At 46.2% G+C, this 115,343-nt stretch carries 101 protein-coding genes, 6 tRNA genes, 1 other RNA gene, 1 pseudogene and 1 other annotated feature (1 of these 110 running past the window's edge); of the genes and pseudogenes, 15 read left to right on the top strand and 94 right to left on the bottom strand.

Annotated elements, in window-relative coordinates; all coding sequences use genetic code 11:
* From CES79_RS04885 to CES79_RS04875, 3 genes are all read right to left on the bottom strand, one after another.
* On the bottom strand, window positions 1–457 hold the beginning of the coding sequence (locus CES79_RS04885) for a phosphoglycerate kinase (RefSeq protein ID WP_089136490.1). Its footprint begins 746 nt before the window's first position; only the first 457 of its 1,203 coding nucleotides appear in the window; the start codon lies at window positions 455–457; the stop codon falls past the left edge of the window.
* Between the two features lie 117 nt (window positions 458–574).
* The gene (gap, locus tag CES79_RS04880) at window positions 575–1,585 is read right to left on the bottom strand and encodes a type I glyceraldehyde-3-phosphate dehydrogenase (protein WP_054654137.1); all 1,011 of its coding nucleotides are present in this window, start codon (window positions 1,583–1,585) and stop codon (window positions 575–577) included.
* A 68-nt stretch (window positions 1,586–1,653) separates the two neighbouring features.
* Window positions 1,654–2,682, bottom strand: coding sequence for a sugar-binding transcriptional regulator (locus tag CES79_RS04875; protein ID WP_054654138.1), 1,029 nt, complete (start codon window positions 2,680–2,682; stop codon window positions 1,654–1,656).
* A gap of 252 nt (window positions 2,683–2,934) precedes the next feature.
* On the opposite strand from CES79_RS04875, the gene CES79_RS04870 reads away from it, so the two are divergent.
* Window positions 2,935–3,006, top strand: a tRNA-Arg gene (locus CES79_RS04870).
* Window positions 3,007–3,071: 65 nt separating this feature from the next.
* Here the strand turns inward: CES79_RS04870 and CES79_RS04865 are convergent.
* Window positions 3,072–3,788, bottom strand: coding sequence for a sulfite exporter TauE/SafE family protein (locus tag CES79_RS04865; protein ID WP_089136489.1), 717 nt, complete (start codon window positions 3,786–3,788; stop codon window positions 3,072–3,074).
* A 276-nt stretch (window positions 3,789–4,064) separates the two neighbouring features.
* Here CES79_RS04865 and CES79_RS04860 point away from each other — a divergent pair, with 276 nt between their 5' ends.
* Window positions 4,065–4,658: an ATP-dependent Clp protease proteolytic subunit gene (locus tag CES79_RS04860; protein ID WP_054654139.1), complete on the top strand. Its 594-nt coding sequence runs from the start codon at window positions 4,065–4,067 to the stop codon at window positions 4,656–4,658.
* 50 nt (window positions 4,659–4,708) lie between these two features.
* Here CES79_RS04860 and whiA read toward each other — a convergent pair whose 3' ends face one another.
* The 5 genes from whiA to CES79_RS04835 all read right to left on the bottom strand — a co-directional run bounded on the left by whiA (window position 4,709) and on the right by CES79_RS04835 (window position 9,135).
* Window positions 4,709–5,647 (bottom strand): DNA-binding protein WhiA, encoded by a 939-nt coding sequence (whiA, locus tag CES79_RS04855; protein ID WP_089136488.1) that lies wholly within the window; start codon window positions 5,645–5,647, stop codon window positions 4,709–4,711.
* Window positions 5,648–5,652: 5 nt separating this feature from the next.
* On the bottom strand, window positions 5,653–6,663 hold the full coding sequence (gene mgfK / locus CES79_RS04850) for a gluconeogenesis morphogenetic factor MgfK (RefSeq protein ID WP_054654140.1): 1,011 nt from the start codon (window positions 6,661–6,663) through the stop codon (window positions 5,653–5,655).
* A gap of 2 nt (window positions 6,664–6,665) precedes the next feature.
* Window positions 6,666–7,544: an RNase adapter RapZ gene (gene rapZ / locus CES79_RS04845; RefSeq protein ID WP_089136487.1), complete on the bottom strand. Its 879-nt coding sequence runs from the start codon at window positions 7,542–7,544 to the stop codon at window positions 6,666–6,668.
* Between the two features lie 150 nt (window positions 7,545–7,694).
* A complete protein-coding gene (locus CES79_RS04840; protein WP_054654141.1) occupies window positions 7,695–8,231 on the bottom strand; it encodes an HdeD family acid-resistance protein in 537 nt (178 codons plus the stop codon).
* Window positions 8,232–8,316: 85 nt separating this feature from the next.
* The gene (locus tag CES79_RS04835; RefSeq protein ID WP_159459459.1) at window positions 8,317–9,135 is read right to left on the bottom strand and encodes a LysR family transcriptional regulator; all 819 of its coding nucleotides are present in this window, start codon (window positions 9,133–9,135) and stop codon (window positions 8,317–8,319) included.
* Window positions 9,136–9,281: 146 nt separating this feature from the next.
* Here CES79_RS04835 and CES79_RS04830 point away from each other — a divergent pair, with 146 nt between their 5' ends.
* Complete coding sequence (locus CES79_RS04830) at window positions 9,282–10,253, top strand: YeiH family protein (RefSeq protein ID WP_089136563.1); 972 nt, start codon at window positions 9,282–9,284, stop codon at window positions 10,251–10,253.
* A gap of 61 nt (window positions 10,254–10,314) precedes the next feature.
* Here the strand turns inward: CES79_RS04830 and CES79_RS04825 are convergent, their stop codons facing one another.
* From CES79_RS04825 to CES79_RS04700, 26 genes and pseudogenes are all read right to left on the bottom strand, one after another.
* Window positions 10,315–22,680 carry a KxYKxGKxW signal peptide domain-containing protein gene (locus CES79_RS04825; protein WP_089136485.1) on the bottom strand — a complete coding sequence of 4,122 codons (12,366 nt, stop codon included), beginning with the start codon at window positions 22,678–22,680 and terminating at the stop codon, window positions 10,315–10,317.
* Between the two features lie 28 nt (window positions 22,681–22,708).
* Window positions 22,709–23,416 carry a glycosyl transferase gene (locus CES79_RS04820; RefSeq protein WP_089136484.1) on the bottom strand — a complete coding sequence of 236 codons (708 nt, stop codon included), beginning with the start codon at window positions 23,414–23,416 and terminating at the stop codon, window positions 22,709–22,711.
* Window positions 23,413–25,368, bottom strand: a complete 1,956-nt coding sequence (locus tag CES79_RS04815; protein WP_089136483.1) for a glycosyltransferase — start codon at window positions 25,366–25,368, stop codon at window positions 23,413–23,415. The genes CES79_RS04820 and CES79_RS04815 overlap by 4 nt, the downstream gene beginning before the upstream one ends.
* 474 nt (window positions 25,369–25,842) lie before the next feature.
* Window positions 25,843–28,710: an excinuclease ABC subunit UvrA gene (gene uvrA, locus CES79_RS04810; protein WP_089136482.1), complete on the bottom strand. Its 2,868-nt coding sequence runs from the start codon at window positions 28,708–28,710 to the stop codon at window positions 25,843–25,845.
* A 25-nt stretch (window positions 28,711–28,735) separates the two neighbouring features.
* Window positions 28,736–30,742, bottom strand: a complete 2,007-nt coding sequence (gene uvrB / locus CES79_RS04805; protein ID WP_089136481.1) for an excinuclease ABC subunit UvrB — start codon at window positions 30,740–30,742, stop codon at window positions 28,736–28,738.
* A 171-nt stretch (window positions 30,743–30,913) separates the two neighbouring features.
* Window positions 30,914–31,438 (bottom strand): hypothetical protein, encoded by a 525-nt coding sequence (locus tag CES79_RS04800; RefSeq protein WP_054654153.1) that lies wholly within the window; start codon window positions 31,436–31,438, stop codon window positions 30,914–30,916.
* A 311-nt stretch (window positions 31,439–31,749) separates the two neighbouring features.
* Window positions 31,750–32,694, bottom strand: coding sequence for a thioredoxin-disulfide reductase (trxB, locus tag CES79_RS04795; protein WP_089136480.1), 945 nt, complete (start codon window positions 32,692–32,694; stop codon window positions 31,750–31,752).
* 132 nt (window positions 32,695–32,826) lie between these two features.
* Window positions 32,827–33,840, bottom strand: a complete 1,014-nt coding sequence (locus CES79_RS04790; RefSeq protein ID WP_089136479.1) for an NAD(P)H-dependent glycerol-3-phosphate dehydrogenase — start codon at window positions 33,838–33,840, stop codon at window positions 32,827–32,829.
* Window positions 33,841–33,852: 12 nt separating this feature from the next.
* The gene (gene lgt / locus CES79_RS04785; RefSeq protein ID WP_089136478.1) at window positions 33,853–34,707 is read right to left on the bottom strand and encodes a prolipoprotein diacylglyceryl transferase; all 855 of its coding nucleotides are present in this window, start codon (window positions 34,705–34,707) and stop codon (window positions 33,853–33,855) included.
* Window positions 34,708–34,743: 36 nt separating this feature from the next.
* On the bottom strand, window positions 34,744–35,682 hold the full coding sequence (hprK, locus tag CES79_RS04780; RefSeq protein WP_054654154.1) for an HPr(Ser) kinase/phosphatase: 939 nt from the start codon (window positions 35,680–35,682) through the stop codon (window positions 34,744–34,746).
* Between the two features lie 205 nt (window positions 35,683–35,887).
* Window positions 35,888–36,241, bottom strand: a complete 354-nt coding sequence (locus CES79_RS04775) for a phage holin family protein (RefSeq protein WP_054654155.1) — start codon at window positions 36,239–36,241, stop codon at window positions 35,888–35,890.
* 10 nt (window positions 36,242–36,251) lie between these two features.
* Complete coding sequence (locus tag CES79_RS04770) at window positions 36,252–36,545, bottom strand: PspC domain-containing protein (RefSeq protein WP_089136477.1); 294 nt, start codon at window positions 36,543–36,545, stop codon at window positions 36,252–36,254.
* 435 nt (window positions 36,546–36,980) lie between these two features.
* Window positions 36,981–37,643: a phosphate signaling complex protein PhoU gene (gene phoU, locus CES79_RS04765; RefSeq protein WP_054654157.1), complete on the bottom strand. Its 663-nt coding sequence runs from the start codon at window positions 37,641–37,643 to the stop codon at window positions 36,981–36,983.
* A gap of 17 nt (window positions 37,644–37,660) precedes the next feature.
* A complete protein-coding gene (gene pstB, locus CES79_RS04760; protein ID WP_054654158.1) occupies window positions 37,661–38,416 on the bottom strand; it encodes a phosphate ABC transporter ATP-binding protein PstB in 756 nt (251 codons plus the stop codon).
* A 9-nt stretch (window positions 38,417–38,425) separates the two neighbouring features.
* On the bottom strand, window positions 38,426–39,256 hold the full coding sequence (gene pstB / locus CES79_RS04755) for a phosphate ABC transporter ATP-binding protein PstB (protein ID WP_089136476.1): 831 nt from the start codon (window positions 39,254–39,256) through the stop codon (window positions 38,426–38,428).
* 32 nt (window positions 39,257–39,288) lie between these two features.
* Window positions 39,289–40,173, bottom strand: a complete 885-nt coding sequence (gene pstA / locus CES79_RS04750) for a phosphate ABC transporter permease PstA (protein WP_054654159.1) — start codon at window positions 40,171–40,173, stop codon at window positions 39,289–39,291.
* A complete protein-coding gene (gene pstC, locus CES79_RS04745) occupies window positions 40,170–41,096 on the bottom strand; it encodes a phosphate ABC transporter permease subunit PstC (RefSeq protein ID WP_170173512.1) in 927 nt (308 codons plus the stop codon). Before pstC ends, pstA begins: the two co-directional genes overlap by 4 nt.
* A complete protein-coding gene (locus tag CES79_RS04740) occupies window positions 41,089–41,976 on the bottom strand; it encodes a phosphate ABC transporter substrate-binding protein PstS family protein (protein ID WP_089136475.1) in 888 nt (295 codons plus the stop codon). The genes pstC and CES79_RS04740 overlap by 8 nt, the downstream gene beginning before the upstream one ends.
* Before the next feature lie 184 nt (window positions 41,977–42,160).
* Window positions 42,161–43,540, bottom strand: a complete 1,380-nt coding sequence (gene pnpS, locus CES79_RS04735) for a two-component system histidine kinase PnpS (RefSeq protein ID WP_089136474.1) — start codon at window positions 43,538–43,540, stop codon at window positions 42,161–42,163.
* Window positions 43,533–44,243, bottom strand: coding sequence for a response regulator transcription factor (locus CES79_RS04730; protein WP_089136473.1), 711 nt, complete (start codon window positions 44,241–44,243; stop codon window positions 43,533–43,535). Before CES79_RS04730 ends, pnpS begins: the two co-directional genes overlap by 8 nt.
* A gap of 9 nt (window positions 44,244–44,252) precedes the next feature.
* The gene (locus CES79_RS04725) at window positions 44,253–45,407 is read right to left on the bottom strand and encodes a PDZ domain-containing protein (protein ID WP_089136472.1); all 1,155 of its coding nucleotides are present in this window, start codon (window positions 45,405–45,407) and stop codon (window positions 44,253–44,255) included.
* 190 nt (window positions 45,408–45,597) lie between these two features.
* A protein-coding gene (prfB, locus tag CES79_RS04720; protein ID WP_133286372.1) for a peptide chain release factor 2 occupies window positions 45,598–46,714 on the bottom strand; the annotation gives its coding sequence in 2 pieces (ribosomal slippage) (window positions 45,598–46,653 and window positions 46,655–46,714; 1,116 coding nt in all).
* A 113-nt stretch (window positions 46,715–46,827) separates the two neighbouring features.
* Complete coding sequence (gene secA, locus CES79_RS04715) at window positions 46,828–49,191, bottom strand: preprotein translocase subunit SecA (protein WP_089136471.1); 2,364 nt, start codon at window positions 49,189–49,191, stop codon at window positions 46,828–46,830.
* Between the two features lie 212 nt (window positions 49,192–49,403).
* A complete protein-coding gene (gene hpf / locus CES79_RS04710) occupies window positions 49,404–49,958 on the bottom strand; it encodes a ribosome hibernation-promoting factor, HPF/YfiA family (protein ID WP_054654163.1) in 555 nt (184 codons plus the stop codon).
* A gap of 158 nt (window positions 49,959–50,116) precedes the next feature.
* A complete protein-coding gene (locus CES79_RS04705; RefSeq protein ID WP_089136470.1) occupies window positions 50,117–50,797 on the bottom strand; it encodes a ComF family protein in 681 nt (226 codons plus the stop codon).
* Window positions 50,790–52,128 (bottom strand): annotated as a pseudogene (locus CES79_RS04700) (ATP-dependent helicase ComFA). Before CES79_RS04700 ends, CES79_RS04705 begins: the two are co-directional and overlap by 8 nt.
* Before the next feature lie 51 nt (window positions 52,129–52,179).
* On the opposite strand from CES79_RS04700, the gene CES79_RS04695 reads away from it, so the two are divergent.
* On the top strand, window positions 52,180–52,845 hold the full coding sequence (locus CES79_RS04695; RefSeq protein ID WP_089136469.1) for a YigZ family protein: 666 nt from the start codon (window positions 52,180–52,182) through the stop codon (window positions 52,843–52,845).
* Between the two features lie 253 nt (window positions 52,846–53,098).
* Here the strand turns inward: CES79_RS04695 and CES79_RS04690 are convergent, their stop codons facing one another.
* Entirely contained in the window at window positions 53,099–54,193 is a 1,095-nt protein-coding gene (locus CES79_RS04690) for a glycosyltransferase family 4 protein (RefSeq protein ID WP_089136468.1), read from the bottom strand.
* A gap of 286 nt (window positions 54,194–54,479) precedes the next feature.
* Here CES79_RS04690 and CES79_RS04685 point away from each other — a divergent pair, with 286 nt between their 5' ends.
* Window positions 54,480–54,926: a CidA/LrgA family protein gene (locus CES79_RS04685; RefSeq protein WP_054654165.1), complete on the top strand. Its 447-nt coding sequence runs from the start codon at window positions 54,480–54,482 to the stop codon at window positions 54,924–54,926.
* Between the two features lie 38 nt (window positions 54,927–54,964).
* Complete coding sequence (gene lrgB, locus CES79_RS04680) at window positions 54,965–55,729, top strand: antiholin-like protein LrgB (RefSeq protein ID WP_089136467.1); 765 nt, start codon at window positions 54,965–54,967, stop codon at window positions 55,727–55,729.
* Window positions 55,730–56,278: 549 nt separating this feature from the next.
* On the opposite strand, the gene kimA is transcribed toward lrgB, so the two are convergent.
* The 4 genes from kimA to CES79_RS04660 all read right to left on the bottom strand — a co-directional run bounded on the left by kimA (window position 56,279) and on the right by CES79_RS04660 (window position 61,329).
* On the bottom strand, window positions 56,279–58,114 hold the full coding sequence (gene kimA, locus CES79_RS04675) for a potassium transporter KimA (protein ID WP_054654166.1): 1,836 nt from the start codon (window positions 58,112–58,114) through the stop codon (window positions 56,279–56,281).
* A 331-nt stretch (window positions 58,115–58,445) separates the two neighbouring features.
* Entirely contained in the window at window positions 58,446–60,071 is a 1,626-nt protein-coding gene (gene groL, locus CES79_RS04670; RefSeq protein ID WP_054654167.1) for a chaperonin GroEL, read from the bottom strand.
* A gap of 60 nt (window positions 60,072–60,131) precedes the next feature.
* Complete coding sequence (gene groES, locus CES79_RS04665; RefSeq protein WP_054654168.1) at window positions 60,132–60,416, bottom strand: co-chaperone GroES; 285 nt, start codon at window positions 60,414–60,416, stop codon at window positions 60,132–60,134.
* 274 nt (window positions 60,417–60,690) lie between these two features.
* On the bottom strand, window positions 60,691–61,329 hold the full coding sequence (locus CES79_RS04660; protein ID WP_054654169.1) for a redox-sensing transcriptional repressor Rex: 639 nt from the start codon (window positions 61,327–61,329) through the stop codon (window positions 60,691–60,693).
* A gap of 249 nt (window positions 61,330–61,578) precedes the next feature.
* On the opposite strand from CES79_RS04660, the gene CES79_RS04655 reads away from it, so the two are divergent.
* Window positions 61,579–63,537: an ABC-F family ATP-binding cassette domain-containing protein gene (locus CES79_RS04655; RefSeq protein WP_089136466.1), complete on the top strand. Its 1,959-nt coding sequence runs from the start codon at window positions 61,579–61,581 to the stop codon at window positions 63,535–63,537.
* 122 nt (window positions 63,538–63,659) lie between these two features.
* Here the strand turns inward: CES79_RS04655 and CES79_RS04650 are convergent, their stop codons facing one another.
* The gene (locus tag CES79_RS04650) at window positions 63,660–64,802 is read right to left on the bottom strand and encodes an RNA-guided endonuclease TnpB family protein (protein ID WP_089136465.1); all 1,143 of its coding nucleotides are present in this window, start codon (window positions 64,800–64,802) and stop codon (window positions 63,660–63,662) included.
* 93 nt (window positions 64,803–64,895) lie between these two features.
* On the opposite strand from CES79_RS04650, the gene tnpA reads away from it, so the two are divergent.
* On the top strand, window positions 64,896–65,318 hold the full coding sequence (tnpA, locus tag CES79_RS04645) for an IS200/IS605 family transposase (protein WP_054654170.1): 423 nt from the start codon (window positions 64,896–64,898) through the stop codon (window positions 65,316–65,318).
* Between the two features lie 115 nt (window positions 65,319–65,433).
* Here tnpA and tsaD read toward each other — a convergent pair whose 3' ends face one another.
* The 15 genes from tsaD to tadA form a co-directional block, all read right to left on the bottom strand.
* Window positions 65,434–66,462 (bottom strand): tRNA (adenosine(37)-N6)-threonylcarbamoyltransferase complex transferase subunit TsaD, encoded by a 1,029-nt coding sequence (gene tsaD, locus CES79_RS04640; RefSeq protein WP_089136464.1) that lies wholly within the window; start codon window positions 66,460–66,462, stop codon window positions 65,434–65,436.
* Between the two features lie 46 nt (window positions 66,463–66,508).
* Window positions 66,509–67,093, bottom strand: coding sequence for a ribosomal protein S18-alanine N-acetyltransferase (rimI, locus tag CES79_RS04635; protein WP_089136463.1), 585 nt, complete (start codon window positions 67,091–67,093; stop codon window positions 66,509–66,511).
* Window positions 67,077–67,799 (bottom strand): tRNA (adenosine(37)-N6)-threonylcarbamoyltransferase complex dimerization subunit type 1 TsaB, encoded by a 723-nt coding sequence (gene tsaB / locus CES79_RS04630; protein WP_089136462.1) that lies wholly within the window; start codon window positions 67,797–67,799, stop codon window positions 67,077–67,079. Before tsaB ends, rimI begins: the two co-directional genes overlap by 17 nt.
* A gap of 68 nt (window positions 67,800–67,867) precedes the next feature.
* Window positions 67,868–68,644 carry an acyl-[acyl-carrier-protein] thioesterase gene (locus tag CES79_RS04625; protein ID WP_089136461.1) on the bottom strand — a complete coding sequence of 259 codons (777 nt, stop codon included), beginning with the start codon at window positions 68,642–68,644 and terminating at the stop codon, window positions 67,868–67,870.
* Between the two features lie 19 nt (window positions 68,645–68,663).
* Entirely contained in the window at window positions 68,664–69,554 is an 891-nt protein-coding gene (gene rsmI / locus CES79_RS04620; protein ID WP_089136460.1) for a 16S rRNA (cytidine(1402)-2'-O)-methyltransferase, read from the bottom strand.
* Between the two features lie 15 nt (window positions 69,555–69,569).
* On the bottom strand, window positions 69,570–69,908 hold the full coding sequence (locus CES79_RS04615) for a DNA replication initiation control protein YabA (protein ID WP_054654172.1): 339 nt from the start codon (window positions 69,906–69,908) through the stop codon (window positions 69,570–69,572).
* A 64-nt stretch (window positions 69,909–69,972) separates the two neighbouring features.
* The gene (holB, locus tag CES79_RS04610) at window positions 69,973–70,992 is read right to left on the bottom strand and encodes a DNA polymerase III subunit delta' (RefSeq protein ID WP_089136459.1); all 1,020 of its coding nucleotides are present in this window, start codon (window positions 70,990–70,992) and stop codon (window positions 69,973–69,975) included.
* Window positions 70,993–71,003: 11 nt separating this feature from the next.
* Entirely contained in the window at window positions 71,004–71,333 is a 330-nt protein-coding gene (darA, locus tag CES79_RS04605; protein ID WP_054654173.1) for a cyclic di-AMP receptor DarA, read from the bottom strand.
* Window positions 71,334–71,357: 24 nt separating this feature from the next.
* Window positions 71,358–71,990: a dTMP kinase gene (tmk, locus tag CES79_RS04600; RefSeq protein ID WP_054654174.1), complete on the bottom strand. Its 633-nt coding sequence runs from the start codon at window positions 71,988–71,990 to the stop codon at window positions 71,358–71,360.
* Between the two features lie 206 nt (window positions 71,991–72,196).
* Window positions 72,197–72,439 (bottom strand): YaaL family protein, encoded by a 243-nt coding sequence (locus CES79_RS04595; RefSeq protein ID WP_054654175.1) that lies wholly within the window; start codon window positions 72,437–72,439, stop codon window positions 72,197–72,199.
* 16 nt (window positions 72,440–72,455) lie between these two features.
* On the bottom strand, window positions 72,456–73,055 hold the full coding sequence (gene recR, locus CES79_RS04590) for a recombination mediator RecR (RefSeq protein ID WP_089136458.1): 600 nt from the start codon (window positions 73,053–73,055) through the stop codon (window positions 72,456–72,458).
* A gap of 25 nt (window positions 73,056–73,080) precedes the next feature.
* Entirely contained in the window at window positions 73,081–73,395 is a 315-nt protein-coding gene (locus tag CES79_RS04585; protein WP_054654176.1) for a YbaB/EbfC family nucleoid-associated protein, read from the bottom strand.
* 30 nt (window positions 73,396–73,425) lie between these two features.
* Window positions 73,426–75,168: a DNA polymerase III subunit gamma/tau gene (dnaX, locus tag CES79_RS04580; RefSeq protein WP_054654177.1), complete on the bottom strand. Its 1,743-nt coding sequence runs from the start codon at window positions 75,166–75,168 to the stop codon at window positions 73,426–73,428.
* A 160-nt stretch (window positions 75,169–75,328) separates the two neighbouring features.
* An RNA gene (ffs, locus tag CES79_RS04575) (signal recognition particle sRNA small type) lies at window positions 75,329–75,415 on the bottom strand.
* A 56-nt stretch (window positions 75,416–75,471) separates the two neighbouring features.
* Complete coding sequence (gene tadA / locus CES79_RS04570; RefSeq protein ID WP_225362321.1) at window positions 75,472–75,972, bottom strand: tRNA adenosine(34) deaminase TadA; 501 nt, start codon at window positions 75,970–75,972, stop codon at window positions 75,472–75,474.
* A 206-nt stretch (window positions 75,973–76,178) separates the two neighbouring features.
* Between tadA and nrdH the strand changes: the two genes are divergently transcribed.
* The 4 genes from nrdH to CES79_RS04550 all read left to right on the top strand — a co-directional run bounded on the left by nrdH (window position 76,179) and on the right by CES79_RS04550 (window position 80,780).
* A complete protein-coding gene (nrdH, locus tag CES79_RS04565; RefSeq protein WP_089136456.1) occupies window positions 76,179–76,406 on the top strand; it encodes a glutaredoxin-like protein NrdH in 228 nt (75 codons plus the stop codon).
* Window positions 76,407–76,504: 98 nt separating this feature from the next.
* A complete protein-coding gene (gene nrdE, locus CES79_RS04560; protein ID WP_089136455.1) occupies window positions 76,505–78,676 on the top strand; it encodes a class 1b ribonucleoside-diphosphate reductase subunit alpha in 2,172 nt (723 codons plus the stop codon).
* Window positions 78,677–78,734: 58 nt separating this feature from the next.
* Window positions 78,735–79,691: a class 1b ribonucleoside-diphosphate reductase subunit beta gene (gene nrdF / locus CES79_RS04555; RefSeq protein WP_054654179.1), complete on the top strand. Its 957-nt coding sequence runs from the start codon at window positions 78,735–78,737 to the stop codon at window positions 79,689–79,691.
* A 153-nt stretch (window positions 79,692–79,844) separates the two neighbouring features.
* The gene (locus tag CES79_RS04550) at window positions 79,845–80,780 is read left to right on the top strand and encodes a BsuBI/PstI family type II restriction endonuclease (protein WP_159459458.1); all 936 of its coding nucleotides are present in this window, start codon (window positions 79,845–79,847) and stop codon (window positions 80,778–80,780) included.
* Between the two features lie 71 nt (window positions 80,781–80,851).
* Here the strand turns inward: CES79_RS04550 and rplL are convergent, their stop codons facing one another.
* The 16 genes from rplL to CES79_RS04470 all read right to left on the bottom strand — a co-directional run bounded on the left by rplL (window position 80,852) and on the right by CES79_RS04470 (window position 93,438).
* A complete protein-coding gene (rplL, locus tag CES79_RS04545; RefSeq protein WP_054654182.1) occupies window positions 80,852–81,217 on the bottom strand; it encodes a 50S ribosomal protein L7/L12 in 366 nt (121 codons plus the stop codon).
* A 47-nt stretch (window positions 81,218–81,264) separates the two neighbouring features.
* Window positions 81,265–81,771, bottom strand: a complete 507-nt coding sequence (rplJ, locus tag CES79_RS04540; RefSeq protein ID WP_054654183.1) for a 50S ribosomal protein L10 — start codon at window positions 81,769–81,771, stop codon at window positions 81,265–81,267.
* 21 nt (window positions 81,772–81,792) lie between these two features.
* Window positions 81,793–81,917, bottom strand: a sequence feature (ribosomal protein L10 leader region).
* 52 nt (window positions 81,918–81,969) lie between these two features.
* A complete protein-coding gene (gene rplA, locus CES79_RS04535) occupies window positions 81,970–82,662 on the bottom strand; it encodes a 50S ribosomal protein L1 (RefSeq protein WP_054654184.1) in 693 nt (230 codons plus the stop codon).
* Window positions 82,663–82,758: 96 nt separating this feature from the next.
* On the bottom strand, window positions 82,759–83,184 hold the full coding sequence (gene rplK / locus CES79_RS04530; RefSeq protein ID WP_089136453.1) for a 50S ribosomal protein L11: 426 nt from the start codon (window positions 83,182–83,184) through the stop codon (window positions 82,759–82,761).
* Window positions 83,185–83,314: 130 nt separating this feature from the next.
* A complete protein-coding gene (gene nusG, locus CES79_RS04525; protein ID WP_089136452.1) occupies window positions 83,315–83,863 on the bottom strand; it encodes a transcription termination/antitermination protein NusG in 549 nt (182 codons plus the stop codon).
* Window positions 83,864–83,978: 115 nt separating this feature from the next.
* Window positions 83,979–84,155, bottom strand: a complete 177-nt coding sequence (gene secE / locus CES79_RS04520) for a preprotein translocase subunit SecE (protein ID WP_054654185.1) — start codon at window positions 84,153–84,155, stop codon at window positions 83,979–83,981.
* A 30-nt stretch (window positions 84,156–84,185) separates the two neighbouring features.
* Entirely contained in the window at window positions 84,186–84,335 is a 150-nt protein-coding gene (rpmG, locus tag CES79_RS04515) for a 50S ribosomal protein L33 (protein WP_089088234.1), read from the bottom strand.
* 71 nt (window positions 84,336–84,406) lie between these two features.
* Complete coding sequence (locus CES79_RS04510) at window positions 84,407–84,985, bottom strand: sigma factor (protein WP_054654186.1); 579 nt, start codon at window positions 84,983–84,985, stop codon at window positions 84,407–84,409.
* Between the two features lie 197 nt (window positions 84,986–85,182).
* Window positions 85,183–85,725, bottom strand: coding sequence for an NYN domain-containing protein (locus CES79_RS04505; RefSeq protein WP_089136451.1), 543 nt, complete (start codon window positions 85,723–85,725; stop codon window positions 85,183–85,185).
* Between the two features lie 18 nt (window positions 85,726–85,743).
* Window positions 85,744–86,514 carry a 23S rRNA (guanosine(2251)-2'-O)-methyltransferase RlmB gene (rlmB, locus tag CES79_RS04500; protein WP_054654187.1) on the bottom strand — a complete coding sequence of 257 codons (771 nt, stop codon included), beginning with the start codon at window positions 86,512–86,514 and terminating at the stop codon, window positions 85,744–85,746.
* Complete coding sequence (locus CES79_RS04495; protein WP_054654188.1) at window positions 86,504–86,926, bottom strand: Mini-ribonuclease 3; 423 nt, start codon at window positions 86,924–86,926, stop codon at window positions 86,504–86,506. Before CES79_RS04495 ends, rlmB begins: the two co-directional genes overlap by 11 nt.
* The gene (cysS, locus tag CES79_RS04490; RefSeq protein WP_089136450.1) at window positions 86,923–88,347 is read right to left on the bottom strand and encodes a cysteine--tRNA ligase; all 1,425 of its coding nucleotides are present in this window, start codon (window positions 88,345–88,347) and stop codon (window positions 86,923–86,925) included. The genes CES79_RS04495 and cysS overlap by 4 nt, the downstream gene beginning before the upstream one ends.
* A 200-nt stretch (window positions 88,348–88,547) precedes the next feature.
* Window positions 88,548–90,041 carry a glutamate--tRNA ligase gene (gene gltX, locus CES79_RS04485; protein WP_089136449.1) on the bottom strand — a complete coding sequence of 498 codons (1,494 nt, stop codon included), beginning with the start codon at window positions 90,039–90,041 and terminating at the stop codon, window positions 88,548–88,550.
* A gap of 173 nt (window positions 90,042–90,214) precedes the next feature.
* The gene (locus CES79_RS04480; RefSeq protein ID WP_089136448.1) at window positions 90,215–91,396 is read right to left on the bottom strand and encodes a PIN/TRAM domain-containing protein; all 1,182 of its coding nucleotides are present in this window, start codon (window positions 91,394–91,396) and stop codon (window positions 90,215–90,217) included.
* 20 nt (window positions 91,397–91,416) lie between these two features.
* Entirely contained in the window at window positions 91,417–92,793 is a 1,377-nt protein-coding gene (radA, locus tag CES79_RS04475; RefSeq protein ID WP_089136447.1) for a DNA repair protein RadA, read from the bottom strand.
* Window positions 92,794–92,901: 108 nt separating this feature from the next.
* Window positions 92,902–93,438 carry a dCTP deaminase/dUTPase family protein gene (locus CES79_RS04470; RefSeq protein ID WP_089136446.1) on the bottom strand — a complete coding sequence of 179 codons (537 nt, stop codon included), beginning with the start codon at window positions 93,436–93,438 and terminating at the stop codon, window positions 92,902–92,904.
* Window positions 93,439–93,579: 141 nt separating this feature from the next.
* Between CES79_RS04470 and CES79_RS04465 the strand changes: the two genes are divergently transcribed.
* Entirely contained in the window at window positions 93,580–94,923 is a 1,344-nt protein-coding gene (locus tag CES79_RS04465; RefSeq protein WP_290123375.1) for a C1 family peptidase, read from the top strand.
* 71 nt (window positions 94,924–94,994) lie between these two features.
* Here CES79_RS04465 and CES79_RS04460 read toward each other — a convergent pair whose 3' ends face one another.
* Complete coding sequence (locus tag CES79_RS04460; protein WP_089136445.1) at window positions 94,995–95,666, bottom strand: 2,3-bisphosphoglycerate-dependent phosphoglycerate mutase; 672 nt, start codon at window positions 95,664–95,666, stop codon at window positions 94,995–94,997.
* Between the two features lie 114 nt (window positions 95,667–95,780).
* On the bottom strand, window positions 95,781–96,734 hold the full coding sequence (locus CES79_RS04455; RefSeq protein WP_089136444.1) for an AEC family transporter: 954 nt from the start codon (window positions 96,732–96,734) through the stop codon (window positions 95,781–95,783).
* A gap of 294 nt (window positions 96,735–97,028) precedes the next feature.
* Between CES79_RS04455 and CES79_RS04450 the strand changes: the two genes are divergently transcribed.
* A complete protein-coding gene (locus tag CES79_RS04450) occupies window positions 97,029–98,108 on the top strand; it encodes an LCP family glycopolymer transferase (protein ID WP_089136443.1) in 1,080 nt (359 codons plus the stop codon).
* Window positions 98,109–98,196: 88 nt separating this feature from the next.
* Here CES79_RS04450 and CES79_RS04445 read toward each other — a convergent pair whose 3' ends face one another.
* The 11 genes from CES79_RS04445 to CES79_RS04395 all read right to left on the bottom strand — a co-directional run bounded on the left by CES79_RS04445 (window position 98,197) and on the right by CES79_RS04395 (window position 109,384).
* Window positions 98,197–98,700 (bottom strand): PTS sugar transporter subunit IIB, encoded by a 504-nt coding sequence (locus tag CES79_RS04445; protein ID WP_089136442.1) that lies wholly within the window; start codon window positions 98,698–98,700, stop codon window positions 98,197–98,199.
* A gap of 5 nt (window positions 98,701–98,705) precedes the next feature.
* Window positions 98,706–99,116 (bottom strand): PTS sugar transporter subunit IIA, encoded by a 411-nt coding sequence (locus CES79_RS04440; protein ID WP_089136441.1) that lies wholly within the window; start codon window positions 99,114–99,116, stop codon window positions 98,706–98,708.
* 111 nt (window positions 99,117–99,227) lie between these two features.
* Window positions 99,228–99,854, bottom strand: a complete 627-nt coding sequence (locus CES79_RS04435; protein ID WP_054654189.1) for an HAD family hydrolase — start codon at window positions 99,852–99,854, stop codon at window positions 99,228–99,230.
* A gap of 83 nt (window positions 99,855–99,937) precedes the next feature.
* Window positions 99,938–100,022 (bottom strand) — tRNA-Leu (locus CES79_RS04430).
* Window positions 100,023–100,088: 66 nt separating this feature from the next.
* The gene (gene thrB / locus CES79_RS04425; RefSeq protein ID WP_054654190.1) at window positions 100,089–100,970 is read right to left on the bottom strand and encodes a homoserine kinase; all 882 of its coding nucleotides are present in this window, start codon (window positions 100,968–100,970) and stop codon (window positions 100,089–100,091) included.
* A 109-nt stretch (window positions 100,971–101,079) separates the two neighbouring features.
* Entirely contained in the window at window positions 101,080–101,550 is a 471-nt protein-coding gene (locus CES79_RS04420; RefSeq protein ID WP_054654191.1) for a SprT family protein, read from the bottom strand.
* On the bottom strand, window positions 101,543–103,708 hold the full coding sequence (locus CES79_RS04415; protein WP_089136440.1) for a Tex family protein: 2,166 nt from the start codon (window positions 103,706–103,708) through the stop codon (window positions 101,543–101,545). Before CES79_RS04415 ends, CES79_RS04420 begins: the two co-directional genes overlap by 8 nt.
* 121 nt (window positions 103,709–103,829) lie before the next feature.
* A complete protein-coding gene (locus CES79_RS04410; RefSeq protein WP_089136439.1) occupies window positions 103,830–104,264 on the bottom strand; it encodes a hypothetical protein in 435 nt (144 codons plus the stop codon).
* Window positions 104,265–104,275: 11 nt separating this feature from the next.
* Complete coding sequence (locus tag CES79_RS04405; RefSeq protein ID WP_089136438.1) at window positions 104,276–106,927, bottom strand: cation-translocating P-type ATPase; 2,652 nt, start codon at window positions 106,925–106,927, stop codon at window positions 104,276–104,278.
* A 147-nt stretch (window positions 106,928–107,074) separates the two neighbouring features.
* Window positions 107,075–107,899 (bottom strand): NAD(+) synthase, encoded by an 825-nt coding sequence (gene nadE / locus CES79_RS04400; protein WP_089136437.1) that lies wholly within the window; start codon window positions 107,897–107,899, stop codon window positions 107,075–107,077.
* 12 nt (window positions 107,900–107,911) lie between these two features.
* A complete protein-coding gene (locus tag CES79_RS04395; RefSeq protein ID WP_089136436.1) occupies window positions 107,912–109,384 on the bottom strand; it encodes a nicotinate phosphoribosyltransferase in 1,473 nt (490 codons plus the stop codon).
* Window positions 109,385–109,503: 119 nt separating this feature from the next.
* On the opposite strand from CES79_RS04395, the gene CES79_RS04390 reads away from it, so the two are divergent.
* Window positions 109,504–110,238 (top strand): WecB/TagA/CpsF family glycosyltransferase, encoded by a 735-nt coding sequence (locus CES79_RS04390; protein WP_089136435.1) that lies wholly within the window; start codon window positions 109,504–109,506, stop codon window positions 110,236–110,238.
* A 57-nt stretch (window positions 110,239–110,295) separates the two neighbouring features.
* Here the strand turns inward: CES79_RS04390 and CES79_RS04385 are convergent, their stop codons facing one another.
* From CES79_RS04385 to CES79_RS04345, 9 genes are all read right to left on the bottom strand, one after another.
* A complete protein-coding gene (locus tag CES79_RS04385) occupies window positions 110,296–110,997 on the bottom strand; it encodes a GntR family transcriptional regulator (RefSeq protein WP_089136434.1) in 702 nt (233 codons plus the stop codon).
* A gap of 26 nt (window positions 110,998–111,023) precedes the next feature.
* Window positions 111,024–112,169: an N-acetylglucosamine-6-phosphate deacetylase gene (gene nagA / locus CES79_RS04380; protein WP_054654192.1), complete on the bottom strand. Its 1,146-nt coding sequence runs from the start codon at window positions 112,167–112,169 to the stop codon at window positions 111,024–111,026.
* A 140-nt stretch (window positions 112,170–112,309) separates the two neighbouring features.
* On the bottom strand, window positions 112,310–113,107 hold the full coding sequence (gene proC / locus CES79_RS04375; protein WP_054654193.1) for a pyrroline-5-carboxylate reductase: 798 nt from the start codon (window positions 113,105–113,107) through the stop codon (window positions 112,310–112,312).
* Between the two features lie 281 nt (window positions 113,108–113,388).
* Window positions 113,389–113,460: transfer RNA gene (locus CES79_RS04370), tRNA-Gln, on the bottom strand.
* Between the two features lie 4 nt (window positions 113,461–113,464).
* A tRNA-Tyr gene (locus tag CES79_RS04365) sits at window positions 113,465–113,550 on the bottom strand.
* A gap of 70 nt (window positions 113,551–113,620) precedes the next feature.
* Window positions 113,621–113,692, bottom strand: a tRNA-Gln gene (locus tag CES79_RS04360).
* 7 nt (window positions 113,693–113,699) lie between these two features.
* A tRNA-Tyr gene (locus CES79_RS04355) sits at window positions 113,700–113,782 on the bottom strand.
* Between the two features lie 94 nt (window positions 113,783–113,876).
* Window positions 113,877–114,710, bottom strand: a complete 834-nt coding sequence (locus tag CES79_RS04350; RefSeq protein ID WP_225362317.1) for a metallophosphoesterase — start codon at window positions 114,708–114,710, stop codon at window positions 113,877–113,879.
* Between the two features lie 67 nt (window positions 114,711–114,777).
* The coding region (locus tag CES79_RS04345) for an oligopeptide:H+ symporter (RefSeq protein WP_143456344.1) at window positions 114,778–115,343 on the bottom strand (566 nt) is incomplete at its 5' end.

Genomic DNA, 115,343 nt, shown 5'->3' with positions numbered 1-115,343 from the left:
CGTTAATAAAGACGTCGCCAAGGGATGCCCAGTACTTGCCTAAGGCTGGATCGTTCTTTGATTCGCGCTTAACTTGTTCACCGTTCTTAACATCTTCGTAACGGGTGTTTTCCATTACTAAAACATCACCGTCATTCATGTTGTTGATGGCATCTTCAAGCTGCTTGCCTTCAGTTACGGGAACGAAGGTAACGGGCTTGTTCAGTAAGTTAGAAAGCCGTTCTGCAACTGGGCGCATTGATAAACCTGGCTTGTCGTCTTCTGACTTAACCCGGCCAAGGTGAGAAAGTAAGATAGCCTTACCATCGTGTTCGATAACGTACTTGATGGTTGGTAATGCAGCGACGATCCGGTTATCGTTGCCAATCACACCGTTTTTAATCGGCACGTTAAAGTCCACGCGCATTAGAACTTTTTTATCCTTTAAATCTAAATCTGAAACTGTTAATTTAGCCAATTTTAAGTCCTCCTGATTTATATCAAGTTGATCATTGTGACCTATGGTACAAGTCAATTGTTGTAAAAAGCGGAGAAAGTCTCCCTCCTCCGCCTTTTAGTTTTTTCTAATTAAATATTAAAGTGAAGCAAACTTCAACAAGGTACGAACCATGTTGCAAGTGAAGCCCCATTCGTTATCGTACCAAGCAACAGTCTTAACTAATTGAGCGTCGCCAGCAGAGGTAACTTCAGTTTGAGTTGGGTCAAATACTGAACCATGAGGGTCGTCAATGATGTCGGTTGAAACGATTTCGTCATCGTTGTAACCAAAGGCATCGTTGTCAACAGTGTGCTTCTTGATTGCTGCGTTAACTTCGTCAGCTGTAACCTTCTTGTTCAAGATAGCAACTAATTCAGTCAATGAACCATCAACAACGGCAACACGTTGTGCGTGACCTTGTAATTTACCATTCAATTCTGGGATAACTAAGCCAATAGCCTTAGCTGCACCAGTTGAATGAGGAATCGTGTTGATGCTTGCAGTACGGTTGTTACGCATCTTCTTACCGCGAGGGCCATCAAGAATTTGTTGAGTTGAAGTAAAGGCATGGATAGTAGTCATAGTACCTACTTTGATGCCGAATTCTTCGTTCATGAAGTAAGCTAATGGTGCCAAGCAGTTGGTTGTGCATGAACCAGCTGAAACAATCTTGTCATCAGCCTTTAAGGTATCCAAGTTAACACCTGGAACAACAGTACGAATGTCACCTGCAGGAGCTGAAACTAAGACACGCTTTGCACCGGCGTCCAAGTGAGCTTGTGACTTTTCTGCTGAAGTGTAAAAACCAGTACATTCGAGAACAAAGTCAACCCCGTCGTTCTTAACCCAAGGAATGTTTTGTGCCTTTGGTTCTGCATATACAGGGATTTCCTTGCCGTCAACAACGATACCTTTATCAGTTGCTGAAACTTCGCCAGGGAAACGACCATGTGTTGAATCATACTTTAGAAGGTATGCCAGCATTGAAGGAGTAGTCAAATCATTGATTGCTGTTACTTCGATGTCGTTAGAATGAAGTTCGTGGATCCGCTTGAATGCTAAACGTCCAATACGGCCAAAACCGTTAATACCAATTTTTACAGTCATAACTGTGTTTTCCTCCTTTAGGAAGTTAAAAAAATAATTATTTTAAACAGCGACACTAGTATATAGTATCACTTCTTTAAAATCATGTCAGCTAATCCTTCGTCCGTGATTAAAAATGTTTTAGCCGGAGGAATTTTGAAATATGCCTCAACTGCGGCAGCCTTACTGTGGCCACCAGCAACTGCAACGACCAGATCCATTCGATCCAGATCTGAGATCGACAAGCCTAGCTTGGGAACCCGGTAAACGATTTGACCATTTTGATCAAAGAAATCACCAAAAGCTTCCCCAACTGCGTGCCGGTTAACTAACGTTGCCGTTACCTCAGCGGACATTTGACGTCGTTTGGCCATCGCCATGGCATCACCCACACAATGAATCGCCACGTTGGCGTGGTCGATCAAATCAAGGGTCTGCGCAATGGCTGGTTCCTGACGTAATGATGTTGATGCTAACTTGGAACTTAACTCGGGTAGATACAGTGCTTGAAAATGACCATTGGTTGCTTCAGCCATTCGCGCGCAAACTGTATTGGCCTGAATCTTAGGGGATTCACCCATACCGCCCCGAGCCGGCACAAAAGTTAATTGCCGGTTATCAGCTAACGTGGCTGATAACGTTTCGGCGACAGCGGCCATTGTGGTCCCGCCCATGACGGCAACAACGCTTTCACCAGCTGGCAGCTGCTGTCGCAGTAAATCGTTAGCAGCCTCGCCCATCGTTTGTTTAACGTCTGAGCGGTCATCTGAATCGCCAGAAACAATCAGACAATCCTTTAAGCCAAGCCGGGTTTTGAGCTGTGTCTCCTTCTTACGAAGACCCGTTAGATCCGCTACCAGTGGCTGTAAATTCAGAATTGCTGTCTGGCCATCATCAGTCAGCCACACACCGTTAGTCTGCATTGAGACTAATCCAGTGTCAAGCAAACTGTCGAGATCGGTTCTCACCGTTCGTTCGGTAAGCGCCAATCGTTCAGCCAAAGAGCGGCGGCCAACTGGCTGCGTCTGTCGAATCATCAACAGCAGCGAATAGCGTCTGAGCAGTTTCTGGGTCATTTTCGGAACAACCGCATTCACCCATTTCCACTCAAGATCCATAGTTTTAACCAACTCTCCACCATCAGATGGGACAGCATATGTCCCATGGTGACGTAATGTGACCCATGCAGGTCAAAATTTAATGGGTACTTATCATTACCCACAAACAAGATTATAGCAGGGGGCCTAGTTAAATGCAAACAACTTACCAAGTTTCTAATATCACATCAATGCTATCGCAATTATTGGATTTCCCCTTGAATTTATATACAAATTCAGGTATAGTATTCTAGTGTTGTAAAGCAGATATATGCGCCCGTAGTGTAATGGATCGCACGTAAGATTCCGGTTCTTGAAATGAGGGTTCGATTCCCCCCGGGCGCATCAGTAAAATCACGGCTTTCAAAAAAGCAGGTTACCAATTTGGTAGCCTGCTTTTTTTGCATCATCTAAAAGAACAAATAATAAAGTCCTGCTAACCCAATAAACCGGTAGATCCAAGGCTTGATCGTCGCTAAATCCCACCGGCTGGATAAACGGGAAGCTACCATTGTACCAATTACCCCCGCCAGCATGCCGGCTAAGATATAGGGCACCAGCCGGGCAACTAAAATGCCACTGACCACTCGAATACTCGTGATATAGAGCCCATCGAACAAGAAGAAACCTTGGACGTTAGCAAGGTATTCCGGCATTGATTTGGACAGCGACAGAAAATAAAGCGCCATTAACGGCCCGCCGATGCCAAACAACCCGCTGAAGAACCCTGAAATGATCATGAAAAGAATGGCAACATACCAAGGATAATGGCGGCTATCCGCGTTTTTAGAAACCAAGAAGTAGATACAAAGCGCGATGAGCAGCACCCCTAACATCAACCGCAAAACGTGCGTATCTAATACCTTACCTAGCTGAACAGACCAGGTTGCCACTGCCGCATACACGACCAGCGCCGGCAGCACCCGTTTAATTTTAAAATCATGCCGGTAATGCAGTGCTAACGCAATTTCACTGGGCAACATGATGATCCCGCCGATGCCGGCAGCTTGCGTCATCGGTAAAATCGACGGAAAAAAGATCATCATAATAATCACGGCACCAAAACCCGTCATTCCTTGAATTAAGCCAGCCATTAAAGCTGGCAAAATAATCAGTAACCACGTCATAAACTCGTCCCCTGTCAAACAGCTAATTTAATTTCTAGTATGCTAATCTATTCAGGCAGTGTCAAATCAAGTCGCATAATAGGAAAACAATTGATAAGAGCGTTCAAACGGTCGATTTACTCAAAATATGTTATTCTAAACGTGGGCATTGCGCCAAACAAGCTGACTTTCATAAACGAAGTGATTTTGTTTGACCTTTTTTGACCTTTAGGTTAAACTACCAAATAGTTAGTCAAATGACTAATACAATATAGATCATAAGGAGGCTGCAAGACTATGAACTTAGTCCCTACGGTTATTGAACAATCTTCCCGCGGCGAACGTGCTTATGATATTTACTCTCGCCTGTTAAAGGACAGAATTATCATGCTTTCCGGTCCAATTGAAGACGACATGGCCAACGCCATCATCGCCCAGCTCTTGTTCTTGGATGCGCAAGATTCTACGAAAGATATTTACTTATACATCAACTCTCCAGGTGGTGTCATTACTTCTGGTATGGCGATTTATGATACCATGAACTTCATCCAGTCTGATGTTCAAACCATCGTTACTGGTATGGCGGCATCAATGGCTAGTGTGCTGGCATCTTCTGGTACCAAGGGCAAGCGTTTTGCATTGCCACACTCACAAGTCTTGATTCACCAACCATCTGGTGGTGCTCAAGGTCAACAAACTGAAATCGAAATTGCGGCCGAAGAAATCTTGAAGGCTCGTAAGATGATCAGCAAGATCTTAGCCGATAACTCTGGTCAACCAATTGACCGGGTCAACGCTGATACTGAACGTGACCATTACTTAACGGCTCAAGAAGCGGTTGATTATGGTTTGATCGATTCAATTATGACCAGCACAAAAGATCGTAAATAATTTTTAAAAGTATATCAAAAAAGGCGAATTCCCAGGAATTCGCCTTTTTTCTATACTACTTTAGCGGTTTTCAAACTATCCGCGTAGTCGCTGATCTTGCGAAGCCGATGATTGATGCCAGATTTTGAAATGGCACCACTGGGCAGCATGGCCCCCAGTTCTTTCAAGCTGACCTCACTATTCGCCATCCGAATCTCAGCCACTTCCCGCAGTTTAGGCGGCAGTTGGTCTAAGCCTACCGTTGATTGAATAAACTTAATGTTTTCGATCTGTTTGGTCGATGCGTTAGCCACTTTATCCATGTTGGCATTTTCGCAGTTAACTAGCCGGTTCACTGAATTACGCATATCACGCATGATACGCACATCTTCAAATTTAAGCATGGCACTCGAAGCCCCAATTAAGGAGAGAAAATCAGCGATCCGCTCGCCCTCTTTAATGTAGGTAATGAAGCCGCCACGCCGAGCCGTCGTCCGGGCATTCAGATCATAATGATTGATCATGTCCGCAATCATCTGATTATGGTCTTCATAAACGGAATAGATCTCCAGATGATAACGCGATGTTTCCGGATTATTAACTGATCCACCAGCCAAAAAGGCGCCTCTTAAATACGACCGAACCTGACCATCGCTTTTTAACAGTTCAGGCGACACTTTTTCAGTTAGCTGACCGTCCTTAAAAATTCCTAGGTCAGCTAGAACTTTATCAGTGCCTTCGTTTACCCGGACAATGTACAGGTTGTTTTTCTTGAGCTTCATTTTACGCCGGACCATTAACTCACTTTCCACATCATAAAACTGCTTCAAGAGTTGGTAAATCCGTCGTGAAATGGCCGGATTCTCGGTTTGAATGTTAAGCACAAAGTGATGATTAGAGATTGCAATCGACCCGTTCATCCGGATCAAAGCAATCAATTCAGCCTTGGCATTGTCACGGTGAACAACGAGTGTCGTCAGTTCTTTTTTGACTTCACTGGCATATGACATTGGCACTACCTCCCTTCAGCAGACCTCGATGTGACCTGCCCCAACAGGTTCATCAGTTCGTTAACCACCAGCTCGCCGTTATGAAAGGCCCCGTTATCCCGCAGTTCCAGGAAATCGGCAGAAATCACCCGACAACCCTGTTCACGCAGCCCATGGAAATCATGGACGACTTGGCGGGACATCTCGTTCCAGCGTTGGTAATCAATGTATTCATCCGGTACCTTTTGGGTGTTGACCAGTACCGTATTGATGACCTGCTGTTTTAAATGCTGGTTCAAAACGCGTACGTGGTCGGCATCCGTGAACTTTTCGGTTTCACCCTTTTGAGTCATGATATTGCAAATATAAACCACTTCAGCCTGCGTCTTACGGAGTGCGTCACCAACGTTACCGATCATTAGATTAGGCAGAATACTGGTAAATAAGCTCCCCGGTCCCAGCACGATCTGATCCGCATCCATAATGGCGTCGATCACTTCATCCACGGCCTTGGGGGCAACGTCTTTGTGGGCACTGGAAGTCACCCACACGTGCTTGATCAGCTTGTGCGCAGCCGTGATTTCTGATTCGCCAGTCAATGTGGAACCATCAGAAAATTCGGCATTGAGCTCCAACGGTTCGTTGGCAGCCGGGTAAATGTGGCCATCGACCTGCATAATATCTGAAAGTTCCTGAACCGCGTCAAAGATGCCATGCTTCATTTCAGACAAGGCGGCGATCACTAGGTTACCTAGCGCATGGCCGGCAAAGAATTGGTCCTTACTGTCAAACCGGTATTGAAACAGCTGCAGTATCAAAGGTGATAATTGCGACAGTGACACCACGACGTTACGAATATCTCCAGGTGGCACGACGTTTACATAATTGCGAATAATTCCAGATGAGCCACCATCGTCTGCCACGGTTACCACGGCAGTGATGTCTACATCTTGTTCCTTAAGATTGCGCAAGATGACTGGTAAGCCTGTTCCCCCACCAATCACCACGATCTTAGGTCGATGCCGTTCTTCCATCATAGTTAATTTGATTCCTTTCGCTTTGAAATATCACGGTGGGTAATGTGCACGGGGTAATCTTCTCCCAGCGCATTGCCGATCCGCTCAGCCAAGGCTACTGACCGGTGCTGTCCACCGGTGCAGCCAATGGCAATGGTTAAATTATTCTTACCTTCCCGTTTATACCCGGGCAAGGTTGATTTTAATAAGCCTAAAAATTGCTGATAAAACGATTCCGTTTCCGGCTGTTTCATTACGTAATCATAAACCGGCTGATCGACGCCAGTTAAATTTTTAAGTTCTGGCAGATAGTAAGGATTGGGTAAGAACCGCACATCCATCACGATGTCTGCGTCAATTGGCAAGCCGTATTTAAACCCAAACGACATCAATTCAATGTGAAATTTCTCAATGTCGCCGGCTTCGAAGTTATGGAAAATTTCTTCCCGCAACTTACGCGGTGATAATTGCGTCGTATTAATGACTAACTGGGCCGCTTGCTTCAGGGGTGCCAATAGTTTCCGTTCCGCTTTAATACCATCCACTACGCGGCCATTTCGGGCCAGTGGATGGGAGCGCCGAGTCTCCTTGTAGCGTGAAACCAGTGTCTCATCATCTGCGTCTAAGAAGACGATTTGAGCTGAATCAGACCGATTTAGATTTGAAATATCATCCGTCATTTGAAACGTTTCGTCGTAGAAAGCTTTCGTCCGCAAATCGATCACAACGGCAACTTTTTTGATTTTGCCGGTTTCTTGAACCAGCTCCCAGAACTTGCTCATTAATGACGACGGCATATTATCGATACAAAAATAGCCGAGGTCTTCAAAGGCCTGCATGGCAACTGTTTTACCAGCACCGCTCATTCCAGAAATAATGACTAATTGTACATCATCGTTCATCGCTCTATCTCCAATCAATACAATCATTTAAACATTCTAACACACCAGGCGTTTCATTACTAATTTTAACCGGGTGTTTTGCAAAAAAATAACTGCCAATCATTAAAGTTTCACTGGCAGTTCTTTATTATTACTATATTTAACCGTTGATTATCGGCGTGCAAAAGCGAGCATGATCGCATTGATGCCAAAAACGATCAGGTAAAACCCAATTAACCACGTCATCGACATGATGGCAATCACGGGGTTGATCAGCAGCATGATGCCAATCAGCAATGACAAAATGTCTAAAATCAGCGAGGCAATAAAGTAGCCCGAACCAAAGTCACGCAGGTGTCCCACCACCATTAACCGTTCAACCGCGTCAATCAAGAACCAGAAGGCCACTAGGTACCCCAGCACCACAATGCCGCTGCTAGGCTTAACGATGAAGAAAACCCCGATCAATAAATCGATCACGGCAAACACCAAAGCTGCATTAGCCCAGTTACCGACAAACTCACGCAACTTGCTAACACCAGATAACGTCGTCAGTCCACTGAGAATCGCTAAAAGACCAAAAATCACTGCCATCGCTGTTAGACTAACTCGCGGTATCCCAACGACGACGTAAGCCGCAATCAGGCTTAAAACACCCGTAATCAATTCGTGCCAATCAAATCCCCATTTCGGTCGCATACTAAACATCGATCTCACTCCTTACCCTGTATATTCAATGATATAAGTTAATCATAGCGATTGTGGCGACTAAGGGCAACCCATTAGACGCCAGTTATTGCTTCATGACCCGGCTCAGTACCACCCTTAAACTAGCTAACTGAGCGTTGGGCTGTTGATCCAGACCAATTAGATAAAAATGCCGATGATACTGTTCCCCAATTGACTGGCGGATAACCTTTTTGGGCAAGATGCCTTCAGACATCAGCGTTTTTCCAATTCCGTGAGTCAGCAGACCAATAATACTCTGGTTGCTGTCAACGACTAGCGTTTGCTGCGGTACGATACCTTGTTCATGCAAGTAGGCTTCTGTATAGTGGCGCACACCGGAACCCGGCTCACGTAACAGCCACAGTTTTTCATTTGGATGGCCAGCTAGAACCAGCTGGTCTCCTGGAAGCTCCGTTTGCAAGATGTAATCGGCCACGATCGGTTTTTCAATGATGCCATACGCAACGCGCCGATCAACGACGGCCTGCAGAATGCTTTCAGAGTTCATCGTTTGAATTTTAAATTGGAAGCGAGCATCCGCTAACAGTGATTGCATCACCCGCGGCAATAATTCAACCGAAGTGGTTTGTGAGAAACCCAACGTCACTTTGATTTTCGGCTGCTTGACTGATTGTTTGAGCTGCTCAACGCCCTGTTCCCAGGTTCGCCGCAGTTGTTCAGCAGTGCTATACAGCCGAACTGCCGCCGGTGTGGGCTGTACTTGCCGGTGGCCGCTGCGATCAAACAGACTGATACCCAGCTGTTTTTCCAACTGATTGATCTGCACCGAAACACTGGGTTGAGAAATAAAGAGCTGTTTAGCCGCTAACGAAAAATTACGGGTCTCATAGACGGCCATAAAGGTGATCAAGAGTTTATTCACGGTGGTTCTCCTCTTCATTAAGATTCTTAATAGAACCTATTAATTTTTAATATTTTATTAATGATACCAATTTCTGTATACTTCAACAAGTACATAGAAAGGACGCGATATGAGTGAAACCTGAACGGGCAGTTTTGCCAGGACTTATGCTTAGCTTCATCATTGCCATTATTAGTCAATTGATCAATTCCTACTTAATCAAGGGAATCGGTGCTCCCACCGTCGCCTTATTAATCGGTATTCTGCTTGGTAATACCGTTATCCGCCAGCCCATGTGGCAGAGTGGGACCGCTTGGTCAGAAAAACGGCTGTTGGAATACTCCGTACTTTTGCTGGGGGCCACCATCACCTTCCAGACGATTCGTGAATTGCATTTAACAGGGATCATCTTCATCTTATTGCAGATGACCATTACCATTTGCGGTGCTCTGCTATTAGGAAAACGGCTGCATTTTTCAGAGGGCATGACGTTACTGATGGCTGGTGGCAATGCCGTCTGCGGGTCTTCAGCAATTGCGGCAATTACCCCCGCCATTGAAGCCAAGGACGAAGATAAACGACTCGCGGTCACCCTGGTGAACCTTTCGGGGACGATTCTCATGCTGACGCTGCCAGTGATTAGTTTATTGGCCTTTCACCATAATAATTTTCTACGAGGTGCGCTCATTGGCGGTACCGTCCAGTCAGTGGGCCAAGTCATTGCCAGTGCCACCATGGTCAACGACCCCACCACGACTTACGCCACGCTGTTTAAAATTTTACGAATCATCATGCTGGTTGCGGTGGTCGTCATTTTTAGCCGGATCCACCAGCACAACCAGTCAGCTAAGGGGGTCGAAACCAGCGTGCAAAATAGCTGGCGACGGGCACTGCCCTGGTACGTGATTGGCTTTGTGGTGTTATGTGCGCTCAATTCTTGGTTCCACTTTGACCCCGCAATTTCTGGATTCGCTCACGGGCTATCTAGCTGGTGTGAAGTGACCGCCTTAGCCGCTATTGGACTGCGGCTAAACTTTGCGGCCTTCATTAAAGCAGGTAAGAAGCTGGCTTTATACGGCGGTGGCCTGATGATTATCCAAGTTGCCAGTGCGTTGATTTTAATTACCGTTTTACTTTAATTTTTACACTACAAAGCGCGCAGAATTTACGAATTCTGCGCGCTTTTATTAACGACAACGATTACTTATCGTCTTGTTTCCGTTTCTTACGACCTACCAATCCAAGTATCGTCAACAGGCTTGCAAGACTTAGGCCAATTGCGGCACCCGTCTTGTCATTATCGTCACTGGTTTGTGGCAACTTGTTACCTGCGATATTTGCTGGACCAGAAAGCGTGACACCATTTTGATTCTGATCTACTGAACCCTCGTGGCCAGTAATGGCTGCTTCTTTGTTAGCTGGGCTATTACCCTCGAAGTTAGCTGGGCCATTGCCCTCGAAATGATTGCCACCGTTTGGCGTACCAACATTTGAAAGCCGAGTTGGGTTTGGCGTTGCTGTACTATGTGGACCAGCAGCTGAGCTCTTATTACCTGCTGAGCTGTTCTTATTTGACGCACCGTCCGAAAGTCGAGTTGGGTTTTGAGCTGCTATGCTATGCGGTCCAACAGGTCCAACAGCTGAACGCTTACTACCCGCTGAACTGCTCCCATTTGAAGCACCACCAGATGTTGAGGTGCTGCCTGCAGAACTCTCACTGAGGTTGGTACTGCTGGTATCGACTGCACCAATTCCACTTTCACTTGCACTAGAAGACGCCTTGACTGAAGCTTCATAAGCACTGTTGATGGCGCCTAACGAACTGGCGATGCTGCCATTTTTAATTGCCACACTAGCAGCACTGGAAGCAATGCTGGAAGCATAACTGGCAGCATTGGAATTACCGGCACTGGCTGCGGATGAGGCATCTGATGCAGCAGAACTGGCCACACTAGCAGCACTTGATGCAGTTGAGGCAGCGGAACTGGCTAAACTAGCAACTGATGAAGCATTAGAAGTATCTAACGTACCGCTCCCAGCAATCGAAGCTCCTGTTGAGCCCACCGATGCAGCAGAACTGGCAACACTTGCTGAACTTTCAGCCGCACTGGCATCGTCAATCATGTGCTGCGTGTCAGCGGCACTGACCACGCTATTTAAGCTAGTCATAGCCGTTGAAGCAGCTGATGAAGCTATTGAAGCAGCCAACGAAGCACTGGCGACAACCGATGCAGCAGAACTAAATCCAGCTGAATCCGATCCTGCCAGGCTACTCAATTTAGTAGCTTCACTCGAAGCCGAAGTGGCTAAGCTGCTGGCCAAAATAGCATTGTCAGAAGCTACCGTTGCGAAACTACCAGCGGCACTGGCCAGGCTGCTTAAGACTGCATCACTGCCGTAGTCGTTAGCTAAGCTCGAAACTCCACTGGCCAAAGAACTGGCACCCGTGACTTGACTAGAAGCATTGATGGCATCATCACTTGCATGTTGAACCATAGCTGCGTTCTTTAAGCTATCAGCCTGGCTCTTCAGGCTCGCGATTGCACTGGATGCGGAAGCTAAGCTCGTATTGGCATTACTGAATGCAGATGAAGCAGTTGATGCCGCACTACTATTGCTGTTAGCAACGGCACTACTGTAAGCCGTTGAAGCGGCTGAAGCTGCCGATGCCGCGCTGGAAGCAGCGGTGGATTCGGTTGTAGCCGATCCGTTAACGTTGGCCAAACTAGCATTTTGACCAGTTAATGTGCCATCACTTGGATAGCTCTTGGCCAAACTATTCGTAATAATTGAGTCACTAGTGATCACACTCAAGTCATTCTTGATGTGAGCACTCGTAGCGATGTTGCCTAAACTGTTCAAAGCACTCGAAGCTTTCGAGGCTGCAGAAGCAGCGCTGGAAGCTTGAGATGCAGCCGAACTGGCCGTGCTGGCGGCAATGCTAGCAGCATTGGAGTTATCAGCATTGACAGCAACACTGGCAGTGGAAGCAGCACTTGAAGCAAGACTGGCAGCACTTGAAGCATCTTTCGTTGCAGAGCTAACATCGCTAGTCAAACTATTTGCCGTGCTGGCAGCGATACTCAAATCAACATCGCTTGGGTAATCACTAGCCTCACTCTTGATCAAGCTAGCAACACTGCCCGCATTGGTTGAATCAACCGCTGCCGAACTAGCAGCAGAACTGGCAGCCGTTGAATTGTTTGCGGCAGCACTGCTGTTGTCGTTCATGTTGGTGTTGGCGGCTGAGGTGCTCAAATCGTTCAACGATTTAATGGCATCCCCTGCAGCCGTTGAGGCAGAACTAGCTGCCGATGAAGCGTCCTTAGCAACCACGCTAGCGACACTAGCGGCACTACTGTCACCGGTTCTGGCAGCAGAACTAGCAACTGAAGCTGCACTGGAAGCCTTGGTTGCAGCATCACTGGCAGCTTTTGCAGCACTAGATGCAGTCGAGGCTAAATCTATAGCAGAAGTACCCAAAGCTGAATCACCTGAATACTGGTTAGCCATACTTACAATACTGTTGGCGATTGAACCAGCATTAGAAACAGCTTGGCTGGCTGATGCAGCACTACCGGCAGCTGTCGAAGCAGCACTGGAAGCGTTACTTGCATCATCGATCATATGCTGTGTATTAGCGGCATTGACTACGCTATTTAAGCTATTCATGGCTGTTGAAGCAGCAGCTGACGCTAATGCGACAGCTACTGAAGCACTAGAAACAGCCGTGGAAGCAGCACTGAGTCCAGCTGGATCCGTTCCTGTCAGACCGCTCATCATATCCGAAGCTATCTTAGCTTGGTCACTAGCTGCACTGGCTTGATTAGTAGCTATCGATGCAAAATTGCTAGCAGCACTAGAAAGACTAGCTAATGAAGAATCACCGCTGTAATCCTTAGCTAAGGACGAAACAGTTGCCGATTGAGCACTGGCGTTGCCCACATTAGTTTTAGCGGAAGTTGCACTGGAAGCAGCATCAGCAACATCGTCACCCGCGTGTTGAATCATCGCTGAATTCTTTAAACTATTAGCTTGGTTCTTCAAATCAGTAATTGCACTGGCGGCAGAAGCTAAACTCTTATTGGCATTACTGAATGCTGTTGAAGCAGTTGATACCGCAGCACTATCACCGTTAGCAACGGCACTACTGTAAGCCGTTGAAGCAGTTGAAGCGACCGATACCGCGGTTGAGGCAGCGGTTGATTGGCCCGTAGCCGAACCGTTAATAGTTGCTAAACTAGTGTTTTGACCACTTAATGTGGCATCACTTGGATAATCCTTGGCCAAACTATTCGTAACTGCTGAGTCACTCGCAATCACACTCATGTCATTCTTAATGTGAGCACTCGCAGCAACGTTGCCTAAACTGTTCAAAGCATTCGAAGCAGTCGAGGCTGCGGACGCTGCACTGGAAGCTATGGTTGCAGCAGAACTAGCAGTTGAAGCGGCAGTGCTGGCGGCACTGGAGTTACCGGCACTGGCTGCAGAACTGGCAATTGCAGCAGCACTGGAAGCAACACTGGAAGCGGAATTGGCAACGCTCGCTGCAGAACTGGCATCACTAGCCAAACTGCCGGCCGTATTGGCTGCGCTACTCAAAGTGGTATCACTTGGATAATCACTAGCCGCACTCTTAATCGAGTTAGCAACACTTTCAGCATTGATTGAGTCAGCCTTTGCCGAACTAGCAGCGGAACTGGCAGCCGTTGAATTGCTTGCGGCGGCACTGCTGTTGTCGTTCATGTTGATGTTGGCAACTGAAGTGCTCAAACTATTCAACGTTGAGTTGGCCGAGCTGGCAATCGAACTGGCAGAGTTGGCAGCCGTTGAAGCGTCCTTAGCGCTCACACTAGCGGCACTAGCAGCATTACTATTACCAGCACTGGCAGCGGAACTAGCAACTGAAGCTGCGCTAGAAGCAGTACTTGCAGCCTCACTGGCAGCTTTTGCGGCACTGGATGCACTCGAAGCTAAGCCTATAGCGGTTGAAGCGACCCCACTCAACGCTGAATCACCCGAATACTGACTGGCCATACTTGAAATACTGTTGGCAATTGAACCAGTATTAGAAACGGCTTGACTGGTTAATGCAGCACTCCCGGCAGCTGTCGAAGCAGCGCTGGCAGCATTACTTGCGTCATCGATCATATGCTGCGTGTTAGCGGCACTGACTACGCTATTCAGACTATTCATGGCCATTGCAACAGCTACTGAGGCTGACGAAGCAGCTATCGAAGCGTTACATGCAGCCGTAGAAGCAGAACTGAATCCAGCTGGATCCGTTTTTACTAAACCACTCATACTACCAGCTTCACCTAAAGCCGAAGCGGCTAAACTGCTGGCAACAATGGCATTATCAGAAGCCACTTTCGCGAAACTACCAGCGGCACTGGCTAGACTGCTTAAGCCTGAGTAGTCCTTGGCTAAGTCCGAAACCCCACTGGCCAAAGAACCGGCACCCGTAATCTGGGCAGAAGCCGCTGAAGCACTAGCGCTGGCACCGGTGGCCTCGTCACTCGCGTGTTGAATCATGGCTGAGTTCTTTAAGCTATCAGCTTGGTTCTTCAAATCAGTAATTGTACTAGATGCAGTACTGAGCGCCGTTGAAGCGGTCGATGCCGCACTACTGTCACTGTTGGCAATGGCATTGCTGTAAGCCACCGCTGCGCTAGAAGCAGCGGTAGATTGGGTCGTAGCCGATTCATTAACTTTTGCTAAACTAGTATTTTGACTAACTAATGAAGAATCGCCTGGGTAACCCGTGGCCAAACTATTCGTAACCACCGAGTCACTCGCTATTGCACTTAAGTCATTCTTGATGTGAGCACTATTAGCGACACCAATCAGACTGTTTAAAATATTTGAAGCAGTGGACAGCGCACTGGCAGCTGTACTTGCAGCTGAGTTAGCTATGCTGGCGGCATTGCCAGCACCACTGTAATCACCGGCACTGGCGGCAGAACTGGCAGCCGTAGCGGCACTTGCAGCAACACTTGAAGCAGTATTGGCAACATCCACTGCAGAACTAACACCACTGGCCAAGCTGCTGGCTGTATTGGCGGCAGTACTCAAATCGCTGAACGGTTTTGTGACATTGCTGGCAACCGTAGAAGCACCGCTAGCAACTACACTCGCAGAACTAGTGGCGCTACTCTCACCGGCACTGGCACCGGAACTAGCGACGGTCGCTGCGCTGGAAGCGTTACTTGCAGCATCACTGGCTGTATGCGCAGCACTTGAGGCATTCGAGGCTAAATCTTTAGCGGTTGAAGTGGCGTTGCTCAATGCTGCATCACTTGGATACTGACTAGCCATGCTTGCAATACTATTAGCGACTGAACTAGCATCAGAAGCAATTTTGCCAATTGCTGCAGCACTATCGGCGGCTGTTGAAGCATCTTTGGCTGCGTTGCTTGCATCATCATTAATGTGCGCCTTAGTGGCATCACTCAAAATACTACTGATCTTGGCACCCTCGTTCGCCGCAGTTTCAGAAGCCACTTTGGCTGCACTAGCTGCCGTGGAAGCGGCAGTTGAAGCTGAGCTTGCGGATGCACTTTCACCCGATTTTGCAAATTCACTGGCTGCGCTGGCCGCACTAGAGGCAGCGGTTGAGGCTGATGTCGCTGTTGTTGTAGCAGTGTTAATTGCCGCACTGACACTATCGATTGCAGTCTTCGCACTGCTTAATGAAGCATCGCTTGGATAGTTCGCGGCCATGCTAGCAATTGACGTTATAGCGGTACTTGCAGCGCCTGACTGGTTTGCTACCGATGCGGAAGCTTCACTGGCTGTCCTAGCATTCGTGGCAGCAGACGAGGCATCATCATTAATGTGCGCCGTTGTAGCATTACTTAAAATGCCGCTGATCTTGGCACCTTCATTTGCAGCAATTGTGGAAGCCGACTGCGCTGCACTAGCTGCCGTGGAAGCAGCAACCGATGCAGAGCTTGCCGACGCGCTATTGCCAGATTTCGCAAAGTCACTAGCTGCTTGGGCCGCACTGGATGCAACTGATGAGGCTGATGAAGCGATTGTCGCAGCGGTGTTAATTGCCGCACTGACACTATCGATGCCAGTCTTGGCAACGGATAATAAAGTATCACTTGGATAATTTGCTGCCATGCTGGAGATGGTCGTCGTAGCGGTGCTTGCAGCACCTGACTGTGTTGCTACCGATGCAGAAACATCACTAGCTACTCCGGCATTTGTAGTGGCAGCCGAGGCGTCGTCATTAACATGCGCTGTTGTGGCACTATTTAAAATGTCATTGATCTTGGCACCCTCACTCGCAGCGGTTTCGGAAGCTGTCTTGGCGGCACTAGCTGCCGTAGAAGCAACTACTGATGCAGAACTTGCCAACGCACTTGCGCCCGATTTCGCAAAGTCACTAGCTGCTTTAGCCGCACTGGATGCGGCTGTTGAGGCTGATGAAGCCGTTGTGGCGGCGGTACTTATTGCCGCACTCACACTATTAATCGAGGTTACTGCATCACCTAATGAACCATCACTTGGATAGTTCGCTGCCATGCTGGTAATTGACGTTGCTGCGTTGCTTGCAGCGCCTGATTGCGTTGCTACCGATGCGGAGGCATCTTTGGCTACACCGGCATTCACAGTGGCAGCCGAGGCATCATCATTAATGTGTGCTGAAGTGGCACCACTTAAAATACCATTGATCTTGGCACCCTCGTTTGCAGCAATTGTGGAAGCCGATTTAGCTGCACTAGCTGCCGTGGAAGCAGCTACTGATGCGGAACTGGCCGACGCGCTGTTGCCCGATTGCGCAAATTCATTTGCCGCGCTGGCTGCACTGGATGCAGCAGTTGAAGCCGATGTCGCGGTCGTTGTAGCGGTATTAATTGCCGCACTGACACTATCAATTGCGCTCTTCTCACTGGCTAATGAACCATCACTTGGATAGTTCGCTGCCATGCTGGTGATTAACGTTGAAGCGGTACTTGTAGCCCCTGACTGAATTGCTACTGATGCGGAGGCATTACTGGTTACCCCGGCGTTCACAGTAGCAGCTGAAGCGTCATCATTGACGTGTGCCATTGTGGCACCACTTAAAATGTCATTGATCTTGGCACCCTCACTCGCAGCGGTTGTGGAAGCCACCTTGGCTGCACTAGCTTCTGTTGAAGCAACAGCTGATGCAGAACTTGCGGACGCGCTATTGCCTGATTTTGCAAATTCACTGGCTGCGCTGGCCGCATTCGAAGCAGCGGTTGAGGCTGACTTTGCTGACGTTGCGGCGGTGTTAATTGCCGCACTGACACTATTGATTGAAGTCTGCGCGTCAGTTAATGAACCATCACTTGGATAGTTAGCAGCCATGCTAGTGATTGACGATGCGGCATTACTTGCAGCACCTGATTGAATTGCTACTGATGCGGAGGCATCATTGGCAACCCCGGAATTCACAGCGGCAGCCGAAACATCATCATTGACGTGTGCCGTCGTGGCGCCACTTAAGATACCGCTGATCTTGGCACCCTCATTCGAAGCGATTGCGGAAGCCGTCTTGGCGTTGTTCGCTGCCGTGGAAGCAACTACTGATGCGGAACTTGCCGACGCGCTGTTACCCGCTTGTGCAAATTCACTGGCTGCGCTGGCCGCACTGGAGGCGGCTGATGAAGCCGATGCAGCTGACGTTGCGGCGGTGTTGATTGCCGCGCTGACACTGTTGATTGCGGTCTTTGCACCAGCCAATGAACCATCGTTTGGATAGTTAGCTACCATGCTGGCAATTGAATTAGCAGCTGTAGAAGCAGTATCGGATACCCCAGCTACTGCTCCTGATGCTGTATTTGCGACCCCAGCATTTATAGTGGCAGCCGAAGCATCAGCATTAATGTGCGCTGTTGTGACACCACTTAAAATGTCATTGATCTTGGCGCCTTCACTCGCAGCGGTCGTGGAAGCTGTCTTGGCATCACTAGCTGCCGTGGAGGCAACAGCTGAAGCAGAGCTTGCCGACGCACTATTGCCCACTTGCGCAAATTCACTGGCTGCCTTGGCCGCACTAGATGCAACTGATGAGGCCGATGCAGCTGACGTTGCAGCGGTGTTGATTGCCACATTGACACTGTCAATTGCGGTCTTCGCACTGATTAATGAACCATCACTTGGATAGCTCGCTATCATGCTGGCAATTGAACCAGCAGCTGTAGAAGCAGCATTGGATTCCCCAGCTACTGCTCCAGACGCGGTACTTGCGACCCCAGCATTCACCGCAGCCGCCGAAGCATCATTTCTTGCATGTGCACTGTTAGCATTGGCAAGCTCATTAGCGAGTTTCCCTGCTTCTGTGGAAGCAATGTTTGATTGCTCGTTCGCACTGTTTAATTGAACTGATGCAGAAGTTAATGCAGAACTGACTGCGGAACTATTATTATTAGTTGCTGCTGTCGACGCATTATTTGCAAATGTCTTGGCTGATTGAGCAGCGGATGCGGCAGCTGTTGAAGCAGCCTGAATAGCAGCACTAATACTATTGATTGCTGTTGATGCTGAAATAAGATCAGCATCATTTGAATAATCATTTAATAGGTTAGTAACGGAAGATACAGCAGTGCTAGCAGCGGTCGAATTAGTCGTTTGGTTTGCCGCTGTTGAAGCTGATGCAGCTGTTGATGCAGCTGCACTGGCATCTTGACCCATGTGCCAATTATTTACTTGGCTTTCAGTGCTCGAAGCCGCCGTTGACTGATCAGTGGCAGTCTTTGCAGCATTCGCAGCTGAAGCTAAAGTGCTCGTAGTCACTGAATTAACAATGCTGCTTGCTGTGGTTAAATCACCATTGGCAAGTGCTGAGCTCAATGCTGTTGAAGCCGTTTGAATAGCCGTAACAGCCGAATTAGCGGTAGTAACAGCCCCACTAGCAGCCGTTTGATTAGCAGCTAAACTTGTATTGTTGTCTGTTATACCAGTTGATGCAGCTGCTGATGAATAATCACTAATGGCATTCGAAACGCTTTGAGATGCTGTCGTAATCGCATCGCTGGCCCCGGTAGCCGTTGCAACATCCGTTTGTGCTGAAGCAAGTGCGCTATTTAAGGCATTCGTGTAAGTTAGGCCAGTGAACGCGTTAGAATCACTCGCAATTGCGGAGCTACCAGCGGTCACATCGCTATTAGCATTAAATGCTGACGAACCTGTATTAAAGTTCTGCACTAAATCGCTCACAGCTGAATAACTGCCATCAGAAATCGCGGTACTCATACTGTTGACCGCATTAGACATCCCGTTATAAGCAGCACTGGCCGCAGTTGAAACTGCACCAATACTATCTAGATTAGTCTTAGCGTTATTGAGTAGCGCTGCAACTGAGACATCCGATTTATTAGTCTCGGCTGATGTTGATAAAGCATTATAGTTGTTCAATGCATTCTGATAATCAGTTGAAACAGCTGTCGAAGCTGCTGACAAATTATTCAGCGTTGAAGTTGCGGATGCTACAGAAGTTGCTACGCCTACTTGATCAGCAAGTGTGGCAGCTTGTCCGCTCAAGGTTGCGGCAACACCTGAAACGTCTTTCAATTTACCAGCCGCGGTTGCCAAACTAGTAAGTAAATCTGACATACCTGATGCGTTATTGGCTGTATCAGCGGTCTTAATTGCATCAGAAAGCGTAGTTACTTCGTTGTAAGCGGTGTTTGCGTCTGTGTTTGCAGCCTGTAAACTATTAACAGCTGTTGATAAGTTGTTCATAAGTGATGCTAAACTGGTACCACTAGTCAGATAACCATTAGTAGTTGCCTGAGCACTTGTGAGTAAATCGGCACCTGCCTTAGCAGTGTTATCAACTGCCGATGATGTTGGTGTTGCCGATGCTAGCGTTGAGTTAGCGACGGAAACGGCATTGTCAATGGTGATTCGGTTTGAAGCACTTGTAAGATTATTATTTGCCGTCGTCGTTGCTGTACTTGCAGCCGTTGATGCTGTATTAGCAGCTGTTAAAGCACTATTAATAGGCGTCTGTGCATCATTGTATGTTGCAGCAGTTCCGTACGAACCAGCGTTAATATCATTTTCAAGTGAATTATAAATGTTATTTAGATTGGTACTTTGTGTCTGAACAGCTGTCAATGAGGCATTTAAGGCAGCTAATGTATCTGTAACGGTCCCGTTAGCCGTGCTTAATTGAGTATCAGACCCACCATAACTTGTTACGCCACCACTAATTCCATTCAAGCCGGCATTTACTGACTGAATTGCGTTACTTAAACTAGCAATCGTAGTATTAACATTTGTGACTGCAGTCTTAGCTGATAGATCAGCTTGAAGTGCTGCGTTAACAACTGCAGCAGAAGCCGAAGCTGCGGCATATTTGGTGTAGGTATCACTCATCGTCCCAGCAAGAGAGTCGAATGAACCAGCACTTGTTAAAGCACCGATAAACGCTGAGGCCATACTTCCTAAGTTTTGAGTAACACCTGCAGCTATTTGGGTATTAACTGCACCGCTTGCAGCTTGCCCAGAAGTTACCAAAGTACCCGCAGCATTGCTTGCGGCATTCATAGAATTAACCAAACTGTTCAGTAAAGCTGACCCTGTGGCATTAAAATTAGCATTTGAAGTGTAATTATTAGAAGTGATCTGGTTAGCTTGCGCCGTGAACTTAGTATTAGCGCCACTCATACTTGCAGAAAGTGATGGGAAGTTTATTACACCACTTATGGAAGTAGTGGAATTTTTAAATCCAGCAACGCCAATACCATAACTGGTCCCTGATCCTGCTGAAGCGTAATATTGAACCATTTTAGTTGTTGCTGAACTCATATCAGTTAGTGCAGCTAGTGCAGCTCCAAGATCTTTGCTACCTTGCGCTGTACTTACACCCGTTGATGCCTCAGTGTAAGCTTTTCCCATCGAAACAGTGTCAGTGTTAACAGCAGCCATAATGCTATTTAATTTAGTAAGAGCACTAGATACAGTGGCTAAACTAGCCCCGCCAGTGGCCGCCAAACTAGTAGATATCACGGGTAACGCTGCGCTTAACGCAGGCCATATTGTCATAGATCTTTCATATCCAGCTAATGCGTTTGAATACGATGACGCTCGTGTTGAAATCGTTGCCGAAGCTCCTGCATATGCTTGAGAAGCGATAGAACTCATACTGCTTGCTGCGGTACTTGCAGCTGTAGTCGCTAAATTTAAACTATTAAGAATAGGTAGCAATAGATCAGTCGCACTTAAAATAAGTGTTCCGTTAACAATACCTGACAGCTGACTTGTAACGGAGGCAGCAATACTCGATTGAGCACTGGCAGTCGACTCTTGATTAATTAAATCAGTTGTATTTGTCGAATCTATAAGCCCTGAATACTGTGAAGCATAGCTAATAATTAAACTACCTTGGGCAGTAGCATCAGCCAAACTTGCAGTATTTTTTGAAGCAACTGAAACCAACAGGCTACCAATTAAGCTAGTATTGGCAGAGATAGTTGCCATATCACTGAACGTTTGTGATGTAATTGAGGAAACATTATTATAGATTGTATTTAGTACACTAGAAGCACTAGCAATGGAATTAGCATTTGAAAGACTAGCAACACTGGTAACTAGACTACTCAAAGACGTACTTTGCGCAGGCAAATTAGAAAGGACACCAGAAGCATCAGTATAAGCAGTATAAATAACATTAGAAGCATTCAACAATACAGCTGAATAATCACCATATCCATTCGCCCTAGCAGCTTGCATAGCAGCAACTCCAATAAGTTGAGCATTGTTCAAGGCTGTGCTTGTCGATGTAGCCGCTGAAATACTTGCCTGTGTAGACGCAATTGAGCCACTAAGCGCCGCAACTGAAGGATTCACAATAGCTGTTGACCCCGCCTTAACCGGTGGCGTCCTCAAAACAACTGACTCTTTCCCAGCAGAAGCAGCACCGCTCGTGGAACCTGCACTAGTCAAACCAGCACTAGCATTTAACCCCGCACTAGCACTGCCCTGTTTATCAGGAACTGACGCACTACCAGCACTTGCGGAAACTGCCCCCGTGCTGCCACTCTTGGTAGATTGAACCGCTGTTGGTGCACCACTGTTAGCGCTAACATTTTGATTTTTATTTTCAGTCGAACTGGCCACAGTTATTCCTGCTGATTCCACAGCTTTAACGGCTGTCTTTTGGGCATCATCTGAAGCGAGTTCATTAGTTGCTTTATCAGTGACATCATCCGCAACTTTAACGGCGATACTGGCGTCATCAGAAGCCGCGCTTGAAGAAACGCTGCTTGGTGAGGCAACGCTGGTATCGGCAGCCATACTGTTGGTGGTTGCTGCCGTGGCACTTTGCTGAAGCGTGTACGTATTAGCCTGAAGCGACTGGCCCGCACTATCAGCCTTCGCCGTTGTATCCGGTGAATTATTCTTAGTCGTTGCAACTGTGTCAGCTTGTACGGTATTGCCATCATCAATCACGTAGGCACTGATCGTAGTGAAAAACAGCAAAATGGCAGAGTACATCCATCTCTTGCCAGCCTTAAACATCTTGTAATGACGCTTTTCCGTCACGTCATCTTGGTCCTTTAAATTTCTGAACCTACTGCTCATCTCTAACTCCCCCTTAGAAAAACTGCATTTAGCTCATGATGAGATCTGCATCATATTTTTTAACTTCATGACTTAAGAAATAGTCGAAAGCGGTCTGCTCACTGTCGAACCACCTGTGCTGACCATCGTAATTCATGATTTCAAAACTGGTCTGCACGATCGGCCACTCGTTGGGACCCTTACCATCCAAGTGTTGCCACATGAAAGATGATTGGGCGCCAACCTTACCTTCGCCATTGTAAAAGGTGATGTGCGAGAGGCCGCCAAACGTGGTGTAGTAGCGGGTAGCTGACCGAAAGCCACGCCAGTCCCAAATATCTGAAACCACGTTTTCTTCACGCCGGTCGAGATAGTTCAACATGGACACTTGACCTAACGGCTGTTCACCGTACAGGTCAATATCGATCATTGTTCGGCCATAGTCTACACCATCACGTTTCGCCCTCGCAAGTGCAAAATCAGTCCCTTCCAAATGGTACCTGGTTTTGTCGATTTCTGGATTATAACGGTAGTGAACGATTTTTTCAGGCATATCCACTGTCCCTAAAAACACGTCATACATATTCAGTAAATCGCCGCTATCTAACCCGTAATCTTTGAGGTGGGCATGTTGATTAGGAAAATAGCCCCGAACCACGATTTTAGCTGGATGACCGGCATCTTTTTCTTTTTTAACCGCTTCAGCAATTGTCGGGTCCAAGTTAGGATTATTCGATTTATCAACGTATAATTTCATAACTGCGCCTCCAATTGCTTCATTCGCTTAAAGTACTTAACGGACTTTGGCCCGCGCCAGGTAATTTCGTTAGCCCGTTGACCAAGCTGGAATTGGGTATCCATTTCACCCTTATAAGCCACCCCATAGCGTGGTAAGTCGAAATGCTGCCGATACAGTTCTGGCCATTGCTTATTGGCATCATTGATCAGCTGCTTCCAAGCATCCCAGACGTTTTCTTCATAGTAGCGTGAACTCAACTCATAGGCTTGATCAGAAAGGTCCTGCAGCGTTTTGTCACTGCTGAAGACTTCGTAGAAACGATCCGCCATTTCCTTAACGAACAAACTTTCCTCACCCTGTGGAGCCCAGCGAGTCAAGTAACCGTTCTTACCGTGAACCACCAAATCGTTAGGACCATAATTAACGTCCGTCGAAATGGCTGGCTCACCATTTGCCATGGCTTCCATCATGGAAATGTTGAAGCCTTCCATGATCGAAGCTAGGGCGTAAACTTGATGCTGGCGATGAATCCGGTACAGTTCATCCCGATCAGTAACGTAATTGTGTAATGTCACCACATCGGACTCGATTCGGCGAACCTTGGTAATATCATCGGTTGGCTGATCATGATCATCTAACATGGTCGGTTGCTTTAATTTAAATTCTTCAAATAACTTCAATAAATCACGATTGGTTTGATTATTATTGCTGCCGTCAAAGTAGCCATAAACGTCTAGGTGGGCGTTCAACCCCGGATGTTCGCGGTTCGCAATCATCAACGCCTCAGTTACCGCGTTGATTCGCTTATCCGGTGCTCGCCGGACGATCATCAAAACGGAGTGGGGATCTCGATCAGCCATTGGCACGCGATCTAAATCACGAATAGCCTGTGGCACAACGCCAACGGGAATCGTAAAGCCCTTAGCGGCTGATTTATACCGTTTATTGACATCTCTACGCTGCTTATTGGTGGCCGAAACCACGGCATTAAAGCGATTAATGTTCATTAAATCATACTCATAGTTATTGTTAGCATCGGTGGTCATCACGTCACGGGTATCAGACGCGTGCAGGTTATGCAGATGCAGAACCTTATAGGCTGGCTGCGCCATATTGATCATACCGTCGCTGGCCCCACTGCTCCGATCAGAGATGAAGACGTTGGGCGTCTTTTCACTAAAGAAATCATTGTTTAAATCATTTAAAAATTCCTTAGTCAATTCATCGAAGGAATCCAATACATACGTGAGCCCGTTTGGCTTGACCAAGCGGTAGCCAGTAATAATGGCTTCATCCTTGGGCGTCTCAAACTTGCCCGCTTTGAAGTCCTCACCGTTTAACTTGGCATTGGCTTTACGCTGTCCTTCAGCTTCAAAGAATTTCCGCTTTCGCAAGTTGATCTCACTTGGCCGCAATGGTTTTTTGCGTAAGAATTCTTCAATCACTGGACGCCCATCTAAGTCTAGATAAACGTTAGTATTCGGTGTCCCATCAGGATCAACGTACTGGGTTTTAGAAACAAATCCTCGGGTATCGTAAAAATCGACCTTATACAAATTACCGAAATGCTCGAACACTTCGGTAAAGGTGACAATATTATCATGCTTGGGGTCCGTATGAATCCGGCCCATAAATTTTTGCTTATCGTTATCTTCCCAAACTAAAGTCGTGTCCGGTTTATTTGTATCCGCTTCCAGAACTGCCGGCGTACGTCCGCCCCAGTCCACGTCTTCAGCGTGCACTGGGTGTTCTGGCACGTATTCTGTCTGGGCGTAATAATCAAATAGGTTGATCAGCTCAGCATCATTCACACCCCACGCTAAAATGTCCCGGTGCCCAGTTTGGGTATAGGTCCGCGTCACGATTTTAAACGAGACTTGATTTTTCCGAAATAGTAATCCGCGTTGTACTTGAGCATGTTCAATCCCTGAACCTTGCTCAGCAACCCGTTCATTAACAAAGAAATACATATGATGTCCCCCCACAAAGATGCTTTATTTCTCTGAGACACATTACCCTTTAATTCGGCTATCATAAATTAAGCTGTTAATCTCAATTACACATTGCTCATTTTGATTATACTAAAAGTAAACAAAAAAATCACTGTGTAACACTTCTATATCTAATTTTAGCTCACAGGCTTCTATTTCGATACTAGCCCGTTCAATATTTTTAGCTATAAATAATTATGAAAATCTATTCTCCTCTATAAGATTTAAACCGAACAGCCCTAATGTTTATAAAACCAACTATTAATCCGCAAAACACTTAAAGTTAGCCCAGTTCTCTTTGAATACACATAATAGTTTATCCATTTATTAAAATCAACTAAAATTAGTTAAAATTTAAAAAGTAATATCACTAGCCTCTTATACACATTATAGGCACAATAAAGGCCTCACTTCAATTTGTAATTGAAGTGAGGCCTTTATGTTGATCAACTTCTATTTACTTTTAGCGGTGCTCTTCTGCTGTGCATCCGCCATCCGTTGTTTATCACGCTTCAAGACCGGTCCTAAATACTGACCGGTATAGCTTTCCTTGACCGCGGCAATGTCTTCCGGTGTTCCAGTCGCAACCACTTGGCCACCACCGTCGCCACCTTCAGGCCCTAAGTCGATCAAGTAATCCGCTGTCTTGATCACATCCAAGTTATGTTCAATGATCAAAACGGTATTGCCCTTATCCACTAAGCGATGCAAAACGTCTAACAGGCGTTTAATATCATCCGTGTGCAGTCCGGTCGTTGGTTCATCAAGAATGTAAAAGTTCTTACCATCGGCCTTCTTTTGCAGCTCTGAAGCCAGCTTCATCCGCTGGGCTTCACCACCAGATAAAGTGGTTGCTGATTGACCCAACGTGACGTAGCCCAGACCAACATCGTGAATCGTTTGCAGTTTGCGGGTGATCTTCGGAATGGCACTGAAGAAGTCCAGTGCTTGATCCGCCGTCATGTTTAAGACATCCGAGATGTTCTTCCCCTTATACTCCACTTCCAAGGTTTCGGAGTTGTAGCGGGACCCATGACAAACTTCGCAAGGGACGTAGACGTCCGGCAAAAAGTTCATTTCGATCTTTAAGATGCCGTCACCATGACAGGCTTCGCAACGGCCACCCTTCGTGTTAAAGCTGAACCGGCCCATTTGATAACCGCGTAACTTAGCTTCGGTCGTCTGAGCGAACAGCCCGCGAATATCACCAAACACACCCGTGTAGGTGGCTGGGTTGCTCCGCGGTGTCCGACCAATTGGGCTTTGATCAATATTGATGACTTTCTCAATGTTCTTGATACCACTGACTGACTTGTACTTCCCAGGCTTTTCCGAGTTGTGATTAAGCTTCTGCGCCAGCACCCGCTTTAAGATCGTGTTGACCAGTGTCGACTTACCAGAGCCAGAGACCCCGGTTACCACTACAAATTCACCCAGCGGAAAATCAACGGTAATGTTCTTCAAGTTATTTTCAGCTGCCCCGGTAATCCGAATCTTTTTGCCGTTACCCTTGCCACGTTCGGTTGGTACTGGCACGAACTTCTTGCCTGACAGGTATTGACCCGTCAACGACTTCTTGACTCGGGTCACCTGTTTCGGTGTTCCAGCAGCCATGACTTCACCGCCGTGTTCACCAGCCCCTGGTCCAATATCGATCAGATAATCAGCAGCCAGCATGGTGTCTTCATCATGTTCCACAACGATCAGAGTGTTTCCTAAATCGCGCATCTTCTTTAATGAAGCAATCAACCGGTCGTTATCCCGTTGGTGCAACCCAATTGAGGGTTCATCCAAAATGTAAAGGACACCCGACAAGTTCGACCCAATTTGAGTGGCTAACCTTATCCGTTGCGCTTCCCCACCGGATAGGGTTCGTGCCGAACGGCTCAGCGTCAAATAATCCAAACCAACGTTTTCCAAGAAAGTCAGCCGATCCCGAATTTCCTTTAAGATCGGTTTAGCAATGGTTTCGTTTTGTTCGCTAAAGTGTAATTTTTCAAAAAATGGTAATTCCTTGCTGATCGCCAAGTCAGAAACTTCACCGATGTGCTGACCACCAATTTTAACGGCCAGTGCTTTACGGTTCAGCCGGTAGCCATGACAGGTCTGGCAGGTCAATTCACGGAAGTACTGCTGCATCTGGCCCTGAGTAAAGTCTGATCCCTTGTGATACCGGCGATCAACGTTGTTAACGACCCCTTCAAATGGCGCATCCGTCTCCCGGACCCCGCCAAAGTCACTATCCAAAACAAAGTGGTAATTCTTGCCCTTTGACCCGTACAAAACAAATTGCCGGTCCTCGTCAGCTAGTTTCTCCCAAGGGGTATCCATATCGATATCAGCTTGTTTGCAAGCCTGACGCAGCATTTCTGGATAGTATTTAGAACTGGAATTCCAGGGTGCTAACGCCCCTTCATTCAACGTTTTAGTTACATCCGGAACGATCAGATCAGGGTCCACTTCCAGTTTCATACCCAGGCCATCACAGTCGGGGCAGGCACCATATGGCGCGTTAAACGAAAACAGTCGCGGTTCCAGCTCACCCACCGTAAAACCGCAGATGGGACAGGCATAGTGTTCAGAAAACATGATTGGTTCGCCATCGATCAAATCGGCAACGGCGTACCCGCCACTTAAGCGTAACGCTGCTTCAAAAGAATCGAACAGTCGTGAACGAATGCCTTCCTTGACGACGATTCGGTCAACCACGATATCAATGGAATGCGACTGGTTCTTATTGAGCTCAATTGTTTCATCAACGTCGTGGACTTCGCCATCAACTCGAACCCGCACAAAACCTTCCCGTTTAATTTTATCGAAGATCTTTTTATGCTGGCCCTTTTTGCCACGCACAATTGGCGAGAGAATCTGCAGCTTAGTGCGTTCCGGCAGTGACAGCACCTTATCCACCATCTGTTCAACTGATTGACTGGTAATCTCAGTCCCGTCGTTAGGACAGATCGGTGTCCCAACTCGGGCCCACAGCAACCTTAAATAATCGTTGATCTCAGTCACGGTTCCCACCGTTGAACGGGGGTTTTTAGAAGTCGTTTTTTGATCAATTGAGATTGCGGGTGAAAGCCCATCGATCGAGTCCACATCCGGCTTATCCATTTGGCCTAAAAACTGGCGGGCGTAGGAGGATAAACTTTGAACATAACGCCGCTGACCCTCGGCATATAACGTATCAAAAGCCAATGAACTCTTACCAGAGCCCGATAAACCGGTGACAACGACCAATTTATTTTTGGGAATCTTGACGTTAATGTTCTTTAAGTTATGGGCTCTTGCCCCGTGAATATCAATATAATCATTTGCCAAAAACAATCTCCCCCTCATTACTCACTTAATTATCTAATTCAGCCTTTAATTCCAGTACGGTATCACGCAACGTTGCGGCGTGTTCGAAATCGAGTTTCTTAGCTGCACTGCGCATTTCGTCTTCGAGCCGTTTGATCATGTCTTTTTGCTGTTCCAGTGTCATGGATTCAAAGTCAGTTTCAACAAAGTCATCCTTCTTACCGGCATTCTTATCCGGCTTAGTCACACTGATCAGATCACGAATATCCTTCTTGATCGTCTTCGGTGTAATATGATGTTCCTTATTATAAGCCGTTTGAATCTTCCGCCGCCGGGCAGTTTCGTCCATGGCTTTTTTCATGGAATCCGTCACCGTATCAGCGTACATAATCACCGCACCATGAACGTTCCGCGCGGCCCGGCCCATGGTTTGAATCAGGGACCGTTCGTTACGCAGGAAGCCTTCCTTATCGGCATCCAAAATAGCAACTAAGGAAACTTCTGGCACGTCAATACCTTCACGTAACAAGTTGATGCCGACCAGCACATCGTACTTGCCCAACCGTAGATCACGGATGATCTGGGTCCGTTCCAGCGTTTTAATATCACTGTGCAGATAAGCCACTTTAATGCCCAGATCCTTGAGATAATCACTGAGATCTTCAGCCATTTTCTTAGTTAACGTGGTGACAAAGACCCGTTCGTTAGCATCGATGCGCTTATTGATCTCACCAACCAGGTCATCCATTTGCCCCATGATTGGCCGCACTTCAACCGTTGGATCCAGCAGCCCAGTTGGCCGAATGATCTGCTGAACCACCGTATTTGTCTGGTCCATCTCATAGTCACCGGGCGTCGCCGACATATAAACCACTTGGTTAATGTGTTTTTCAAATTCATCTAGTTTTAACGGCCGGTTATCCAGCGCACTTGGCAGCCGGAACCCGTAGTCGATCAACTGCTGCTTCCGGGAGCGGTCACCATTATACATCCCGCGAACCTGCGGCATGGTGACATGGGATTCGTCCACCACGAGCAGGAAATCTTTCGGGAAGAAATCTAGCAGTGTGTACGGTGGTTCACCGGGTTTACGGCCATCCATAAAGCGCGAATAGTTTTCGATCCCGTTGGTGTACCCCATTTCCCGCAGCATTTCAATATCGTAAGTGGTCCGTTGTTTAAGCCGCTGAGCCTCCAGTAGTTTACCCTCTTTTTCAAAGTGGGCTAGGCGGTCCTTTAATTCAGCTTCAATGCCAGAAATCGCACGGTCCATGATATCATCGTTAGTCATAAAGTGGGTTGCCGGGAAAATGGCCACGTGATCGCGGTCACCAACAATTTCACCCGTTAAGGCATCCACTTCACGGATCCGGTCGATCTCATCACCAAAGAATTCGACTCGCAGGGCCTTTTCATCATGAGAAGCCGGGAAGATTTCCACTACATCGCCGTGAACCCGGAAACGACCACGCTGAAAATCAATATCGTTACGTTCGAATTGAATATCCACCAGCTTACGCATCAGGTCATTGCGTTCAATTTGCTGGCCGACACGCAGGGACACTGTGTGGTTCTTATATTCGGTGGGGTCCCCTAAACCAAAGATCGATGATACTGACGCCACCACGATCACATCGTTGCGTTCCAGTAACGAACTGGTTGCGGAATGCCGCAGCTTATCAATTTCATCATTAATTGAAGAATCCTTTTCAATGTACGTATCACTGGATGGCACGTACGCTTCCGGTTGGTAATAGTCATAGTAACTGACAAAATACTCCACCGCGTTGTTGGGGAAGAATTCCTTAAATTCACCATAAAGTTGGCCAGCCAGCGTCTTGTTATGAGACAAGATCAGCGTTGGCTTATTCACGTTTTTGATCACGTTGGAAATAGTAAAAGTTTTCCCAGTCCCAGTCGCGCCTAACAGTACCTGAGCTTTCTTGCCCTGTTCAATGCCTGACGTCAATTCCTTGATGGCTTCAGGCTGATCACCTGTTGGCTGATACTTTGAAACTAGGTCAAACTGACGATCTTCCTGCCGTTCAATCATAAATGGAATACCCCCTTAATTTCAGTACACGTTAAAAGCAGGAAAGCAGCTGCCTTCCCACATGCGTTCGTCTATTCTAACATAGCGAACATATTTTCGCCAACAAAAGTATTAGGCTTTGTCAACGGTCATCTAAAGGCTGATATAACAGCCTTTTAACGTTAAAATGGCCTATAGCGTCTTTTGATAAATCACCGCATCCATGAACACCGAACCGGCTTTCGTTCGCGTTTCGCTGACTGGTTCAAATTGCGCCTGAGTATAAAATTGCTGACTATCTTGGTCTGCTTTGAGCACCAGTAATTGTACCTGCACGGCGGTCAACTTTTTCAATGTCGCTAAAACTTGGTTGAGGATCTGCTGACGTTCACTCGCCGAGATACTGGTGTCATCCACAAAGAATTGCCCTAACCAAACTAATTGGGGTGCCGGATAGTCAATGGTTAAATCGATTGTTGCAACTAACTTATCAGCCTTAAACAGTCCTAAATAATGTTTCTGATCAGCGGTGGCTTCACTGGCAACCTCATCTAGATCAGCAACGGCTTCCCGTTTGGTCAGCTGATGGTCCAAAAATAGATCAAAGTAGTCTTGCTGCTGTTTTTGTAACTGATAGATCTGGTCTTCATCGTCATGTGTCAGCTCCCGAACATCGTACGAAAGCTGGTTAGCGAGTTGTTTAGCAAGTGTCTGCATAATTGTATCCCCTTTTTAGTTTACAGTTTGACTTTATTATATCGTTTAACGCAACAAAAAGAAGCTGTGACAAAACTCGGTAGATTCCAGAATATAAATTAAACAAGGCCAATTCCGGCGAATTTTGCTGGAATTGACCTTGTTTGATTTATATGGCCGGAATCTGAGTTTTGGCGCGCGATTAGACTATATTGAAGTATTGAACAAATAGACATTTTCTTGCCATCTTCAGTTAAGAATTCAGTTGAAAATATTTACCAATATAGACTTAAATCACAGCATCTTTTTTATCATTTTATGACCGATTTCAGTTACTTAACAGCTGCACCATTGTCAGCTAATGATTCGATATACTTAAATACCTGTTGACCAGCGATACCGCCGTCACCGACCGCCGTCGTAATTTGACGCAGGTCTTTGACCCGGACATCACCAATCGCAAAAATACCGGGGACTTTAGTTTCCATATGGTCGTTAGCTTCGATCCAGCCCGTTTTATCGGTAATCCCAAGGTTAGTAAACTGCTCAGTCTTAGGTAAGATGCCAACGTAAATGAAGACCCCGCTGGCATCGATCGTTGTTTCTTCACCAGTCTGGTTGTTCTTAACTTTCACGCCGGTTACTTTTTTGTCGTCACCGAGAATTTCTTCAACGTTGCTGTTCCAGACAAAGTTCATCTTTTCGTTAGCAAACGCCCGGTCCTGAATGACCTTTTGTGCCCGCAATTGATCGCGACGATGGATCACCGTAACCTTAGAAGCTAATTGCGTGAGGTAAAGCCCCTCTTCAACGGCGGAATCACCACCGCCGACCACGATCACTTCGCGGCCCTTAAAGAAGGCCCCGTCACAAACCGCGCAGTACGAAACCCCACGGCCACCATAAGTTTCTTCACCAGGAACCCCTAATTTACGGTATTCAGAACCAGTCGCAATGACCACGGCCTTGGTTTCATAAGTTTCCGTATCAGTGGTCACAACCTTAGTAGCACCATGGTCCTCAACGGATTCCACACTGCCATAAGCATACTCAGCGCCAAACTGAGTTGATCCCTTATACATATCTTCCGCTAAATCAGGTCCCATCACTGATGAAAAACCAGGATAATTCTCAATTGCTGCGGTGTTATTCATCTGACCGCCATAGATTCCGCGGTCTAACATGAGTACGGATAAGTTGGCACGGGATGCATAGAGCGCAGCGGTCATCCCGCCAGGACCTGCACCAATTACAATCACATCATACTGTTTAGCCATACAACTTCCCCTTTCAGCGCAACACGTGCGACACTGATTAATTTAATTGCTTACTGTAATTTTTCGACGATTTTTAGTTTACTATCTTTTTGTAAGTTTGTCGAGTAATTCGACTGCCAGCAGAATCGCACGTTAAAATTCGGAACGGCCTTCACGCATCATTAAGTCAGAAATGGCGGTGCGAATGTCTTTACCCTCATAGAGGACTTGGTAGATAGCACCGGTAATCGGCATCTCAACGCCGCGCTGCTTAGCTAATTCATAAGCGGCCTTAGTCGTGGCGACCCCTTCGATGACCATGCCCATGGTATCAATCACTTCTTGCAGGCTCTGACCCTTACCTAATTCGTCACCGGCCCGGTAGTTACGGGAATTTTCACTGGTCCCGGTCACGATAATGTCACCGACACCCGCTAATCCAGTAAAGGTCTGCGGGTTAGCACCAAATGACGCACCCAGCCGTGAAATTTCAGCTAGTCCACGGGTCATTAAAGCCGCTTTAGCGTTATCGCCGTAGCCTAATCCGTTTAAGGCACCAGTGCCCAGCGCAATGATGTTTTTCAGAGCAGCCGCAATTTCCACGCCGATCACATCGCTGTTGGTGTAGACCCGGAAATAACGGTTCATAAACAGCTGCTGAACGTGTTTAGCAGCGTCCGCATCCGTGCTGGCCGCAGTCACCAGCGTAATGTCGCGCTTAGCAACGTCTTCAGCATGACTTGGTCCTGATAGCACCGTGATCGATTTTCTAAGTTCAGCTGGAATCTCCTCTGCTAAAATCTCTGAGACCCGTTTATAAGTTCCTTGTTCGATCCCTTTGCTGGCATGAATTATTTGAGGCTTTGTCTGCAATTCTTCGAGGACTTTTTTAACATCGCCCGCCACAGAACGAACGGCTTTGGTTGGCACAACGAACAGCACGGTGGTTGCACCCGTCAGCGCCTGTTTTAAATCTGAATAGGCTATAAGGGTTTCAGAATACGTAAAATCTTTCATATAATGCGTATTAGTGTGCTTTTCGTTAAGCTCTTTGACTTGTTTTGGATTGTATGACCAAAGTGACACCTCATTGCCATTTTCATCCAATAGATTAGCCAAGATACTGCCCCAAGAACCTGCACCTAATACAGCAATTTTTTCAGACATAGTAATTTCTCCTTAGTTTTTAGCCTGCTGGGCCTTTTTTGAAAACGGATTACCGTCCAGATACATGGGAATCCTTGTACCAAGCCGGCGACGGTAAATCATGAGTCCAATTGCACCAATAAACAATATCACGGATAACAGCTGTGATATTCGAATCGTGTTAAACAGCATTAAACTATCCGTTCGCATCCCTTCAATAAAGAAACGGCCAAACGAATACCAGATGACATAGCTTAAAAACACCTCGCCCTGTTTAAACAGCCCCGGCCGATGCCGTAAGCTCATCAGGACAATAAAGCCTAGAATATCCCAAGTCGACTCATACAAAAAGGTCGGCTGGCGGTACGCCCCGTTGATCAGCATCTGAGTGATGATGAAATGCGGTAAATGGAGCCCTTGAAGAAAGCTTAAACTAGTGATCTGGCCAAACGCTTCCTGGTTCATAAAATTACCCCAGCGGCCAATGCCTTGCGCCATAATCACCGTTGGCGCGGCAATATCGAGCATTAGCCAAACCGGAATAAAGCGTGACCGGCAAAAGAAGAAGACCACGATGCCGGCTCCAATCAATGATCCGTAGACGGCAATTCCACCGTCCCAGATACGAATGATTTCTGCCGGATGCTGGGAATAATAGGGCCATTCAAACGCCACGTAGTAGATTCGAGCCGCAATAATGGCCGCGGGTAGCGCCCATAAAATCATGTCGTAGATATCATCGGCTAAAACGTTTCGGCGACCGCCTTCACGAACGGCCAGCGTCACCGCAATTATAACCGCACTAGCAATAATGACGCCATACCAATGAACTTGAATCGGTCCCAGATGAAACGCAATGGGATTTAGTGCTGCGAGAATTCCCTGCAAGGATGCCACCTCTTAACTTTCACTTATTATTAATATTTATTTCTGGTTGGAATTTTTCTTGATCAGCCGGTTTAAATTCTGATCAAACACTTTGGTTGCATCATAACCCATTGAACGGGCCCGGAAGTTCATGGCCGCAGCTTCAATGATAATGGCCAAATTCCGACCGGTTTTAACTGGAATCGAAATTTTAGGAATCTCAACGTCAAAGATCTTTTGGGTTTCTGAATTATTGCCTAGACGATCAAACTTCTTATCCCGAGTCCACGCTTCCAGGTGGACGATCAGTTCAATGTCGGTTGCACTACGAACCGCACCGGCACCAAATAAGTTCATCACATCGATGATCCCAATACCACGAATTTCCAGTAGATGTGACAAAATCGCGGGTGCTTCACCAATTAAGGTCTGTTCATCTTGCTGGTAGACTTCCACCCGGTCATCAGCAATCAGCCGGTGGCCACGCTTAACCAGTTCCAGCGCAGTTTCACTCTTACCAACACCGGAGTCACCAGTAATTAAGACCCCGACACCGTAGATATCAACTAAAACACCATGCAGTGACTGCCGTTCAGCCAATTTACCTTCCAGATAGTTGGTCATGTTACTCAAAACTCTAGAAGTCGTCATTTTAGTGCCCAGAATCGGGATATTGGTTTCCTTGGCCGCCTGAAGCAGTTCTTCCGGCGGTTCAAGCTGCGTTGAGATCACAAATGCTGGCGTTTCGGGCTGGCACATCTGCCGCATGACTTTTAGGAGATCATCATGACTCATGCCCTTCGCAAAGGAAGTCTCAGTAATCCCCAATAGCTGAATCCGTTTAGCCGGGTAGTAGTTAAAGTAACCCGTTAATTCAAGCCCTGGCCGTGAAATATCACTGGTCGAGATCTTCCGGTCGGCTAAGAAATCATCGCCGTAAAGAACATCTAGCCGAATATTTTTAACTAATTCTGCAACTGTTACACTTTCTGCCAAATTATTGACCACTACTGGTACACGATGTGCATGAACTAAAGCGCTGTCACTTTAGTTTCCCGGTTAGCCAACGGGGATTTTATACTCCGTTTAAACATCATTCTCATCAGAAACCATTTTAGCTAACACCAGCCAGTAGTGGCTCGCCCTTCTTTCCAAATCTGGTTCTCATGAGAAATACGGAGGTGATTATCAATTTTTAACGCTACTTATGACCGTGACCGACGTAATTGGAAATGACGGCGTTACACAGCGACATCAAAACGGCTACTAACAGCGCCGTTCCAAATGAACTGAAATGAAAGTCATGACCAATTAGTATCGACGTCAGCTGAAGCATTGCCCCGTTGATCACGATGCTGAATAACCCCAGCGTCACCACGGTAATGGGTAGTGACAAGACTTGCAGCACCGGTTTTACCAATGCGTCTAACACTGATAAAACAAAACTCGCTAATAACGCGATCCACGGACTGGCAACGTAAAAGCTGGTGCTTAAAAAGCCAGCTAATGCCATAAATAACACTGCGTTGATTAAAATTCGAACCCAAAATTTCATAGTCTGCAACTCACTTTTTGTCAGTATCTTCTTCAGTAACATCATGGAGTTCTTTTCGCGAACGTGACTGCTGTCCGGAACCCCAAAAAGTCGTGTGGTGTTTGGTACCAGAATCTTCTGGGATCAATACGGTGAGCAGTAGATAAACGAGTAAGCCAAATAAAATCCGCCCGGGAAAAATCGATAGAACCACATAAATGACCCGTACCAAGGTCTTATTAATGCCAAAATACTCAGCTAAGCCCCCCAGGACACCAGTTAATATTCGGTTTGACGAACGTGTAAGCCGTCGTTTGCTATTCATCAAAAAATCACCTCATTTCTAGTTACTACTTATTAAATAAGTGAACTGTTCTGCAACCTTCAATCATGATAAACGAGTAACTGGATAGTCACTACTAGAATCATTATACCTGCTCCATGGGATATGGACAATTCAACATTACTTTAATGCGGTTTTTACCTTAATTAGCGCAACCTAAATTAACGGTGTAAAAACCATAAAAGTGGCTACGACTTGAGTCTACATTGGTAAGTATTTCAACTGACTTCTTAACTGAAGATAGCAAGGAAATAGCTATTTATTCAATACTTCAATATAGTCTAATCGCGTGCCAAAACTCAGATTCCGGCCATTTAACCCCAATAATGCTTGTCCCGACAAAGTTCGCCGAAACAAGCATTATTGGGGTTAAATTCTGGAATCTACCGAGTTTTGTCACAGCTTGTTTAACATATATCACTTCATTAACTTTAATTCAACAATTTGACCCGTTTTTAGATAAACGATCCATTCACCGACGTTGGTTAAATAATCGGCGATCCGTACAAGGTCAGCCGCGACGTTGTTGTAGTTCATCGCGGCCACTACGACATCGGCATCCGTGGTAATTTCACGGTAGCTATCCCGCATGATCTGATCCCGGTAGTCCACCAGCTGATCATTCACCGTTACTAACGCCTTAGCCGCTTCTTCATCCTTATCAACGTAGGCCTGAATCGCCTGTTTCACCATGTCGGTGGTGAGGTGTCCCATTTCAGCAAGCTGGGTCTCAATCTCCGCTACCCGTGTATTGCCCTTCACTTCAATGGTGGCGTGCGCAATATTACGGGCATGATCACCAGCCCGTTCGAGGTCCGAAACGGCTTTTAAAATGGTCACGACTTCTCTTAAATCAGAAGTCACGGGTTGATACAGGGCAATGATCTCAAAGGATTTCGTTTCCAACTGAATCTCGCGTTCATTGATATCGTGGTCATGGTCAATAATGGTCTGGGCAGCTTCCCGGTCATGATCAATAAAAGCAGCTACCGACTGCTGCACCACGTTGCTGACCAAGATGCCCATTTCGGTAAACCCATTGTCAAGTTCATCTAGTTCTTCATCAAATAAACGTCTCATTGGTAACCTCCTCAGGCTTATCCAAACCGACCGCTAATGTAGTCTTCAGTCTGCTTATGCGCAGGATTCATAAAGATCTTCTTCGTGTCATCAACTTCGATTACTTCACCGTCCATAAAGAAAGCTGTGCGATCCGAAATTCGCGAGGCCTGCTGTAAATTATGGGTCACGGTAATAATGGTGTAATCGGTTCTTAATTTTAACAAAGTCGCTTCAATTTGGCTACTAGAAATTGGGTCTAGCGCACTAGTCGGTTCATCCAGTAAGATGATCTGCGGTGAAACGGCCAGTACCCGTGCAATGCAGACCCGCTGCTGCTGGCCGCCCGACAGCGACAGCGCGCTTTCATGCAGGTGATCTTTCACTTCATCCCAAACAGCTGCCTGCTTCAAACTGGTCTCGACGACTTGGTCTAGCCGTTCATGATCCTTCTCACCGGCTAACTTCAGCCCGAAAATCACGTTATCGTAAATTGAAAAGGGAAACGGGTTAGGCTGCTGAAAGACCATGCCGATCTCTTTGCGTAAAGTCACCAGATCAGTCTGGGGCGCGTAGATATCCTGACCACGGAATTTGATTGTCCCCGTAATGGTGACATCGGGAATTAAATCGTTCATGCGGTTTAGGGTTCTGAGATACGTCGACTTACTGGAACCAGAAGGCCCGATCAAAGCCGTGATCCCGCCCTCGTCAAACGAAAGGTCAACGCCTTTGAGGGCTTCTTTTTGACCGTAGTAAACGTGCAGATCATGGATTTCTAATAGTTTAGTCATGGCAGCCTCCTAGCCAAAGTCCCCAGCAACGTAGTTATTCGTCAATTGGACTTGAGGGCTCGTAAAAATTTGTGACGTTTCGTCATATTCAAGTGCCCACCCCATGTTAAAGAACGCGGTGTAGTCGCTGATCCGGGCAGCCTGCTGCATATTATGGGTCACAATAATAATGGTGTAGTCGTTTTTTAACTGCAGCAGGGTTTCCTCTAATTTGCTGGTAGAAACCGGATCCAGCGCGCTAGCTGGCTCATCTAACAGTAAAATATCCGGCTTAACGGCCAGTGCCCGGGCAATACATAACCGCTGCTGCTGACCGCCTGAGAGCGCTAAGGCACTTTTTTTCAGCTGGTCCTTAACTTCATCCCAGAGTGCGGCCTGTTTTAAGCTGGTCTCTACCGCCTCATCTAACGTCTGCTTATCGGTAATACCACGCCGCTTCAAAGCGAAAGTAATGTTGTCATAAATTGATTTGGGAAACGGGTTGGGACGCTGAAAGACCATCCCGATTCGTCGACGCATTTCGTAAACATCAATTTCTGAGCGGTTCACATCAACACCGCGATAGAGGATTTCCCCCGTTACCCGGGCAACCCCGTCGTTCATCCGGTTCAGTGATCTTAAAAAGGTCGATTTTCCAGAACCAGATGGCCCGATCAGTGCCGAAATTTGATGTTCCAGAAATTTGAGGTCAGCTTCATGGATAGCTTCGTTGTCACCATAGTAAACGTGCAGCTGCTTGGTTTCCAGCACGATTGGTTCTGAAATTTTTAGACTGGGATCGACAATGTTGCGTGCCAGCCACCCGTCGTCTGAATGCGGGCTTGAAGGATTAATTAGCATTTTCCATACCTCCTAATAATATTCATTGTATCCTAACCCGCTGTTAACCGTTTAAATAGTCGGTGACCAACGAACCGGGCCAATAAATTAAAGGCCAGAACCGAGATGACCAACACGGCAGACGACCCGGAAGAAATCGCCTTCGCGTCGGGCATGATCCCTTCTGAGTTAATTTTCCAGATGTGAACGGCTAGAGTTTCTGCAGGCCGCATCGGGTTCAATGGACTCGCAATGTTAAACGGATTCCAGTCGGTAAAGTTCAGGGCTGGTGCGCTTTGCCCAGCAGTGAAGATCAAGGCGGCAGCTTCCCCAAAAATACGGCCGGCACTCAAGATCACCCCGGTTAAAATAGTGGGCAACGCGGCCGGCACAATAATGTGGAGCACCGTTTCCCATTTTGAAAGGCCCAGTGCCAGGCCGCCTTCACGCTGTTCATCGGGAACGGCTGCCAGTGCTTCCTCAATGCTGCGTGTCAGTAACGGTAGGTTAAAGAACGTCAGGGCAAACGCTCCGGACAGGATCGAAAAACCAAACCCAAACTGGACCACGAAGATCAAGAAACCGAAGAGTCCGACCACCACCGATGGCAGCGAACTTAAAATTTCAATGGCTGTCCTAACTAATGACGTCACCCAATTTTGTTTAGCGTATTCGTTTAAATAGATGCCGGCCCCTAACGCGATTGGAAAGGAAATCAGCATGGTTAAAATTAACAGATAAAACGAATTAAACAACTGGATGCCGATACCGCCACCACTAGTGAAAGCTCTGGCTGGCGAAGTCAGAAAATGCCAGCTCAATGCCGGTAGGCCACTAATGATGATGTACCCTAATAGCGCTGCTAAGATCACCACAATGGTACTGGCAATGACGTAAAGCACCGTAATTGCCACGCGATTACTTAATTTCGGGTTCATTTCGACATTGCCCCCTTCCGACCAATCATGCGGATCACGAGGTTAAAGATGAGCGACATGACCAGCAGAACTAACGCTAACGACCACAGTGCGTTATTTTGCAGTGACCCCATCACCGTGTTGCCAATACCGGTAGTCAGTACAGATGTCAGCGTTGACGCCGGTGAAACCAGACTCGTTGGCATTAAAGCCGCGTTACCGATCACCATCTGTACCGCTAACGCTTCACCGAAGGCCCGAGCCATTCCAAACACAATGGCGGTCAGCATCCCTGGCGTTGCGGCTCTTAAAACCACCTTATAAATCGTTTGCCACTGGGTGGCCCCCAACGCCAAAGCAGCCTCGCGGTAGTACCGCGGTACTGAACGTAAGGCGTCAACACTCATGGAAGTGACTGTTGGCAGGATCATGACGAACAGCACAAACGTCCCCGCTAAGATACCAAACCCGCTGCCGCCAAAGACACTGCGAACAGCTGGTACGACAACTGTCAGCCCAATAAAGCCATAGACTACTGAAGGAATCCCTACCAGCAGCTCAATCACTGGCTGTAATAATTTGGCGCCCCGATGCGGTGAAATTTCATTCATAAAGATCGCCGTTCCAATCGCAAAGGGCGTTGCCAATAGTGCTGACAAGATCGTCACCACAAACGACCCGCTGATCATGGGTAAGGCGCCCACTTCAGGCTGACCCTTGGCATTCGTCACGTTGGGGTTCCAATTCTTACCCGTTAAAAAATCAATCCAATTAACGTGGTTGGTAAAAAAGGTGGACAGCCCCTTAGAAGCCACAAAAATGATAATTGCAAAAACGGTAAGTGTGATCAGCATCAAGGCTAGAAAGCTGACCGTTTTCCCCAGCCGTTCCAGCTTAGCCGCTTTAGACCGTTTAAGAAGCTGTTTTTGTAAGTTATTATTCATGATCAGCCTCCACTCGGTGCACTTCTCCTTGCCCATCACGGGTAACCTTCATATCCGCCATACTGATATAGCCTAACCGCCGAACCAGCGTATTTTGAATTGCATTCGATTGCACGTACTGAATAAATTCTTTGGCTAATGGCTGCGGATTGCGCCCCGTGTACATATGCTCGTAAGACCAGATGGGCCACTGGTTATCAGCCACGTTTTGATTCGTCGGCTGAATCCCATTTAAGCTAACTGCTTGAACCGTTTTATCAACGTAGGAGAAGCCAACATAACTAATTGCGCCTGGAGTAGTCGCGACGATCTGCCGAACCATCCCGGAAGAATCCTGTTCCTGTGCGGCGATACTGCGCTGACCTTTCAACCCAAAGCGTTCAAATGTCGTACGCGTTCCACTGCCTTGAGCCCGGTTTAAGATGACAATTTTTTGATCTTTGCCACCCACCTGAGACCAATTGCGTACCTTTCCGGTAAACACCGCAATCAGCTGGTCTGTTGTTAACCGGGTAATTCCCGTCGAGTGATTGACAATGGGCGTGATTCCCACAACGGCTACGCGATGATCTTGCAATCGAGAAGCGACAATGCCCTTTTGCTCTTCAGCAAAGACGTCGGCATTGCCAATATCAACCGCTCCTTCCTGAACCTGGCTCAATCCCGTACCAGAACCGCCACCCTGAACGTTGATAAACGTGCCCAGATGATGATTGGCATAATCTTCCCCAGCTGCTTCTACCAGTGGCTGCAAAGCGGTGGAGCCGACCGCGGTAATTGTCATATTAGCCTTATTAACTTGCCTAGTCTGGTAGGCCCAGCCGCCTAAAATAACCAAGCCAACCAGCAGCAGGCATTCAATCCACCGCTTCTTTTGCATGTTCAAGCCCCCATTTCATCTTTCAAAATCAGTATATCGAGACATTGTAAATGTAATGTACATATCTTTGTAAAGGTTATGTAAACATTCGTTGTTTTTACCTATACCAATCTAATTTTAGACAAAAAGGACCCCACATATTCAATGACCTGAATATCTAGGATCCTACAAAATAATCTGCTTATTACGATTTAATTGGGAATGTAACGGTAAAAATACTGCCGACACCCCGCTGACTTTCAACTGATATTTGGCCCTGCAGTGACTGGACCAATTCCAACACAATGGCCAAGCCTAAGCCCGTACCGCTAACCACCTGATTGGTTCGCGAACTATCCACTCGGTAGAACCGTTCAAAAATTCTGGCCTGTTCGTTTTGCGCAATGCCGATTCCAGTATCAGCCACTTTCAAGGTCCAATCATTGGCTGTCGCCGCATAAGTGACCGTGACTGAACCGCCGTCACGATTGTACTTGATTGCGTTCGACATTAAATTTTTGATGATTTCAACGAGTTTCTTTTCATCCGATTGCTGATTCTGACCTGCCGGCACCTGATTATGCAGTGTCACGTGCTTCATCGCCGCGATCTGCTGTAACGTGCTGATCTGTTCGTCAACGAGTTCAGAAATATCCAGGCCAGCCATTTTTTGCTGCGAAATTGATTGTGACTCGATCCGCGAGATCGATAGCACATCTGTAATCAATTCCGTTAGCCGCTTACTTTCCTTTTGAATAATGTCTAAAAATTGATTTAACGTTTCCGGATCATCCTTAGCGCCGTCTTGCAACGTTTCAGCAAAACCGGCAATGGCTGTCACTGGTGTTTTGAGTTCGTGAGAAGCATTGGATAAGAAGTCCAGTTGCATTTTTTCAACCGCGTAAATTTCCGTCACATCATACAGCAAAACCAAAATTTGAAAAAAATCTTCAGAAGTTGACGTGTAGATGACCGAGACTTCGACCCGCTTTTCCGCTGGTACCCCGGGCAAGGTGATCACTTGACGTTTGGATTTTTTGGTGCTAAAAACTTGGCCGATCAAAGAAACCAGTTCGAACTGATGAATATCCTGCGTATAGGGATGCCGCCTGGGGCTGATCTCCGTTTGTAAAAATTCCGCCATGGCTGAATTGGCCATTTCAACTTTACGATAGTTATCGATCACCATGACCCCAATCGGCAGGTACGCCAAGAGCAGCCTTAATTCTTCACTCTGCTGGGCATGGTTGCGTAATGCCTTTTGCTGATGCGTCTGCAGCTGATTAATGGCCATGGCTAAGCCGTAATAATCGTTATCTTTATGCAGTAAAATATGGGCCGGTTCTTCATCTTTTAGCATGCCTTCAACCTTGTGTTTCATCGCGGTAACGGGCTGCTGCCGCTTTCGAAACGCCCAGTTAAAGATACCCACTTCAATGGCTGACACGACTAAATCTAAGATGATCAGCCGCGTCATCACACTTGCAACCTGCCCTGAGCTAATTAGTAACCGGACAACCAGGATAAAGACCACCAGGTTAGTGACACTCGTTATCAGATACTCTAAACCCATCCGTTTAATCATGTTGTGGTGCCTCAAAGCGATAGCCAAAGCCCCGAACCGTCTTTAAATAAACGGGGTGCTTGGGGTCAACCTCAATCTTATCCCGCAAATGCGAGATATGAATATCCACCATCCGCGTCTGGCCGGCGTAATCGAATCCCCAGACGCCTTCCAGCATCTGATCGCGCTTGAGGACCTGATTAGGCCGTTTTACAAGGTAAACTAGGAGTTCAAATTCCTTGGGGGTCAACTTAACTTTACGGCCGTCAACCGTCACACTCACGGTCGATTGATCGATCAAAATATTGCCAATGTGCAGCTGCTGATTTTCATCAAAGCCGTTTTCACCACCAGCATTACTTTGTGTTCGCCGTAAAACCGCCTTTAGCCGTGCTAATACTTCTCTGGGACTGAAGGGTTTGGTAATGTAATCATCCGCCCCCAGTTCAAGTCCAAATACCTTATCAAATTCATCCGTCTTAGCTGTAATCATCAAAATCGGTGTGTCAATTTTTTCCTGTCGCAGTTTTTTTGTGACTTCCACACCATCCATACCTGGCAGCATCAAATCTAACAAAATCGCGTCATAGTGCTTCTTAACCGCTAACGAGGCCGCATCAGGTCCGTTAACCGCCGAGTCCACTTCAAAATTAGCCTTTTCCAAATTATAAGTTAACAGCGTTACGATTGCCGGTTCGTCATCAACAACTAAGACTCTTTGCATAAGGCCCTCCTAATCTTTGAACATGACAATTCCAATCTCATGCGGGGCACCGTCAAAAATGGCGGTTTCGGTAACTTTCAGATCACCTTCTGGCGTCTGAATCTTAAGGTGACAATACGTTGGGTCTAACAATAAAGCTTCGTAAAAATTAGTTTCCGAAGATACTGGCTGCTGGTTGCAAGTCGTAATAATATCACCAACTTGGATATCCATCTTGGCGGCCGGCGTTTCTGGCTTGATGCCTAACACCCGGACACCGTGGTCAACTTTAGAAAACCAAAACGACTGCCGCCGGTCATGCCAGCGTGCTTTAATTAAACAGCCAATATAGCAGACATACGCTAATCCCAGTACAATCGCGGCCACGGACTTACTCAATAGCGATAGACCGCCGCCAATCAGTACCAAGACGCTCAGTATCAGAATCATTTTGGCTAATTTCTTGAAAGCCGTTTTCGGCGCTTGTTTGAAAATTGTCAGATGCAAACCAATCAGTAATGGTAAAAATAGTGGCGTGACACTGGTCGACCCAAATGACAAAACTGGCCAGAATGCTAAATGCGTGCTGATAAAGTTCCCTGGCACTAAGACCAGCATTGGGACCACTAGCAGTTCGTTAAAGGGATAACCCACAATGAGTTTACCGCGCTTCTGCGCAAAAATTTTGGGTGAAGCAAAGCGGCCTCCGATCTTGTGCAGCCAAAAACCAAGCAAGCACAAAACCGCTGCAAATAAAATCACGAAATCAGCCAGATTAACTGCCTTACCGGAAAAATCTAATTGCCGCATCCCAGACATGAGTTGCTGGTTCATATCAAGTTTACTGAACCAGTCATACAATACCACGGATCCGACAAAAAGGGTCATTGGAAGTCGCGCCCCCAGACCGATAATCATCGCAATCAACGCCAAAACGGTGTAACAAACCCACCAGCTGATAGGCACAGTCATGCCCAAAACAAACGAGACGATTGAAAAAATCAGTCCCAGGAAAACACTGTATAGCACAAAATGCCGAACTTCATATTTATCAGAATAAACGGCACTGCCAAAGGTTAATCGTTCCCGCTTGATCCGTTTATCAGCTATCCACCACTCACGAATTAAGCCAGCCCACCAAACCGGTTGAGCCACTAAACTTAATATCAATAATCCAATTGTCATTATCAACACCTGCATTTTCATTATCTGTTTCTAAAAGCAGTATAGCATAAACCTACTACAACCGTTTTCTTAGCGTGAAAGTCCGGTTTAAAAGTTATATAGCAGTTATGGTATAGGGCGTTAACTATTTAGACTGTAAAGAAAAGCGCCTAACAACTCTTATAAAGAATGGGTTAGACGTTTTTCGTCATCAATCAGGGTTAGCTTGCTCTAACTGATACTGTAAATAAGCGTTAATAAACGGATCGAGATCGCCGTCCATCACTGCTTGACCATTACCGGTCTCGTAATTGGTCCGGTGATCTTTCACCATGGTGTAGGGGTGGAAAACGTAGGAACGAATCTGAGAACCCCAGCCAATATCAAGCTGTTCGCCTTCAATGGCTGCCTTCTTAGCCGCCTTCTTCTCCTCTTCACGTTCGTACAATTTCGCTTTCAGCATATTCATGGCCGTTTGCCGGTTTTGCAGCTGGGAACGCTGCGCTTGGCTGGCCACCACGATACCGGTGGGCTCATGAGTAATTCGAACCGCTGACGACGTTTTGTTAACGTGTTGGCCACCAGCACCGCTGGCACGGTAGACGTCCACCTTTAAGTCAGCTGGATTGATCTCAATATTCACAAACTCGTCTAGTTCCGGCAGCACATCAACTGACGCAAACGAGGTGTGACGCCGCCCAGCCGAATCAAATGGTGAAATCCGGACTAACCGGTGAACGCCCTTCTCCGAACGCAGATACCCGTAAGCATTATGTCCCGAAATTAGAATCGTCACGGAACTGATTCCAGCAACTTCACCGGCTTGATAATCCAGCGTCTCAACGGTAAAACCGTGCTGTTCAGCCCAACGCGTATACATTCGAAGCAGCATTGACCCCCAGTCCTGCGATTCAGTCCCGCCAGCGCCGGGATGAATTTCCAAAATGGCGTTGTTCGCATCATACGGTCCGTTTAACAAGAGGTTCAGCCGGTATTGATGCAGATTTTTCTTAAGCGTTGCTAGATTTTCTTCTAGCTCATCTTGCACATCCGCATCCGGTCCCTCCTCCAGTAGCTCAACCGCCACCGAAACGTCATCTAGCTGATCTTTTAAGCTCTGATATGATTCTGACTTGGCTTTCAGCTGATTCGTCTCATCGATCAGCTTCTGAGCTCTGGGTTGATTATCCCAGAAACCCGGTTCAGCCATCTTAGACTCATTGATTGAAATACTTTCATTCAAGGCATCTAAGTCAAAGTGACCTCCCAAAGCCATCGATTTCACTTGTCATGGCTTTTATATCGTGTTTAATATCGCTTAATTCCATATTATGACCTCCACGCTTCATGTGCTAAAGCAACACGCAATAACACATAAGCTATCATTTTCTCTAGATACTAAAAATCCGCATGACCAGAGCCATACAGATTTTTCAGTTGATTAACGCTTAATATTTTGACGAATTTCGGACTTCATGAACAGCCGAGTTGCATCATAGTCGATGTCGGCAATCATTTCTTCAAACATCCGGTAACCATCTTGTTGATATTCAACTAAGGGGTTCAATTGACCGTAACCACGTAACCCAATTGAGGTCCGCAGTTGATCCATGACGTCAATGTGATCGGTCCAATGAGAGTCAACCACTCGCAGAATAACCACTTTTTCAAATTCAAGCATTTGTGCTGGATCGTAAAGCTGCTTTTGCTTTTCTTCATAAACACCTTCAGCCAAACTCTTCAGCAATTCCTTGATCTGATCAGCATCCTTATTCTTAAAGTCGTCTAACTTAACTTTATCAGGGCTGACCAAGGCGGAAATCGCAAAGTCTAGGATCGTACTCAGATCCCAATCCTTTTGTTCACCTTGCGTATGCAAGTTGACCACCCGATCGATCGTCCGGTCAAACATTGGTGTAATGACCCATTTTAATGACTTTTCTTCATCGATAACGTCATTACGTTGCCCGTAGATCACTTCACGCTGAGCCCGCATAACATCATCGTACTGCAGCACGTTCTTACGAGAATCATAGTTGTTACCTTCAACCCGCTTTTGTGCTGATTCAACTTGACGGCTGATCATTTTACTCTTGATCACGGCATCGTCGCCTTCAACGTTCATCCGTTCAAGGAAGGCCTTGACCCGGTCAGTCCCGAACCGACGAAGCAGGTCATCTTCAAGTGACAGGTAGAACTGAGTCAAACCAGGATCACCTTGACGGCCAGAACGGCCACGCAGTTGATTATCGATTCGTCGTGATTCATGTCGTTCAGTCCCCAGTACCACGAGTCCGCCTAATTCACGAACACCGGGTCCCAGCTTGATATCAGTCCCACGACCGGCCATGTTGGTGGCAATCGTAACCGCACCACGTTGACCGGCATTCATAATGATATCGGCTTCCTTGGCATGGTTTTTCGCGTTCAAAACAACGTGCGGAATATTCTCTTTATCTAGCAGTTGTGAGATATATTCAGACGTTTCGACCGCAACCGTCCCAACTAAGATTGGCTGACCCTTTTCATGCAACTCTTTAATGCGGTCAGCAACCGCGTTAAATTTAGCTTCCAAAGTTGGGTACAGCACGTCTGGTTCATCGATTCGAATAACCGGCTTGTTGGTTGGCACAGAAATAACTTCCATGTTGTAAATTTCACGGAATTCTTCAATTTCCGTCCGGGCAGTCCCCGTCATACCAGCCAGCTTATCGTACATCCGGAACATGTTTTGGTAAGTGATGTTGGCCATGGTCTTGGATTCTTCTTGAATATCCACGCCCTCTTTGGCTTCAATCGCTTGATGCAGTCCGTCAGAATAACGACGGCCTTCCATGACACGACCAGTAAATGAATCAACGATCAAAACTTCGCCGTCAGAAACCACGTAGTCCTTATCGCGAAGCATAATGAAGTTCGCCCGTAAGGCTTGATCCAAATGGTGGGTCAAAGCAGTGTTGTCAGTATCGTAAAGGTTCTTAAGGTTAAAGTATTTTTCAGCTTTAGCGATGCCGCCTTCAGTTAAGGACACACTCTTAGATTCCAGATCGATCTTAAAATCAGTATCTTCATGCAAGGTCTTGGCAAATCGGTCAGTTCGTTGATACAGCTGTGAAGTCCCTTCAGATTGACCAGAAATGATCAGTGGTGTCCGGGCTTCATCGATCAGGATCGAATCCACTTCATCGACAATGGCAAAGTTTAATGGTCGCTGAACCATGTCTTCCTTATAGACCACCATGTTGTCACGCAGATAATCAAACCCGATTTCAGCGTTAGTGGAATAGGTGATGTCAGCATTATAAGCCGCCCGCTTTTCTTCAGGTGACTTTTCAGTTAAGTTCAGGCCAACACTTAAGCCCAGCCAATTATAAAGTTCACCCATTTCAGAAGCGTCACGAGATGACAGGTATTCGTTAACCGTCACAACGTGAACCCCTTTACCAGACAATGCGTTTAAGTAAACTGGCATTGTGGCTGTCAAGGTCTTACCTTCACCAGTCTTCATTTCGGCAATGTTACCTTCATGAAGCACGATGCCACCCATGATTTGCACATGGAATGGGTATAAACCAAGCACCCGCTTGGCACCTTCACGAGCAACCGCAAAGGCTTCTGGTAGTAAGTCATCTAGGGTTTCCCCATCTTGATACCGTTTTTGAAATTCTGGTGTTTTTGCTTTTAATTCGTCATCAGATAAATTTTCGTACTGTTTAGAGTAGTCGTTAACTTTATCTGCTATTTTGCTGATTCGTCGAAGTTCACGTTTATCACTTTCGACCCAGCGTCGTAAAAAGTTAGCCATTCTTGATTCCCTTCTGTTAATGTGTTCTCAATTATTATCATTCATTTGATTGCATACCAATCATTAGTCTAACATTTATACGTCAGTTTTAAAACTGATTCACTGGTTATATTTTTTAAAAAATGGTGACAGCCGCTTTACAGGGAGAATACAAAGGGACCGCAGCCCTCATAAAACGGCTTCGATCCCTTCACAATTAGTTTCAATTATAATTAATCGCCGGCTTCAATCAAGCCATAACGTCCATCGTTACGACGATAGACAATGTTAACGGCATCGGTATCAGCATCTTCATAGATAAAGAAGTCGTGCCCCAGCATATCCATCTGCAGAATTGCTTCTTCATTGTCCATTGGTTTTAATGAAAGCCGCTTCGTCCGAACAACTTCTAACTTCTTACTGTCATCAGTATCTTCGTTGTCAGCAGCTTCTGGTGTAAATTCAAGATTCTTGAAGCCCTTTTCACGGGACTTACGGTTGACCTTTGTCTTGTATTTGCGGATCTGACGCTCTAGCTTATCCGTAACCAAATCAATACTTGCATACAGATCTGGGGACGTCTCTTCTGCTCGTAAGGTTAAATAAGGTAGCGGAATCGTAACTTCCACCTTTGAATCCTTGTTTTGGTACACCTTCAGATTAACATGAGCAGTTGAATCAACGCTTTGCTCAAAATACTTCTCAAGCTTGCTGATCCGCTTTTGCACGTAATCCCTGATTGCCTGAGTGACCTCAATGTTTTCACCACGAATATTGAATGTGAGCATAGAACTTCTCTCCCTTCCACAACAAACAAAAGTTAATTTAAGCCTACCTGAAACCACCGCTTAAATGTTTGTTTTGTTTATAGCTTAATTATAATAGAAAGCGCTACAATACACAATAGTTTACGGCTGAGAACCGCATTATTCTGGTCATTAATATTTTATCCGTGGGCTAAAGTAAGCCCCGTAACCTCACTGGCACCAGCGTCTAACAGCAGTTTAGCAGCGTGGCGAATGGTCCGGCCAGTCGTATAAATATCGTCCACGATCAAAATGCGTTTTTTATTAAATTTTTCACGGTCTAAATTAAGCGTAAATGGCTGTTTCGTCTGCAGACGCTGTTGGCGATTTTTTGCCGATTGCGGCTGTCGTTTATCGCGTTCCAAAGTCTTGAGTCCGTCCGTTGTTTTGAGCTGCTCCAAGAATCCCGCTACCTGATTAAACCCGCGCTGACGTTCAGTGGCTTGATTGATGGGAATTGGGATCACCAGGTCAGCGTTAACCTGGCTTACCGCCTGACAGAATTGCGCTTGAAATACTGCCCGTAACCGGTAATCCCCATAAAATTTATACTGTGACATAAATTGCTTCAACAGGTCATTATATTGATAAAGCGCCCGGTTTTTAAATTCCGGCAGCCCCTGCCAGCGCACACAGTCGCTGCAGAGCTGATTCGGCCATAACCGACCGCACCCCGTGCACGACTGGTCAGTTGGAATTGCTTCGAAACCATTTAAGCAGGTCTGACATAACGGGCTGTTTTCCAATGGCCGAAAATTTAACAGCTGCCACAGGGTTGGCTGCCGCAGCTGATCACGGTGACACAGGATACATTCAGTCATGATCACGTCCCCCTAACAGACCCTCTCGTCGTGCTTTTCGGTTAACAAATCGAATTTGCCGACGGGCTTCTTTAATCGGCTGCGTCTGACTATCAGCAAAGAATTGGACTAACCCCGTGGGATAAGTTGCTTTTCTGCCAGCTCGACCCGCGATCTGGACTAATGCTGCCGTCGAGAACACCCCATCATCCGCGCCCAGCACGATCACGTCAATGTTGGCAAAGGTCACGCCCCGTTCCAAGATCGTGGTGGTCACTAAGCAATCCAGCTCGCCGTCTCGCATCCGTTGAACCTTGGCGTGGCGTTCTGGGTCACTGGCATGAACGGTAGCCAACTTTAGCGCTGGAAAATTCTGGGTTAAAGCAGCCGCCAAAGCAGCTAAGTCTTTAACGTGCGGTACAAAAATCAAGAATCGTCTTTGATTGGTAACGATTCGGTTGAGTGTTCTTTTAACTGCGCCTGGCAGACGTTTTTTCTGTAGTGAACGGCGCCATTGGTTAGTTAATTTTAGCTGGATTTCCGGCAGTGGGTGCCCATGATACCGCGCGGGCAAGTAACTGACCGAAATTTTTTGCTGCCGTTCTTGTCGCTGCAGTTCTTTACTGGGTGTCGCGGTCAGATACAGCAACGCGCCAGTCAGTTTTTTCGCCCGCTCAGCCGCAAAGGCCAAGCCCGGATCAGCAGCAAACGGGAAAGCGTCGACTTCATCGATCACGAGAACGTCAAAAGCATGGTAAAATCGAAGTAGCTGGTGAGTGGTGCAAATTGTGAGCTGACGATAGTCATATGAACCTGGCATCTCACCATACAAAACAATTTGCGGGATGCTGGCAAACGCGGCTTGTAGACGTGGCGCTAATTCTAAACAGACGTCCACTCTAGGAGAGGCAATGGCGACTCGCAGTCCCTTCATTAACGCCTGCTCAATTCCGTTAAACAGCATTTCGGTTTTGCCGGCGCCGGTCACTGCCCACAGTAAATGGGTCTGACCAGCAGCAAAAATTGCACTGATTTCTTGACTGCAAGCAGCCTGAGCAGGCGTCAGCTGGCCGGTCCAGCTTAACTAACTTAGCAAACTGGTTGGGCTCTGGCAACGACCAGAGCCACTGATCAGACGTCACCCGGCCTAACTGAAAACAGTGCGGGCAATAGTAATTATTCCGCGGCAGTTGAACCGTTTGTTTCACCGTTCGTTGACCGCAGCGCTGACAGATTGCCCACTGCGCCGTCAAGGTCATCGCTGGCCGACGTAATAGTTTGGGCTGCCATTCAGCGACGTTCGGCATTGTGTCGGCCAATAATTGCCGACCAAATAACTGGGTTGCTTGCATCATCCTCACCTCTTATCAAGATAACTACGCAAGAAATGGAGTAATAAACTGATGTCAAAAAATTATTTAACGATCAAGGCCAGCGGTTCCCATGAGCTGGAAATTAAAAAATCACGCTTTATCTGCAGCGTGCAACGAGCGACTACTAAAGAGACTGCTGATGTGTTTATTGAATCAGTCCGCCAAGCCAATCCCAAAGCCAACCATAACTGCTTTGCTTACATGCTTGGTGAACACGACGAGATTCAACGGGAAAGCGACGACGGTGAACCTTCTGGGACCGCTGGCGTGCCCATCCTAGAAGTTTTAAAACGGATGGCACTGCACGATGTGGTTGCCGTGGTCACCCGTTACTTTGGCGGTACCAAGTTGGGCGCCGGCGGTCTGATTCGGGCGTATAGCAACTCAACATCACGGGCCATTGAACAAGTTGGTTTAGTCAAAAAAGTGCTGCAGCAAGATCTCATCCTCACCGTCTCCTATGCCAACTACGAAAAATTAAACTACCACCTTGAACAGCAGCAAATCAACGTGGTCAACACCGACTATGGTAGCGACGTTCAGGTGACTATCGCAGCTGATTTAGCCCTAGTTGATCAAGTTCAGACCAACATCATGAACCTGCTTTCTGGGCAGGTCACGATCAAAGCCAGTGATGAACACTACCATGAAGTTGACGTTCCGGTTTATCCGGATGCTGACACTGCCAAAGACTGACCACTAAATTTAACCGACTAAAAAAAATTTGTGACTTAAGTCGATATTGGTCAATATTTCAACTGACTTCTTAACTGAAGATAGCAAAAAAATGTCTATTTATTCAATACTTCAATGTAGTCTAATCGCGTGCCAAAACTCAGATTCCGGCCATTTAACCCCAAAAGTGCTTGTCCCGACAAAGTTCGCCGGAACAAGCACTTTTGGGGTTAAATTCTGGAATCTACCGAGTTTTGTCACAGCTTCACTCAACTCAATGTGAATTTTTTGAAGTCGTCCCTTTGACGATCCGCTTGATCCAATTTAACAAGGGCTGGCGGTTAACACCAACTAACCCGATTGCTTCCACAAATAACTCTAATCCCACCAAACTGGCGATGGTCAAACAAATGATGCCCCAAGTTGGTGAAATGGGATACATCAACGAAATAAAGGCGAAGATCAACGCAATCCCGTAAATCACTAACACGGTTTGCCGATGCGTTAAGCCAATTTGCATCAACCGGTGATGCAGATGGTGTTTATCCGCGTGAGAAATTGGCTGCCGATTCAGCATTCTGCGAAGAATTGCATACACCGTATCCGTAATGGGTACCCCCATGATCACCACCGGAATGATCAACGAAATAAAAGTGACATTTTTTAACCCGTAGAGCGAGAAGACTGACATCATGAACCCAATGAACAGCGACCCGGTATCACCCAGGTAAATTCGCGCAGGGAAAAAATTATAGGGCAAAAAGCCGATCATCGCGGCCACTAAGGCAAAGATGCTGATGCCCACAAAGGTATTGGCCACGTTCAAGAAAAACAGCCCGGTGATCCCCATCGTTGATAAGGCGATGATGCCCACCCCGGTTGCAAGACCATCCAGGCCATCGATCAGGTTCACGGCATTCGTAATCGCTAATATCCAGATCCAGGTGATCGGCAGGCTAAGCCAGCCTAGCGAAACCATCCCAACGAAGGGAATCGTCAGGTGACTCATTTTGACCCCAGCAGCAAAGTAGACCACTAACGCCGCAATGGAAATCCCCAGAACTTTCTGCCGTGGCTTTAGTTCGAAGATATCGTCGATGATCCCGGTGGCAATAATCACGCATTCACCAGCCAGCACGCCCCATAACTGACGCGTCGGAATTTGAAACCTTAACAGGAAGACAGTGGCAAAGGTATAGGAGAGAAAAATCGCTAATCCACCCATTGTTGGCATTGGCACCTTATTCACTCTTCTTGCATTTGGTTTATCGATTGCTCCCACCCGGAACGCCAGCTTTCGGACGAACGGTGTCAGGATAGCGGATAAAATCATAGTCGCAACCAAACTGACGATGATTTCGAATTTCATAATAGTTTCCTCTCTTCATGACACATTGGTACTATTATACAAATCGCTTTCAGTAAACACAATCATCCATCAGAATTTTTTCAATAAAACGATTAAAAAATTGAACAATCTTTGTGATGAAAGGCTTTATTACACAAGTAAAAAATTTCAGTAATCGTTTACACAATGGCTATTACCTTGCGTTTTGTTTTAGCAGTAACTATACTGTTGTTGTGAAGTGAAAACGCTTTACTAGTTTGTGAATCTCTTCGGGTTTGAACTTTGCTTTTGAAAGGGGTGTTTGATTATGGCAAGTAATCAAGAAGCTACTAAGACCGCTGCAACTGAGCATGAACCAGCACCGATCTTACAGCAAATGGGCATATTTGCAGGCGTGTTATTTGTTTCCTCACTCATTTCACCATTATTCCCTAAGTCATTTCCTGTTCCAACTCCAGTTATTGGTCTGATTTTAATGTATGTGCTATTAGCATCACACATTATTAAGTTATACCAAGTTGAGAAAATGGCTGATTTTCTAATTAGCTTGATTGCTTTCTTGTTTGTCCCATCTGGTATTCAAATGGCCAATTCATTGAATGTCTTTACAGATGACGGCGCTTTGACGGGTGTTATGCTGATTGTGACTATTATCTTAGCAACTGTTATCCTGCTAGTTGTAATCGCATATACCACCGCTGGATTTATGGCTATCAGTCGAAAAGTCTTCCACAAGACGACCGATATCCAGTAATTCAGTAACTCTCCCAACTATAGAAAGGATTGAGTTAAATGACCTGGGTGAATTTTTTCGGTAATGCATTAGATCCGAAAGTTGGTGGAATGGCGTTCTTTGGTATTTTCCTGTCGCTGGCTGTCTTCCTTATCGGTAAATATTTATTTAAAATTTCAAAGGGATTCTTCTTATTCCAGCCATTATTTGTTGGTATGGTTTTAGGTATTTTTATTCTTTGGCTCATGGCTAAATGGTTCGGCGTTTCACTGCCAACCTTCTATCAATCCGCTTATAAGCCAGGCGGTGACATCATCTTCTGGTTCTTAAACCCTGCTACGATTGCCTTTGCCATTCCGCTGTACCGCCGGAATGACGTGGTAAAGAAGTTCTGGTTAGAAATTATTTTGTCACTGATCGTTGGGATGATTATTTCATTATTTATCATCTACTACGTTTCAAAGCTCCTCGGTCTTGACAATACCATGATTGCTTCAATGCTGTCACAAGCTGCCACGACTGCGATTGCGATGCCGATTTCTGGTGCCGTTGGTGGTATTCCGGCCGTTACCGCGATGGCATGTATCATCAACGCCGTCTTGATTTACGCCTTAGCTGATTTCCTGATCAAGATCTTCAGGTTAAACAGCGATCCAGTTGGTGCTGGTTTAGGTTTAGGAACTGCCGGCCATACGGTGGGTTCAGCTAAAGCCGTTCAACTCGGTTCCATCCAAGGTGCCATGGCTTCTATCGCCGTCGTTGTCATCTCAATCGTCGTCGACATTGTCGTACCGCCATTTGCGCACATGATGGGCTTATTCTAAATTAAATTGATTGAAACAAATTTCTCAACTACAAACTACAGATAAGAAGCCGCCAAGATTAATTTTTGACGACTTTTTTGATTGCCATCAGGATAGGCCTAATAAATTAACCCTATGCAATAGTGTCGGATTTATCTTTGATACACACTATGTCTATCTGGTAAGAAAACTTAGTACCATAATTTTGTCCTTGATGCAATTTTCAATCTGGTCAAAACCAAGCACCCAAGCAGCTTCCATTGACGTCTTACTATCTAAATAACACATTGAAGTCCGTAAACAGTCTCATAAGGCTTTGCATTGGAATGTCAACGCTCCTCGTCTTACATAACAGCACCATAGTTAAAGCTCACCAATTGGCCACATATGTTTCCCTATTTATCAACTTTCTGAATACACCTGAAAACTTCCATATCATTATAGCCGACCGTTCGATCAAATCATATCCAGTTGATATTTTAAATACCACAAGGGTGTAATATTCACCCCCTTTACACAGCAAAAGCACCTCAACCAATACTGATTGAAGTGCTTTTAATCTAAACGTAACTATCTCTTTAAGTGGTAGCTATAAGTTGACACAATAATGTTTTGCCGCGTATTTAAGGCTGAACGCAGTCTCAAAGCGGTCTGGTTATGCAAAATATTTTGCCAAGGCCGGCGTGGTACGAATTGCGGGACCAATACCGTCGTGGTAAAGTTCCGCTCAGCAGCCCGTTTAGCGATCACATCGCAGAACCGCAACGTTGGTGTGATGATTGACCGGTAAGACGAGTGAATATCAACGAACCGAACATCCGGGAATTCAACTTTGAATTTCTGTGCGGTTTTATGTTCCTTGCGGGGATTTTCATCAAATGACACGTGCATGGCGATCACGTAATCACCGACGGACCGTGCGTAATCAATAGCGTGCGCAGTTACCTGAGTCACATCACTGACCAGAACGATCACCGTTGCCCCATCGTAATGGCGCTTTACCGCGTCACTATTTTCACTCACCCGTAACTGGTGGGCGACGTTGATGTAGTGTAAATGAATCCGGTAGAACATGTAGATCAGCGCTGGCATCACGATCAAGTAAGGCCAGACGTTGCCAAAATGGAGCCAGAACAAGAAGACCACCAGGGCAAAGGAAATAAACGCCCCAACAAAGTTAATGATGGCTTTAAGGCCCCACTTACCCTCACGCACTCTAAACCAGTGGCGAATCATACCGGATTGCGATAACGTAAACGGTACGAAGACCCCAACTGCATAGAGTGGAATCAACAGACTGGTTTTCCCGTGGAAGATGATGATCAAGAAGATTGCACCAACCGCTAAGGAAATAATGCCGTTGGAATAGCCCAGCCGATCTCCACGATCCAGATAGGCGTGAGGCAAGAACTTATCCTTCGCCATGTTATAAGCCAAAATTGGAAAGGCTGAAAAACCAGTATTAGCAGCCACTGCCAAGATAGCAGCCGTAGCTAATTGCAAGAGGTAATAAATCACCCCGTGACCAAAGATGGCTTGACCAATTTGTGAAAGGACGGTGTTGTCTGCCATTGGCCGAATGCCAAGGTAGTAACTGAGAAACGTAATGCCACCAAAGAAGAAGGCCAAGATCGATGCCATAATAGCAAGTGTCGCACTGGCGTTATGACTCTTAGGCTTGTGGAAATTAGGCACCGCATTACTAATGGCTTCAACCCCTGTCAGAGACGATGAACCACTAGAAAACGCCCGGAAGAACAGAACCAGCGTCATCCCTTGAACGGGAGCGCCAATCGCCGAAGCCGCGTGATAAACCACTCGGCCAGTGAGAATGCCGAAAAGGCCCCAGCCAATCATGATAAAAATCATGAAAATGAAGAAATAGACCGGTAAAGTCAAAAACGAGGCCGATTCGCGCATCCCACGCAGGTTTAACGCCATGATACCCAGCACCAGAATGATTGAAATGCCAACTGTATGCGCTCTAAGCGCTGGAACAGCTGAGATAATGGCATCGGTACCAGAAGTAACAGAAACCGCCACAGTCAGCATATAATCGACTAACAGCGAGCCCCCAGCAACTAACCCGGCTGATTGTCCCCAGTTAGTCGTTGCAACAACGTACGCGCCTCCACCAGAGGGGTAGGCGTGAATAATTTGTTGGTATGACAACGTAATTGCAAACAGTAAAACCAGCACTAGCGCAGCTACCCAAAGTTGATACATTAAGGCTGCTGCTGAAAGTGTGATTAAAACGGTTGTAATTTGTTCAGTCCCATATGCAACTGAAGATAACGCATCAGAAGAGAGCAGTGCCAAGGCTTTAAACTTGGTTAACGCCTGGCCACCCTCATCCGTCGTCTTCAACGGTTTACCAATAAGTAACCGTTTCAAATAACGCCACATGTTCTTTACTCCTTTATCGACGAATAACAGCTATCAACCACAAGACCACAGTAGCTGATAGCTCTTTTCGAAAAAATAATATTCAAAATAAGTGAATGCCGCAGATGGGTTTACAAAATCAATTGGTATTGTACAACAAACTATCACGGTAAAGCAAGCTGTGACGAAACAATCTGAACGGGTTAACCGTGAGACCCTAACTGCCACTTATTCTAGCCACCATGAGGTAAAATTCTTTCCTCTATATGGATCACAAAAAAGCACCTGAAATGAGCAGTCATTTCAGGTGCTTTTAGTTTAACATTCAAACAGATATTGTTTGAACGAAATGTTACATCATACCGCCCATACCTGGTTGAGCAGGTGCAGCAGGTGCAGCATCATCCTTCTTTGGTTCATCAGCAACTACGGCTTCAGTCGTCAACAGTAATGCGGAAACTGAGGCTGCGTTTTGAAGTGCTGAACGGGTAACCTTGGTTGGGTCAACGATACCAGCATCAACCATGTCGGTATAGTCATTAGTAGCAGCGTTGTAACCTTCGCCAGCCTTCAATGTCTTCATGTGTTCAACGATAACTGAACCTTCAACACCGGCATTTTCAGCGATTTGACGAACTGGTTCTTCAAGCGCACGACGAACGATATCAACACCGGTTGCTTCGTCGCCTTCAGCTTCAACCTTTTCAACTTCAGGGATGACGTTGACCAGAGCAGTACCACCGCCAGAAACAAAGCCTTCTTCAACAGCGGCACGGGTAGCGTTCAAAGCATCTTCGATCCGGTACTTGCGTTCTTTCAATTCAGTTTCAGTAGCAGCACCGACACGGATAACAGCAACCCCGCCGGCCATCTTAGCCAAACGTTCCTTTAACTTATCACGGTCAAAGTCAGAAGTCGTTGCATCGATTTGGGTCTTGATTTCAGTAACCCGTTCTTGAATCTTATCCTTAGCGCCAGCACCTTCAACAATGGTGGTGTCGTCCTTAGTAACATTGACCTTGTTTGCTTGGCCAAGTTGATCCAAAGTAGCGTCCTTCAAGTTCAAACCTAAGTCGTCGGTAATCACAGTACCACCAGTTAAGACGGCAATATCTTGAAGTTGAGCCTTACGACGATCGCCAAAGCCAGGAGCCTTAACAGCGACAACGTTGAAGGTCCCACGCATCTTGTTCAAAACAAGGGTTGGTAATGCTTCACCGGTAATGTCGTCAGCGATGATCAAGAGTGAACGTGATTGTTCAACAACTGATTGTAATAATGGTAAGATATCTTGAATGTTACCGATCTTCTTGTCAGTGATCAAGATGTATGGGTTATCAAGGTTTGCTTCCATCTTATCGTTATCAGTGACCATGTATTGTGACATGTAGCCACGATCGAATTGCATCCCTTCAACAACGTCCATGCTGGTATCAACACCACGGGATTCTTCAATGGTAATAACCCCGTCGTTACCAACCTTTTCCATGGCATCAGCAATCAGATCACCAACTTGTTTGTCAGCAGAAGAAATGGAAGCGATTTGAGCAATATCACTCTTAGTAGCAACCTTGTGGCTCATCTCATGTAAAGCCTTAACAGCTGCGTGAGTTGCTTTTTCGATCCCGCGACGGATACCAACTGGGTTAGCACCGGCAGTCACGTTCTTCATACCTTCGTTAACAATTGCTTGGGTCAATACCGTAGCAGTGGTGGTACCATCACCGGCGATGTCGTTGGTCTTTGATGCAACTTCGGCAACTAACTTAGCGCCAAGGTTTTCAAAGTGGTCTGACAATTCAATTGACTTAGCAATCGTAACACCATCATTAGTGATGGTTGGGTTGCCGTATGATTGTTCCAAAACCACGTTACGGCCTTTAGGGCCAAGAGTTGTTTTAACTGTATCTGCTAATTTATCAACACCGGCCAGCATTGCTGAGCGAGCGTCTTCAGAAAACTTAAGTTGTTTTGCCATAATTTAACTTCACCTCATAAAATAATATCGTTTAACAATTTATTCTAGTTGAACTAAGAACTAGTCGACGATTGCGACAAGGTCCTTTTCGTGGACAACTAGGTAAGAGTCACCGTTATATTTAACTTCAGTACCTGCGTATTTATCAAACAAGACAGTGTCGCCTTCTTTAACACTTGGCGCAACCTTTTCACCATTGTCAAGCACCCGGCCATCACCTACAGCAATGACTTTGCCTGTTTGTGGCTTTTCCTGAGCGTTGCTGGCGAGCACGATGCCGCCAACAGTTTGTTCTTCTTCTTCTTGTGCTTGTAAAATTACACGGTCTCCTAATGGTTTTAACACTTGAATCCCTCCAATAAATATAAAGTTTAGCACTATTAGCACTCACCTAACACAAGTGCTAATCACAATTAATACTATAAAATTATTCCCACCCAAATGCAAGAGATTTACCCAAAAAAGAATAATTTAGTTGGTTTTAGCGATTTGGGAACAACCCCTAAATCTAAAAACAGCCTGAATACCAGTCACAATCAACTGATACTCAAGCTGTTTTCATTCGAAACGATCAAATAAACCACTTTCTAATCCACATGGTCGCTATTAAACTGATAACCTAATCTTCTTCGTTATAATGATCCAAGAAGTAGATCAAGGTCTGCAGTTCATTTGTCAGATCGACGTTTTGAACCCGCACGTTAGATGGCACTGAAATCCGTAACGGTGTAAAGTTAAGGATCCCTTGAACACCACCGGCAACAGCATCATCCGTCACGTTTTGTGCCACTGATTCAGGCACCGTTAAAATCACGATCTTAATCTGCTGGTCCTCTAGCTGTTTACGTAACTCAGCCATCGGATAAATCGGCACACCGCTTTGAACGGTATTTGCCAGATCCGGACGAACATCAAAAGCCGCACTGATCCGCACGTTGCTGTTTTGATGAAAGTTAAAGTTCAGTAGTGCATTCCCTAAATTACCAACACCAATTAAGGCTGCATTAGTCAGCTTGTCCTGGTTTAAGATCTTTTTGAAAAACTTCAATAAACTATCAACATCATACCCGTAACCCCGTTTTCCAAGGGCACCAAAGTATGAAAAGTCACGCCGTATCGTGGCTGAATCAACCTTAACGGCCTCTGAAAGCTCCGTTGACGATACCCGATTCTTATCGGAATCATGCAAAATGTTCAGATAGCGATAATAGATCGGTAATCGTTTGGCTGTGGCTTTTGGAATTTTTGTTTCTGCCAATTTCTTTTCCTCCCTGTGAACTTACTTGATTAAAACAATTTAAGGAACGATTTTTTTAATCATCTAAATTATTACGATTTCATAAAATAAATAAGTTTGTGAAACCATCATTCGAGTCAATTGTAGCATACCAGGCCGATTTGTGAAATAATTTTCAATAAATAAATTTCATCAACATGCCGTCTGCACTATCAGAATTGGCCGAATTAATGGTAAAATAGTTTCACAATAGAAAGGTGCTGATACGACATGTTATTACAGGTCCAGCAAGTAACACGCCGGTTCGGTGCGGATACTCTTTTTGATAATGTCAGCTTAGATGTCCCTGAACATGGACGGGTAGCACTCGTTGGCCGTAATGGTGCCGGCAAGTCCACCCTCATCCGCATGATCACGGGCATCGACGCTCCTGATGACGGACAGATCATCTATAAAAAAGGCATGACCATTGGGTATTTAGCCCAAGATACCGGTCTGGATTCGAATAAATCAATTTGGGAAGAAATGGCCAGCGTCTTCCAGGATCTCCAAGATCAAGAAGACGAATTACATCACTTGGAAGAGCAAATGAGTAATCCTGAAGTCATTAATAATACCCAGCAATTTGAACAGCTTTCAAAAACCTATGATCAGCGCCAAACCGCTTTTAAAAATAATAATGGTTATGGCTACCGTGCTGAGATCCGCGGTGTTCTTCACGGGTTTGAATTTGGTGAAGCAGACTATAATCGTTCGATCAACGAGCTTTCTGGGGGCCAAAAGACCCAGCTGGCACTGGCTAAATTATTACTGGAAAAACGCGATCTGCTGGTGTTGGATGAACCGACTAACCACCTGGACGTGGAAACGCTGACTTGGCTTGAAGGCTATATCCAATCCTATAAAGGAGCCTTACTGATCGTTTCGCATGACCGTTATTTTCTCGACCGATTAGTCTCAGAAGTCTACGAAATGTCCATGGGCACCCTCACCCACTTTCACGGCAACTATTCCGCCTACGTCACTCAAAAGGCGGCCCAGTTGCAGCGTCAATGGAAGGAATACGATAAACAGCAGCATAAGATCTCTCAACTCGAAGACTTTGTGAACCGTAACATTGTTCGCGCATCGACCACTAAACGGGCACAGGCCAGACGTAAGCAACTGGCAAAGATGGACCGAATCGATCGGCCTGAGTCAGACGATAAAGTCGCTCACTTCGCCTTCACTCCACGCCGTCAAAGCGGCAATATTGTCTTAACCGTGAAGAATCTAGCGGTGGGCTACGACCCGGCCAAAATACTGGCTCAGCCAGTCAACATCGACCTTAAGAAGCATCAATCTATCGCCATCGTGGGCCCCAATGGTGTGGGTAAATCGACCCTGTTAAAAACCATCCTCGGTAAAATTCCGGCGTTAGGCGGCAGTGTGGACTTTGGTACCGGCGTGGACATCGGCTATTACGATCAAGAGCAACGTTCTTTGCACAGTAATAAGACCGTCCTCGCCGAACTCTGGGACGAACACCCCACAACACCCGAAAAAGACATTCGGACCATTCTGGGCAGTTTCTTGTTCACCGGTGAAGACGTAGACAAATTGGTACACAGTTTAAGCGGGGGCGAAAAAGCCCGTCTGCTGTTAACTAAACTCGCCTTTAGACATGATAACCTGCTGATCTTGGATGAACCGACCAATCATTTGGATATTGATAGCCGGCAGGTCCTTGAAAATACGCTAAACGATTTTGACGGGACGATCCTGTTCGTTTCTCATGACCGCTACTTTATTAATCAAGTGGCCACTTCAGTCATTGAGTTATCTGCCAAGGGGTCAGAACTTTTCCTTGGTGACTATGATTACTTCATTGAAAAAAAGGACGAGCAAGCAGCCGTTGCAGCCAAGAAACAGGCGGAAGCTGAAGCAGAAGATCCCAGTCTGGCCGTTAAACCAGTCAGCCAAAAGAAGCAAAACTACCAGCAGTCAAAGGAACATCAAAAACAGGCCCGTAAGTTAAAGCGTCAAGTTGCCACGCTAGAGCAGCAGCTGACTGATCTAACTAATCAAAAAGGCCAAATTGAAACCACGATGACCAAACCAGACGTTTTTTCTGATCAGGCTAAAATGGCCGATCTGCAAAAACAGCTTGAAGCCATCACTGCCCAAATTGAAACCACTGAAAACAATTGGGAAAATGCGTCACTGACTTTAGAAGACTTATCTGAGTGAACTACTCGCAACTAAAGTAGCGAGCTTCTAGGAACACCGCTGACTTACACATCATTCTTTGAATGTCGTGCAGCGGTTACGGCTATTTACTAAGGGCTGTTCCAGCCCAGTTAGTCATTTTGCTATGCAGTAGCTTGTAGGATATTAACCGCAGCGTTGATGTCTCGATCGTGGTTAACGCCACAATTAGGACAAGTCCACTGTCTAATATCTAAGGTATGCTTACCGTCATCATAGCCACAACTTGAACATATTTGAGAAGTCTTTCTAGGATTAACAGTGACTAACTGTTTTCCATACCAAACACATTTATATTCCAGCATTCGACGCAGTTCCCGCCAGCTTTGATTAGCAATCGCTCTGGCAAGTTTGTGATTTTTAAGCAGATTTTTGGTTTTCAAATCCTCTATTTTAATCACATCATATTGTCCTACCAAGGACTTAGTGAGGTTATGGAGATAGTTGTTCCGTTGATTGGCGATCTTTTCGTTATATTGGGCCACCATCTTTTTAGCTTTCAGGTAATTCTTGAAGTCTGATAATTCTCGTGGTTCGATCACTTTATTGTGCTTGTCCCAAGCGATTTCTTTTTGGGCTTGTAGTCTACGTCTAGCTAATCGCTTCTCCCAATAATGTTTCTTTTTGCTGAGCTTTTTGTCAAAGCGAATAGTGGGGTACTTAACCCCCTCACTGGTGATCATCAAATCTTTAACGCCCATATCAATACCTATGACCCTGTTGCTTTTAGCTAAGGGCTTAATATCAGTATCCACTAAAACAATGGCATAGAATTTGCCGGTAGCTGAAAGCCGGATAGTCACGCTTTTAATCTTACCAACTGGTTGTCTACCAGACTTGAAATACATTACGCCCAATTTAGGTAGTTTTAAATGATGGTCGTCTACTAGCTTGATCCCCATCTTTGACTGGTAGCTCTGTTTAGGGTACTTGCGAGATTTAAACTTAGGAAACCCCTTATGCAACTTAAAGAACTTTTTGTAGGCTTCTACTAGATCATGGTTGGTTGCCTGTAAGCTAGTGCTTTCAGCATCTTTTAACCAGTCATGTTCAGTTTTGAGAGCTGGCAATAGATTATTCAACGCAAAAGCATTTAAGAACTTGGCATCCGGATTATTCTGATATCTTTTAATCATCATATTGAGCATTTGATTCCAAACAAAGTGGTTATACCCAAAATTCAGTTTAATCTTGAGTTGTTGCTCTTGATTGGGATATATGCGTAATTTGATACCTTTGTAAGTCATTATGGTTCACCTCTTTTCATGATTAATTATAATACGTATGATATAATTTATTAAACGTATATTCCTATTATAACATTGAAGTGAGGCAATCGTATGATTAAGCATGAACGAACGAATATGTATGATTTTAATTTTAATCTAGTTTGGGTAACTAAGTATCGCAAACCAATCTTTACAACTGAAGAACGAGCCAATGCCATGAAAGCTATTTTAAAAGAGATCGCCAAAAGAAACGCCGTTGAAATAATCAATATGGAGGTAATGCCAGATCACGTTCACATGATAATTAGCTTCCCACCTAAATGCGCACCATCTTCAATTGTTAAGGCATTTAAGGGTGGTTCAGCTAAACAGTGGTTTATTCAGTTTCCTCAAACCAAGCAATTGCTTTGGGGCGGCCATCTCTGGTCGCCAAGCTTCTTTATGAGTACGCTGGGTAATGTTTCCAAAGAAGTTGTTGCACAATATATTGATTCACAATTAGACCAATACAATGGTGGCCGTCCAAGACGTTGATTCATCTCGGCACTAAAATACCGAGTTTTCTCAACTGACGCCACTTATAAAGACTAAAAGACAGATTGCCGATATTGGCAATCTGTCTTTTAGTTTTGTATCATCATGATTAAAATTATGAGGCGATCCAGTCAAATTCCAGACTCGGATCAGCATTTAAGCTCATGTCGCCAAACTGTTTCAGCTGGTAGCTGACATAGGCCGCGGCCCCAATCATGGCGGCATTATCACCGCAAAGCTTCAGGGGTGCTTTAAGAAACTCAACGTCTGAAAAAGCGGTGAGTTCTGAATCTAACCGTTCCCGCAACCCGTGATTAGCAGCAACCCCACCGGCTAAGATCAACTGTTTTACCGGATAAGCATCCAGTGCCCGCATGGTTTTATCTGCTAACACGTCCACAACGGCCTGCTGAAAGCTGGCAGCTAAGTCTTCTCGCTTTAAGGTCTCACCAATTTGATCCGCGTGGTGGACCGTGTTAATAAACGCACTCTTTAAGCCACTAAAGCTGAAATCAAAGGACTTTGAATCATCCATCGCCCGTGGAAAGTGAAAGGTGTCTTGACCTAGATGCGCCAGCCGGTCAACTTCTGGGCCAGCCGGATAGTTGATTCCCAGTACCCGACCGATCTTATCATAGGCTTCACCAGCCGCGTCATCACGAGTTTCACCGATAATTTCAAACTGGCCTGGACCCGCTAAGTAGACCAGTTCCGTATGGCCCCCTGAAACTAACAGGGCTAGTGCTGGAAATTCAATTGGCTTCACGTAACGGGCGGCGTAAATATGGCCGGCCATATGGTTTACCGGAATTAAGGGTAAATCGTGGGCATAAGCCACCGTCTTAGCTGCCGTCACCCCAATCAGCAACGCCCCAACTAACCCTGGTCCATAGGTCACTGCTACTGCTGATAGGTCCTCATAGCTGACTGCAGCTTCCGACATTGCCAGATCGATGCAGTCGGTAATCTGTTCAATATGGTGCCGACTAGCGACTTCAGGGACGACCCCACCAAACCGCTGATGACTTTTAATTTGGGTGGCAACGATGTTGGAAAGAATCTTCTCGCCATTTTCAATCACCGCCACACTGGTTTCATCACAACTTGACTCAAAGGCCAAGATTAAGTTTCGTTCCACGTTCAATGTTCCTCCTTCATGCACTAACTTTGATTCAGTGATCAGTTACACTTTAAGCCTCTGCATCCTCGGGATCACCAATCGTGATCACCATGTCAACGGCATCTTCATGGTCACCAAAGTAGTACCCTTTTTTGATCCCCGCTTTTTCAAAGCCCAAGTCCTGATATAAGGCTTGTGCCCGTACGTTACTCAGCCGAACTTCTAGTGAAACCTGCTTCAGCTCTAAGTGGCGGGCTTTTTTAATCATCACCGCAATCAAAAAATGCCCAAGACCGCGGTTTTGATAGTCCGGTACCACCGCAATATTGGTAATATGGGCGTCCCCTTTGGCATCATCAAACGTACAGCCGATAAAAGCGAGCAGTCGGTCATGCCGTCGCAGCACCAAGTATAATCGATCAGTACCATGACGCAGTTCACTAGCAAAGGCCGCGGAGTCCCACGGCGTTTTGCCACCGTAAACCGCGCGTTCGATCCCCAGCATCTCGGGAATATCCGTAAATTGTGCTTTGGCTAAAAAATACGCGACGTTCTGAATATGAACCTCGTGATTTTTAATATCTAAAACATCTTGAAACTTGGTATCCTGAATCTGAAAGAGTTGCCGATACCAATTTTTAAACTTTTTCAACATAATGACTACTATCCTCTTTTGGGTGTTGCTTTTGCCAATCGGCTTCCGCCTTAGTCAGACGTAAGTAGCGGGGAACAAAGCTAGTGACATCACTAACGGGTGCCTGCCGTTGACCCAGTCGGCCTAATTGCACAGCACTCGGTAAGCTCAGCTCAATTGGATATTGAATCAAATTGGCTTCAAGCGCCGTTTTCAACCGTTCTTTAAACGCGTCTAGATCTCCTAGAACAACCACCGGTTCAGCTAACGCTTTAATTTGCGGTAATAATTTTTCAAAGGGAATGTGCTGATCTTCGATGACGGAAACCGGCATCCCGTTTTGAATCCGATACACACCCGCAAAAACGTTGTCATTACGGCCATCAAACATGACCGCTACCAGTTGATTTTCAGCCATGATGTTCGCCGCAATCGCGCCTAAGCTCGATACCCCAACGAGTTCGATGCTTAACGTATCAGCCAGCGTTTTAGCCGTGGTGACCCCAATCCTTAAACCGGTATACGACCCCGGACCATCGGCAACGACCACCCGGTCCAGATCGGCTGGTTTTAACTTCGCTATTTGCATCGATTCTTTAATAATCGGCAGCAGATGCGCCCCGTGTTTTCTCGTGGTAGTCACGGTCGTGGTTGCTAAAACCTGGTCATCTGACATTACCGCTACGCTTAACGTTTGATTAGACGTGTCTAGCGCCAGTACTTTCATATCGCTTCAATACCTCTTTTTCTCATTCTTCAGCCATTATCATACACCTAAGCCTAATTGTCTGCCACCTACGCCTGATCAGTATGATTAGTAATCGGTTCCCAGTGAAATTCTGCTTCGGTAGCGACTTCGCCGTTTTCCATCACAATTCGGTGTTTAGTCATAATGGTTTCCGGTACATCGGTCATTAAAGTCGCTTCACTGGTCACCATGTGGTGATACTGAACCTCATTTTCAAACCGAATATTGATTCCGGTTAGATTATGCCGGGTCAAAAAACTCATGGGCAGCGCATCTAACAGCCAGTCAAAGTAGTGTGCGTTATTCACGTGACCGTTACCGTCAATATCAAAGTAACGTACCTGATATTTTTTAGTCATTAACTGATCTGAATCCGTCAGCCGTTTCGGCCGCGATATCCGGGGAATCATTTTGACTTCTTCTGAATTAAACGGTGCAATGACCGCTTCTGGAATCGTCACGAGCTTACGTGTTTCATGGTTCATCGTGACCCAGATGCTTTCAACGTGAACGCATTCCTTACCAGCACTGTCATGGACCCAAAATTCCCGAAACGCAAAGTAACGGTTATAGCAGGTCGCCTGAGTCGATAGCTTAACGGTCTCCCCCACCTTGGGCAGTCGGGTAATGTCCATCTTGTACTGCGTAACGACCCAGCCAATCCCCAATTTAGCCACCGACTCCGCACCAACGCCCAAAGCATCCGTTTGGTCTTCCGATGCCAAAATGATCATGTTGACCAGCATCGCCGGTGTCACGGTATTGGTGACATCCGTTTCATAAAAGGTAATCTGATGTTTTTCTGAAAAGATATTTGCACCCATTCGGTTCTCTCCTATTTTTTTAATTCTGATCAAGATGATGATAGATCTGATAAACTTCCTGCTTTTTTAATTGCCGTAAATGTGCGACCTGCTTGATTGCATCATTGGGTCTTAACCCGGTGTTGATCAGCTGATCCACGTGGGCTTCAATACTGAGGTTACTATAATCCGGCTTCGCAGCCGTTTCTTGTTCGCCATTGGGATTGCCGCTAACGATCACGACAAATTCGCCGCGAACCTGATCTGATTGCTGCGCCCATTCCAGTAGTTCGCTTAAAGGACCGCGCAAAAACTGTTCGTGCTTTTTAGTGAGCTCACGACATAGTGCAGCCTCACGCTTTTCGCCGTACACGTCAACTAAATGCTGCAGTGTTTTAGCTAACCGGTGCGGTGCTTCATAGAAAATCTGGCTTTCCGGCCGATTTTTAAGTGCTTCCAGTTCTGCTACTTGAAGTTTGGGCTTCCGGTCCAAAAAGCCGTAAAAGTAAAACGGCTGCGGGTCAAGCCCAGAAGCAATCAGCGCTGTTAACCCGGCGTTGGCCCCCGGTAGCGGAACTACCGGAATATTTTCTTCAATACAGGCAACCACCAGTTCATGACCTGGGTCGCTGATTGATGGCATACCGGCATCACTGGCCTGGGCCAGATTCTTGCCTGCCAACAGCTTGGCCACGAGCTGTGGGATACGTTCTTGGGTGTTATGTTCATGAAAACTAATTTGCGGTGTTTCAATGTGAAAGTGATTGAGTAATTTTTGGGTGTTACGCGTGTCTTCAGCTGCAATCAGGTCAACTTGTTTTAAAACGTCGACGCTGCGGAAAGTCATATCGCCCAAATTACCAATCGGTGTTGGCACTAAATAAAGCGTGCCGGTTTGATTTTGTTTTGAAAAGCTTAATTGAGATTGCAAACTGGATCCTCCTTATTAACGTTCACCATAGATCACATCTAAACAAAAAGCACAGGGCTCATCGTCTTCGCGTCGTTTACCATATTCAAAGTTGCAGACGTGAAACCCTTCTTCGTATAATTTTTCGAGATTTTGCCGTGACTTTGACAGCTGCGGTTCAGCGTTACCGCTGTTGATGGCTTCATTGTGATCAGCACGCATCACTTCACGCAAATGCTGATTTTCAATTTTCAGTTCCGCATTTTGTTCCAACGTCTTGGTGACTTCGTCTTGAACGTGTTCAAATTTCGAGATCATTTCCATCATTTCGGCCTGTAAATCTTTCAGCTCCTCATAAACATCCCGCTTTGCCAAGATTGCACCCTCTTTAATTATTCATTATGTAATGGATGTTCCGTTAAGAAAACATCCGCAAGCCCTAAGCTTTCTGCTTCATGTCAGCTAAGATCTGCAACGTTAAGGTTTCTAAAATACTTTGAATATTCATATTACCCGCCAGTGCCTTTTTAGTGTTCAGCACCGCCGTTAAGATCACCAGCAACTGCTGTCTGGTCAATAATCGTGCCAGCTCCGCCATCGTCGTCTGGAGTTCCGGAAAATCAGATTGGCTCTTGTCCGACAGATACTTAGCCTGCAACGTATTTTGCCATAACAACACGATGACGTCTAAGATCACCGCTTGATGATCCCGGTCATGAGCCAATGGCATTAGCCCCGTCTGAACGGTCACAAAGGCCATCTCATCGTGTTTCGCCAACTGGGTAAACCAGCGGCTCAGTTCGTGCTGGCAATGAGCCAGCCAATCATCGGCGACTAATTGTTCCGCTTCATCAAGGCTATTGGTCAACCCAACCAGTAGCGGAATCTGATTTTCAGAAATGTGCTGCTGACGCAAACTATCAGCAAAGGCATCGGCTGACAGTGGTGGAAATTCCACAATCTGCGTTCGCGATAAGATCGTCGATAACATCATACTCTTATTGGTGGTCAATAAAAAAATGACCCGGTTAGCGACGGGTTCTTCAATGAATTTTAACAGCCCATTAGCCGCGTTAGTCGTTAGCGTTTCGGCACCTTCAATGATGAAGACCTTCGTTGAGCCCTCCACCGGACTTTTAGCAAACTCGTCTTTAATATACCGAACCTGATCGATCTTAATGCGCTGACCATCGGGTTCCACGATGACGACGTCGGGATTATCACCAGCCAAAATTCGGCCGCATTCCGCGCAATGGCCGCAAGGCATCCCATCCGCGTTTGGTTGCTCACAAAATAACCGCATAGCAACAACCTGGGCTACCGCCCGTTTGCCGCAGCCTGGCAGACCCGAAAACAGGTAGGCATGGCTGAGCCGATTAGTGGTCACCAGGTGAATAAAATGCTGCATTAAGTGCGGCTGCTTGGCTTCGGCTTGTTCAATTAAGTTTTGTTCTGCCACAGCTGCCTCCATTAAAATTGATGAAATTGTTCGATCGGTAGGACGAAAACTGTCGCTCCACCCACCTGAACTTCAACCGGATAACCGGACGTACTGTCCATTTGGGCATCGATATTGACTGGGGGTGTCATGAACTGCTGCCGGGTTCGCGACGTCTTATGGATCAGATCAAGAACTTCTTGAACCCGCTGATCGTCGATACCAATCATATAAGTCGTGTTACCAGACTTCAAGAACCCACCGGTAGTTGATAGCCGCGTTGCCCCAATACCAGCCTTCACAAATTCGCTGCGCAGGCGGTTGGCATCTTTGTCCTGCACGATTGCAATCACTAGCTTCATATCCAGAACCTCCCTCTCTGTCAGTTAACGCTGTTTCATCGCATTGGTAATTAACGTCATTGTCTGCTCGATCACGGTTGCCACTGGCTGAGTTGCGTCCACAGTTACGATGCGGTCGGGAAACTGCTTAGCTAATCGCAGATACGCAGCGCGAACCCGTTTATGAAAGCTAAGTGTTTCGGCATCGAGCCGGTCAACGTTTGCCCGGTGCGCTTTGATCCGTGCCAGACCAACTTCAGACGGCACATCCACGTAAACCGTGAGATCCGGTGTCAATCCTTCAGTAGCAAATTGGTTCATCTGAAAAACGGCGTCTTCACCGATCTGTCTGCCAGCACCTTGATACGCCACTGAACTGTCAACGAACCGGTCACATAAAACGACCTTATTGGCTGCCAACGCGGGCCGAATGGTTTCTTGAATCAGCTGTCGCCGAGAAGCCGCGTAGAGCAACGCTTCCGTGCGCACATCCATTTGCGTGTTTTTGGGATCCAAAATCAGGTTGCGAATGGCTTCCGAAATCTGATTACCACCTGGTTCACGGGTAACCAGAATGTCCGTGCGTTTTGCCGTCTTAAACTGTTCGGCAATCGCGCTTAGAACCGTGGTTTTCCCAGCGCCATCTGGCCCTTCAAACGTAATAAATAATCCTGCCACATTGGTTACCTCGCTTACAATAAATTACGGTGACAGCGTCCGCAATAACGCTTAAAACCATCACCGTTCGAAATGATACGACACTAGCAATTGTACTTGATTAGAGATAGGGAATCAAGCGCTTAGCAAGCCTCAGACTTTAGTAAAACCAGTCAAAAAGGCCGTGATATTTACCTGACTATCATCGGTAAAATCACGGCCTTTATTTAATGGTCAAAAACGGACGGCTGAATATGGTGTCCCTTCACATGACGCAAACGGGCTTCGCGGTATAAAAAGAGGTACTTTTGTCTCGCCAATGCCGTTTGTGCCGTAATTTCTTCATCGACATCCGCAATGGCAAATTCGGTCTGCTTGGCCTGATCCCACTCTTCTTTAGCGCGTTCGATCGTCGTTAATAACTGATCATCAAATCTTTGTCTAATGTGCTGCTTTCCCGCACCAAACAAGTTGTCACTTCCTTACTTACATTTCGGTTCGGCCTTCCACCGCTTTATAGAGCGTCATCTCATCAGCGTACTCGATATCTGAGCCAACTGATAAGCCATGGGCTAGCCGGGTCACTTTAATACCAGCCGGTTTGATCAGCCGCGACAGATACATCGCCGTTGCTTCACCTTCTGGCGTGGCGTTAGTCGCCACGATAACTTCCTTAACGGACTTGTTTGTCTGCAGCCGTTTAAGCAGGCTAGCCATGTTCAAGTCCTCTGGGCCCTTGCCTTCAATTGGCGACAAGACGCCGTTTAACACGTGGTATAGCCCGTGGTACTCCTTCATCTTTTCCATCGTCATGATGTCTTTAGCCTGTTCAACCACTAAGATCTGACTCTGATCACGGGTCTTATCTTGGCAAATATCGCAGGGATCATTTTCAGTTATATTACCGCAGATCGAACAAAAATGCAGGTCGCGCTTAGCCGAAATCAGTGATTTCGCGAATCGAGTCACGTCGTCACTGTCCATATCGATGGTAAAAAATGCCAACCGCGTGGCCGTCTTTTGTCCGATTCCTGGCAGCTTCATATAACTATCAATTAGTTGTGCAATTGGTTCTGGATATTGCATTGCTGCCATTCACTCCTTACGTCGACTACATTCCTGGAATGTTGTTCGTGTATTTACCTAAAGTCTGTTTACCTTCATCATCGATTTGTTTCAAAGCCGAGTTAACAGCCGCTAAAATTAAATCACTCAGCATATCGGGATCATCGGGATCGATTGCCTTCGGGTCAATTGTTAAATCCGTCATTTCCCGTTTTCCCGTGAAGGTCGCCTTAACCATCTCGTCGGGAGAAACCCCAGTATAAGACTTCGCTTCCATGACTTTTTGTTCCTCAGCCAACTTCTTTTCCATCTTTTTCATTTGTTTCATCATGTTGCCCATGTTTCTATTTCCACGCATCATAGTTCTTTACCATCCTCTGTATTATTATGGTTAATCTGCTTTAACATCAATAACATCATCGCCAAACAGTTCTTTGGCTTTATCCACCACCGGCTCAGTCGTGGCTGGTGCAGGTTCATCTTCAGACTGATCATCAGTCTGAGCTGTGTCGTCAGTTCCCTGATCACTTTGTGCGGTCACCTGATGCTGCTGCAAATAGGTTTTACGAATTTGCGGCCATTGATCAGTGGGCACGAAGACCAGCTTTGGCACCTTGTGGGTCAGTCGGTCCAACCCATTTTCCAGCGCATCATTCAATTCTTGATCAGCGTTTGCCCGCTGCTGCAAAAAGGCGTAGTCAAACGCGATAATTGCACCGTCCGGACTGGCAGCCACCGGCTTAGAGACCCCCATGATCGACCGTTGTGGAATCGACAAAATGTTCATTAAGTCGGACCAAACTTCCTGCAGCGCTGACAGATCTTTGCGGGTAGCTGCTCCAAGAATTGGATAGACCAGACTCAAGTTAACTTGGGTCCGCTTCGGCTTAGCTGTTGGTTTCGGAACGGCCGGACGCTGACTGGCTGCTGCAACTGCCGGTGCCTTTTGCAAGTCAGCCACCGTCTTTTTCAGACTGCTGATTTCATTCTCCAAGCGCTCGACCACCGCATTATCAACTTGACCGGTCGCAGCGGTTTGACTGGGCTGATCCTGACGTCCCGCCAAGCGCACCGTCAGGACTTCTAGGTAAACATCTTCATGGGTCGTAAAACGCATTTGCTGTTGGATATCGTTTAAATCATCAATAATATCGTATAGCTGCTGCGGTTTAATGGCCGTTGCCAACTGTTTGAAATCCGAATCGACCTGGTCCATTTCAATCTGGGTCACCAGTTCTGGTGACTGTTGATAGAGCAGCAGATCACGGGTCAGGTTAACGAGATCTTCCGTAAACCGCTCTGGGTCTTTCCCATCGTCTAAGATCTCTTGGACCGTCATCAGGGCTTTTTGCGTCTCCTGCTGCGTCACCTGAGTCAGATACGTTACCAGCAGTTGCTTGCGAACCGCCCCAGTGACTAAGAGCGCATTATCCAGTGTAACCGTGTCATCGCCAAATGAGATGACCTGATCTAGGATACTCAAAGCATCCCGCATACCGCCTTCAGAAGCCTTCGCAATCACTTTCAGCGCTTCATCGTCGTATTGCAGGTGCTTTTCCTTTAGAATATAAGCCATTCTTGACAGACTGTCTTTAGCTTGAATCTGTTTAAAATCAAACCGCTGGGTCCGCGAAATGATCGTGGCCGGAATTTTATGCGGTTCGGTCGTGGCCAGAATGAAAATCACGTTTGCCGGTGGTTCTTCCAAGGTTTTTAACAACGCATTAAAGGCCCCGGTGGACAGCATATGAACTTCATCAATGATGTAAACTTTATATTCCGCCTCAGTTGGGGCGTACTTCACTTTATCACGAATATCGCGGATCTCTTCTACCCCGTTATTAGAGGCAGCATCGATCTCGATCACGTCATTTAACGTGCCCTTGGTAATTGCCTTGCAGGTATCACACTCATTACAAGGCTCACCATCTTTTTGATTGGGACAGTTCACCGCCTTGGCAAAAATCTTTGCCATCGAGGTTTTCCCCGTTCCCCGTGGCCCTGCAAACAGGTAGGCGTGACTAATTTGTTTAGTTTTAACGGCGTTTTTCAAAGTCTGGGTGATCAGTTTTTGGCCGATCACTTCGTCAAATCGCTGTGGCCGCCACACCCGGTATAAGGCTTGGTAACTCATGACTATTTCCCTCGATTCTTTTGGGTTAACTCGTAAAACTCACTGATAAACATTATATAGTGTTTATTGGTTAAATACTATACATTCAGATCGTTAAAAATTGTATAAGAAGAGGACGGTAACAAAACTCAACGTTTTGTCCCGCCCTCATTAAGGTCATATAAACTTGGAGCACAAAGTCACACATACTTAGTGCTGCTTCCTTCCGGACCTGACACGATTCGTAAGGTCACCCTTGCCCCAAGGCCTTGCGGCAACTTCTACTTTACCATATTTAAAATGTGAATGCTAGTCATAATCGCATTATCCTAACGGTTTATTGGCGCGCTGCTTTTTTTGGCGCTTATTGCGCTTGCGAGCCGCTTTAAAAAACGCTTTTAAAACCGCCCCAGACTGCGCTGCCAGCACGCCTTCTGTCACGGCCACCTGATGGTTCAGCCGGGCGTCATTTAATAAACTATATAGTGACGCTACTGCACCGGCCTTGGGATCACGGGCGCCAAACACCACCCGGTCAATGCGTGAATTAATGATCGCCCCGCTGCACATGATACATGGCTCGAGTGTGACGTACAGCGTGCAGTCGACTAACCGCCAGCTATGCAGACACTGGTTGGCTTCACTAATGGCCATCATTTCGGCGTGGTCATCGGCTAGTTGGCTGTGCTCACGCAGATTATGACCCCGGCCAACAATTCGGCCGTCGTGAACGATCACCGCACCAATTGGAACCTCGCCGATCAAGGCAGACTTGTGGGCCTCTAACAAGGCTTCTTGCATATATTGTTCATCAACTGTTATGATTGCATTTCCCCTTTAACTACTGGACATCGTTATCGAAAATATTTTTTACTGACTAAAAGTAATTAGAATGACTGCTACTGCCCCATATTTAGTGTTCATTGTTTTAGCTAGACACAAAATATAGGGGTCTGATAGTTGAATTTTTGGCTGACTAGTGTAAACTCTATTTATCGAGATTACCAAGATTACATAGGAGTGTGACTGATATGGCAAAAGTAACGGTATATTCAAAAAACAACTGCATGCAATGCAAAATGACTAAACGATTCTTAACGGAACATCACGTCGACTTTATTGAACACAACATTAATGAAGATCCGCAGTACGTTGATTATCTCAAGGGTCAGGGGTTTCAGTCCCTGCCCGTTATTGAAACTGCTGATACGCAATTTAGCGGTTTTCGACCAGATCAATTGCAAAAACTGGCCATTTAACATACGCAGGCATAGGGTGGCGTATTCTGGATACCAGAAAACGCCGCCTTTTTATTCTACAGAATTTCATCCCAATAGAAAAGAGTGAGCTGGTTAAAATGAGCTTAAAAGACCTTAAAGACGTCACCTATTACGACCTCAACAACGAAATCAATATTCCGGTCAACGGTCAGATCCCGCTAAATAAGGATCAAGAAGCATTGCAGGCGTTTTTGACCCAAAACGTTGAACCGAACACCAAAAAATTTGCCTCGCTAAAGGACCGCTTCGATTACCTATTGGCAAATGATTACATCGAGACTGATTTCTATCATAAATACCAATTTGAGTTTATTCAATCATTATACGCTTATCTTAAATCTCAGAACTTTCATTTTAAGACCTTTATGGCTGCCTATAAATTTTACGCGCAGTATGCTCTGCGGACCAACGACAACGACTATTATCTGGAAAACTACATCGACCGGGTTGCCATGAACGCCCTGTACTTTGCTGACGGTGACGAACACCTCGCCATGGACCTCGCAGACGAAATGATTCACCAGCGTTACCAGCCAGCAACGCCGAGTTTTCTAAACGCCGGTCGCAAGCAGCGTGGGGAACTGGTATCGTGTTTCTTGATTCAAACCACTGATGATATGAATACCATTGGCCGGACGATCAACTCCGCACTGCAACTCTCAAGAATTGGCGGCGGTGTTGGCATCAACTTATCCAACCTGCGTGGTGCCGGCGACCCCATCAAAAACATTGAAGGTGCGGCCAGTGGTGTGGTCCCCGTCATGAAATTACTGGAAGACAGTTTTTCCTACTCCAACCAGTTGGGTCAGCGGCAAGGGGCTGGGGTGGTCTACCTCAGTGTCTTCCACCCAGACATCATTGCGTTTCTATCAGCTAAAAAGGAAAACGCGGACGAAAAGATTCGGCTCAAGACCTTGTCATTAGGCATTACTGTACCGGATAAATTCTATGAGCTCTGCCGCGACAATCAGAACATGTACCTGTTTAGCCCCTACGATGTTGAACGCGAATACGGCGTTCCGTTTAGTTACGTTGATATCACTAAAGAATATGACAACATGGTGGCCAATGATTCGATCCGCAAAAAGCAGCTGCCTGCCCGGGAACTGGAAACTGAAATCGGTAAGTTGCAGCAGGAATCCGGCTACCCTTACATCATTAACATTGATACCGCTAACCGGGACAACCCCATTGATGGTCGCATCGTGATGAGTAACCTCTGTTCCGAAATTTTACAGGTTCAAACACCCTCAACCGTTGATAACACCCAGACCTACGTTCAAATGGGCCGCGATATTTCCTGCAACTTGGGCTCGACCAACATTGTCAATCTAATGCAAAGTCCCGATTTTGGCCACTCAGTGGAGACCATGGTGCGGGCATTAACCTTCATCACTGATCATTCCGATATTGACGTTGTCCCATCGATTCAAAACGGCAATAAACTGGGCCACACGATTGGCCTTGGCGGCATGGGCCTGCACAGTTTCTTCGCTAAAAATAAAATGATGTACGGCGATCCCGACACCATCGAATTTACCAACATTTACTTTATGTTACTGAACTACTGGACCTTAGTTGCTTCTAATCAAATCGCTAAGGAACGCCACACTACCTTTTATAACTTTGAGAAGAGTGCTTACGCTGATGGCAGTTATTTCGATAAATACACCAACCAAAACGGCGAATTCATACCTCAATCTAATAAAGTAAAATCACTATTCAAGGACATCTTCATCCCGACTGCTGAAGACTGGGAAAGCCTCAAACAAGCGGTCATGAAGGATGGGCTGTATCACCAAAACCGTTTGGCAGTTGCCCCCAACGGCTCAATTTCATACATCAATGACACCACTGCCAGTCTGCACCCCATCATTAACCGGATCGAAGAACGGCAGGAAAAGAAAATCGGTAATATTTACTACCCAGCGCCTTATCTTTCAAACGAAACGTTACCTTACTACAAATCCGCCTATGATACGGATATGCGAAAAGTGATCGACGTCTACGCTGCTGCCCAGCAACACGTTGATCAAGGGATGAGCATGACCCTCTTTATGCGTTCAACGATTCCAGAAGGTCTGTATGAGTGGAAGAACGGCCGGACTAACAAGATGACCACCCGTGATTTGAGTATTTTGCGCAATTACGCCCACAAAAAGGGTCTTAAGTCGATTTACTATGTCCGGACATTTACGGACGATGAAGGCGAAATCGGTGCTAATCAGTGTGAGAGCTGCGTCATTTAAGCTGTGTGCTTGTAGTCATATCGTCAGCGTTATAGTTAGACGCTAAAGGAGAATACTAATGACAGAATCATATCATGCAATCAATTGGAACGCAGTGGACGATCAAATTGATAAGGCCACTTGGGAAAAGTTAACGGAACAGTTTTGGCTAGATACCCGGATCCCGCTTTCAAATGATCTGGACGACTGGCGAGGACTTGATGACACGCATAAATGGGTCGTTGGTCACGTCTTTGGTGGGCTGACCTTACTTGATACCCTGCAGTCACAAGATGGCATGGCATCACTAAGAAAGGACACTCAGACCCAGCATGAAATGGCTGTGCTGAATAACATTCAATTCATGGAGTCAGTTCATGCCAAAAGCTATTCATCGATCTTTACAACCTTAAATACGCCAGATGAGATCGATGAGATTTTTAATTGGAGCGATACGGAAGAATTTTTACAAAACAAAGCGTTGCGAATCCGTGATCTGTATCATGATGACAATCACCCCTTGAAGAAAAAGATTGCCAACGTGTTCTTGGAAACCTTCCTCTTCTACTCCGGCTTCTTCACCCCACTCTATTATCTGGGACACAACAAGCTGGCCAACGTTGCAGAAATTATCAAACTAATTCTCCGTGATGAATCCGTTCATGGTACCTACATTGGCTACAAATTCCAAATTGGCTACAACCAATTAGGTGAGAACGAACAGCAGGACTTGAAAGACTGGATGTTCAACTTCTTGTACGAACTGTACGAAAACGAAGAAAAGTACACCCACTTAGTTTACGACCAAGTGGGCTGGACAGATGAAGTCTTGACCTTTATTCGCTACAACGCTAATAAGGCCCTGATGAACCTCGGGCAAGACCCCCTGTTCCCCGATACGGCCGATGATGTTAATCCAATCGTTATGAATGGTATTTCAACCACCACTGCCAATCATGACTTCTTCTCGCAAGTGGGTAACGGCTACCTGCTAGGTAACGTTGAAGCCATGCAAGACGGTGACTACGATATCTAAAGTTTAAACGCTATGGCTTCCAACCAATGGAAACCATAGCGTTTTTTTGGCAATTAAAACGGTCATCACCGTAATCGCTTTCAAAAAACTGCTGATGGCCTGTAAACTACTGTTATAATGAGTATGAAGAAACTAATTTATTGGAGGACTATAATGGCCAAACTTGATGATACTGTTCAAATACTCAAAGACGTAAAATTTGATTCTAACCTAACCGCAAGTAATATGGCGGTCTTTTTTCTACTGGGAGCCACGCATTTGACCCCAGAAATGAAATGGTCTGACGCAACTAACCGTGGGATTCAAATTCGGCGAGCCCTATTTTTCCTGCAAAATATCTACGGCCTGCAATTCGATGAAAACACCCTCGAAGATTTTTACGAATTAGGCGCGCAAAGAATGCTAGCATTTGGCTTAAGCACTAACGACAGCACTAAAACGAAAACTGAACCGAAAGAAGCGCACTGGTTTTTGTCAGCCGATTTCTTTAAGTTAGTAACGGCTTACGGGACACCGCAATACCAGTCGCTGTTAGCCAGCTTTTTGAAACAGCATGCCGACTTAATCAATAGCCAGTCGCACCTCTCACATACCCCGCAGCTGACGATTGATTTTCAGGGCACCAATGCCGAGCAAATTAAATTGCCTAAAAATAATCATAACCAACTGAGTAAAGCGGTCTTGGAAAAGTTTGTCCCTAATTTTGCCGGGAAGGCCGAGTTACTGCACATCGCTGATGACCCCCAACGAGATTTGAAGGCCGAACAGCAGCGGTTAACCGAATTAGGCTTCTCATCGATACTGCCAGAAGCCATGCCCGATATTATCCTCTACGACCACGACCGTAACCGCTTATTCTTACTAACGGCCACACCTGCTGGTACAACGATCACTGGCAGCCATATCGAAATCATTAAAGAAGCTTATAGCGGAGATGCTGAATTAGTATTTGTTACCGTTCTCGCGGATGGGGACAGCTTTAAGAGCACCCTCGATGCCATCAACTGGGGCACTAAGATCTGGATCGCTACGATTCCAGAACACCTGGTTCATATGGATGAGGCGCATTTTATGGATCTGCCGGATTAGGTTTATCCAAAACTAGACAAAAAAACGCTGTGCAGAAATCTGCACAGCGTTTTTTTAACGGGTTCCTTAAATTACTTAAGGGTAACCACGCCACCAACGGCTTCAAGCTTAGCTTTAACGTCGTTAGCTTCGTCTTCTGTAACGCCTTCCTTGATAACTGAAGGTACGTTGTCAACAAGACCCTTAGCATCCTTTAAACCAAGACCAGTGATTTCACGGACAGCCTTGATAGCCTTAACCTTGGCGTCACCTGATTCAGTTAATTCAACATCGTATGAATCCTTAGTAGCACCGGCATCGTCGCCACCAGCAGCAACTGCAACTGGAGCAGCAGCTGAAACATCGAATTCGTCTTCGATTGCCTTAACGAGATCGTTTAAATCTGAGATTGACGCTTCTTTTAATGAAGCGATGATAGCATCTTTATCAAAAGCCATTTTTGTTTCCTCCATTTTATATTGAAATAGTTAGTTTTGTAACTGGGTTAGGCAGCTTCGCCGTCGTCACCCTTGTCAGCAACTGCCTTAACCGCACGCGCAATTTTACGCATTGGATCAGACAAGGCACTAGCAAGCATTGATAACAAGTCTTCACGACTTGGCATCGTAGCGTAAGTGTTGATTTCATCAATCGAAGCAATCTTGCCTTCAACCATACCACCCTTAAGGTTAAGGGAGTCATGTTCATCAGCAAACTTCTTCAAAACCTTAGCAGGTGCAATTGCATCTTCGTCAGAAAAGGCAACGGCAGTTGGGCCAGCAAACGTATCGTTTAATTCTGCGTAACCAGCTTTTTCTGCAGCACGGGTCAAGATCTTGTTCTTGATAACACTCATTGAAACACCGGCTTCACGTAATTGCTTACGTAAGTCAGTAACTTCTGCAACGGTTAAACCACGGTAGTCAACAACGATAGCTGTCTGAGCGTTGTTAAAACGTTCAGTCACTGCGTCAACTTCCTTAGCCTTGATTGCAACAGTTTCTTTACTCATTAGTTTCACCTCCTGAATTCTTTTAGGAATAAAAAATCCCTATGTCCGCCAGACATAGAGAGAAATGTAAACTAAATTCACATCTTCCTCGGCAGGTAAATTAAGGCTGACGCCACCTGAGTCTTGGGCAGAACAAATATCAACTTGTTAAGCATACCGAATGCTTAGCTAAAAGTCAATACGGGATTTTCTATTTAATTAAAGGGATGCGACATCAACGTTGACACTAGGGCCAAAGGTTGATGAGATCGATACGTGTTGTACGTAAGTCCCCTTAACAGCTGCAGGACGGGCTGAAAGAACCACGTTCGCAATCGTCTTCAAGTTTTCAACTAACTTGTCAGCGTCGAATGATACCTTACCAACAGGAACAGCAACGTTACCGTCACGGTCAGTCCGGTAAGTAACCTTACCAGCCTTAGAATCGTTAACAGCCTTCGTTACGTCCATGGTAACAGTACCAGTCTTAGGGTTAGGCATTAAGCCCTTAGGTCCAAGGACACGACCTAAACGACCAACTTGGGCCATCATATCAGGCGTTGCAATGGCAACGTCGAAGTCCAACCAGCCATCTTGAATCTTAGCAACTAAGTCGTCTTCACCAACAAAGTCAGCGCCAGCGGCCTTAGCTTCCTTAGCCTTGTCACCCTTAGCAAATACGATAACAGTCTGTTCCTTACCAGTACCATTAGGCAGAACAACCGCCCCACGGAGCTGTTGGTCAGCTTGCTTCGTATCTACGTTAAGCTTGAATGCAATTTCAACCGTTGCATCAAACTTAGCAAAATCCATTTTCTTAACCAAATCAACAGCTTCATCAAGCGCGTAGTTCTTTTCAGCTTCTACTTGCTTGACAGCGTCTTGATACTTTTTACCTCTTTTATGAGCCATCTTGTGAATTCCTCCTTGCAAATGTGGTTATAACGGCTTGGCCTCCCACTTGATACATTTGCTTTAACAAAGTATCCGTAGTGTTAGTAGCTGGGATTAACCTTCTACAGTGAAGCCCATGCTACGAGCAGTACCTTCAACCATGCGCATAGCTGCTTCTACGTCAGCAGCGTTTAGGTCTTGCATTTTGGTCTCAGCGATTTGCTTAACTTGATCTTTGGTTACCTTAGCAACCTTTTTCGTGTTAGGTTCGCCTGAACCATGTTCAACACCGGCGGCCTTCTTTAACAGAACGGCGGCTGGCGGAGTCTTAGTAACGAAGTCGAATGAACGATCTTCATATACCGTAATAACAACTGGAATAATCATCCCAGCTTGATCGGCAGTACGAGCGTTAAAATCCTTCGTAAAGCCCATGATGTTAATTCCGGCTTGGCCCAATGCTGGACCAACTGGGGGAGCTGGTGTTGCTTTACCCGCAGGAATTTGCAATTTTACAATGTTAGCTACTTTTTTAGCCACGAGACATACCTCCTTGAGTCCGTGTTGTGGTAAATGGAGAGCAGATTTCTCCTCCCACACGTGTATGCAAAAACATACTCATATAAACTACCACAATTATACCGAAAAGCCAAGTAATTCTTTAGATTATTTAGGCAACTGGGTCAACTTGGTCGAAATTCAGCTCAGCGCTGGTTTCACGACCAAACATATTAATGTTGACCTTAAGCTTTGCCTTTTCATGATCGATCTCGGTGATTTTACCTTCCATTCCTGAAAAGGCGCCATCCACGATTTTGACGGTGTCGTCAACATCAACGTCCAGATCTTCATGACGGCTGCTCATCCCTAATCGCTTCAAGATCAGTTCAACTTCATCGGGAAGCAATGGCGTTGGCTTTGAACCCTGACCATGAGAACCGATAAACCCGGTAACCCCTGGTGTGTTACGAACGATGTACCAAGCATCGTCGGTCATCACCATTTCAACCAAGACGTAACCTGGGAAGGTTTTATCCATCTTGATCTTTTCCTTACCGTTTTTAACCTCATGTTCCTCTTCTTCTGGGACAACTACCCGGAAAATGTAGTCTTGCATCCCCATTGATTGGGCACGTGATTCCAAGTTCAACTTCACTTTGTTTTCATAGCCAGAATAGGTATGCAGGACATACCATTGTTTTTCAGCTGATTCAACCATTTCGTTCCATCCTTTCCTAAAGGGACTGATACTGTCATTTAATCAAAATAAAAAAACTTCGACAGCGCGAAGTTTTCGTCCAAACTATTATAGCATAATTTACCGTCTAATGGCATTAGGCCAAGAACTTTAATCCTATTTGAATCAGGTAGTCAACCAGTCCTAAAAAGATCGCCATGGATAAAGCAACAAAAACCACGCTGCTTGTATCTTTTCGCGTCTGTTTGGCATCGGGCCAAGAAACCTGTTTCATTTCATCTTTAACAGCAACTAAAAATCTAAAAAAGCGCATGAGCTCCTCCTTACACCGGGCATTCGCGCGTTACCGGGTCTCCCGGTGTAACGTATGCTTACCACAATACTTACAGTACTTTTTTACTTCAAGTCGAACTTTCCGATTAGGACTAGCCGGTACCGTGTAGTTCCGGGATCCACAGACAGAACATGCCAACGCAACTTTCTTTTGAGCCACGTCTAACACCTCCTTATAGCAGTCTTCATATTAGCATTTACGTTAAGTATGTGTCAAGCAATGTCGGTAGCCTATTCGACCTGCAAGTGGCGCTTAATTTTACGTTTGATGCGCTCGTTGGCGTTATGGAATTGCGTATGGTCAAGCCCAAACCGGTTGCAAATCGCTTCTTCGGTGTCACCGGAAACCAGTGCGATCAAGACGGCCCTTTCCATTTTCGACATTTCCTTTTTAACAATATCGACCAGTCGCTGCCTAAAAATAATTAAATGATCGGAGGAAAATAACTGTTTATCCGCCAAGGTTTCCGCAAAGAAGGTTGGGTGCGCATCAATTGAAGTCATTGGTCCATTAGCCTTACGCTTTTTAGCATTGAGGCGACGGGCATGATCGTGCCGACGATTAATTAGGGCCGTTTTTAAATAACTCCCAAAGGCGTGGGTCCTAGATACGTCAAAGCGTAAAATGACTTCCCACAGCACGATTTTGGACTCTTGTTCCCAGTCCGCCGTTTCTAATTCCTGCAAATAATAACGGTTTTGAATACTTAAAACTAACGGTTCATAGCGTCTTATCAACTCTAGTAGCGCCTCTTCATTCCCATGACGCGCCTGCTCCACCAATATCCAATCTGCTTCATTGTTAATCATTTGGCTTCCTCCGTTGGCCTAATTTCATTATTAACAGCAGTATATCAACCAGCGTAATTGGTGCCTACCAAACAAGTTTCGCTATTTACCAAATTAAAAACAACCAATTTTTAATTTTAGGTTAGTAACATGGCTAAATTACAGTTCATGCCACTAGTCCAAAATTCAAATTGGCTGTTTTTTAAAATCACTTTTTTCTACTGGTCATCTGAGTGATGGTCGTCGCCCAAATGATCACGCAGTTTTTCTAGTTTTGACAGCTGCCCCTCATTCCACGGTGAGTGTCTGACCTGGCCCTTATCAGCAAACTTAACGGCTTGCGTATGGACCTCTTTTCTGGTGCGGTTAATATTAGTTAACAGCTCACCCGCAGGAATCCGTAGCGCTCCCGCTGAAAAAACGGTCCACTGTTCAGCCTGATCACTGGTGGCTACAGTGACTTGCGTAAAACGGTTTTGTTTTTGTTTGGTCAACGCTTCAATATATTCATCCGCGGTTTGATCCTGTCCCGTCCAAACGACCTCTAAGCCGTAATGATCATACTTTTTAGACATTCCGGGCACGTACATGGCATCAAAGACCACGATGGTTTCAATTTTTTGATACTTATGGTACTCAGATAAGATTGCCAGCAGATTATCCCGTGCTTCCTCCAGCCGGCCAGCTAACTTTAGCCGGGTCAGATCCGGCCAGTTACCGATCATATTGTAGGCGTCAACAATTAAAATATCTTTTTTCAATAGTCTCACCCGATCCGTTTAATTCAGCGGGTGACGAGAAGCAAAGGCCTGGTACATCAAAAGGCTGGCTGCCACGCTGGCATTCAAACTTTGAACATGCCCCACCATTGGAATCGTCAGCATCTCATCCACTGACTTTTTCAGCAGTGGCGAGATGCCCTTACCTTCATTGCCAATGATGATACCAACTGCGCCCTTAGCATCGAAGTGGCGATAATCGGTCCCGTCCATATCCGTACCAAAGATCCAAAGACCGCGGTCCTTCAATTCTTTAACCGTGTTCACTAAATTAGTTACCCGGGCAACCGGCACGTTTTCCATCGCGCCAGCAGAAGCCTTGCCCACAACACCGGTTAGGCCAACTGCACGGCGCTTGGGAATAATAATCCCGTGGGCGCCGACCGCATCGGCCGTCCGCATGATCGAGCCAAGATTATGGGGATCGTTAATGTTGTCCAAAATCAGGAAGAACGGTTGCTCATCGCGTTCCTGCGCCCGTTCAAATAGATCATCAATGGTGGCGTACTTATAAGCTGAGACCGCCAGTACGACCCCTTGATGGTTTTCGTGAGGTGCCAGCCGTTCCAGCTTAGATTTAGGAACCATTTGAATCACTAAAGACCGTTTCTTAGCTAATTTGATAATTTCACCGATCAGCTCATGTTTGAGCCCATCTTGAATAAAAACTTTGTTGATCTCCTGATCACTTTTTAACGCCGCAATTGCTGGATGGCGGCCAAAAATAAATTCAGAAGGTTCTTCTTCAGATGACTGTTCGTTATTTCTCATCGGGTAACCTCCCTGCTTCTACCTGTTCAATGCACCACTGCGCCATTTCAGCTAGACGATCGTGTTGATTGCTCAACGTCAAGTAGCCAAAAATCGCTTCAAATCCGGTAGAGATTCGATACGTCATCACACTGGTGTTTTTAGCATGCGTATAACTCTTAGCGTTACGGCCACGTTTGAAGTAGTACTCTTCTTCTTCGGTCCAGTAGTCATCCGCGTCCATTAACGTGATCAACCCAGCCTGAGCCTTCGCGGAAACGTACCGCGTCGCCTTATGCTGCAGTTTATTGGGCCGTGTTAGCCCCTGTTCAATTAAGTGGCGTCGAATGAAAACTTCATAGGTGGCATCACCCATGTAAGCCAAAACGACCCCGTTTAATTGCTGATAGTCTGATTGTGCCTGTTCACTCATACGTTTCCTTTCTCATCGTCTCTGTGCCAACGAGTCCCCTGAGGCGTGTCTTCAAGAACGATCCCCTGAGCCTTTAGCTGTTCACGGATCTCATCACTGCGTTCAAAATTACGGTTCTTCCGGGCTGCTAACCGTTCGTTGATCAGCGCCTCGATGCCGTCATCATTTAACGTTTCCTGCTTAAATTCAATGCCAAAAATGTTCACTAATTCGCTGAGCGTCTTAATGATAAACGACAGACTGTCCTTAAAGACTACTGGCCGTTCAGCATAAACGTTGCCCAGCTTGGCTAATTCATAGACTTGAGTGATCGCATTTTGAACGTTAAAATCATCGTCCATTTGGTCCACGAAATCCGCCTCGATCTGACGAATCTCCTGTTCGATCTTTGGATCACTGCCTGACTCAGCGTCTTTCAGCCGGTAATTCAGATTATTAAACGCCGTCTGCAGCCGTTTCAAATTATTTGATGCGTCGTCCAGATTACCCTGCGTATACTGAATTGGCCGGCGGTACTGCGTCGTAGCCATAAAGAACCGCAAGACCTGCGGATCAACGGTTTTCAAAATGTCGTGAACCGTCACAAAGTTCCCCAGCGATTTACTCATTTTTTCGTTTTCATCGCCAACGGTCACAAACCCGTTATGTAACCAATAGTTCGCAAACTTTTGACCGGTCTTAGCTTCACTTTGGGCAATTTCATTTTCGTGGTGCGGAAAAGTCAGATCTTGACCGCCACCATGAATGTCGAAGGTGTCACCCAGATACTTAGTCGACATAACTGAGCATTCAATGTGCCAGCCTGGCCGGCCCTTACCCCATGGTGAATCCCATGAGATCTCGTCGCCCTTGGCTGCTTTCCACAGTGCAAAGTCCACGGGGTCTTCCTTGCGACTCATTTCTTCTGGATCCGTGTGCTGACTGGCACCAACCTCCAAGTCATCAATGTTTTGATGGGATAGTTGGCCATAGTGGGCAAATTTGCGGGCGCGATAATACACGTCCCCCTCGGACTCATAACCATACCCCTTAGCAATCAGATCCTGAATAAATTCAATAATATCTTTAATGTTTTCAGTTGCTCTTGGATGTTTCGTTGCCGGTTCAATGTTGAGGGCCGTTGTATCTTTCATGAATTCCGCAATGAAGCGGTCAGCTATCGCTGGTACCGTCGTATGGGCTTCTTTAGCAGCCTTGATCATCTTATCATCAACATCCGTAAAATTAGACACGTACTGCACGTGGTAACCCTTATATTCAAAGTATCGGCGAATCGTGTCAAACGCAATGGCACTGCGCGCGTTGCCGATATGGATGTAATTGTAAACCGTTGGTCCGCAGACGTACATTTTTACAATTCCTGAAGTGATGGGCGTGAACACTTCTTTTTGTCGTGTGAGTGTGTTGAATACCTTAAGCATTGTGCGAACTCCTCTCTGATTAATCGTAAATCCATTTTATCATAATTATTCTAATAATTATTCTATCTCCCTATAAATTAATGGCATCATTACAATTAATTATGATTCAAAGCCTTACGATTAATGATTTTAACTTGCACTCACAAGAAAAGGGCTCGTTGCAGATTCTGATCTACAAGCAAGCCCTTTAGTCGTTTCAATTAGTTTTCGTTTAACTGTGCCAAGGTTTGTGCAACGTGCTCCAAAGTCTTGTCACGACCAACTAATTCAATTGATTCTGGTAATTCTGGTCCGTGCATTTCATGGGTAACGGCGATTCGGATCGGCATCCAAAGCTTCCGTCCCTTAATGCCGGTGTCTTTTTGAATATCTTTGATCGTTTTTAAGATCTTGACCTTGTCAAAAATCGGCAACTTCTTGATCCGTTCAGAGAATTCTTTCAGGACAACTGGTGCCGTGTCGTTAGAAATTTCGTCTAACGCCTCACCGCTGATTTTTTCAGGTTCCTGGAAGAAGACGCTGGCCATGTCGTTGATCTGCGCCATGTAGCTCATTTGCCGCTTATACAGGTTGATCAATTGACGTGCCCATTCAAGGGTCTTAGCATCCGGATTTTCGGGAATATTACCAGCTGCGATCAACTGCTGTAAAGCCAGGTCCACGACGACATCTTCGTCAGAAGTCTTCACGTACTGGTTGTTGATCCATTCCAACTTCTTCTTATCGAAAGTGGCTGGTGATTTGCTCAAACGCTTTTCGTCATACATCTTGACGAGTTCTTTCAGTGAGTAAATTTCGTCTTCGCCCACTGGTGACCAGCCAAGTAAGATAATGAAGTTCAGTAAAGCATCTGGCAAGTAACCTAACTTGCGGTACTGTTCGATAAACTGCAGAACGGTCTCGTCACGTTTAGATAACTTCTTACCCGTGTCTTTACTGATGATCAGACTCATATGACCAAACTTCGGCGGTGTCCAGCCAAAGGCTTCATAAACCATTAATTGCTTAGGGGTGTTAGCCACGTGATCATCACCACGGAAAACGTGTGAGATCTTCATCAAATGGTCATCCAAAACAACCGCAAAGTTGTAAGTTGGAATGCCATCAGCTTTGACAATGACAAAGTCACCGCCAATGGTATCAGAGTCAAAGGAAACCTTGCCCTTAACCATATCATCCCAAGCATAGGTCTTGTGTGCTGGCACGTGGAAACGAATCACTGGCTTCAAGCCCTTTGCTTCGGCTTTAGCCATTGCATCCTTGATCTCATCATCTGACATACCGGCATATTCGTATTCATAATGGGGCATCTCATGGCGGGCACGTTGTGCTTCACGATCTGCTTCCAATTCGTCTTCAGTACGGTATGACTTGTAGGCTTTACCTTCATCCAGCAACTGCTGAATGTAAGGTTTGTAGATGTCAAAACGTTCTGATTGACGGTATGGGCCGTATTCACCTGGCTTGTCAGGACCTTCATCCCAGTCAAGACCTAACCAGCGTAAATTATCGAGCTGACTCTTTTCACCATCAGCCACGTTCCGCTTTGTATCGGTATCCTCGATTCGAATAATAAACTTACCCTTGTAGTGACGCGCAAACAAGTAATTAAATAAAGCTGTCCGGGCGTTACCAATATGCAGATGGCCAGTAGGACTAGGTGCATAACGAACGCGAATTGAATCATTTGCCAATATCTATTCCGCCTCTTTCAAAATAGTTTGAGTTAAAAATTAACTCTGCTCGTCAACAAAGGGATACACCGCTTGATGCATCCCTTAGTTAACGTACACTTTCTACAATGTTTCAGTATACCAAAGAATCGCTATCTTTTCTAAGTGTACAATGGAACCTTCGAAAAGAAAAGTTAGTTTGACTTCTTCTGGTTATTTTTTGGTTTGTCTGAATTCTTTTTTGAGCTGTCATCGTCCTCATTGATCTCGTGAGTCGAGTGAGCCGGCTTAGCAAAGATCATCCGTCCGGCATCCGTTTGAATGGCTGACGTGACGATCACATCTAAGTGTTCATTCAGATAGAAGCGGCCGTCTTCAACGACCACCATGGTGCCATCATCCAGATAAGCAACCCCTTGCTGACGCTCGGTGCCTTTTTTGACCACCATCACGTCTAGGTGTTCACCCGGAATGACCCGCGGCTTCAAAGCGTTCGCCAACGCATTAATATTTAACACCTGCACCTTTTGGAATTCGATGACTTTGTTCAGGTTGTAATCATTAGTGACGATCACCCCATCGACTTCCTTGGCAAGCCGAATCAACTTACTGTCGACTTCGGAAATATCATCGTAGTCGCCTTCATACATTTCAACCGGAATGATATTTTCCTCACGCAGTTTGTTTAAGATATCCAGGCCACGACGACCACGGACCCGCTTAATACTGTCACTGGAATCAGCAATATACTGCAATTCATACAGGACAAAATTAGGTACTAATAACGTCCCCTCAATAAACCCGGTTTTAACTAGATCATAGATCCGGCCATCGATCAAAATGTTGGTATCCAAGATTTTGTAATGGTGGTAGTTCTTATCGATCGGCCGATCAATGATACTGTCACCGTCGTCCTCGTTCTTTTTACTCCGAAACGAAAACAGCTTCCGCCATTCGTCACGCTTGGTTGTCCCTAAGCGAAAACCCAGCCAACCAAATAAAATCATCAAGATGATGGGGACGACCCCACTGAAAATTGGTGAATTCAACCGGTATAACGGTGTCGAAATTAAAATCGCAAAAATCAATCCCACAATCGTGGAAATACTACCAAAAAGCAGATAAGCCGGACTTTTTGAGGTTAATGATTTCTCAAATCGATTGATTAGGCGTTCAAAATAACCTGAAAACAAAAGGGATAATAGCCAAAACACTAGCGCGCCAATGATGGCATTTGAGATTTCATTGTTAAACCACGTCCGGGTTGAATAACCAAAGCCTTGCCACATCAGCGGCAGATAAACAGCACCAAGTCCTAAACCAATAAACGCAAAAATTCCTTGAATAATCGCTCTTTTCTTACTAAATTTATTCAATTAATTCACCTCCAAATCCGTTAAGCTAAAATTTTATGCAATGCTTCTCCCAACGTTGCCACACCCACAACTTCAATGTCAGTCGGCGGCGTCCAGTCCTTCAAGTTGTTTTTGGGAATGTAGATCCGCTTGAACCCCAGCTTGGAGGCCTCTTTGACCCGGTCTTCAACGCGATTGACCCGGCGAACTTCACCGGTCAGTCCAATTTCGCCAACGTAGCATTCATTGGGGTTAGTCCCCTTGTCACGATAAGAACTGGCAATGCTGATAGCTAATGCCAAATCGATGGCTGGTTCGTCCAGCTTGACGCCACCGGCAGCTTTTAAATAAGCATCCTGATTTTGAAGCATCAGGTTAGCACGTTTTTCCAGTACTGCCATGATCAATGATACGCGGTTACGGTCAAGACCGGAAGCCGTGCGCTGAGCATTTCCAAAAACTGAGGGTGTCAAAAGTGCCTGAATCTCGACCAAAATCGGCCTGGTTCCTTCCATGGAAACCACGATTGCGGAACCAGTGGCGTCCTTTAGGCGTTCCTCCAGAAAAATTTCTGACGGATTCTTAACTTCCTTCAAACCAGACGCCTGCATCTCAAAGATACCCAATTCATTGGTGGAACCAAACCGGTTCTTCACCGCCCGCAAAATCCGATAGGTATGATGCAGGTCACCTTCAAAGTATAAAACAGTATCCACCATATGTTCCAAAACTTTCGGGCCGGCAATAGCGCCACCCTTAGTCACGTGGCCCACAACAAAGATCGTCACCCCTTGTGACTTGGCAATCCGCATTAATTCAGCAGTCACCTGCCGAATCTGTGAAACGGAGCCAATGGCCGAAGTGATTTCGGGTTCAGACATCGTTTGAACTGAGTCAATGACCACGTAGTCGGGTTTCATTTCGTTGATATTTGCCCGAATTCGGCTCATATCAGTTTCAGGATACAAGTATAAATTATCGCTGGCAACCCCTAACCGGTTAGCCCGCATTTTGATCTGGTTAGCACTTTCCTCACCGGACACGTAGAGGACTTTGCCATCAGCTTGACTCAGCTGACCGGATACTTGCAGTAACAGGGTCGATTTCCCGATTCCGGGATCACCGCCAATTAAGACTAAGGAACCGGGAACGACACCGCCGCCTAAGACCCGGTTAAGTTCACCCATTTGCGTTTTGATTCGGGGTTCTTTTTCCATTGAAACTGCTGACAGTTTCTCTGGCTTGGTGACTGCCCCGCCAACTAGACTGCTGGTTGAAGCCTTGGCGGAAGTTGTGGCCGGTGCGATCACTTCTTCAACGAACGTGTTCCACTTACCGCAATTGGGGCAACGTCCCAAAAAACGGGGCGCTTGATAGCCGCATTCCTGACAGACAAACTGTGTCTTCTCTTTAGCCAATCGTTTCAATCCCTTCCGAAAAAAAATCTGACCAATACTAACCAAACCTATTTTATCATAGTCTAAGGCTATTGCTAGTTTAGACCATTGAGCTTAAATTCTTTTTAATTACTTGCCTGACGACCCAAAGCCACCCTGCCGTTCTTGCTGGGGCTGCTGCTCGTTATCGGCCGTTAAATAGTGCATGAAGATACCTTGACCAATGCGATCACCCTTAGCGATCTTAGCATCCGTCAGGCCAAAATTCAGCACCTGCATGAAGATTTCACCCTCATTGCTGTCATTATTGTAATAATCAGCATCGATCACGCCGATCCCATTGGGAATGACCAAACCGCGTTTTAGCGGATTACTGGACCGGTTCGCTAAGATCAATACCTCATCCGCTCCCATATACGCTTTGATCCCGGTTGGAATCAAGAATGGTTTCAGTATTTTTTTCGCCTTTTCAAGGGCGCCTTTATCAACCTCTTTTTGGTGCCGAATGGCCCAGATAACTTTTAGAAAGTCCATTTTCCAGATACTTGGTACGGTAAAATCAACGGCACTTTCAAAATCATACCCAGCGGCCCGTTTGGTCGTGCGGTATGGAACGTGTAAGCCTTCATTGGCATACGTAGAAACGATTTCAAACCCTCGTGTCATGTGTGTTCTCCTTTCATACATTGTTTTATCTTACACTATAAGTACGGTGGAAAACACCCCCAAAGATTGACCCTAGTGGGCTCTTTTACCGTTAAAATGTTGTACAATAATGACTATAAAATGAGAAGGAGTGTGATCCATTTGAGTAATGAAAACCAAGCTGCTATCAGCAGTGATCAAATTGCCCGCTATCAAGCTTCATTGAACGACCGTAAAGACGCTAAAGTGGTTGAACGCGCCGTCACCCACCAAGGTATCTTAGCCACCAGTGCTGACTTTGCCTCCAACACTGACATGACACCCGTTTTTTCCATTGAGCTGGATACCGGTAAGGTGGCTAATCAAAAACAAAGCGGCCGCTGCTGGATGTTCGCAGCCTTAAACACGATGCGTCACGAACTGGCTGACAAGTTCAAACTGAAGAACTTTGAACTATCTCAAAACTACACTAATTTCTGGGATAAGTTCGAAAAGGCCAACTACTTCTATCAAAACGTGTTAAACACTGCCGACCAGCCGCTGACTAGCCGCAAAGTTGCCTTTCTCATGGCGACACCGCAACAGGACGGCGGCCAGTGGGATATGCTCTGTGCCGTGATTGAAAAGTACGGCATCGTACCTAAGTCAGTGATGCCTGAAACCTATAACAGTGCTAAGTCCAGCGAGCTTAACGGGACCTTAAATAAGAAATTACGCAAGGATGCCGTTACTCTTCGTGACCTCGTCGCTAAAAATACTAGCGATGACGACATTGCCGCTGCCCGCGACAAAATGCTGGGCGAAGTTTACCGCCTGCTCTGCTACACCTTAGGCGAACCAGCACAAAAGTTCGACTTTGAATACCGCGATGATGATAAGAACTACCACATCGATCGAGACCTTACACCAAAATCATTTTATGACAAATACGTCGGCTGGAACTTAGCGGACTACGTGTCCATCATCAACGCACCAACCGCTGACAAGCCGTACAACAAGACTTATACCATCGAAATGCTGGGAAACGTTTTAGGTGGCCGTGCCGTTAAGCACTTAAACGTCACCATGGACGACTTCAAAAAGCTCGCCATTGCCCAGTTAAAAGATGGCCAAAGCGTTTGGTTTGGCTGTGACGTTGCTCAAAGTTCTGATCGCCAAAAGGGCATCATGGACACCAAGGCCTACGACAAGAACGCGCTGTTAGACATGGATCTCACCATGACCAAGGCGCAGCGTCTGGACTACGGTGAAAGTTTGATGACCCACGCCATGGTCATTACCGGCGTGGACCTCGTTGACGGCCAGCCAACTAAGTGGAAGGTCGAAAACAGCTGGGGTGATAAAGTTGGTACCAAGGGTTACTTTGTGATGAGTGACAGCTGGATGACAGAATACTGCTACCAAGTTGTTGTGAACAAGAAGTACCTAAGTGACAAACTGCGTCAAGCACAGGCAGAAGCACCAACCGTTTTAGCCCCTTGGGATCCAATGGGCGCTTTAGCTTAATCATTAATTGCAAACAGCCTGATTACCAGTTAGTAATGACTGATAATCAGGCTGTTTTTGTATCCTGTGTGTTACTGCAATGCTTTTTTACTCGTGACGTTTAAGGCTGCGTCAAACTCATAAACAATTGGCACGCCATTAGGTACTTCCAAATGGTCAATATCCGTATCATTGATTCGATCAATGTATTTGATCAGCGCACGTAACGTACTGCCATGGGCGACCACCAGTTGATTATGCCCGTCCAGCAAACGTGGCGCAATTTCATCTTGCCAATAAGGCATCAAGCGATTATACGCCATTTCCAGACTCTCACCCTTGGGCTCAGTGACGCCTAACGGCACGTACCTAGGATCTCGATCCGGTTTATCTAACAGTGGCGGTACAACATGATAACTACGCCGCCAAAGCTTAAATTGTTTCTCACCGACGGCCGCCTTGACCGCGGCTTTTTTCTGACCGCGTAGAGCGCCATAATGCCGTTCATTTAAACGCCAGGATTTCGTCACCGGAATGTACATCTGGTCGGCTTCCTCCAGCACAATGTTGGCGGTCATAATGGCCCGTTTCAGCATGGAGGTATGCAAATGCTCAAACTGCAGACCGGTCTGCCGAATCATTTTACCAGCCTGATGAGCCTGCGCAATCCCCTTTTCGGTGAGTGCTACATCACTCCAGCCAGTAAACACACCATCGCGATTAGCCTGACTTTCACCGTGACGCAAAATGACTAATTTAACCATAAAACTGACCCTCTCTTCTCATGCTCTTTCATTCACATATTATATCACCGGCATTAAATTCAATAAAGGGACCTCGCCATCTAAGTCGAGGTCCCTTTAGAAAAAATCGATCAATCAGTGAGATGCGTTTAACAGTAACATCAAGATTGGAATGACCAGTAAACTCAATAACGTTGATTCGGTCACCATAACAGCGGCAAAACTGGAATCCGCCCCGTAGAGTTTTGAAACGACCGGTGCGTTCGTCATAACCGGCATTGCCGATTGAATGATAAAGACCTGTTTCATCATGACGGGCATCCCAGTTGGCAAAACCAATAGCGACATTAAGGCTGGTGCAAGAATAAACCGGCCAAAGAGAATCCCTAAACTGCCACGGTTGATGGTTAAATCACGCAGATCAACATTGGCAATCGCGATCCCAATAAAGATCATTGACAGTGGCACCGTCAAGCCGCCGATATAATTCAAATCAGCCATAATAAATTTCGGCAACTGAATTTTCAGTAAAACTAAGACCACGCCGACCATGAAACCAAGCAGCGGCGGTGAAAAGACCTTTTTCAGCGTTTGACCAAGACTAAAGTGATAATCACCTTGACCGTCACGCTGGATCAAATAGACCCCCAACGTCCAGAAAATAGTTGTGTTCGCCATATAGTAGACCAAAACGTACGGTAAACTCTTGGCAGCCCCAAAGAGGGCCACGTTTACAGGTAAGCCAACAAAAACCGTGTTGGAGTTAAAAAACATCGATTCGAAAAGCCCCTTATGACTTTTCTTAATATGTAGAACTTTAGCGACAATGATCGAAACCCCAAAGAGGATCATCATTGACACCACTGGGAACCGCAAGTCAGGTAACGTGTTAATCAACCGTTTGAACGTAAACTTGCTAATGATGGTGTAGGCCATGTAGGCCGGTAAAGCTACCTGGGTAACCAACCGGGCAATCAGCTTGCTGGCTGACTCATTAAACCAGCCTAGATTAGTCAGAAGGTAACCTAACGCAATCATCAGAAGAATCTCAACGACGCCCGCAACACTCCGGGCGAATAATAGCAACATTGTGTGTTATACCCTCTTTCACATCAAAAATTAATATTTATTATAGCATAGTTCTCTAACGTTGACTTGACAACCTCACAAATATTGACCGTTCCGATGGCTGTTTAACCCAACTTTCATTATTGTATGGTTTACGGGAACCATAATTTGTGATGTAATAGTACAGTTAGGCCGTTGTAGAAATGAAGGGCCCAACGTTTTTATTAAAATCGATTTAAGCTTCATAAAAAAATCACCGTATCCAAGATAATAGACCTATAATGCAAAGAGATTTTACAGAGGCGAGGAAAACTAATGGCATCAAATAATTTCGATCCAAATCAAAACAACCAGCAAAAACGGCGCAGCGATTATTCACACTTTAAGACCCACAAAAAACACCGTGGGCTACTCTGGAGTATTCTAATCGTCGTCTTGATCCTACTCACGGGTGGCATCGCTTATGGCTATCACGCCTATAACGAGGCTAAGAAAACCTTCAATACCACCTTTCAGGCTGGACAGACTAATAAGCTTAGAAACGTTGATAGCGTCATTAAAGAAGGCAAGCCATTTTCAATTCTGCTCATGGGAACCGATACTGGTGCGCTGGGCAGAAATGACGTTGGCCGAACGGATACCATGATCGTCGCTACGATCAACCCGAAAAAGGAAACGGCCTATTTGACCAGTATCCCTCGTGATACCCGGGTTCAGGTCAAGGGTGATACTCAGCCCTACGAAAAGATCAACGCAGCCTACACAATTGGTGGTGCTGCTGGCTCCGTTTCTACCGTTGAAAAATTACTGGATATTCCGATCGACTTCTACGCGATCGTTAACATGGGCGGCCTAGAAAAGATGGTCAATGCCGTTGGCGGTGTCGATGTGGTCCCACCAATGACTTTCCACTATGGCAATGCTAACGTGGTCAAGGGTAAGAAGATTCATTTGAATGGTAAGGAAGCTCTGGATTACTCACGGATGCGTGAAGAAGATCCACTGGGTGATTATGGCCGTCAAAAACGGCAGCGACAAGTTTTGCAGAAACTGGTCGTCAAAGGGGTCGGCATTACTTCCATCCCCCGTTACAAACAGATCCTCACCTCTTTGAATGGCAACATGAAAACCGATATGACGTTTAATGATATGCTGACCATTCGGACTAAGTACGGCAATGCCAGCCACCACATTAAGTCCCAGACACTTCAGGGACAAGATGCCATGATCGATGGCATCTCGTATCAAGTTGCACCGCTGTCAGAACTGCAAAAAGTTTCTCACAATATTCGGCGGACACTAGACCTTAACGATTCAACTAAGTTAACCTCGAGTTCTACTGATACGGGTGATGACAGTCAGTACACTTCCTCAACTAGCGGATCCGGTTATTAATTTAATAGCGATCAAAAGAGCTTAATGCGATGGAAACTTGCATTAAGCTCTTTTTTTGTTGCGCTAGTTAAACATCTAAGTCAACCGATCAAACTGTCAATTGATCTAAAAATGGTTCAATGTTTTGGGGTGTATCAGTTGGATTCTCCTGCACAACCACTTTCAAGTGCGCCTTATGGGTTAAAAATCGTAAAGCATCAGCTTCAGTTTTATCCACCGCCACACCGTTCATCAGCATTTTCATACCGTCTCGGTAAGCTAAAATGCCAAGATTAATCCCGATTCCGGTTAAATCAACGCCGCCCTTAACTAATTTGGCCATATCTTTAGCCGTTTCCGTTAGCAGCAGCGGTTTGAAAGTATCAAACCGTGGATCTTGATAAACGGCTAACATCTTTTTCACGGTCATCACGTTTGCTTCGATCCCCGAAGGTACCGACTGCAGCATCAACGTCTGGTACAAATGATCCTTAACGACCCGGTTTGAAACAATTAGGATACGATTGGGCATGGTCACTTTGACCCACCCACTCGCAACTTGCTTGGGTAACAAACGACTGCCGATACGCGCTAAGCGAATATCCATTGTCATAAAGGTTAATTCCCTTCGTCATGCGTCTCTGGCTCAAACCGACGGACACCTTTCTTCCCGCTTTTTTCGAGATGGGCCACGACTTTATCTAATGGCTGATCTCGAATGGTAAACGCGTCCATCAAAATGGGCAAATTAACGCCGGCAATCAGTGCCATCTGCGCTGGTTGACGACTCACAATTTGGCTTGCGACGGTGAATGGCGAACCGCCCCACAGGTCAACTAAAAATAACACGGCATCCGCAGTATCAAATTTATTGAGGGCCGTTTGATATTTGATCTTCAAGTCATCTGACGTTTCATGATCCTCAAAAGTCACCGTTGCAATGTTGGCCTGCTTCCCAAAAATCATCGTCGCAGACTGCAATAATCCCTTCGCAAATTCACCGTGGCTCGCAATAATAATGGCAATCATGACATTGCCTCCTCATCATTAAGCAAAATTAATCTTTCCTAGCAAATTAACTGCTCTCATTGGCTATTATCATAGCACATCGACCGAATTTATGCCTTGCTGATTGGCATATCAGCCAACTAAGGTCAGCATTTCTTGGGGAGCAGCCAACCGATAATCAGCGTCTTCAACACCCGCTGGCGTGCGCTTGCCCCAAACCACCAAACCAAATTTAACACCCGCCGCGTGGGCCGCTTGCAGGTCATACTGCGTATCGCCAATGTAGACGGTTTCTGCCGGATCTGCTTGTAGACGGTCCATGGCGACCAGGATTGGATCCGGCGCCGGCTTGCCCCGCTTCGCGTCTTCAAAGAAAACAAATTCACTGAAGTATTGATCCAGTCCCAGTGGTGTGACATCGCGTTTGAATTCATATTTTTGCTTTGAAGTCATAATCGCCAGCTGCGTGCCAGGCTGTTCACTGAGTTGTTTAAGCATGGTTTCGATGCCATCATAAACGTGGGTCAGCGGCTGAAATTCCGGAATGGCCTGAGCCCATTCATTTAGAATCGGCTGCAGCATGTCTGTCGGCACTTTTAACCGCTTCAGCGCGTCCAGACTAGTAATTCCAAACGTTTGGGCTAGTTCGCTGTAGGGGTGCGAAATTTGGTGCTGACGAAGGACCTTGTCCAGCGCCTTCATATACATCGCTTCCGTATCCAGTAAGGTGCCATCCACATCAAAAATAAAGTTTTTCATTAAACGTAACCTCCGCAAAAATTATTCAATAAAAAAACTCGGGATCTTCAACCAAAGCTGGTCAAAGATCCCGAGTTTACGTATGCGGCCAAGAGGACTCGAACCTCCACCGGGAAAACCCCGACAAGATCCTTAATCTTGCGCGTCTGCCAGTTCCGCCATGGCCGCATCAACAAGAAACAATATACCAGAATTATCACTTGTTTTCAATAGTTATTTGGAAAATATTCATATTTACTCGGCATTTACCGTTGCGCCTTGCCGGTCGATCGCAAAAATTCGTAGGCTGCCAATCATGCCCATATCCGTTAATTTCTGCCGTAAAACAATCAGCTGCGGTTCAGTCCCAAAGGTGCCGATCGTTGGCCCAGCGCCGCTTAGATAGGTGCCATAGATGCCAAATTGATGCGCTACTTCACGAATTTTTGGCAGTTCAGGCACTAATTTAGTCCGGGCAGTTTCATGAAATTGATCCTGTTCCATCAGGTGACTGGCTAACTGCCAATTTTTGGTTGCTAAAGCCGCGACCATGACGTTAGCCACACTGCTGCCCCTGACTGCCTGTTGACGCGGCAGCTGATCGGGTAAAACTTTACGGCTGTCAGCAGTCAATAGTGGCTGATTTTTGATAAAGCCCAGCAGTTTGATGTCATCTGGCATCGCTAATTTGACAGTCGTAGCTTTTTCACCGTCAAAATTAGCAATCACAACGTCCCCCAGCAATGCTGGCGCAACGTTATCCGGATGACCTTCGATCTTGGCTGCCAGTGTCACCTGATCAGCCAAGGACAGGTCCATTTCACCCAGTTCGTTAGCAATCTTAACACCGGCAATAATTGCCGTAGAGGAACTGCCCAACCCTCGAGCCACCGGAATATCTGACATCACGGTTAATTGATGCGGCTTCAGTTGCGGGTTGACCGTCAAGGCGGCCTGTACGATCAAATTTTGATCATCCGTTGGCACATCCGGGCCTAAAGCATGGTTCACTCGCCAGCGTTCCGTTTCTTCTTCCACGATCACCGTGAGGTAGAGGTGCAGTGCTACCCCAATAGAATCAAATCCTGGTCCCAAATTGGCCGATGTGGCTGGGACTCGAATCACTATTTTACCCATAAAAAAACCTCCAATACTGAAATGCGACGTTTACAGAAACAATTTCAGTTTTCATTCACTATTATCAGGGACATTAATTTAAATTTCAATCTCAATTTCACTAAACTGCTCAGCAATCACTTTGACTGTTCCTTTTTTGAAATATCAGCCGGCCGTGACACTTACCGCAAACAAATTTTTGGGTATTGATCCGGCGCTTACGCTGATAGATCTGACCGCATTTTTCACAGCGGTAAATGAGTACCGTTGTGGGCTTACTCAACTGCGGTTGCTGAGGCGCATACCGTAAGCCGCCAACTGCCTGTAACAGCTGCTTAAAGGCTCTTGTTCGGTGCTGTCCTGATTGGCCAGCCAGGTGCAGGTGATAGTGCACCAGCTCGTGTTTGATGACCCCCTCTAAGGTGGCTTCACCAAACACCGTCAGCATCCGCGGATTGATATCAATGTGGTGATCCTGCAGATGGTACCGGCCGCCAGTAGACCTTAACCGGCTGTTAAACACGGCACGGTGTTTAAACGGCTTACCAAATGACTGCAGTGAGATGCGTTCAACTAACTGCTGTAGCTCTCGATCAGTCATTTGGCGCCACCATGGTCAGCTGGATACGCTGCCGCTGCTCATCTATGGCCAGTACCCACACCGTGACAATATCGCCGACTGACGCCACGGCAGCCGGATTGCTCACAAAGGATTGGGATAGGTGTGAGATGTGCACTAAACCATCTTGCTTGACCCCAATATCAACGAAGATCCCGAAGTCCACCACGTTGCGAACGGTACCCTGCAGCTTCATCCCGGGTTTTAAGTCACTCATCTTCAAGACATCGGTCCGCAAAATTGGAGCTGGCATCTCGTCACGCCGGTCACGACCAGGACGCTGTAAAGCGCTCAAAATATCTTGGAGCGTTGCTGCACCCACGTTTAATTGGCCGCTTAAGTTCTTAATATCGACCTTTTCAAGTGCTAGAGTAACGGCTGGCGTCCCCACTTGTTTCAAATTCAGCCCGAGTTTCTCTAAGACTTGTTTGGCGACTGGATAGCTTTCCGGATGAATATCGGTATTATCCAGCACGTTTTTGCCGTTAATGATCCGCAGAAAACCCACCGACTGCTCGTAAGCCTTTGGTCCTAACCGTGGCACTTTTTTCAGTTCTGGGCGACTGCTAAAGCTGCCGTTGGCTTCCCGATAAGCCACAATGTTTTTAGCCGTCTGCTTCGAAAGCCCCGAAATATGCGCCAGCAATTCAATACTGGCCCGGTTTAGATCAACACCAACTTGGTTGACGGCGGTTTCAACCACCCGGTCAAGCTGTTCGTCCAGACCGCTTTCGGACACATCATGTTGATACTGACCCACCCCAACTGATTTAGGGTCGATCTTGACCAGTTCAGCCAACGGATCTTGCAGTCTGCGGCCAATGCTGATTGCTGAGCGCTCTTCAACGTTAAACTTAGGGAATTCAGCCCGGGCCACGGCACTAGCCGAATAAACGGACGCACCAGCTTCGTTAACGATCGTATATCTGACTTCTTGATCAACTTGCTTGATGGCATCCGCCACAAACTGTTCCGACTCCCGGCTGGCCGTGCCGTTACCGATGGCGATCATATCAACGTGATAGTCGGTCAATAGTTTAAGAAATGCTGGCATGGCCTGGCTGCGCTTAGTCGCAGAGGCTGGTTTGTGCGGGTAGATCACCTGTTTGGCGAGGTACTTCCCATTACCATCCATAATGGCCAGTTTACAGCCCGTTCGGTAAGCGGGATCAAAGCCCATGACCACGTGATTTTTCAGCGGTGCCTGCATCAGTAAATGATACAGATTATTGCCAAAGACTTGGATGGCGTGAGTCTGGGCCGTTGCGGTCAATGCGCGTCTCAGTTCCCGTTCAATGGCTGGTCCAATAAACCGTTTGTAGGCGTCCTGATAGGTGGTTTCAACAATTGCCACTGACGGTCCACGGTGGCGGCCAACCAGTTGAAACTGCAGGTAGCGGTCAATCGCGGCTTCATCAACCGTAATTTTAACGGTCAAGACCCCCGCCTTTTCGCCACGGTTCATGGCTAATGTCTGGTATGGGCTCAACTGTTTTAAAGCAGACTGAAAATCGTAGTAGATGCTGTAGACCTGATTGTCGTCTTTTTCCTTGCCACCCCGTTTTAATTGACTGGTCAAAACCCCGTTTCGTTCAGTATACCGGCGAATCCAGTCCCGAAATTCAGCGCGGTCACCAATCGCTTCGGCCAAAATTTCATGAACCCCCGCCAGAACACTATCCAGATTAGGAACCGCATCATTGAGATATTGACCCGCAACCGTCTCAACGGGCGCACGTTTAAATTGCAGTACCCACTGTGCCAGCGGATAAAGGCCGGCGTCTTTTGCGATAGTCGCCTTGGTACGCCGCTTTTGCTTATACGGCAGATACAGGTCCTCCACTTGCTGCAGCTGAGTGGTCGCCTTAATAGCTACCGTTAATTTGGCGGTCAACTGGTGCTGTTCTGAAATTTGGTTCAGAACCTCTTGTTTACGTTGCTGCAGTTTACTGATGCGGTTGGCTTCATCTTGAATGTCGCGAATCTCAACTTCATTGAGATCACCGGTCATTTCTTTTCGGTAACGGGCAATAAACGGGACCGTATTATGATCATCTAGGAGTTTCAAAGTCGCATCAATTTGACGGCTCTGATAGGCCGGCAGTGCCTGCTTAACGCGTTTTAAAGTCTCAGTATCCATTTTTCAACATCCTTACGTATAATGTCTTTATTATACCATGCGGTCTATTTTTCAATGTGACTTAAATAGAGCATGCAAAAGTCGCTTGACCCTCACATGCTCTATTCTTAAAACACTCTTTTTACATCACCATTGCCATAATCCGCTGGGCTGCTGAGGAGATCTTTCCCATCATGTTTTCCTGTTCATGTTCTGAATCGTTAAAGGCTTCAACGTTAACCGTCTGTCCTTCAGGATCAATCGTATCAACCATGGTCTGACAAGCTTGAGAGTAGTTTCTATAGGCTGCCACTAGCTGCTTATGCCGACCCAGGATTCGTACGGGAACGGCTGCTTGCTGCAACCGATTTAAGTTCTCGGTGTAGGCATCCGTACCCTTTTGGAAGGTGGCCTTGATCGCCGTTAACGTGTCCGTGCCTAAATCAGCCACAGTATCAGCATCAATGGCTTGACGTAATTTCTCAAAGTCGGGGTTCATGTCTGATCCCGTTTTTTCAGTATCTTCAATCACCTTAGTTAAAGCTGGCAAATAACTTGCCATTGTTTTGGGCTTCATAACTATTCCTCCTATTTTTCCAATCGTCGTTGTCCGAACTTAACGATTTCAACGATCGCAATCATTAAGATACCGGCACCAAACACGGTTCCCCACTGAAGCCAATTAAGCTCCGTCAGGTGGAACACGGTATTGAAACCTGGTACAACGATCGTCACTGCTAACAATAAGAACGCCGTCAGAATCGCCCAGTTAAGTGAACGGTTCTTAAAGATGCCAATCTTAAAAATGGATTCGTGGATCGACTTCGAGTTAAACGCGTGGAACAACTGAATCAGCCCCAACGTTGCAAACGCCATGGTCAACGCATCTGCGTGCGCCAGCTGGCTACTTGCGTGCACCGGAAACTTGAGGGAGAGGCCATAGACGCCAAGGGTAATCAGCCCTTCTAGCAGGCCCTGATAGATCACGTTGCCAAACACCCCACCGGAAAAGAAGTTTGATGCCCGGCCCCGCGGTTTGCGTTTCATAATATTGGGCTCCGCTGGTTCCAGTCCCAGCGCAATAGCTGGAAAGGTGTCGGTTACTAGGTTGATCCACAAAATCTGGACTGGTGCTAAGATCTGCCAGCCGAGTAACGTCATCACAAACAGGGTCAATACTTCACCAATATTAGCAGACAAGAGGTACTGCAACGCCTTTTGAATGTTAGCGAAGACTTTGCGGCCCTCTTCTACCGCGACCACAATGGTGGAAAAGTTGTCATCAGCTAAGACCATATCGCTGGCACCCTTTGACACTTCGGTACCCGTAATGCCCATACCAACGCCAATATCTGCGGCTTTCAAAGCTGGCGCGTCGTTCACGCCATCACCCGTCATCGCCACCACTTTACCACGCTTTTGCCAAGCGTTCACGATACGCACCTTATGTTCGGGTGCGACCCGGGCGTAAACCGAATATTGACCCACGTTCTGGTTAAATTCTTCATCGCTAAGTTTATCAAGTTCAGCCCCGGTGATCACCTGGCTATCAGTGCTATTTTTATCCAAGATTCCCAGTCGTTTGGCAATTGCCGTCGCGGTATCGCGGTGATCGCCCGTAATCATAATTGGCCGGATCCCGGCTTCATGGGCTTCAACCACGGCTTGAGCGACTTCTGGCCGTTCCGGATCGATCATGGCAATTAACCCAATAAAGATCAGATCCTGCTCGGCAGTTTCACTGGTTAAATCATCAGGCACCGCATCAATTTTTTTGTAGCCAAACGCTAATACCCGTAACGCCTGCGTCGCCAGATCGTGGTTAGTCGCCATGATCTGCTGCTTGTCAGCGTTGGTCAGCTCACGAACCTGACCATCTTGTAAGATCTGCGTCACCCGTTTTAAGAGTTGATCCGGCGCACCCTTGACGTACTGGGTAATCTCACCATCCGGATCTTCGTTATAAGTCGACATTAATTTACGTTCGGAATCAAACGGTATCTCGGCGATCCGCTTATTATTACTGATCGTTGCAGCTGCCGGTTCGTCTTGATTCAAATAGTACTGAATTAACGCGGTTTCAGTCGGGTCGCCTGCCAGGCCATCATCAGTGAACTTACTATCATTGTTTAGCAGCATGGCCAGCGCTAGTGGATCAGTCAAATCAACTTTACTTTGACTCGCATCCATCAGTTGACCGTTTTCGTACAGCTGCTCAACGGTCATTTTATTCTGAGTTAACGTCCCGGTCTTGTCTGAAGCAATAATATCCGTACTGCCCAGTGTTTCCACCGCTGGCAGTTTGCGGATCAGCGCATGGCGCTTTGCCATCCGCTGTGTGCCCAATGCCAAGGTAATCGTCACAATGGCCGGCAAGCCTTCCGGAATAGCCGCTACGGCCAAGGAAATGGCTGTCAGCAGCATATTGACCAGTGTTTCTTCACCACGAACCATGCCAATCACGAAAACTAACGCAGCAATGGCTAAAATCAATGCCGTCAGCCACTTACCCAGTTGGTTAAGGTTTTCTTGCAATGGCGTCTTGGTTTCTTCGGTTTCTTCAATCATCCCGGCAATCTGACCCACTTCGGTCTTCATCCCAGTTGCCACCACAACACCCGTCCCACGACCGGTCGTAATGTTAGCGGTCATGTAGACCAGGTTGTCCCGGTCACCTAGCGGCAGATCATCGTCAGTTAAAACGTCACTGGTCTTATTGACTGGTACCGATTCACCGGTTAAAGCCGCTTCTTCGACTTTCATGACGTTAGCGGTCACCAGTCGAATATCGGCTGGGACAATGTCGCCGGCTTCCAGATGAACGATATCGCCTGGAACCAGTTCATCACTTTTTACGGTCACCACCTGACCGTTACGCTCAACGTGTGCCACTGGTGCCGCCATTTCCCGTAACGAGTTAATGGCGTCCTCGGCTTTTGACTCCTGAAAAACACCAAAAATGGCGTTGAGCACAACGACGGCTAAAATGATCAGCGCGTCAACTAATTCACCGGTTGCGCCCGCGATCACGGCAGCAACGATCAGGACAATGATCATAAAATCCTTAAACTGGGCAATGAATTTTTCAAGCAACGTTGATTGCCGTTTTGCCGCCAGTTTATTTTCGCCGTACTTTTCCCGCCGTTCTTTAACGGTTGCTTCAGTCAGTCCTTGTTCTTGCGTATCCAAATTAGCGAACAGTTCATCCGTTGTCTGCTGGTACCATGGTTTGTCTGCCATATAAATCCTCCTGTCATGTATGAGTTATTTTCGTTGTTAAGTCTCATCGATTAAGACCTCCCCGGAGACGCTTGTCCCTTGCTGACGGGTCGGTCACAGAAGATCCTGCCGATTACTCCCTCATCGTATCACGCAGTCTCACGAAGTTTACTTCCAAAAAGTATCGAACACCGTCACGGGTAAGTGGCGTTTATGCTGGGTCTTTAAGTACCAGGATTCAATCGTTGACGCCGCTTTATCCGAAACGGGCTTGCCTTCTAGATAATCATCAATGTCATCATAATGAACGCCCAAGGCCACTTCATCAGGCAATGCCGGCCGGTCTTCTTCCAAATCGGCGGTTGGCACCTTAGTGTACAGGTGCTTCGGTGCGTGAAGTACTTCCAGCAGCTGCTTTCCCTGCCGTTTATTCAAGCGCCAAATGGGGGTAATGTCAGCAGCCCCGTCACCGAATTTAGTGTAAAACCCAGTTACCGCTTCAGCAGCGTGATCGGTTCCCACTACAACACCTTGATTCGCACCCGCAATCGTAAATTGAGCGATCATCCGTTGCCGGGCTTTAATATTGCCCTTATTGAAATCAGAGATGGTCTCCTGATTAGCCGCCACAGCAGCAACCGTGGCATCCGTTGCCGCTTGAATATCCACGCGGTCCACGCGGTCAGCCTTCATAAAGGCAATGGCGTCCATGGCATCCGATTCATCCGCCTGAGTACCATAGGGCAATCGAACGGCAATAAACTGGTAAGCGTCGTTTTTAGTCTCTGCCCGCAGCTCAGTTGCGGCCAGTTCGCAGAGTTTACCGGCTAAGGTCGAATCTTGACCGCCAGAAATGCCCAAAACCAGCGTTTTCAAACCCGTTTTTTGCAGGTAAGCCTTTAAAAAGTCGACACTGCGGCGAATTTCTGCCTCTGGATCAATTTGTGGTTTTACCTTCAGTGCTGCAATAATTTGTTGCTGTAATTCTCTCATCTCTCTGCCCTCTTATTTATTATCAAAATCAATTTTTTTAACGTACGCGTGAATTTCTTGAATTAAGTTCATCTTGTTGTCCCACAGTTTCTGGGAAAGATCGACCGGGTACTTCTGGGGATTCAGATCCCGTTTATATTCCGGCCAGAGATTAGCCAGTTTCTGTGAACAGCGTGCCTTGATATCAGCTAATTCCGGTTGCTGATAAACTAACCGGCCCTGATCAAAAATCGTCTGTAAGATTGGCCGGGCGTCAAAGTCGGTCACGGTTTTATTGATGTAGGTATAGCTTGGGTGGAACATGTACAGTTCATCTTGCTTACGCGGGTCTTCATTCCAAAGCGAGACGTAATCCCCCTCTGACTTGCCGTCATCTTTTTCGGTGATCCGCCAAACCTGTTTGCGGCCTGGTGTTGAAACTTTTTCAGCGTTATTCGATAATTTGATCGTATCTTCCATCTGGCCATTCTTCTCAATTGACACCATCTTATAAACGGCGCCTAGAGCGGGTTGGTCAAAAGCCGTGATCAATTTAGTGCCAACGCCCCAAACATCAATTTTGGCACTTTGCATCTTCAATGACATAATGGTCTTCTCGTCTAAATCGTTTGACGCATAAATTTTAGCGTCTTTGTAACCTGCTTCGTCCAGCTGTTCACGAACTCGCTTGGACAGGTATGCCATATCACCGGAATCGATCCGCACCCCTAGAAAGTTGATTTTGTCGCCCATTTCGTTAGCCACCCGAATGGCACTGGGGACACCACTTTTAATGGTGTCGTAAGTGTCCACTAAGAACACGCAGTCTTTATGGGTTTCAGCGTAGGCCCGAAAGGCATCGTAATCGTTTCCATATGTTTGTACCAGTGAGTGCGCGTGGGTCCCGCTGATTGGAATACCAAAGATCTTACCGGCGCGAACGTTTGATGTGGCATCGAAGCCACCAATGTAAGCTGCCCGGGTACCCCAGATAGCAGCGTCAAATTCCTGTGCTCGCCGGGTACCAAATTCCATGATATCGTCATTACCGGCTACCGAACGAATGCGGGCAGCTTTAGTAGCAATCAGTGTCTGATAGTTGACAATGTTCAGCACAGCAGTTTCAATTAATTGGCAGTCAGCTAAGGGACCTTCGACTTGCATCATCGGTTCATTGCTGTAAACCAGTTCACCTTCAGCAGCGGAGCGAACGGTGCCTTTAAACTGAAAGTGACTTAAATAATCCAGAAATTCAGGTGAATAATCGGTTGCTTCCGTTAAATAGTCAATATCGGTTTTTGAGAAGTGTAAATTTTCGATATAATGAATAATGTGTTCTAGTCCTGCAAAAACGGCGAACCCATTTTTAAAGGGCATATCACGAAAGTAAACTTCAAAAATCGCCTTTTTATTTTGAATACCCTGTTCAAAATAGGTTTGAATCATACTCAGTTCATATGCATCCGTATGCAACGTTGTGCTATCATCTGGATACTGCTTTGCCATGTTTGTAAACCCCTTTAATTGATTGATATTTCTGTTTATGAGAACTATTCTATCATTAATCCGAATCAGCGTCAGTTAAACCGATAGTTTTAAAATTATTTCTAGAATGGATGGTTATTATGTCTAACGAATTTCTACGGATCAACGTTCTCAACGTCCCGTTTATCAATACAACCCAAGCGGCTTTCTTAACCGCAGTTGAATCCCGCATTAATCATCGCCAGAACACCTTCATCGTAACGGCCAATCCTGAAATTGTCATGTATGCCAGAGATGATCCCAGTTATCAGCGCATTCTGAAAAACGCGGACTACATCACCCCGGATGGCATTGGCATCCTCAAGGGCGCTGCCATTCTGGGTACGCCAATGACTGAACGGATCACTGGCTATGATACCATGCTGGCGCTATTAGAATGGGGCAACCAGCAGCGTAAAACCGTTTATCTGGTAGGCGCCAAACCGGAAGTGATCAAAGACGTGAAGAAAGTCGTTGCCAACCGCTACCCCGGTTTAAAAGTGGCAGGTGCTCACGATGGGTACTTCACCGATTTTTCGCCCATCGCCCAAGACATCGCCGCTAAGCAGCCGGACATGGTGTTCTTGGCGGTCGGCTTTCCCAAACAAGAACAGCTGATTGCCGCTCATCGTCACCAAAATGATGGTTTATGGATGGGCGTCGGCGGTAGTTTTGACGTGCTAAGCGGCCACACCAAGCGCGCGCCAAAGTTCTTTCAAAACCACCACTTAGAATGGTTTTACCGGCTGCTGAGCGAACCGACGCGCTTGAAGCGCATGATGGTTCTGCCACGCTATTTAAAAACCGTCAAACGTGCTGCCCACAAGCAAAAATAGTTCAGAGTATGAAAAGAGCCTAGGAGCTGGTCACATGATCAACTTCTAGGTTCTTTATTATTTTTCGAGGACAAATTCAAACCGTTCGCCAACGTACTGCGTGCGGACGTATTCAAATGGCCGGCCATCCTGTAAGTACGAAATTTGCCGTAAACGCAAAATGGCATCGCCCCGTTTAATATCCAAATATTCCGCAATTCTTTCAGAGGCTGTCGAAGCCGACACCATTTGTTTGGCGTGTCCGGGCATAACGCCCTTTTTGGTTTCCAGCGTGCGGTACAGGGACTCGGAAACCTCTTGTTTTGAAAGTCCTTCCACAATTTCTAGCGGAATCGTTGCAACTTCAAAACTAATCGGCACATCATCCCCGTAACGAACCCGTTCCATTCGCAGCACCTGAGCATCATCCTTTAACTTTAACTTTTCAATTTCACTTAAAGATGGGCTCATCACGTGGTACGAAATCGTCTTACTGGAGGGCTGTTTGCCTTGTGCAAGCATCAGATCGGTAAATCCAGTGACCCCTGACATTTTTTCCTGTACTTTTTGATTGGCGACAAAAGTACCTGATCCAACAAAGCGCTCTAAAATTCCCTCTTCAACCAACGTTTGAATGGCTTGCCGAAGTGTCATTCGGCTTACGTGGAATTGAACGGCTAATTCACGTTCTGAAGGGATACGGTCCCCAACAGACCATTTACCAGCCTCGATAGCTTTCTTGATCTCATTATGAATTTGAATATATACAGGTGATCCCATAAAATTTAACGACCTTTCTTACCTCACTAATCGACTTGACTCGCGTCAAATTCACGACCATAACTGTAGGTTGTTTGCAGATTAAGCGTGCGATCAAAGACGTTCAAGTCAGCGTCAAGCCCTGGCAAAAGTTTTCCCTTTTGAGTTAAACCAAATTCTTCAGCTTGATTGACCGATGTCATTAATACAGCTTCTTCAATGCCACAGCCGGTAAAGGCCATCACGTTGCGAAAAGCATCATCGTAACGTAAGACTGAGCCAGCTAGGTTACCCGTTTCAAGACGGGCCTGCTTGTCTTTAACGATCACTTTTTGACCGCCAAGTTCACTGATCCCCTCAGGCATCCCCTTGGCCCGCATTGAATCCGTTACGAGTTCGATACGGTGCGGTCCCTTTTGATCATATGCCAATTTGATCATATCCGGCACGATATGAAAGCCGTCGCAGATCAATTCAGCATACATATTTTCTTCAAGCATCGCATGACCGGTAACGCCGGGTTCACGGTGTTTGAATTCCCGTTGTGCATTATATAAATGCGTCACATGAGTCGCGCGACTAGCCAGCATTTGTGCCCGGGTAGCGTTACTGTGCCCAACTGACGGCACGATGTTATGGGACAGGCAGTAATCTTCAAACACTCGTGACCCCTTATCTTCTGGTGCATAAGTAATTAATTTAACCAAACCGCCCGAAAGCTTGTTCCAATGATCCAGTAACGAAACGTCCGGATCTTTAATGTACTTTTCTGGCTGAGCACCCTTGTAGATGGCGGCAATAAAGGGCCCTTCAAGATGAACACCCTTGATCACTGGGTTCACCTTAGCGGCTTCTTTGATTCCGGTCATCGCGTGAGCAATATTATCATTGGACTGCGTCATGGTCGTTGGGAAGACGGTTGTAATCCCTTCTTTGACCATGTGATTAACCATTTTGTTGATTTGATCAGCATCGCCATCCATGGAATCAAAACCATACCCACCGTGAGTATGGACATCAATAAATCCCGGAACGATCACCTTACCGTTCACAAACTTAACGTCATCGTTAGGCTGTGCTTGATAATCGCTCATCTGACCAACGGCTTCAATGGTTTTGTCAAACCGAATATAACCATCTGAAATGACCTCTTCACCAGTATAAATTGTCGCGTGTTTCAACACGGTACTCATAGACTTTTCCTCCTAATCAACTCTCAGCTTCTCGACTAAGTTTACGGGCTTTATTATATACTGGTATAGACCATGTTGCAAGCCTGGTGCATCGGTGTTCATTGCTGGTTTAGCGACTCATTTTATCGCTTATAACCACTTTATTCCGCGTTATCACGGTCAATTGTAGCATCGATTCCCTTAACAACCGAAGTCATGAAGCCGGCTTCCTCCATTGCTAATAAACCGGCTACCGTACTGCCGCCCGGTGAAGAGACTTGATCAATGAGACCAAAGGGATTTTCATCCGACTTTAAAACCATTTCAGCCGATCCCATGACTGCCTGAGCTGCGATCTTGGTAGCAGCCGCCTTGGTTAAACCGTGTTTAACACCCGCGCGGCTTAAACTATCAATGAAGAAGTAAACGTAGGCTGGACTTGAACCAGCTAAGGCTGAAAACGTTGAAAAATCAGCTTCAGGCAAGGTTACCGTACTGCCAATCTGATCAAAGAGGCCAACTGCTTGTTGCTTGGCTTCGCCCGTTAGATGTTCGTTAGCGTGAACCGCGGTCATGCCAGCGCCAATTGCCACGTTCAAATTCGGCAGCGTACGCAGGATCGGCAGGTCATAACCCGCCAGCTCTTCCAACCGTTTCAGTGATAAACCGGCCACAATTGAAATTAAAATTTTGCGCTTAGCATCAAGCTGGTCGCGAATTTCCTGTAAAACCGGTGTTGCTACATTAGGCGTAACCGCTAGAACGACCACGTCGCTGTCCTGAGCAACTTCTGCATTGGTTGCCTTAGCAGTCACCCCGGTTTTATTAGCAAACGGCTCATAAGTTGAAGCGTGTGCGCTATGAATCAATATATCTGACGGCGTAAGTTTAGTTTGCTTCAGCAGACCGGTAATAATCGCCTGTGCCATACCGCCAACACCAATGAATCCAATCTTCATGAGTATCACTCCTAAGCATCCTGATGCGACTGAAATTATGCTAGATATATTATATCAAAAATTAAGTTAGGTAGACATTTTTTTCAATCGTCTTGCAACGCGAGCAAGCATTTTGACGTCAAATTAACGCTCTAAACCTTTATTCATTGCAATAAAAAAACCGCTAATCATCCTGATTAACAGTTACCGTCCCCTGCCCGTTGGGGAAATTATTTTAAGCAATAAAAAAACCCGTTATATCAGCACTGATAGGTGCTTGATAACGAGAAAGGCGTAACGAATTGGGCTAGCTGGATTCGAACCAGCGCATCACGGGATCAAAACCCGATGCCTTACCGCTTGGCTATAGCCCAATAATGGTGGATGGGAGTGGATTCGAACCACCGAACCCGAAGGAGCGGATTTACAGTCCGCCGCGTTTAGCCAGACTTCGCTACCCATCCATAATAAATATAAACAACGCTAATAACTATACAGCACATCGTATAATTAGTCAACCTCAATCTGGTTGAATTGGGCTAGCTGGATTCGAACCAGCGCATCACGGGATCAAAACCCGATGCCTTACCGCTTGGCTATAGCCCAATAATGATGGATGGGAGTGGATTCGAACCACCGAACCCGAAGGAGCGGATTTACAGTCCGCCGCGTTTAGCCAGACTTCGCTACCCATCCATAAATGTTTGTCACAAATCAACTTAATTATAATACCAAAAATCAGTGATATTCGTCAAGCTGGTTTCCGGTTATTTCTCATAAAAAATGGCTTTTACTCACTTTTATTCGTCAAATTGATGACTTTGACCCGTGTCAGCCACTCTGATTGAAAAGTAGCCGTTAACCATTCCCGTCTTCTGGCTGTGCCATACCCCACAGACTGATTGTAATAAAGTGTCCCCTCAAATTCACGGGGGGCTGGATGGATATGCAGATGACCAAATAAAACTTTCTTCACGTGGTATTTTGTCAGCAGTTGGCCCATTCGCACACTGCCTAACATAGCGTTAGCCATATTCCAAAAGCGATCATCAGACGTGATGTGCAGATATTCGATGCGCGGCACAAAGTGGGTCATGAATAACACGCGCTTATGATCTCGCTGGGCCTGCTGCAACTGCGTTTTGATAACTTGCAGCTCCTGGGTCAAACGTTTAGGATCGCTCATGGGCTGTTCAATGGCCCCATCGATCCAGTAGGCCCGTTTCCAGTGCCAAAAAGCATCGTCGGGCCGGTGTAAGACCGCTGCAAAGCTGTAATCGTACCAGCCATTATTACCAATAATGCGCCAATCAGTATCGGGCACATCGTAGTGCTTGCGATGAAGATAAGTTGCTGATAAGGGCTTTTCGAGGTCCTCATAGCTGATGTCGTTTACCATATCATGATTACCGGCAATAAACTTAACCACCGTGTGAGGCGTCATTTTTTGCAGTCTCTCAGCAAATGACAGTGATCGATCAAAGTGATTGAACAGATCACCAGCAATTAAATAAACACCAATCTGGTTTGTCTTTAACCATTGGCTCTGATCGACAAGCGCCTGTTCAGGGTCCACCTTATTGATATCAAAATGTAAATCGCTCACCATCGCTACTTTAACCATACGTTTTTCTCCCAATAAAAAAAGTTGTGTCACGAGATTATCGTAACACAACTTTGAAATTACAAGTTTATAGTACACCTTCCATTAAGCGCTTGATTGGCTTAATCATGAAGAAGAGTACGATACCGGCAATAATGGAAACAATCCCAATAATGCTGAAGTAGCCCACTTCATTACCTGGTGTATAGAATCGAACGATTTGTGAGTTCACAGCTTGTCCAGCGGAGTCAGCTAGGAACCACATACTCATCATAGAAGACTGGAACGCATTTGGCGCCAGCTTCGTAGTAACAGACAGTCCAATTGGTGAAATTAATAATTCACCAACTTCGATGATTGCCCAGCTACCAACTAACCATAGTGGACTAACCAGTGAATGGGCACCAAACATTGCCACTGGGATCACCATCCATAAGTATGAGAACCCGGTAACGAGCATCCCTAAGGAGAACTTGCTTGGTGAAGAAGGCTGTTTCTTACCCAGCTTCGTCCACAAAGTAGCAAAGATTGGGGTGTAGATCAAGATAAACAATGGGTTCAGTGATTGATAGTTCGCTGGGTTGATATGAATGACCCAGTTAAAGATATGAACCGTGTTGTTCGTTTGTGATTGTGCAAACAGCGCTAACACAA

Source organism: Secundilactobacillus silagei JCM 19001 (assembly GCF_002217945.1).
GTDB lineage: Bacteria > Bacillota > Bacilli > Lactobacillales > Lactobacillaceae > Secundilactobacillus > Secundilactobacillus silagei.
The sequence above is the reverse complement of the archived record's forward strand: the minus strand, read 5'-3'. Positions and strand labels throughout refer to the sequence as shown.

What these genes read in the sequence shown, in the direction of transcription:
- gap (WP_054654137.1), bottom strand. Translation starts at nt 1,585, where the DNA reads ATGACTGTAAAAATTGGTATTAACGGTTTTGGCCGTATTGGACGTTTA.
- CES79_RS04585 (WP_054654176.1), bottom strand. Translation starts at nt 73,395, where the DNA reads ATGATGCGTGGAAATAGAAACATGGGCAACATGATGAAACAAATGAAA.
- CES79_RS04685 (WP_054654165.1), top strand. Translation starts at nt 54,480, where the DNA reads ATGGCAAGTAATCAAGAAGCTACTAAGACCGCTGCAACTGAGCATGAA.
- CES79_RS04625 (WP_089136461.1), bottom strand. Translation starts at nt 68,644, where the DNA reads ATGGGTGCAAATATCTTTTCAGAAAAACATCAGATTACCTTTTATGAA.
- CES79_RS04800 (WP_054654153.1), bottom strand. Translation starts at nt 31,438, where the DNA reads ATGCAGACACTTGCTAAACAACTCGCTAACCAGCTTTCGTACGATGTT.
- pstC (WP_170173512.1), bottom strand. Translation starts at nt 41,096, where the DNA reads ATGAATAATAACTTACAAAAACAGCTTCTTAAACGGTCTAAAGCGGCT.
- nagA (WP_054654192.1), bottom strand. Translation starts at nt 112,169, where the DNA reads ATGAGTACCGTGTTGAAACACGCGACAATTTATACTGGTGAAGAGGTC.
- CES79_RS04415 (WP_089136440.1), bottom strand. Translation starts at nt 103,708, where the DNA reads ATGGATACTGAGACTTTAAAACGCGTTAAGCAGGCACTGCCGGCCTAT.
- tsaB (WP_089136462.1), bottom strand. Translation starts at nt 67,799, where the DNA reads ATGAAAGTACTGGCGCTAGACACGTCTAATCAAACGTTAAGCGTAGCG.
- CES79_RS04705 (WP_089136470.1), bottom strand. Translation starts at nt 50,797, where the DNA reads ATGACTGAATGTATCCTGTGTCACCGTGATCAGCTGCGGCAGCCAACC.
- pnpS (WP_089136474.1), bottom strand. Translation starts at nt 43,540, where the DNA reads ATGATTAAACGGATGGGTTTAGAGTATCTGATAACGAGTGTCACTAAC.
- CES79_RS04740 (WP_089136475.1), bottom strand. Translation starts at nt 41,976, where the DNA reads ATGCAAAAGAAGCGGTGGATTGAATGCCTGCTGCTGGTTGGCTTGGTT.
- uvrB (WP_089136481.1), bottom strand. Translation starts at nt 30,742, where the DNA reads ATGATTGAACGGCAGGAAGATCGTCAGTTTGACCTAGTTTCAAAGTAT.
- CES79_RS04730 (WP_089136473.1), bottom strand. Translation starts at nt 44,243, where the DNA reads ATGCAAAGAGTCTTAGTTGTTGATGACGAACCGGCAATCGTAACGCTG.
- CES79_RS04440 (WP_089136441.1), bottom strand. Translation starts at nt 99,116, where the DNA reads ATGATTGCCATTATTATTGCGAGCCACGGTGAATTTGCGAAGGGATTA.
- nrdF (WP_054654179.1), top strand. Translation starts at nt 78,735, where the DNA reads ATGACAGAATCATATCATGCAATCAATTGGAACGCAGTGGACGATCAA.
- CES79_RS04390 (WP_089136435.1), top strand. Translation starts at nt 109,504, where the DNA reads ATGTCTAACGAATTTCTACGGATCAACGTTCTCAACGTCCCGTTTATC.
- kimA (WP_054654166.1), bottom strand. Translation starts at nt 58,114, where the DNA reads ATGTGGCGTTATTTGAAACGGTTACTTATTGGTAAACCGTTGAAGACG.
- rplL (WP_054654182.1), bottom strand. Translation starts at nt 81,217, where the DNA reads ATGGCTTTTGATAAAGATGCTATCATCGCTTCATTAAAAGAAGCGTCA.
- rplJ (WP_054654183.1), bottom strand. Translation starts at nt 81,771, where the DNA reads ATGAGTAAAGAAACTGTTGCAATCAAGGCTAAGGAAGTTGACGCAGTG.
- CES79_RS04350 (WP_225362317.1), bottom strand. Translation starts at nt 114,710, where the DNA reads ATGGTTAAAGTAGCGATGGTGAGCGATTTACATTTTGATATCAATAAG.
- CES79_RS04875 (WP_054654138.1), bottom strand. Translation starts at nt 2,682, where the DNA reads ATGGATCTTGAGTGGAAATGGGTGAATGCGGTTGTTCCGAAAATGACC.
- CES79_RS04510 (WP_054654186.1), bottom strand. Translation starts at nt 84,985, where the DNA reads ATGATTAACAATGAAGCAGATTGGATATTGGTGGAGCAGGCGCGTCAT.
- phoU (WP_054654157.1), bottom strand. Translation starts at nt 37,643, where the DNA reads ATGAGACGTTTATTTGATGAAGAACTAGATGAACTTGACAATGGGTTT.
- CES79_RS04775 (WP_054654155.1), bottom strand. Translation starts at nt 36,241, where the DNA reads ATGAAATTTTGGGTTCGAATTTTAATCAACGCAGTGTTATTTATGGCA.
- pstB (WP_054654158.1), bottom strand. Translation starts at nt 38,416, where the DNA reads ATGACTAAACTATTAGAAATCCATGATCTGCACGTTTACTACGGTCAA.
- secE (WP_054654185.1), bottom strand. Translation starts at nt 84,155, where the DNA reads ATGCGCTTTTTTAGATTTTTAGTTGCTGTTAAAGATGAAATGAAACAG.
- CES79_RS04395 (WP_089136436.1), bottom strand. Translation starts at nt 109,384, where the DNA reads ATGGCAAAGCAGTATCCAGATGATAGCACAACGTTGCATACGGATGCA.
- rplA (WP_054654184.1), bottom strand. Translation starts at nt 82,662, where the DNA reads ATGGCTCATAAAAGAGGTAAAAAGTATCAAGACGCTGTCAAGCAAGTA.
- thrB (WP_054654190.1), bottom strand. Translation starts at nt 100,970, where the DNA reads ATGGGTAAAATAGTGATTCGAGTCCCAGCCACATCGGCCAATTTGGGA.
- CES79_RS04495 (WP_054654188.1), bottom strand. Translation starts at nt 86,926, where the DNA reads ATGAGTGAACAGGCACAATCAGACTATCAGCAATTAAACGGGGTCGTT.
- CES79_RS04470 (WP_089136446.1), bottom strand. Translation starts at nt 93,438, where the DNA reads ATGACACGAGGGTTTGAAATCGTTTCTACGTATGCCAATGAAGGCTTA.
- recR (WP_089136458.1), bottom strand. Translation starts at nt 73,055, where the DNA reads ATGCAATATCCAGAACCAATTGCACAACTAATTGATAGTTATATGAAG.
- CES79_RS04650 (WP_089136465.1), bottom strand. Translation starts at nt 64,802, where the DNA reads ATGACTTACAAAGGTATCAAATTACGCATATATCCCAATCAAGAGCAA.
- nadE (WP_089136437.1), bottom strand. Translation starts at nt 107,899, where the DNA reads ATGAGAGAATTACAGCAACAAATTATTGCAGCACTGAAGGTAAAACCA.
- CES79_RS04435 (WP_054654189.1), bottom strand. Translation starts at nt 99,854, where the DNA reads ATGAAAAACTTTATTTTTGATGTGGATGGCACCTTACTGGATACGGAA.
- proC (WP_054654193.1), bottom strand. Translation starts at nt 113,107, where the DNA reads ATGAAGATTGGATTCATTGGTGTTGGCGGTATGGCACAGGCGATTATT.
- CES79_RS04690 (WP_089136468.1), bottom strand. Translation starts at nt 54,193, where the DNA reads ATGAAATTCGAAATCATCGTCAGTTTGGTTGCGACTATGATTTTATCC.
- pstB (WP_089136476.1), bottom strand. Translation starts at nt 39,256, where the DNA reads ATGCTAATTAATCCTTCAAGCCCGCATTCAGACGACGGGTGGCTGGCA.
- trxB (WP_089136480.1), bottom strand. Translation starts at nt 32,694, where the DNA reads ATGGCTAAACAGTATGATGTGATTGTAATTGGTGCAGGTCCTGGCGGG.
- whiA (WP_089136488.1), bottom strand. Translation starts at nt 5,647, where the DNA reads ATGTCATATGCCAGTGAAGTCAAAAAAGAACTGACGACACTCGTTGTT.
- rimI (WP_089136463.1), bottom strand. Translation starts at nt 67,093, where the DNA reads ATGTTGAAAAAGTTTAAAAATTGGTATCGGCAACTCTTTCAGATTCAG.
- CES79_RS04790 (WP_089136479.1), bottom strand. Translation starts at nt 33,840, where the DNA reads ATGTCTGAAAAAATTGCTGTATTAGGTGCAGGTTCTTGGGGCAGTATC.
- rapZ (WP_089136487.1), bottom strand. Translation starts at nt 7,544, where the DNA reads ATGAACGATGATGTACAATTAGTCATTATTTCTGGAATGAGCGGTGCT.
- CES79_RS04825 (WP_089136485.1), bottom strand. Translation starts at nt 22,680, where the DNA reads ATGAGCAGTAGGTTCAGAAATTTAAAGGACCAAGATGACGTGACGGAA.
- CES79_RS04445 (WP_089136442.1), bottom strand. Translation starts at nt 98,700, where the DNA reads ATGACAATGGATATTCGCTTAGCGCGTATCGGCAGTCGTTTGTTACCC.
- groL (WP_054654167.1), bottom strand. Translation starts at nt 60,071, where the DNA reads ATGGCAAAACAACTTAAGTTTTCTGAAGACGCTCGCTCAGCAATGCTG.
- CES79_RS04450 (WP_089136443.1), top strand. Translation starts at nt 97,029, where the DNA reads ATGGCATCAAATAATTTCGATCCAAATCAAAACAACCAGCAAAAACGG.
- nusG (WP_089136452.1), bottom strand. Translation starts at nt 83,863, where the DNA reads ATGGTTGAATCAGCTGAAAAACAATGGTATGTCCTGCATACCTATTCT.
- CES79_RS04405 (WP_089136438.1), bottom strand. Translation starts at nt 106,927, where the DNA reads ATGGCAGACAAACCATGGTACCAGCAGACAACGGATGAACTGTTCGCT.
- secA (WP_089136471.1), bottom strand. Translation starts at nt 49,191, where the DNA reads ATGGCTAACTTTTTACGACGCTGGGTCGAAAGTGATAAACGTGAACTT.
- CES79_RS04460 (WP_089136445.1), bottom strand. Translation starts at nt 95,666, where the DNA reads ATGGTTAAATTAGTCATTTTGCGTCACGGTGAAAGTCAGGCTAATCGC.
- hpf (WP_054654163.1), bottom strand. Translation starts at nt 49,958, where the DNA reads ATGCTCACATTCAATATTCGTGGTGAAAACATTGAGGTCACTCAGGCA.
- rlmB (WP_054654187.1), bottom strand. Translation starts at nt 86,514, where the DNA reads ATGAGAAATAACGAACAGTCATCTGAAGAAGAACCTTCTGAATTTATT.
- CES79_RS04820 (WP_089136484.1), bottom strand. Translation starts at nt 23,416, where the DNA reads ATGAAATTATACGTTGATAAATCGAATAATCCTAACTTGGACCCGACA.
- CES79_RS04770 (WP_089136477.1), bottom strand. Translation starts at nt 36,545, where the DNA reads ATGAATAGCAAACGACGGCTTACACGTTCGTCAAACCGAATATTAACT.
- lrgB (WP_089136467.1), top strand. Translation starts at nt 54,965, where the DNA reads ATGACCTGGGTGAATTTTTTCGGTAATGCATTAGATCCGAAAGTTGGT.
- darA (WP_054654173.1), bottom strand. Translation starts at nt 71,333, where the DNA reads ATGAAGCTAGTGATTGCAATCGTGCAGGACAAAGATGCCAACCGCCTG.
- dnaX (WP_054654177.1), bottom strand. Translation starts at nt 75,168, where the DNA reads ATGAGTTACCAAGCCTTATACCGGGTGTGGCGGCCACAGCGATTTGAC.
- CES79_RS04410 (WP_089136439.1), bottom strand. Translation starts at nt 104,264, where the DNA reads ATGAAGCCCAAAACAATGGCAAGTTATTTGCCAGCTTTAACTAAGGTG.
- CES79_RS04840 (WP_054654141.1), bottom strand. Translation starts at nt 8,231, where the DNA reads ATGTTTAGTATGCGACCGAAATGGGGATTTGATTGGCACGAATTGATT.
- cysS (WP_089136450.1), bottom strand. Translation starts at nt 88,347, where the DNA reads ATGCTTAAGGTATTCAACACACTCACACGACAAAAAGAAGTGTTCACG.
- CES79_RS04655 (WP_089136466.1), top strand. Translation starts at nt 61,579, where the DNA reads ATGTTATTACAGGTCCAGCAAGTAACACGCCGGTTCGGTGCGGATACT.
- nrdE (WP_089136455.1), top strand. Translation starts at nt 76,505, where the DNA reads ATGAGCTTAAAAGACCTTAAAGACGTCACCTATTACGACCTCAACAAC.
- CES79_RS04860 (WP_054654139.1), top strand. Translation starts at nt 4,065, where the DNA reads ATGAACTTAGTCCCTACGGTTATTGAACAATCTTCCCGCGGCGAACGT.
- CES79_RS04725 (WP_089136472.1), bottom strand. Translation starts at nt 45,407, where the DNA reads ATGACAATTGGATTATTGATATTAAGTTTAGTGGCTCAACCGGTTTGG.
- CES79_RS04455 (WP_089136444.1), bottom strand. Translation starts at nt 96,734, where the DNA reads ATGTTGCTATTATTCGCCCGGAGTGTTGCGGGCGTCGTTGAGATTCTT.
- CES79_RS04420 (WP_054654191.1), bottom strand. Translation starts at nt 101,550, where the DNA reads ATGACTGATCGAGAGCTACAGCAGTTAGTTGAACGCATCTCACTGCAG.
- mgfK (WP_054654140.1), bottom strand. Translation starts at nt 6,663, where the DNA reads ATGATGGAAGAACGGCATCGACCTAAGATCGTGGTGATTGGTGGGGGA.
- pstA (WP_054654159.1), bottom strand. Translation starts at nt 40,173, where the DNA reads ATGAACCCGAAATTAAGTAATCGCGTGGCAATTACGGTGCTTTACGTC.
- CES79_RS04385 (WP_089136434.1), bottom strand. Translation starts at nt 110,997, where the DNA reads ATGGGATCACCTGTATATATTCAAATTCATAATGAGATCAAGAAAGCT.
- CES79_RS04550 (WP_159459458.1), top strand. Translation starts at nt 79,845, where the DNA reads ATGGCCAAACTTGATGATACTGTTCAAATACTCAAAGACGTAAAATTT.
- CES79_RS04815 (WP_089136483.1), bottom strand. Translation starts at nt 25,368, where the DNA reads ATGTATTTCTTTGTTAATGAACGGGTTGCTGAGCAAGGTTCAGGGATT.
- CES79_RS04695 (WP_089136469.1), top strand. Translation starts at nt 52,180, where the DNA reads ATGTCAAAAAATTATTTAACGATCAAGGCCAGCGGTTCCCATGAGCTG.
- CES79_RS04865 (WP_089136489.1), bottom strand. Translation starts at nt 3,788, where the DNA reads ATGACGTGGTTACTGATTATTTTGCCAGCTTTAATGGCTGGCTTAATT.
- nrdH (WP_089136456.1), top strand. Translation starts at nt 76,179, where the DNA reads ATGGCAAAAGTAACGGTATATTCAAAAAACAACTGCATGCAATGCAAA.
- tnpA (WP_054654170.1), top strand. Translation starts at nt 64,896, where the DNA reads ATGATTAAGCATGAACGAACGAATATGTATGATTTTAATTTTAATCTA.
- CES79_RS04830 (WP_089136563.1), top strand. Translation starts at nt 9,282, where the DNA reads ATGCTTAGCTTCATCATTGCCATTATTAGTCAATTGATCAATTCCTAC.